Annotated in this window: 110 protein-coding genes and 2 tRNA genes (1 of these 112 cut by a window edge); 63 read left to right on the top strand and 49 right to left on the bottom strand. The window is 67.9% G+C overall.

The features are described from left to right. Positions 1-611: dicarboxylate/amino acid:cation symporter (locus ACOZBP_RS13520; RefSeq protein ID WP_422676840.1), on the top strand; the 611-nt coding region annotated here is incomplete at its 5' end. Between the two features lie 81 nt (positions 612-692). Here ACOZBP_RS13520 and ACOZBP_RS13525 read toward each other — a convergent pair. Continuing rightward, entirely contained in the window at positions 693-1,136 is a 444-nt protein-coding gene (locus ACOZBP_RS13525; RefSeq protein ID WP_422676841.1) for a surface-adhesin E family protein, read from the bottom strand. A gap of 102 nt (positions 1,137-1,238) precedes the next feature. On the opposite strand from ACOZBP_RS13525, the gene ACOZBP_RS13530 reads away from it, so the two are divergent. Beyond that, a complete protein-coding gene (locus tag ACOZBP_RS13530) occupies positions 1,239-2,117 on the top strand; it encodes an alpha/beta fold hydrolase (RefSeq protein ID WP_422676842.1) in 879 nt (292 codons plus the stop codon). 4 nt (positions 2,118-2,121) lie between these two features. Here the strand turns inward: ACOZBP_RS13530 and ACOZBP_RS13535 are convergent, their stop codons facing one another. Next, positions 2,122-3,621 (bottom strand): peptidase S41, encoded by a 1,500-nt coding sequence (locus tag ACOZBP_RS13535; RefSeq protein WP_422676843.1) that lies wholly within the window; start codon positions 3,619-3,621, stop codon positions 2,122-2,124. Positions 3,622-3,754: 133 nt separating this feature from the next. On the opposite strand from ACOZBP_RS13535, the gene ACOZBP_RS13540 reads away from it, so the two are divergent. Next, complete coding sequence (locus ACOZBP_RS13540) at positions 3,755-5,098, top strand: hypothetical protein (protein ID WP_422676844.1); 1,344 nt, start codon at positions 3,755-3,757, stop codon at positions 5,096-5,098. On the opposite strand, the gene recQ is transcribed toward ACOZBP_RS13540, so the two are convergent. Then, positions 5,056-6,930, bottom strand: a complete 1,875-nt coding sequence (recQ, locus tag ACOZBP_RS13545; RefSeq protein WP_422676845.1) for a DNA helicase RecQ — start codon at positions 6,928-6,930, stop codon at positions 5,056-5,058. The genes ACOZBP_RS13540 and recQ overlap by 43 nt on opposite strands. A gap of 204 nt (positions 6,931-7,134) precedes the next feature. Here recQ and ACOZBP_RS13550 point away from each other — a divergent pair, with 204 nt between their 5' ends. The 9 genes from ACOZBP_RS13550 to ACOZBP_RS13590 are packed head-to-tail and all read left to right on the top strand — an operon-like array spanning position 7,135 to position 15,522. After that, positions 7,135-8,034: a class I SAM-dependent methyltransferase gene (locus tag ACOZBP_RS13550; protein WP_422676846.1), complete on the top strand. Its 900-nt coding sequence runs from the start codon at positions 7,135-7,137 to the stop codon at positions 8,032-8,034. A gap of 34 nt (positions 8,035-8,068) precedes the next feature. Then, positions 8,069-8,815, top strand: a complete 747-nt coding sequence (locus ACOZBP_RS13555; protein WP_422676848.1) for a pseudouridine synthase — start codon at positions 8,069-8,071, stop codon at positions 8,813-8,815. A 39-nt stretch (positions 8,816-8,854) separates the two neighbouring features. Beyond that, positions 8,855-10,087, top strand: coding sequence for an NAD(P)/FAD-dependent oxidoreductase (locus ACOZBP_RS13560; RefSeq protein WP_422676849.1), 1,233 nt, complete (start codon positions 8,855-8,857; stop codon positions 10,085-10,087). 31 nt (positions 10,088-10,118) lie between these two features. After that, on the top strand, positions 10,119-10,769 hold the full coding sequence (locus tag ACOZBP_RS13565) for a phosphoribosylanthranilate isomerase (RefSeq protein WP_422676850.1): 651 nt from the start codon (positions 10,119-10,121) through the stop codon (positions 10,767-10,769). A 32-nt stretch (positions 10,770-10,801) separates the two neighbouring features. Continuing rightward, positions 10,802-12,016 carry a tryptophan synthase subunit beta gene (gene trpB / locus ACOZBP_RS13570; RefSeq protein ID WP_422676851.1) on the top strand — a complete coding sequence of 405 codons (1,215 nt, stop codon included), beginning with the start codon at positions 10,802-10,804 and terminating at the stop codon, positions 12,014-12,016. A gap of 2 nt (positions 12,017-12,018) precedes the next feature. After that, a complete protein-coding gene (locus ACOZBP_RS13575) occupies positions 12,019-12,498 on the top strand; it encodes a hypothetical protein (RefSeq protein ID WP_422676852.1) in 480 nt (159 codons plus the stop codon). Next, positions 12,495-13,337 (top strand): tryptophan synthase subunit alpha, encoded by an 843-nt coding sequence (gene trpA, locus ACOZBP_RS13580; protein WP_422676853.1) that lies wholly within the window; start codon positions 12,495-12,497, stop codon positions 13,335-13,337. Before ACOZBP_RS13575 ends, trpA begins: the two co-directional genes overlap by 4 nt. A 10-nt stretch (positions 13,338-13,347) precedes the next feature. Next, positions 13,348-14,238, top strand: coding sequence for an acetyl-CoA carboxylase carboxyltransferase subunit beta (locus ACOZBP_RS13585; protein WP_422676854.1), 891 nt, complete (start codon positions 13,348-13,350; stop codon positions 14,236-14,238). A gap of 9 nt (positions 14,239-14,247) precedes the next feature. Then, entirely contained in the window at positions 14,248-15,522 is a 1,275-nt protein-coding gene (locus ACOZBP_RS13590; protein WP_422676855.1) for a bifunctional folylpolyglutamate synthase/dihydrofolate synthase, read from the top strand. Between the two features lie 172 nt (positions 15,523-15,694). On the opposite strand, the gene trxA is transcribed toward ACOZBP_RS13590, so the two are convergent. The 7 genes from trxA to ACOZBP_RS13625 form a co-directional block, all read right to left on the bottom strand. Beyond that, positions 15,695-16,027, bottom strand: a complete 333-nt coding sequence (trxA, locus tag ACOZBP_RS13595) for a thioredoxin TrxA (RefSeq protein ID WP_292036557.1) — start codon at positions 16,025-16,027, stop codon at positions 15,695-15,697. Between the two features lie 127 nt (positions 16,028-16,154). After that, complete coding sequence (gene addA, locus ACOZBP_RS13600) at positions 16,155-19,589, bottom strand: double-strand break repair helicase AddA (protein WP_422676856.1); 3,435 nt, start codon at positions 19,587-19,589, stop codon at positions 16,155-16,157. Then, entirely contained in the window at positions 19,586-22,663 is a 3,078-nt protein-coding gene (gene addB, locus ACOZBP_RS13605) for a double-strand break repair protein AddB (protein ID WP_422676857.1), read from the bottom strand. Before addB ends, addA begins: the two co-directional genes overlap by 4 nt. A gap of 2 nt (positions 22,664-22,665) precedes the next feature. Beyond that, entirely contained in the window at positions 22,666-23,358 is a 693-nt protein-coding gene (gene murU / locus ACOZBP_RS13610; RefSeq protein WP_422676943.1) for an N-acetylmuramate alpha-1-phosphate uridylyltransferase MurU, read from the bottom strand. Between the two features lie 166 nt (positions 23,359-23,524). Then, a complete protein-coding gene (gene amgK, locus ACOZBP_RS13615; protein ID WP_422676858.1) occupies positions 23,525-24,613 on the bottom strand; it encodes an N-acetylmuramate/N-acetylglucosamine kinase AmgK in 1,089 nt (362 codons plus the stop codon). Next, positions 24,606-25,067 carry a tRNA (adenosine(37)-N6)-threonylcarbamoyltransferase complex ATPase subunit type 1 TsaE gene (tsaE, locus tag ACOZBP_RS13620; protein WP_422676859.1) on the bottom strand — a complete coding sequence of 154 codons (462 nt, stop codon included), beginning with the start codon at positions 25,065-25,067 and terminating at the stop codon, positions 24,606-24,608. Before tsaE ends, amgK begins: the two co-directional genes overlap by 8 nt. Then, positions 25,064-25,903, bottom strand: a complete 840-nt coding sequence (locus ACOZBP_RS13625; protein WP_422676860.1) for a GNAT family N-acetyltransferase — start codon at positions 25,901-25,903, stop codon at positions 25,064-25,066. Before ACOZBP_RS13625 ends, tsaE begins: the two co-directional genes overlap by 4 nt. A 102-nt stretch (positions 25,904-26,005) precedes the next feature. Here ACOZBP_RS13625 and ACOZBP_RS13630 point away from each other — a divergent pair, with 102 nt between their 5' ends. Next, positions 26,006-28,099: a prolyl oligopeptidase family serine peptidase gene (locus ACOZBP_RS13630; protein ID WP_422676861.1), complete on the top strand. Its 2,094-nt coding sequence runs from the start codon at positions 26,006-26,008 to the stop codon at positions 28,097-28,099. Positions 28,100-28,170: 71 nt separating this feature from the next. After that, a complete protein-coding gene (locus ACOZBP_RS13635; protein WP_422676862.1) occupies positions 28,171-30,288 on the top strand; it encodes a prolyl oligopeptidase family serine peptidase in 2,118 nt (705 codons plus the stop codon). Positions 30,289-30,361: 73 nt separating this feature from the next. On the opposite strand, the gene ACOZBP_RS13640 is transcribed toward ACOZBP_RS13635, so the two are convergent. Then, positions 30,362-30,691 (bottom strand): hypothetical protein, encoded by a 330-nt coding sequence (locus ACOZBP_RS13640; RefSeq protein ID WP_422676863.1) that lies wholly within the window; start codon positions 30,689-30,691, stop codon positions 30,362-30,364. Between the two features lie 190 nt (positions 30,692-30,881). On the opposite strand from ACOZBP_RS13640, the gene ACOZBP_RS13645 reads away from it, so the two are divergent. Then, complete coding sequence (locus ACOZBP_RS13645) at positions 30,882-31,745, top strand: alpha/beta hydrolase (protein WP_422676864.1); 864 nt, start codon at positions 30,882-30,884, stop codon at positions 31,743-31,745. On the opposite strand, the gene ACOZBP_RS13650 is transcribed toward ACOZBP_RS13645, so the two are convergent. Continuing rightward, positions 31,742-32,266: an SRPBCC family protein gene (locus ACOZBP_RS13650; protein ID WP_422676865.1), complete on the bottom strand. Its 525-nt coding sequence runs from the start codon at positions 32,264-32,266 to the stop codon at positions 31,742-31,744. The two genes, ACOZBP_RS13645 and ACOZBP_RS13650, sit on opposite strands and share 4 nt — an antisense overlap. 110 nt (positions 32,267-32,376) lie before the next feature. Here ACOZBP_RS13650 and ACOZBP_RS13655 point away from each other — a divergent pair, with 110 nt between their 5' ends. Then, complete coding sequence (locus tag ACOZBP_RS13655) at positions 32,377-33,822, top strand: AMP nucleosidase (RefSeq protein WP_422676866.1); 1,446 nt, start codon at positions 32,377-32,379, stop codon at positions 33,820-33,822. Between the two features lie 175 nt (positions 33,823-33,997). Here the strand turns inward: ACOZBP_RS13655 and ACOZBP_RS13660 are convergent, their stop codons facing one another. Then, the gene (locus ACOZBP_RS13660) at positions 33,998-34,744 is read right to left on the bottom strand and encodes an SAM-dependent methyltransferase (RefSeq protein WP_422676867.1); all 747 of its coding nucleotides are present in this window, start codon (positions 34,742-34,744) and stop codon (positions 33,998-34,000) included. Positions 34,745-34,845: 101 nt separating this feature from the next. Between ACOZBP_RS13660 and ACOZBP_RS13665 the strand changes: the two genes are divergently transcribed. The 4 genes from ACOZBP_RS13665 to ACOZBP_RS13680 are packed head-to-tail and all read left to right on the top strand — an operon-like array spanning position 34,846 to position 37,927. Continuing rightward, on the top strand, positions 34,846-35,472 hold the full coding sequence (locus ACOZBP_RS13665) for a hypothetical protein (RefSeq protein ID WP_422676868.1): 627 nt from the start codon (positions 34,846-34,848) through the stop codon (positions 35,470-35,472). Continuing rightward, positions 35,472-35,798 (top strand): winged helix-turn-helix domain-containing protein, encoded by a 327-nt coding sequence (locus ACOZBP_RS13670; RefSeq protein ID WP_422676869.1) that lies wholly within the window; start codon positions 35,472-35,474, stop codon positions 35,796-35,798. Before ACOZBP_RS13665 ends, ACOZBP_RS13670 begins: the two co-directional genes overlap by 1 nt. 33 nt (positions 35,799-35,831) lie before the next feature. After that, positions 35,832-36,608: a tyrosine-protein phosphatase gene (locus ACOZBP_RS13675; protein ID WP_422676870.1), complete on the top strand. Its 777-nt coding sequence runs from the start codon at positions 35,832-35,834 to the stop codon at positions 36,606-36,608. Then, positions 36,605-37,927: an anthranilate synthase component I family protein gene (locus ACOZBP_RS13680; protein ID WP_422676871.1), complete on the top strand. Its 1,323-nt coding sequence runs from the start codon at positions 36,605-36,607 to the stop codon at positions 37,925-37,927. Before ACOZBP_RS13675 ends, ACOZBP_RS13680 begins: the two co-directional genes overlap by 4 nt. Here the strand turns inward: ACOZBP_RS13680 and ACOZBP_RS13685 are convergent. Genes ACOZBP_RS13685 through ACOZBP_RS13695 form a run of 3 tightly spaced genes read right to left on the bottom strand, consistent with a single transcriptional unit; the run spans position 37,924 to position 39,424 of the window. Beyond that, positions 37,924-38,478, bottom strand: a complete 555-nt coding sequence (locus ACOZBP_RS13685; RefSeq protein ID WP_422676872.1) for a TadE/TadG family type IV pilus assembly protein — start codon at positions 38,476-38,478, stop codon at positions 37,924-37,926. The two genes, ACOZBP_RS13680 and ACOZBP_RS13685, sit on opposite strands and share 4 nt — an antisense overlap. Continuing rightward, complete coding sequence (locus ACOZBP_RS13690) at positions 38,475-39,023, bottom strand: TadE/TadG family type IV pilus assembly protein (RefSeq protein ID WP_422676944.1); 549 nt, start codon at positions 39,021-39,023, stop codon at positions 38,475-38,477. Before ACOZBP_RS13690 ends, ACOZBP_RS13685 begins: the two co-directional genes overlap by 4 nt. 2 nt (positions 39,024-39,025) lie before the next feature. After that, positions 39,026-39,424 (bottom strand): pilus assembly protein N-terminal domain-containing protein, encoded by a 399-nt coding sequence (locus ACOZBP_RS13695; RefSeq protein ID WP_422676873.1) that lies wholly within the window; start codon positions 39,422-39,424, stop codon positions 39,026-39,028. A 284-nt stretch (positions 39,425-39,708) separates the two neighbouring features. Between ACOZBP_RS13695 and ACOZBP_RS13700 the strand changes: the two genes are divergently transcribed. The 9 genes from ACOZBP_RS13700 to ACOZBP_RS13740 all read left to right on the top strand — a co-directional run bounded on the left by ACOZBP_RS13700 (position 39,709) and on the right by ACOZBP_RS13740 (position 48,976). Continuing rightward, complete coding sequence (locus tag ACOZBP_RS13700) at positions 39,709-39,882, top strand: Flp family type IVb pilin (RefSeq protein WP_422676874.1); 174 nt, start codon at positions 39,709-39,711, stop codon at positions 39,880-39,882. A gap of 111 nt (positions 39,883-39,993) precedes the next feature. Next, entirely contained in the window at positions 39,994-40,506 is a 513-nt protein-coding gene (locus ACOZBP_RS13705; RefSeq protein WP_422676875.1) for an A24 family peptidase, read from the top strand. A gap of 108 nt (positions 40,507-40,614) precedes the next feature. Then, entirely contained in the window at positions 40,615-41,556 is a 942-nt protein-coding gene (cpaB, locus tag ACOZBP_RS13710) for a Flp pilus assembly protein CpaB (RefSeq protein WP_422676876.1), read from the top strand. 11 nt (positions 41,557-41,567) lie between these two features. Beyond that, positions 41,568-43,106 (top strand): type II and III secretion system protein family protein, encoded by a 1,539-nt coding sequence (locus ACOZBP_RS13715; RefSeq protein WP_422676877.1) that lies wholly within the window; start codon positions 41,568-41,570, stop codon positions 43,104-43,106. A gap of 5 nt (positions 43,107-43,111) precedes the next feature. Beyond that, entirely contained in the window at positions 43,112-43,804 is a 693-nt protein-coding gene (locus ACOZBP_RS13720; protein ID WP_422676878.1) for a CpaD family pilus assembly protein, read from the top strand. Between the two features lie 5 nt (positions 43,805-43,809). After that, the gene (locus tag ACOZBP_RS13725; RefSeq protein ID WP_422676879.1) at positions 43,810-45,414 is read left to right on the top strand and encodes an AAA family ATPase; all 1,605 of its coding nucleotides are present in this window, start codon (positions 43,810-43,812) and stop codon (positions 45,412-45,414) included. A gap of 4 nt (positions 45,415-45,418) precedes the next feature. Further along, entirely contained in the window at positions 45,419-46,999 is a 1,581-nt protein-coding gene (locus tag ACOZBP_RS13730; RefSeq protein ID WP_422676880.1) for an ATPase, T2SS/T4P/T4SS family, read from the top strand. Positions 47,000-47,007: 8 nt separating this feature from the next. Continuing rightward, complete coding sequence (locus ACOZBP_RS13735) at positions 47,008-47,982, top strand: type II secretion system F family protein (RefSeq protein WP_422676881.1); 975 nt, start codon at positions 47,008-47,010, stop codon at positions 47,980-47,982. 25 nt (positions 47,983-48,007) lie between these two features. Beyond that, the gene (locus tag ACOZBP_RS13740) at positions 48,008-48,976 is read left to right on the top strand and encodes a type II secretion system F family protein (protein WP_422676882.1); all 969 of its coding nucleotides are present in this window, start codon (positions 48,008-48,010) and stop codon (positions 48,974-48,976) included. Positions 48,977-48,979: 3 nt separating this feature from the next. On the opposite strand, the gene ACOZBP_RS13745 is transcribed toward ACOZBP_RS13740, so the two are convergent. Continuing rightward, the gene (locus ACOZBP_RS13745; protein ID WP_422676883.1) at positions 48,980-49,411 is read right to left on the bottom strand and encodes an SRPBCC family protein; all 432 of its coding nucleotides are present in this window, start codon (positions 49,409-49,411) and stop codon (positions 48,980-48,982) included. A gap of 28 nt (positions 49,412-49,439) precedes the next feature. After that, entirely contained in the window at positions 49,440-49,814 is a 375-nt protein-coding gene (locus tag ACOZBP_RS13750) for a hypothetical protein (protein WP_422676884.1), read from the bottom strand. A gap of 86 nt (positions 49,815-49,900) precedes the next feature. On the opposite strand from ACOZBP_RS13750, the gene ACOZBP_RS13755 reads away from it, so the two are divergent. The 5 genes from ACOZBP_RS13755 to uraH all read left to right on the top strand — a co-directional run bounded on the left by ACOZBP_RS13755 (position 49,901) and on the right by uraH (position 52,510). Then, a complete protein-coding gene (locus ACOZBP_RS13755; RefSeq protein ID WP_422676945.1) occupies positions 49,901-51,217 on the top strand; it encodes an amidohydrolase in 1,317 nt (438 codons plus the stop codon). A gap of 66 nt (positions 51,218-51,283) precedes the next feature. Then, a complete protein-coding gene (locus ACOZBP_RS13760; RefSeq protein WP_422676885.1) occupies positions 51,284-51,427 on the top strand; it encodes a hypothetical protein in 144 nt (47 codons plus the stop codon). 31 nt (positions 51,428-51,458) lie between these two features. Next, complete coding sequence (locus ACOZBP_RS13765) at positions 51,459-51,800, top strand: RidA family protein (protein ID WP_422676886.1); 342 nt, start codon at positions 51,459-51,461, stop codon at positions 51,798-51,800. Beyond that, positions 51,800-52,009 (top strand): hypothetical protein, encoded by a 210-nt coding sequence (locus ACOZBP_RS13770; protein ID WP_422676887.1) that lies wholly within the window; start codon positions 51,800-51,802, stop codon positions 52,007-52,009. The genes ACOZBP_RS13765 and ACOZBP_RS13770 overlap by 1 nt, the downstream gene beginning before the upstream one ends. A 99-nt stretch (positions 52,010-52,108) precedes the next feature. Then, positions 52,109-52,510, top strand: a complete 402-nt coding sequence (gene uraH, locus ACOZBP_RS13775; protein WP_422676888.1) for a hydroxyisourate hydrolase — start codon at positions 52,109-52,111, stop codon at positions 52,508-52,510. Between the two features lie 27 nt (positions 52,511-52,537). Here uraH and dapE read toward each other — a convergent pair whose 3' ends face one another. Then, on the bottom strand, positions 52,538-53,725 hold the full coding sequence (gene dapE / locus ACOZBP_RS13780) for a succinyl-diaminopimelate desuccinylase (protein WP_422676889.1): 1,188 nt from the start codon (positions 53,723-53,725) through the stop codon (positions 52,538-52,540). A 49-nt stretch (positions 53,726-53,774) separates the two neighbouring features. On the opposite strand from dapE, the gene ACOZBP_RS13785 reads away from it, so the two are divergent. Both ACOZBP_RS13785 and ACOZBP_RS13790 read left to right on the top strand, forming a co-directional pair. After that, the gene (locus ACOZBP_RS13785) at positions 53,775-54,251 is read left to right on the top strand and encodes a cupin domain-containing protein (RefSeq protein ID WP_422676890.1); all 477 of its coding nucleotides are present in this window, start codon (positions 53,775-53,777) and stop codon (positions 54,249-54,251) included. 47 nt (positions 54,252-54,298) lie between these two features. Beyond that, complete coding sequence (locus tag ACOZBP_RS13790; RefSeq protein WP_422676946.1) at positions 54,299-55,564, top strand: MFS transporter; 1,266 nt, start codon at positions 54,299-54,301, stop codon at positions 55,562-55,564. A 43-nt stretch (positions 55,565-55,607) separates the two neighbouring features. On the opposite strand, the gene ACOZBP_RS13795 is transcribed toward ACOZBP_RS13790, so the two are convergent. Together ACOZBP_RS13795 and ACOZBP_RS13800 are read right to left on the bottom strand one after the other, a co-directional pair. Further along, complete coding sequence (locus ACOZBP_RS13795; RefSeq protein WP_422676891.1) at positions 55,608-55,925, bottom strand: hypothetical protein; 318 nt, start codon at positions 55,923-55,925, stop codon at positions 55,608-55,610. Positions 55,926-55,988: 63 nt separating this feature from the next. Continuing rightward, a complete protein-coding gene (locus ACOZBP_RS13800; protein ID WP_422676892.1) occupies positions 55,989-57,272 on the bottom strand; it encodes a hypothetical protein in 1,284 nt (427 codons plus the stop codon). Positions 57,273-57,408: 136 nt separating this feature from the next. Here ACOZBP_RS13800 and ACOZBP_RS13805 point away from each other — a divergent pair. Then, positions 57,409-57,485, top strand: a tRNA-Arg gene (locus tag ACOZBP_RS13805). Positions 57,486-57,541: 56 nt separating this feature from the next. Here ACOZBP_RS13805 and ACOZBP_RS13810 read toward each other — a convergent pair. Further along, positions 57,542-58,699, bottom strand: a complete 1,158-nt coding sequence (locus ACOZBP_RS13810) for a DUF1624 domain-containing protein (RefSeq protein WP_422676893.1) — start codon at positions 58,697-58,699, stop codon at positions 57,542-57,544. Between the two features lie 84 nt (positions 58,700-58,783). Between ACOZBP_RS13810 and ACOZBP_RS13815 the strand changes: the two genes are divergently transcribed. From ACOZBP_RS13815 to truA, 6 genes are all read left to right on the top strand, one after another. Beyond that, positions 58,784-59,941, top strand: coding sequence for a patatin-like phospholipase family protein (locus ACOZBP_RS13815; protein WP_422676894.1), 1,158 nt, complete (start codon positions 58,784-58,786; stop codon positions 59,939-59,941). Between the two features lie 141 nt (positions 59,942-60,082). Next, the gene (locus tag ACOZBP_RS13820; protein WP_422676947.1) at positions 60,083-60,424 is read left to right on the top strand and encodes an acyl-CoA thioesterase; all 342 of its coding nucleotides are present in this window, start codon (positions 60,083-60,085) and stop codon (positions 60,422-60,424) included. Between the two features lie 71 nt (positions 60,425-60,495). Then, positions 60,496-61,077 carry a peptide deformylase gene (locus ACOZBP_RS13825; protein WP_422676895.1) on the top strand — a complete coding sequence of 194 codons (582 nt, stop codon included), beginning with the start codon at positions 60,496-60,498 and terminating at the stop codon, positions 61,075-61,077. Further along, positions 61,077-61,292, top strand: a complete 216-nt coding sequence (locus ACOZBP_RS13830) for a hypothetical protein (protein ID WP_422676896.1) — start codon at positions 61,077-61,079, stop codon at positions 61,290-61,292. Before ACOZBP_RS13825 ends, ACOZBP_RS13830 begins: the two co-directional genes overlap by 1 nt. A gap of 27 nt (positions 61,293-61,319) precedes the next feature. Then, positions 61,320-62,288, top strand: coding sequence for a methionyl-tRNA formyltransferase (gene fmt / locus ACOZBP_RS13835; protein WP_422676897.1), 969 nt, complete (start codon positions 61,320-61,322; stop codon positions 62,286-62,288). After that, positions 62,288-63,037, top strand: a complete 750-nt coding sequence (gene truA / locus ACOZBP_RS13840) for a tRNA pseudouridine(38-40) synthase TruA (protein WP_422676898.1) — start codon at positions 62,288-62,290, stop codon at positions 63,035-63,037. The genes fmt and truA overlap by 1 nt, the downstream gene beginning before the upstream one ends. Positions 63,038-63,040: 3 nt before the next feature. Here truA and ACOZBP_RS13845 read toward each other — a convergent pair whose 3' ends face one another. Continuing rightward, entirely contained in the window at positions 63,041-63,445 is a 405-nt protein-coding gene (locus tag ACOZBP_RS13845) for a YidB family protein (RefSeq protein ID WP_422676899.1), read from the bottom strand. 73 nt (positions 63,446-63,518) lie between these two features. Next, on the bottom strand, positions 63,519-63,656 hold the full coding sequence (locus ACOZBP_RS13850; RefSeq protein WP_312783127.1) for an entericidin A/B family lipoprotein: 138 nt from the start codon (positions 63,654-63,656) through the stop codon (positions 63,519-63,521). 100 nt (positions 63,657-63,756) lie between these two features. Between ACOZBP_RS13850 and ACOZBP_RS13855 the strand changes: the two genes are divergently transcribed. The 4 genes from ACOZBP_RS13855 to rplS all read left to right on the top strand — a co-directional run bounded on the left by ACOZBP_RS13855 (position 63,757) and on the right by rplS (position 68,844). Next, positions 63,757-65,421, top strand: coding sequence for a thiamine pyrophosphate-binding protein (locus tag ACOZBP_RS13855; RefSeq protein ID WP_422676900.1), 1,665 nt, complete (start codon positions 63,757-63,759; stop codon positions 65,419-65,421). A gap of 99 nt (positions 65,422-65,520) precedes the next feature. Next, the gene (locus tag ACOZBP_RS13860) at positions 65,521-67,359 is read left to right on the top strand and encodes a DUF885 domain-containing protein (RefSeq protein ID WP_422676901.1); all 1,839 of its coding nucleotides are present in this window, start codon (positions 65,521-65,523) and stop codon (positions 67,357-67,359) included. Positions 67,360-67,666: 307 nt separating this feature from the next. Next, positions 67,667-68,419, top strand: a complete 753-nt coding sequence (trmD, locus tag ACOZBP_RS13865; protein ID WP_422676902.1) for a tRNA (guanosine(37)-N1)-methyltransferase TrmD — start codon at positions 67,667-67,669, stop codon at positions 68,417-68,419. A 2-nt stretch (positions 68,420-68,421) separates the two neighbouring features. Then, the gene (gene rplS / locus ACOZBP_RS13870) at positions 68,422-68,844 is read left to right on the top strand and encodes a 50S ribosomal protein L19 (protein WP_422676903.1); all 423 of its coding nucleotides are present in this window, start codon (positions 68,422-68,424) and stop codon (positions 68,842-68,844) included. Positions 68,845-68,933: 89 nt separating this feature from the next. Here rplS and ACOZBP_RS13875 read toward each other — a convergent pair whose 3' ends face one another. The 9 genes from ACOZBP_RS13875 to ACOZBP_RS13915 form a co-directional block, all read right to left on the bottom strand. Next, a complete protein-coding gene (locus ACOZBP_RS13875; protein WP_422676904.1) occupies positions 68,934-69,419 on the bottom strand; it encodes a PA2169 family four-helix-bundle protein in 486 nt (161 codons plus the stop codon). A gap of 58 nt (positions 69,420-69,477) precedes the next feature. Further along, the gene (locus ACOZBP_RS13880) at positions 69,478-70,323 is read right to left on the bottom strand and encodes a tryptophan 2,3-dioxygenase (protein ID WP_422676905.1); all 846 of its coding nucleotides are present in this window, start codon (positions 70,321-70,323) and stop codon (positions 69,478-69,480) included. 54 nt (positions 70,324-70,377) lie between these two features. After that, positions 70,378-70,908 carry a CHAP domain-containing protein gene (locus tag ACOZBP_RS13885; protein ID WP_422676906.1) on the bottom strand — a complete coding sequence of 177 codons (531 nt, stop codon included), beginning with the start codon at positions 70,906-70,908 and terminating at the stop codon, positions 70,378-70,380. A gap of 34 nt (positions 70,909-70,942) precedes the next feature. Continuing rightward, complete coding sequence (locus ACOZBP_RS13890; protein WP_422676907.1) at positions 70,943-72,076, bottom strand: acyltransferase family protein; 1,134 nt, start codon at positions 72,074-72,076, stop codon at positions 70,943-70,945. A 79-nt stretch (positions 72,077-72,155) separates the two neighbouring features. After that, positions 72,156-72,605 (bottom strand): COG3650 family protein, encoded by a 450-nt coding sequence (locus tag ACOZBP_RS13895; protein ID WP_422676908.1) that lies wholly within the window; start codon positions 72,603-72,605, stop codon positions 72,156-72,158. Positions 72,606-72,622: 17 nt separating this feature from the next. Further along, positions 72,623-72,922: a hypothetical protein gene (locus ACOZBP_RS13900; protein WP_422676909.1), complete on the bottom strand. Its 300-nt coding sequence runs from the start codon at positions 72,920-72,922 to the stop codon at positions 72,623-72,625. A gap of 9 nt (positions 72,923-72,931) precedes the next feature. Beyond that, on the bottom strand, positions 72,932-73,291 hold the full coding sequence (locus tag ACOZBP_RS13905) for a YdbL family protein (RefSeq protein ID WP_422676910.1): 360 nt from the start codon (positions 73,289-73,291) through the stop codon (positions 72,932-72,934). Between the two features lie 20 nt (positions 73,292-73,311). Continuing rightward, positions 73,312-73,497: a YnbE family lipoprotein gene (locus ACOZBP_RS13910; protein ID WP_207824933.1), complete on the bottom strand. Its 186-nt coding sequence runs from the start codon at positions 73,495-73,497 to the stop codon at positions 73,312-73,314. An 88-nt stretch (positions 73,498-73,585) separates the two neighbouring features. After that, on the bottom strand, positions 73,586-76,756 hold the full coding sequence (locus ACOZBP_RS13915) for an intermembrane phospholipid transport protein YdbH family protein (RefSeq protein ID WP_422676911.1): 3,171 nt from the start codon (positions 76,754-76,756) through the stop codon (positions 73,586-73,588). A 331-nt stretch (positions 76,757-77,087) separates the two neighbouring features. Between ACOZBP_RS13915 and ACOZBP_RS13920 the strand changes: the two genes are divergently transcribed. Next, positions 77,088-78,443, top strand: coding sequence for a peptidoglycan DD-metalloendopeptidase family protein (locus tag ACOZBP_RS13920; RefSeq protein ID WP_422676912.1), 1,356 nt, complete (start codon positions 77,088-77,090; stop codon positions 78,441-78,443). 33 nt (positions 78,444-78,476) lie between these two features. Here the strand turns inward: ACOZBP_RS13920 and ACOZBP_RS13925 are convergent, their stop codons facing one another. From ACOZBP_RS13925 to ACOZBP_RS13935, 3 genes are all read right to left on the bottom strand, one after another. Beyond that, a complete protein-coding gene (locus ACOZBP_RS13925; protein WP_422676914.1) occupies positions 78,477-80,117 on the bottom strand; it encodes a TadG family pilus assembly protein in 1,641 nt (546 codons plus the stop codon). After that, on the bottom strand, positions 80,118-80,537 hold the full coding sequence (locus tag ACOZBP_RS13930; RefSeq protein WP_422676915.1) for a TadE/TadG family type IV pilus assembly protein: 420 nt from the start codon (positions 80,535-80,537) through the stop codon (positions 80,118-80,120). Between the two features lie 123 nt (positions 80,538-80,660). Continuing rightward, a tRNA-Arg gene (locus ACOZBP_RS13935) sits at positions 80,661-80,737 on the bottom strand. A gap of 234 nt (positions 80,738-80,971) precedes the next feature. Here ACOZBP_RS13935 and ACOZBP_RS13940 point away from each other — a divergent pair. Continuing rightward, positions 80,972-82,654: a gamma-glutamyltransferase family protein gene (locus ACOZBP_RS13940; RefSeq protein ID WP_422676948.1), complete on the top strand. Its 1,683-nt coding sequence runs from the start codon at positions 80,972-80,974 to the stop codon at positions 82,652-82,654. Positions 82,655-82,657: 3 nt separating this feature from the next. Here ACOZBP_RS13940 and ACOZBP_RS13945 read toward each other — a convergent pair whose 3' ends face one another. Both ACOZBP_RS13945 and ACOZBP_RS13950 read right to left on the bottom strand, forming a co-directional pair. Then, positions 82,658-83,500 carry a lipid A-modifier LpxR family protein gene (locus ACOZBP_RS13945; RefSeq protein ID WP_422676916.1) on the bottom strand — a complete coding sequence of 281 codons (843 nt, stop codon included), beginning with the start codon at positions 83,498-83,500 and terminating at the stop codon, positions 82,658-82,660. A 182-nt stretch (positions 83,501-83,682) separates the two neighbouring features. Continuing rightward, positions 83,683-85,566, bottom strand: a complete 1,884-nt coding sequence (locus ACOZBP_RS13950) for a ribonucleoside-diphosphate reductase subunit alpha (protein ID WP_422676917.1) — start codon at positions 85,564-85,566, stop codon at positions 83,683-83,685. 260 nt (positions 85,567-85,826) lie between these two features. On the opposite strand from ACOZBP_RS13950, the gene ACOZBP_RS13955 reads away from it, so the two are divergent. The 3 genes from ACOZBP_RS13955 (at position 85,827) to ACOZBP_RS13965 (ending at position 90,196) form a co-directional block, all read left to right on the top strand. Continuing rightward, entirely contained in the window at positions 85,827-86,576 is a 750-nt protein-coding gene (locus tag ACOZBP_RS13955; RefSeq protein ID WP_422676918.1) for a phosphatase PAP2 family protein, read from the top strand. A gap of 70 nt (positions 86,577-86,646) precedes the next feature. Then, positions 86,647-87,975 (top strand): acetyl-CoA hydrolase/transferase family protein, encoded by a 1,329-nt coding sequence (locus ACOZBP_RS13960; protein ID WP_422676919.1) that lies wholly within the window; start codon positions 86,647-86,649, stop codon positions 87,973-87,975. A 103-nt stretch (positions 87,976-88,078) separates the two neighbouring features. Further along, positions 88,079-90,196 carry a response regulator gene (locus ACOZBP_RS13965; RefSeq protein ID WP_422676920.1) on the top strand — a complete coding sequence of 706 codons (2,118 nt, stop codon included), beginning with the start codon at positions 88,079-88,081 and terminating at the stop codon, positions 90,194-90,196. Here the strand turns inward: ACOZBP_RS13965 and ACOZBP_RS13970 are convergent. After that, the gene (locus tag ACOZBP_RS13970; protein ID WP_422676921.1) at positions 90,193-90,837 is read right to left on the bottom strand and encodes a glutathione S-transferase family protein; all 645 of its coding nucleotides are present in this window, start codon (positions 90,835-90,837) and stop codon (positions 90,193-90,195) included. The two genes, ACOZBP_RS13965 and ACOZBP_RS13970, sit on opposite strands and share 4 nt — an antisense overlap. 154 nt (positions 90,838-90,991) lie before the next feature. Between ACOZBP_RS13970 and ACOZBP_RS13975 the strand changes: the two genes are divergently transcribed. Next, positions 90,992-92,035, top strand: coding sequence for a ribonucleotide-diphosphate reductase subunit beta (locus ACOZBP_RS13975; protein WP_422676922.1), 1,044 nt, complete (start codon positions 90,992-90,994; stop codon positions 92,033-92,035). 5 nt (positions 92,036-92,040) lie between these two features. Then, positions 92,041-93,072 carry an oxidoreductase gene (locus tag ACOZBP_RS13980; RefSeq protein WP_422676923.1) on the top strand — a complete coding sequence of 344 codons (1,032 nt, stop codon included), beginning with the start codon at positions 92,041-92,043 and terminating at the stop codon, positions 93,070-93,072. Here ACOZBP_RS13980 and ACOZBP_RS13985 read toward each other — a convergent pair. The 3 genes from ACOZBP_RS13985 to ACOZBP_RS13995 all read right to left on the bottom strand — a co-directional run bounded on the left by ACOZBP_RS13985 (position 93,069) and on the right by ACOZBP_RS13995 (position 95,889). Continuing rightward, positions 93,069-93,437, bottom strand: coding sequence for a cell wall hydrolase (locus ACOZBP_RS13985; RefSeq protein ID WP_422676924.1), 369 nt, complete (start codon positions 93,435-93,437; stop codon positions 93,069-93,071). The two genes, ACOZBP_RS13980 and ACOZBP_RS13985, sit on opposite strands and share 4 nt — an antisense overlap. Positions 93,438-93,667: 230 nt before the next feature. Further along, positions 93,668-95,164, bottom strand: a complete 1,497-nt coding sequence (locus ACOZBP_RS13990; RefSeq protein WP_422676925.1) for a sensor histidine kinase — start codon at positions 95,162-95,164, stop codon at positions 93,668-93,670. Then, positions 95,161-95,889: a TVP38/TMEM64 family protein gene (locus ACOZBP_RS13995; protein ID WP_422676926.1), complete on the bottom strand. Its 729-nt coding sequence runs from the start codon at positions 95,887-95,889 to the stop codon at positions 95,161-95,163. The genes ACOZBP_RS13990 and ACOZBP_RS13995 overlap by 4 nt, the downstream gene beginning before the upstream one ends. A 168-nt stretch (positions 95,890-96,057) precedes the next feature. Between ACOZBP_RS13995 and rpmH the strand changes: the two genes are divergently transcribed. The 5 genes from rpmH to ACOZBP_RS14020 are packed head-to-tail and all read left to right on the top strand — an operon-like array spanning position 96,058 to position 100,171. Next, complete coding sequence (gene rpmH, locus ACOZBP_RS14000; protein WP_003164000.1) at positions 96,058-96,192, top strand: 50S ribosomal protein L34; 135 nt, start codon at positions 96,058-96,060, stop codon at positions 96,190-96,192. Positions 96,193-96,225: 33 nt separating this feature from the next. Then, entirely contained in the window at positions 96,226-96,654 is a 429-nt protein-coding gene (gene rnpA, locus ACOZBP_RS14005) for a ribonuclease P protein component (protein ID WP_422676927.1), read from the top strand. Positions 96,655-96,659: 5 nt separating this feature from the next. Continuing rightward, a complete protein-coding gene (gene yidC / locus ACOZBP_RS14010; RefSeq protein ID WP_422676928.1) occupies positions 96,660-98,456 on the top strand; it encodes a membrane protein insertase YidC in 1,797 nt (598 codons plus the stop codon). A gap of 4 nt (positions 98,457-98,460) precedes the next feature. Then, on the top strand, positions 98,461-99,132 hold the full coding sequence (gene yihA, locus ACOZBP_RS14015) for a ribosome biogenesis GTP-binding protein YihA/YsxC (protein WP_422676929.1): 672 nt from the start codon (positions 98,461-98,463) through the stop codon (positions 99,130-99,132). Between the two features lie 49 nt (positions 99,133-99,181). Then, positions 99,182-100,171, top strand: coding sequence for an LLM class flavin-dependent oxidoreductase (locus tag ACOZBP_RS14020; RefSeq protein WP_422676930.1), 990 nt, complete (start codon positions 99,182-99,184; stop codon positions 100,169-100,171). A gap of 3 nt (positions 100,172-100,174) precedes the next feature. Here the strand turns inward: ACOZBP_RS14020 and ACOZBP_RS14025 are convergent, their stop codons facing one another. The 4 genes from ACOZBP_RS14025 to ACOZBP_RS14040 are packed head-to-tail and all read right to left on the bottom strand — an operon-like array spanning position 100,175 to position 104,136. Next, a complete protein-coding gene (locus ACOZBP_RS14025) occupies positions 100,175-100,690 on the bottom strand; it encodes a hypothetical protein (RefSeq protein ID WP_422676931.1) in 516 nt (171 codons plus the stop codon). Between the two features lie 3 nt (positions 100,691-100,693). Then, on the bottom strand, positions 100,694-101,842 hold the full coding sequence (locus tag ACOZBP_RS14030) for a polysaccharide biosynthesis/export family protein (protein ID WP_422676932.1): 1,149 nt from the start codon (positions 101,840-101,842) through the stop codon (positions 100,694-100,696). 30 nt (positions 101,843-101,872) lie between these two features. Continuing rightward, the gene (locus tag ACOZBP_RS14035; protein ID WP_422676933.1) at positions 101,873-103,144 is read right to left on the bottom strand and encodes a glycosyltransferase family 4 protein; all 1,272 of its coding nucleotides are present in this window, start codon (positions 103,142-103,144) and stop codon (positions 101,873-101,875) included. Further along, complete coding sequence (locus ACOZBP_RS14040; RefSeq protein ID WP_422676934.1) at positions 103,144-104,136, bottom strand: KpsF/GutQ family sugar-phosphate isomerase; 993 nt, start codon at positions 104,134-104,136, stop codon at positions 103,144-103,146. Before ACOZBP_RS14040 ends, ACOZBP_RS14035 begins: the two co-directional genes overlap by 1 nt. Before the next feature lie 183 nt (positions 104,137-104,319). Here ACOZBP_RS14040 and otsB point away from each other — a divergent pair, with 183 nt between their 5' ends. Genes otsB through ACOZBP_RS14055 form a run of 3 tightly spaced genes read left to right on the top strand, consistent with a single transcriptional unit; the run spans position 104,320 to position 108,289 of the window. Then, positions 104,320-105,084 carry a trehalose-phosphatase gene (gene otsB / locus ACOZBP_RS14045; protein ID WP_422676935.1) on the top strand — a complete coding sequence of 255 codons (765 nt, stop codon included), beginning with the start codon at positions 104,320-104,322 and terminating at the stop codon, positions 105,082-105,084. Beyond that, entirely contained in the window at positions 105,081-106,868 is a 1,788-nt protein-coding gene (locus ACOZBP_RS14050; protein WP_422676936.1) for a glycoside hydrolase family 15 protein, read from the top strand. The genes otsB and ACOZBP_RS14050 overlap by 4 nt, the downstream gene beginning before the upstream one ends. Then, positions 106,865-108,289, top strand: coding sequence for an alpha,alpha-trehalose-phosphate synthase (UDP-forming) (locus ACOZBP_RS14055; RefSeq protein ID WP_422676937.1), 1,425 nt, complete (start codon positions 106,865-106,867; stop codon positions 108,287-108,289). The genes ACOZBP_RS14050 and ACOZBP_RS14055 overlap by 4 nt, the downstream gene beginning before the upstream one ends. Here the strand turns inward: ACOZBP_RS14055 and ACOZBP_RS14060 are convergent. Continuing rightward, positions 108,286-108,897, bottom strand: coding sequence for a glutathione S-transferase family protein (locus tag ACOZBP_RS14060; protein WP_422676938.1), 612 nt, complete (start codon positions 108,895-108,897; stop codon positions 108,286-108,288). The genes ACOZBP_RS14055 and ACOZBP_RS14060 overlap by 4 nt on opposite strands. A gap of 110 nt (positions 108,898-109,007) precedes the next feature. Here ACOZBP_RS14060 and ACOZBP_RS14065 point away from each other — a divergent pair, with 110 nt between their 5' ends. Continuing rightward, complete coding sequence (locus ACOZBP_RS14065) at positions 109,008-109,718, top strand: helix-turn-helix transcriptional regulator (RefSeq protein ID WP_422676939.1); 711 nt, start codon at positions 109,008-109,010, stop codon at positions 109,716-109,718. Here ACOZBP_RS14065 and ACOZBP_RS14070 read toward each other — a convergent pair. Continuing rightward, a complete protein-coding gene (locus ACOZBP_RS14070; protein ID WP_422676940.1) occupies positions 109,712-110,914 on the bottom strand; it encodes an acetyl-CoA C-acyltransferase in 1,203 nt (400 codons plus the stop codon). The two genes, ACOZBP_RS14065 and ACOZBP_RS14070, sit on opposite strands and share 7 nt — an antisense overlap. Positions 110,915-111,128: 214 nt before the next feature. Continuing rightward, positions 111,129-111,370 carry the final stretch of an SDR family NAD(P)-dependent oxidoreductase gene (locus tag ACOZBP_RS14075; protein ID WP_422676941.1) on the bottom strand. 667 nt of this gene lie beyond the right edge of the window, so only the last 242 of its 909 coding nucleotides appear in the window; the start codon falls outside the window, past its right edge — the gene reads right to left on this strand; the stop codon is at positions 111,129-111,131.

Raw genomic sequence — 111,370 nt, forward strand, 5'->3', positions numbered from 1 at the left:
TCTACGCCCGGTTCGTGCTCGGCTTCTACGGCGCCATGGGCATCCTGTGGGGCCTGCTGTTCGTGGCCGCCGCCCTCGTGCTGGGGCGTCGCGTCATTCCGCTGTTCAGGGTGATCCGCACGCCGGCCCTGCTGGCCTTCTCGACGGCCAGTTCGGAAGCCGCCTATCCGCGCATCCTGGACGCCCTGCCCAAGGTGGGCGTGCGTCGCCGCATCGTCAGCTTCGTCCTGCCGCTGGGCTATTCGTTCAACCTCGACGGCTCGATGCTCTACTGCACCTTCGCCACCATGTTCATCATGCAGGCGCACGGGGTGCACCTCAGCGTCTCGCAGCAGGTCTTCATGCTGCTGCTGCTGATGGTCACGTCCAAGGGCATCGCCGGCATTCCGCGCGCCTCGCTGGTGGTGATCATGGCCACCCTGACCTACTTCGGTCTGCCGGAAGCCTGGATCGCCATCGTGCTCGGCGTCGATCACCTGCTCGACATGGGCCGCTCGGCCACCAACGTGGTCGGCAACTCCGTCGCCGCCGCCGTGGTCGCCAAGTGGGAAGGCGAACTGGATGACATCCCTGAGGGCGGACCGGACGCGTCCCAGGTCGCGACCGCCTAGGATTTCAGGCGCTGGAAAGGAAACGGCCGCCCCGGCGAGGGGGCGGCCGTTTTGCTGTGGGGTGCTGTCGCGCGCGAACGACTACTGGCCGCGCCCGCCGTCGATGTAGGCCTTGACCGAGGCGGCGGTGGCCCCGTCCGCACGAGCGCCGTCGCAGACGATGGGCTGGATATAGGCGCTCAGGCTGGTGGGCCGAATGTCGTCCCAGGCCGCGTCCGCCTCGGGATAACGTTCGACCTCGGCGCCGTCGGGACCGAACTCGATCTCGGCCAGGACGCGAGCCTGCTTGGCGGCGCAGCGGATTTCGTACTCGTCGATCTTGTGGCTGTAGTCGCCGGCCGGCGTCTGCAAGGGCACGCGGGCGACGCGGGCGCTGGTCGTGTCGCCGACGGTCGCGATCCCGCCCACATCTACCAGATAGACCAGTCGGGCGTTGCGCGAAAAGGCGTTCCATTCCTCGGCTGACGCGACGCCCGCAGAGGCGACGGCGACGGCGAGTATGGCGGTCAATAGAACAGGCTTCATCGGATCCTCCCCAGGGTTGGGCGATTTCACACCCGAAACGTTGCGATTTCAACTGGCTCTTTGTGCCGACTATTCGCCGCGATCCCTCACTAGGCTGCCCCTATGACACGCATTCTTCTGAGCCTGCTGTTTCTGTTCTGGGCCCCCACGCTGGCCCTGGCGGCCAGCCCGGCCGGCTTCCAGTCCGACCGGATCGTGGTCGAGGCGCGCGGAGCCGGTCCGGATGTCATCCTGATCCCCGGCCTGGCCTCAACCTCAGCGGTGTGGCAGCGAACAGCCGACGCCCTGGACGACCGTTATCGCGTGCATCTGGTGACGGTGCGGGGCTTTGGCGACGTGCCGGCGGGCGGCAACGGCGAGGGGCTGGTCGGCGGTCCGGCGGCGGCCGAGATCCGGCGCTATATCGCCGAGGCCGGTCTGACGAGGCCGGCCGTCATCGGCCATTCCATGGGCGGTCAGATCGCCCTGCGCGTCGCGGCCGACGCCGGGCCGCGGGTGGGACGGGTCATGGTGGTGGACGCCTCGCCCTTCTTTCCGTCGCTGATCAGCGCGGGCGCGACGACGGGCGACGTCGAACCCCTCGCCCGTCTGGCCTATCAGGGGCTGCTGCTGTTCGGCGACGAGGCGCTCAAGACCCAGGCGGGATCCATGGGGGCGGACATGGGGGGCGCGGCCGACAGCCTGTTCAACACCCTGGGCTGGCAGGGCGGCGATCGGCGCACGCTGGCCCAGGGGCTGTACGAGGTGATGACTGTGGACCTCCGGGCGCGCCTGCCCGCCGTCACCGCCCCTGTCACGGTGGTCTATGGCTGGAGCGCCGACGACCGCAGCCCGCGCAGCCATATCGACGGCCTGTTCCGGGCGGGCTACCGCTCCCTGCCGCGCCCGGCCGCCTTCGAAAGGATCGAAGGGGCCGAACATATGGTCATGATCGACCAGCCGCGTCGCTTCCAGGCGGCGGTCGAACGCTTCCTGCGCTGAGGCCTCAGTTCGGTTGAAGCCGGCGGATCGAGGTCAGCAGGGCCGCGCCGTCTGTCATGTCGCCCTCGATGACATAAGACGGCCGCTGCGGCTCGTTGTTGCCGCGCGCGCGACCGCGATAGACCTTCATGGGGACCGCGATCTGGGCCAAGCCGCTGGGCAGGACGGGGTTGCGAACGTCCATATAGACGGTGTCGGCCGAGGTCTCGCGGCCGATCTGGATCCCGCCTGCGGTCTTCCACAGATCGACGGCGTCGAGGCAGGCCGAGCCGCAACGGGGATCGGTCAGAACATAGACCCGGCCGGCCATCAACTGCGGGGCGGACGGCGTCGGGGCGTTTTTCGGCGCTTCCTCATTGGCGCTGCGCCAGTAGACATGACCGGCGGCCTGGGCGGCCTTCATGCCGGTCAGGGCGGTTTCGGCCCAGGCGATGTATTCGGGCAAGCCGTTCGAGGCGCGCAGCTGATCGCGGAACTCAGTCATCTGGGCGATATTGCCGTCCGAGGCGCGCCATTCGACGGCTTCGATCTCTGGCTCTGGATGGGCCGCCATCCAGTCGTCGCCCCACAGGATCTGGGCCATCAGCTGGCTCCAGTGCGAAGAGCCGCCGCCGTTGCCCCGCAGGTCCAGCACCACATAGGGGGCCAGACGCAGAGCCTCCTGCTTGGCCTTCATGTCGGCGAGCAAGGCGGTCAGCTGGGCATGGATCTGGCCAGACGGATCGCCATTGAAGGAGGGCGTCGAAATCCAGAAGCCGCCGTCGTCGAAATGCTTCAGCCCGAAGTCTGTCGAGGCGGTCTCGGCCAGCTTGGCGCGGCGGGCGTAGATGTCGTCGGGCGTGGCGCGCCAGTTCAGCGCATAGACTTGCGTCGCGCCGTCGGCCTCGAAGCGGCACTGGCGCATTTCGCTGATCCAGGGGTTATGGGCGCTAAGGAACTGCCAGTCGCCATAGAGGACGCGTTGAGCCTCCAGGAACCAGCGGCCGCGGAACTGGCCGATGCGCTGTTCGGCCAGGGGCTCGGCGGCGACGCCGTCGCAGTCGATCAGTCTGGCGCCCAGAGGCGGGGCGGCGGCATCGGCGTCGCGGTCGGCCACCACCTGATCGGCGCCGCGATAGACGGTCAGGAAGCCGGGCCAGCGCGTGGCGAAGCCGTAGTTCGGCTGAGTGATGCTGATGCCGACGTGCCCGTCCTCGAAGCTGGCGACATAGGCCCGCAGCGCCCACCACCAGCCGCCGGCGTCGGTCGTGGTCTTCGCGCGTTCGAGCGCGACGGTCAGGCCTTCTTCCAGTCGAGGACGGAAGGCGGGGTTCAGAGGGTCATGCGTGCCGGGGTGGCTGTCGATCATGATGTCGTGCAGGCCGGTCGCGTCCTGAATCAGGGTCGCCGACCAGTCGCGTGGCTGATTCATCGGCAGGGTAGGTTCGGCGCCGGCCGCCTCCTGGGCCTGAACCGCGTTCGCCATCGCCAGACAGGCGACGCCAGTCGCCAGAAATCTCTTCATCTCCATCCTCCGATTGGCTGACAAGGGTGTCGCGGCCGGCGCGCCGTCGCCAGTTAAGCTTTGGTCATGCTCCTTGTCCGCTGGACGCAGTTCGATGTTGAGGGCAAGGAGGAAACGGGCAGGGGAAAGACTTATGCGGATTCATCGAGCGTTTGCCGTGGTGGCTGCCGCGGCGATCACGGTGGCTGGTTGCGCCACGGCGGTAGATCCGATCACCCGGAATGCGCCGCTCAAGCTGGCGTTGACCGAACCTGTCGATGCTCTGCGTCGGCAAAGCGACGATGGAAATCGACAGGCCCAGTACGCCCTGTCGTTTCTGATGCAGACGGGGCTGCGCGGGGTCGAGAAGGACGCTCTGGGGGCCGAGGCGCTGCGGGCGCGAGCGGGGGAGACCCGGACGACCTCGACGGCGGTCTATGTGCCGGGCGTCAACGGCAATCCGGGCACGACGATGCTGGTGCCTGTCTCTTCGCCTGGCGTCAGCGACGCCGAGGCCAGACGACTGGACGTTTGCGGGATGACCTTGTTGCTCGGCGAGCCGGCGTTGGGGGCGGCGCTGTGCGGTTCGCCGGAAGCCTATATCGACCTGTTGCCGGGCGGCGCGACCTTGCGCGCGGAGATGATGCGCCAGGCAATGGACGGAATTGTCCGCATCGATCCGGCTTCGGTCGTGGATTGCGACAGCACGACGGAACTGTGGGGTGACGCCGCCTTCCGCATGGCGACCGGCGATCATGCCGCCGCCGCAGCCGCCGCCGACCGGATCATCGCCCTGTGCGGCGACGACCAAACGTCCTGGCATGCGCGGGTCATGCGCGCCCAGATCCATCTTGATGCCGGTGAGGCGGACGCGGCGCTGGCGGTCATGGGGCCTGTGCCGCGTCCGGCCCCGGCGCCCATCGGCGCCTTCGCCAGCCAGGTGGCCATGGCCGCCGAGGCCATGCGCGAGGACTGGGTCGGCTATCGCCGCGAACGCGACGCCCTGTTGGCGGCGTCGCTGGCCGCCCTGCGCGCCGAGCCGCAGACGCAGCTGGTCGAGACCTTCCCCGTGGACGGCGGATCAGTGACGCTGTTCGCGCGTCCGGGCGAGGTCTTCAACGGACTGGAAGGTCTGATGACGGGGATTCTGGTTCCTGCCGACGAACGTGCTGCGCCACGCGGCTTCTGGCTGACACGGCGCGAGAACTTCCTGAACGGAAAAGCCGCGTGGTTCCTCGATGAGTATCGTTGCGACGGACGATCCAGCCTGGCTCATTTCGACGCTCGCCCCTCGGACGCCGAGGTTCGGGATCATGTCGTGCGGCGGATGAGCGGCGCGCTCTTGCCGATCACGACCGTGGTCGAAGGCGGTCCTGCACCGGCAAGCGCCTGTCGCTGGCCGGTGCAGGTTGCGCCGGGTTTGGGCGACGACCCGGCGGTCATCGCGCGCGAAGGTCAGTTGGCCGAGGTCAGGGCTTCCAGCACGCCCTTGCCGTAGCGTTCCAGCTTTCCGGCGCCGACGCCGGAGATGCGGCCGAGCGCCTCGAGATTGCGCGGCTCGCTGAGGGCGATCTCGACCAGGGTCTTGTCCTGGAAGATGACATAGGGCGGGACGTGCTGCTCGGCGGCGCGGTCGCGGCGCCAGGCGCGCAGGACCTCGAAGCGGGCGCGGACGTCGGTGTCCAGCGCCTCGGCGGCCAGGTTGCGGCCGGCGTTGCGGCGCGGACGTTCGGCCTCGACCACACGGACGGGCGCCTTGCGCACCTGAATCGGGCGCTCGCCGCGATAGACGGCGCGGACGGCCTCGGGATCGCCGAGCTGGATGATCGGCTTGCCCTCGTTCGGGTCCTCGACCAGCAGGCCCTCGAACAGCAAATGGTCGATGACGTCGCGCCAGGCGGTCAGCGACAGGTCGGCGCCGATGCCCCAGGTGGACAGGTTCGACTCCCACGGCTGGACGTCCTTGGTCTTGGCCAGCAGGTGGTCGACGACGCGGGTCCGACCGAAGCGTTCGCCGAGGCGCTGCACCGCCGCCAGGGCCTTCTGCGCGGGGACCCCGGCGTCGAACGTAGCCGGCGGGTCGCCGCAGATGTCGCAGACGCCGCAAGGCGCCGCGTCGGTCTCGCCAAAGTAGCGGCGCACGGCCTGGGGCCGACAGACGGCGCCGTCCAGCATGGCGAACAGCTGGCGCACCTTGCGCGTCTGGACCTGTTTGACCTCCTCGGCCATCGGTCGCCCTTCGAGGCGGCGCAGGGACCAGGCGATGTCGGAGGGGCCATAGAGGGTGATGCCCTCGGCGGGTTCGCCGTCGCGTCCGGCGCGGCCGATCTCCTGCCAGTAGGCTTCCAGCGAACCGGGCGGATCGGCGTGGATGACGAAGCGGACGTCGGGCTTGTCCACCCCCATCCCGAAGGCGATGGTGGCGACCATGACGGCGCCGTCCTCGGCCAGAAAGCGCTCCAGCCGCTTGTCGCGGTCCTTGGCGTCGAAGCCGGCGTGATAGGCGATGGCGTTGACGCCGCCGTCGCGCAGGGTTTGCGCCACGCGCTCGCAGCCGTCGCGGCTGCCGCAATAGACCACCCCCGACTTGCCGCGCCGCTCGCGCACCAGTTCGACCACGGCGGCGTCGGTACGGGCGCGGCTGCCGTTGATCTTGCGCTCGGCGGACAGTTGCAGGTTGGGACGGGCGAAGCTGTCGACGAAGACGCGGGCCTCGCCGAGGCGAAGCGACGCAAGAATGTCTTCGCGGGTGCGGGCGTCGGCGGTGGCGGTGACGGCGATGCGCGGCACGCCGGGGAAGATCTCGGCCAGACGGCCCAGGCTGCGATAGTCGGGGCGGAAGTCATGACCCCACTGAGACACGCAGTGGGCCTCGTCGATGGCGATCAGGCTGAGGTCGATCTCGGACAGCCGCTCCAGCATGGAGCCGGCGGCCAGACCTTCGGGCGAGACGTAGAGCAGGTCCAGTTCGCCGGAGCGGGCGGCGCGCCAGATGGCCGAGCGCTCCTCCATCGACACGCCGGAATCGAGGCGGGCGGCGGCCACGCCCTGCTGCTTCAGGGCCTCGACCTGATCGGTCATCAGGGCGATCAGCGGCGACACCACCAGGCCGACGCCGGGGCGCAGGATGGCCGGGATCTGATAGCAGACGCTTTTGCCGCCGCCGGTCGGCAGCACGGCCATGACGTCGCGCCCGGCCAGGACCTCGGCCACGACATGGGATTGCAGGCCGCGGAAATCGGCATGGCCCCAGACCCGGCCCAGAACCTCGCGCGCGGCGCTCAGGTCGAGCGAGGCGGGCGGGGCGGAACGGCGGGGGTCAGCGAGCATCGGCGGGTTGTGCCTGATCCGTTCCGGGGTGTCACCCGCTTCTCCTCCCTGTTGCGCAGCAATGGGGAGGTGGCGCGGACGCGCAGCGGCCGTGACGGAGGGGGCGACTCGAGGTCTGACGGCTGCGCCGCCCCCTCCACCACTTCGTGGTCCCCCTCCCCATTCGCTTCGCGAACAGGGAGGAAAGCGTTATAGGCCCGCCCCATGATCACCATTCTCTATGGCCGCCCGCCGGCGGTGTTCGATGTTCCGACCGGGGCTTTGCAGACTTCGCCCCTGATCCCCGGCTCGACCGCGCTGGAAGACCTCGCCCCCGGTTCGGTGGACGAGGCGATGATCTACGCCCCGCCGGGCGTGGTGGAGCGGCGCTATACCCTGGCCATGGCGCTGCGGGCGCTGAAGGTCGGCGGACGCCTCGACGTCATGGCGCACAAGAGCAAGGGCGGCTCGCGTCTGGGCAAGGAGCTGAAGGACTTCGGTCTGGAGGTCGGCGAGACGGCCAAGGCCCACCATCGCCGCTGCATCGTCACGCGGCCCGAAGTGATTGAAGGCCTGGATGCAGCCATCGCGGCGGGCGGGCTGCGCCAGGTCGAGGGGCTGGACGCCTGGTCGCAGCCGGGCGTCTTCGCATGGGACCGGGTCGATCCGGGCACGGCCCTGCTGGCCGGGGTCATGCCGCCGTTGAAGGGGGCGGGCGCGGACCTGGGCTGCGGCTTCGGAGCCCTGTCGCTGGTGGCGCTACGGTCGCCGGCGGTGACATCCTTGCGCCTGATCGACATCGACCGGCGCGCCATCGCGGCGGCCAAGAAGAATGTCGAGGACCCGCGCGTCGCCTTCGAGTGGGCCGATGTGCGCACCCTGCCGACCGAGGGCGAGCTGAACTTCATCGTCAGCAATCCGCCCTTCCACGACGGCGGGACCGAGGATCGCCGTCTGGGCCAGAACTTCATCCGTCAGGCGGCGGCCCTGCTGAAGACCGGCGGCGTGCTGTGGCTGGTCGCCAACCGGCACCTGCCCTACGAGGCCGAACTGAACGCGGCTTTCAAGCGGGTGAAGCCGCTGCTCGACAAGGGCGGGTACAAGATCTTCGAGGCGGTGAAGTGAGCACGTCCTCAAGCAGCCCGAAGGGCGGTAGGACATGAGTGCCAAGATCCCGACGTCGCGCGTCGATAAACTGCTCGGCTCCATGGGTTACGGCTCGCGGGCCGAGATGGCGCGGATGGGCAAGGCGGGGGGGATCGTGCTGGACGGCGTCGATCTGACCGATGTGTCCAAGCGCATCCCGGTAACGCCCGACCTGCCGAGCCGGATGGAGATCGACGGCGAGCCGCTGGACCCGGTTCAGGGGCTGGTCATGCTGCTGAACAAGCCCTTGGGCATGACCTGTTCGCGCAAGGAAGACGGGTCGCTGGTCTATGACATCCTGCCGGATCGATGGAAGCGGCGCGACCCGGCCATCTCGACCATCGGGCGGTTGGACAAGCAGACCACCGGCCTGCTGCTGCTGACCGACGACGGCGACCTGCTGCACCGGGTGATTTCGCCCAAACGCCACGTGGCCAAGGTCTATCGCGCCACCCTGGCGCGGCCGCTGGTCGGGACCGAGGGCGCGCTGTTCGCCTCGGGCGAGCTGGTGCTGGAGAACGAGGACAAGCCCCTGTCGCCGGCCATCCTGGAGGTGGTGTCGCCGACCGAGGCCCTGCTGACCGTGACCGAGGGGCGCTATCATCAGGTGCGCCGGATGTTCGCCGCCGTGGGCAACCACGTCGAGACCCTGCACCGTGAGCGTCTGGGCGGACTGGTCCTGCCCGATGATCTGGCGCCGGGCGAGTGGCGGATGCTGACGCCGGAAGAGATCGAACTGATCTTCGCGGAACCGGCATAGGGCTGAGGGCTTCAGGCTCCGCTTCCAGCGGAGATCACCATGAGCGGCGCCACCCTGAAACGCGATCTGCGCACCGGCCGTTCGCTGTGGGCCGACAGCCCTGGCCTGCGCGTGCCGGTCCGGGCCTTGAATGAGGCCGTGGTCTGTGACGTGGCGGTGGTCGGGGCGGGGATCAGCGGCGCCTTCATGGCCCATGAACTGAGCCGGGACCATTCGGTCATCGTGCTGGACCGGCGCCCGCCGCTGACCGGCTCGACCATGGCCTCGACGGCGATGCTGCAGTGGGAGATCGATCTGCCGCTGACCGTCCTGTCGCAGAGGATCGGCGCCGAAAAGGCGAGGCGGGCCTATCGCCGGTCGTTTGCTGCGGTCGCCGCCCTGAAACAGGTGGTGGCTGAGGAGGGCATACGCTGCGGGCGCAAGGACAAGGCGGCCCTCTATCTGGCCGGCGACGCCTATGGACGCCGGGCGCTGGAAGCCGAGGCCGAGGCGCGGGCGGCGCTGGGGCTGGACAGCGTCTTCATGGGTCCGGCTGAACTGAGAGAGCGGTTCGGCATCGAGCGTACCGGCGCGATCCTCAGCCAGGGAGCGGCCAGCGCCGATCCGGCGCGGCTGGCGGCGGGGCTGCTGCGTCGGGCGGCGACAGCGGGCGCGCGGATATTTTCGCCGGTCGAGGTGAGCCAGGCGGCCAGCGATCCCGAGGGCGTGACCCTGTTGACCGATGCGGGTCATGCGGTGCGGGCGCGACGGGTCGTCTTCTGCTGCGGTTATGAATTCCCCAAGGGGGTGCCGACGCCGGGCGCCGAGGTGATCTCCACCTGGGCTCTGGCGAGCCTGCCCCGCACGCGATGCCCCACCTGGCTGCGCGATACGCTGGTCTGGGAGGGCTCCGACCCCTACCTCTTTCCGCATGGGCGGGGACGGGCGGCTGATCGTCGGCGGCGAGGACGAGGCCGATCCCATGGCCCACGCCGATCCTCAGAAGCTGAAGCGCAAGTGCGCGACCATCGCCGACAAGCTGCGCCGCCTGCTGCCGGAGGTCGAGTTCGAGATCGACTACGCCTGGGCTGGGGCGTTTGGCGAAAGCGCCACCGGCCTGCCGTCCATAGCACCGGTGCCGGACATGGACCACGCCTGGGCGGTGATGGGGTTCGGCGGCAACGGCATCACCTATTCCGTCATCGCCAGTCAGGTGGTGGCGGCGGCCTTCCGCGGCGGAGCGGATGCCGACGCGGACCTGTATCGCCCCGGATGACGCGCCGAGCGTCTTGACCCCGCGCGCCGTCTCGCGCACCTCCGTCGCATGACCCAGCCCACACCCCTGGCCAAGATCTGCGGACTGACGACGCCTGAGACTCTGGAGGCCGCGCTGGAGGGCGGGGCGGCCTTTGTCGGGGCGGTGGTGTTTGAAAAAAGCCCGCGCCACATTCCGCCGCTGCACGCCGCGACCCTGTTCGATAGGGCGCGCAAGCGGGCCAGGATCGTCGCGGTCCTGGTCGATCCCGACGACGCCCTGCTGACCGAGGTAGGGCTGATCCTGCGGCCCGATCTGATCCAGCTGCATGGGCATGAGACGCCGCAGCGTGCGGCCGAGGTGCGGCGGCTGACCGGGGCGGGAATCATCAAGGCCCTGCCGATCCGAACCGAGGGCGACTTTGCGACTGTGCCGGATTGGGCGGACGTGGCCGACCATCTCTTGTTCGACGCCAGACCGCCCGAGGGTTCGGTCCTGCCCGGCGGGGTCGGCGCCTCGTTCGACTGGCCGCTGATGCAGAACCGGGCGCTGCCGGCAAACTGGTTCCTCGCAGGGGGCCTCGATCCGCAAAATGTCACCGAGGCGGTGCGGATTTCGGGGGCGCCCTTGGTCGATGTCTCCTCTGGCGTCGAAAGCGCGCCCGGTGTTAAGGACGCGGACCTGATCCACGCCTTCCTCAAGGCCGTATCCCGGTCCTGATTTCGTCGCCTTCCCGCGAAAGACTGCCGCTCGTGAACGCAAACCTTCCCAATACCTACGCCTGGCCAGACGCCGAGGGCCGCTTCGGTCCCTATGGCGGCCGCTTCGTGCCTGAAACCCTGATGCCGCTGATTCACGAGTTGAATGCGGCCTACGAGGCGGCCAAGGCCGACCCGAGTTTCCAGGCCGAATTGGACGGCTTCCTGACGCACTACGTCGGTCGCGAGAGCCCGCTCTATTTCGCCGAGCGCCTGACCGATCACTTCGGCGGGGCCAAGATCTGGCTGAAGCGCGAGGACCTGAACCACACGGGCGCGCACAAGATCAACAACTGCATGGGCCAGATTCTGCTCGCCCGCCGCATGGGCAAGACGCGGATCATCGCCGAGACCGGCGCCGGTCAGCACGGCGTGGCCTCGGCCACCGTCTGCGCCCGCTTCGGCCTGCCCTGCACCGTCTACATGGGCGCGGTCGACGTCGAACGTCAGCAGCCCAATGTCTTCCGAATGAAGCTGCTGGGGGCCGAGGTCGAGGCCGTCACGGCGGGGGCGGCGACGCTGAAGGACGCCATGAACGAGGCGATGCGTGACTGGGTCACCAACGTCGAGGACACCTATTACATCATCGGCACGGCGGCGGGGCCGGCCCCCTACCCGGCCATGGTGCGCGACTTCCAGTCGGTGATCGGCAAGGAGATCAAGAGCCAGTCGCTGAAGCAGATCGGGCGTCTGCCCGACGCCGTGGTCGCCTGCATCGGCGGCGGCTCCAACGCCATCGGCGCCATGCACCCCTTCGTCGAGGACGAGGGCGTGCGCCTGATCGGCGTCGAGGCGGCGGGTCACGGCCTGGACACCCCCGAACACGCCGCCAGCTTGAAGGGCGGCCGCCCCGGCGTGCTGCACGGCAACCGCACCTATCTGTTGCAGGACGCCGACGGCCAGATCCTAGAGGGCCACTCGATTTCGGCCGGTCTCGACTATCCGGGCATCGGGCCCGAGCACGCCTGGCTGAACGATCTGGGGCGCGGCGAATACCTGTCGGCCACCGACGACGAGGCGCTGGAGGCCTTCCAGATGCTGTCGAAGCTGGAAGGCATCATTCCGGCGCTGGAGCCTTCGCACGCCCTGGCCCGCATCGGCGAGATCGCCAGGGACGTGGGCAAGGACGGCGATGTCGTCCTGGTCCTGTCGGGCCGAGGCGACAAGGATATTTTCACCGTAGCCAAGCATCTGGGCGTGGAGCTTTGAGCATGAAGACCCTTCTGATCGCGGCCCTGGCCGCCGCCGTGTCGCCGACCCTGACGCTGGCCCAGACCACGGCGCCCGCCGCGCCAGCGCTGGCGGCCCCGGCCGCGCCCGGTCCGCAGGGCGCGCCTGCCGCCGATACGCCGCTGCTGGGGGCGGCCCAGTTGGCGCCGGACTGCGGCAATCTGCACGGGTTGAACGGCCGGGCCTTCTGCGTCACCGCGCCCCTGGCCGGGGTCGGCGCTTTGGCGGACACCTACATCGCCCACTTCGAAAGTCAGGGCTGGCTGGCTGCTGGCGGCGACGACAACCGCGTCGTCCTGATCAAGCGCAAGGAAGGCGGCGGTTGCGACGGCATGCAGATGGTGGCCTTCTACGACACCGCCGGTCCTGCCGCGCCTGAATCGCCGGGCTACCTCGGCTTCGCCACCATCCCCGGCGACGTCTGCGCCGTTCAGCCCGCGTCGGGAGCGACGCCGCAGTGACGACCGCCCGCATCGACGCCCGTTTCGCCAGGCTGAAGGCCGAGGGCCGGGCCGGCTTCATTCCCTATGTCATGACCGGCGATCCCAGCCGGGACGAGGCCCTTGAGATACTGCGCGGCCTGCCCGCCGCCGGGGCCGATCTGATCGAACTGGGCCTGGCCTTTTCCGACCCGATGGCCGAGGGGCCGCCGATCCAGAGGGCCGCCCTGCGGGGCTTGCAAGCGGGGATGACCCTGCGCGGCACGCTCGATCTGGTGGCTGATTTCCGCAAGGGCGACGACGCCACCCCCCTCATCCTGATGGGCTATCTGAACCCGGTGGAAAGCTACGGCTATGAAGCCTTTGCGCGCGACGCGGCGGCGGCGGGCGTGGACGGTCTGATCGTGGTCGACTGTCCGCCGGAAGAAGCCGGGCCGCTGGTGGCCGCCCTCGACGCTCAGTCGGTGTCGTTGATCCGCCTGGCCACGCCGACCTCGGACGACGAACGACTGAAGGTCATTGCGCGCGGCACCTCGGGCTTCGTCTATTACGTCTCGGTCGCCGGCGTGACGGGCGTGAAGGAGGCCGTCGCCGCCGACGTCGCCCCCGCCGTGGAACGGGTGCGCAAGGCCGCGAACCTGCCGGTCGCCGTCGGCTTCGGCGTCAAGACGCCCGAGCGCGCCGCCGAGATCGCCCGCGTGGCTGATGCGGTGGTGGCCGGTTCGGTCTTCGTCGATGAAGTCGCCGCCGCGCTCGACGCGAACGAGCCCGTCGCCCCCCGCGTTCTGGCCAGGGTGAAGGCTCTGGCCGATGCGGTTCGCACCGCTCGCACTAGTGCTTCCGTGACGGAAACCGTTTAAAGGCGCGCTCATGGTCGACAAGAATCCTGAGAACAAGCCGCGCGGCGGCTGGCTGTCCCGCTTCGCCCCCGGCGTCCGCAAGATCGTCAGCCGGCGCGACACGCCCGACAATCTGTGGGTCAAGGACCCGGACAGCGGCGAGATGCTGTTCCGCTCGGACCTGGAGGCGGCCCTGTGGGTCACGCCGTCCGGCCGCCACATGCGGATCAATGCGCCGACGCGCCTGAAGGCCACCTTCGACGGCGGCAGGTTCGAGAGCATCGACACGCCGGACGTGCCTGAAGACCCGCTGAAATTCTCGGACGGCAAGTCCTATCGCGACCGGCTGAACGCCGCGCGCAAGGCGGCGGGCCGCAAGGACACCATGGCGATCGGCTTCGGCCAGATCGACGGCGTGGCCGCCGTCGTCATCGTTCAGGACTTCACCTTCATGGGCGGGTCGCTGGGCATGGCGGCGGGCGAGGCCTTTGTCGCCGCCGCGCGTGAAGCCGTGAAGCGCGGCGTGCCCTTCGTCTGCTTCACCGCCGCCGGCGGCGCGCGGATGCAGGAAGGCGCGCTGAGCCTGATGCAGATGGCCCGCACCACCCTGGCGGTGCAGGAGGTGAAGGCGGCGCAGCTGCCCTATATCGTGGTCCTGACCGACCCGACCACGGGGGGCGTGACCGCCTCCTACGCCATGCTGGGCGACGTCCACCTGGCTGAGCCGGGCGCCCTGATCGGCTTCGCCGGTCCGCGCGTGATCGAGACCACCATCCGTGAGAAACTGCCGCCGGGCTTCCAGCGCGCCGAGTATCTGCAGGGCAAGGGCATGGTCGACAAGGTGGTGGCGCGTGGCGACCTGCCGACGACGCTGGGCCAGATCATGTCCATGCTGATGGGCGGCAAGCGCAAGGCGGCTTAAAGCCACCGCATGGACCCGATCTCGCAGCGCCTTCTGGCCCGTCACCCCCAGCGGATCGACCTGTCGCTGGAGCGGATGCGGGCCCTGTGCGCGGCCTTGGGCAATCCGCAGGATCGGCTGCCCCCGGTGGTTCATGTCGCCGGCACCAACGGCAAGGGTTCGACCGTCGCCCTGATCCGCGCCATCGCCGAGGCGGCAGGTCTGCGGGTCCACGCCTACACCTCGCCGCATCTGGTGCGCTTCAACGAGCGCATCCGTCTGGCCGGGTCGCTGATCAGCGACGACTATCTCAACGACGTGCTGGATCGGATCGAAGCCGTGTCGGGCGAGGCCACCGTGTTCGAGAGCACGACCGCCGCCGCCTTCCTGGCCATGAGCGAGACTCCCGCCGACCTCGCCATCATCGAGGTGGGGCTGGGCGGGCTGCTGGACGCCACCAACGTCATCGACCGGCCGCTGCTCAGCGTCATCACCCCGGTCGATCTGGACCACGCCGAGTTCCTGGGCGACAAGATCGAGGGCGTCGCCGCCGAGAAGGCCGGCATCCTGAAAGCCGGCGCACGCGGTGTCATTGCGCGCCAGTCAGAGGCCGTCATGGCGGTGATCGAACGCCGCGCGGGAGAAGTTCACTCCCCTCTGACCGTCATGGGCGTGGATTTCGACGCCTGGGCCGAGCGCGGCGGTCTGGTCTATCAGGATCAGGAGCGCTTTCTCGACCTGCCGGCCCCGGCGCTGAGCGGCCCGCATCAGTTCGACAACGCGGGCGTGGCGGTGGCCGCCGCCCTTGAGCTGGATCTGCCGGAAGCCGCCATCGCCGCAGGGCTGAGCGCCGTGCGTTGGCCGGCGCGAATGCAGCGGCTGACCGCCGGTCCCTATGCCGAAAAGGCGCAAGCCGCAGACGCCGAGCTGTGGCTGGACGGCGGGCACAACCCCCACGCCGGGCGGGCCATGGCCCGAACCCTGGCCGAGCGACAGGCGCGGGCGCCGCGCCCTCTGGCCCTGATCGTCGCCATGCTGGCCAACAAGGACGCGGGCGGCTTCTTCGAGGCGCTGAAGGGCGTCGACGCCCAGGTCTTCACCGTCGGCTTCGACGGCGCCGCCGCAGACCCGGCGGCGTTGGCCGGCGTGGCGCAAGGGCGCGGCTTTGGAGCCATGGCGGCGGGATCGGTGGACGAGGCTCTTGATAGGGCGCTGGCGCTGGGCGCCGGCCGCGTGGTCATCTGCGGCTCGCTCTATCTGGCGGGCGAGGTGCTCGGCGCCAGCCGCGAGACATATCCGGCCTAACTTTCTCCCTCCCCTTCATGGGGAGGGTGGTCGCAAAGCGACCGGGTGGGGAGGGCCAGGCGCCTTATCCACACCCCAGACAAGCCGAAGGCGGCGGGCTTTCGCCGCGCCGCCCCCACCCGACTTCGCCTGACGGCTCAGCCACCCTCCCCATAAAGGGGGGGGAGAATTCTTAGTCCGCCTTGACGCCGGCCTCGGCCAGCCATTCGACGATCTTGCCCTTAGGCATGGCGCCGACCTTCATCGAGGCCAGTTGGCCGTCCTTGAACAGCATCAGGGTGGGGATGCCTTTGACGCCCATCTTGGAGGGGGTCATGGGGCTGTCGTCGATGTTGACCTTGGCGATGGTCACCTTGCCCGAGAGCTCGTCGGCGATCTGTTCCAGCGCCGGACCGATCTGCTTGCAGGGGCCGCACCACTCGGCCCAGAAGTCCACCAGGACGGGGGTCGAGGATTTCAGGACGTCGGCGTCGAAGCTTTCGTCGGTGACTTTCACGGTCGCCATGAATGGCTCTCCTTTAGGGGGTGCTACCGCTCGGCCCGCGGGGCCTCGCTGCGTGAGCACCGAATGGTGGCGCGCTGAGGATCGGTTCAGCGTTCAGTCGCTGATGTGGGTGCGATTTGCGCACAAATCAACGCGCATTTGAAAGAGCCTCGTCCATCAGGCCTTGCGGCACGGCCATCAGCCTGGGTCCATCGGTCCAGACAAGGGCCGCCTCGATGGCGCGGTCGGGATAGAGGCGCTTCAGCACGGCGGTATAGATCGCCATCTGCAGCACATAGGCGGGGTCGGCGTCTTCTATCCTGTCCGGGGCCGGGCGGTTGGACTTGAAGTCGACCACCAGCACCCGTTCAGGCGTGACCACCAGCCGGTCGATGCGGCCGGAAATCGACACGCCGGACGGCAGGTCGGGCGAGGAGCCGGTCAGGGCCACCTCGGCGCGGGAGCCCTCGCCGAAGACGGGGGCGAACCGCGGATCGTCCAGCACGGCGAAGGCGGCCCCGATCATCTCGGCGCGCTGGTCGTCCGACAGGTCGCGCTCGCGCGCCAGCATCCGGGCGGCGGCGTCGGGGCGGTCGGGCGCGGCGATGTCGGGCAGGCGCTCCAGAAGGCGGTGGATCAGGTCGCCGCGCCGGAAACGGCCCAGACCGGCGCCGGGGCCTTCACCGCGCGCCAGCGGCGACGGCGCGGGGATGCGCTTCTGCTCCTGCATCTGCGACGGAGAGGCGAAGCGGGCGGCGGTGTCGCGGGCGGGCGTTTGCCGGGTCCAGCCGGGGGCCTCGGGGCGGTGTTCGGCGGCGGCGCTGACGGCGGGCAGGACGTCAAGATCGACGCCGTAGCGGCGGATGTTGCTGTCCAGCGTGCGGACCTCGTCGCCGAGCCGGTTGAAGGTCTCCTCGATCACCGACCACCAGTCGCCGGCTTCCGGGGCCTTCTTGGAACCGCGCCCCATGACGATGACCCGGTCGCGGGCGCGAGTCAGGGCGACGTAGAGCAGGCGCAGGGACTCGTCGCTGACCCGCGCCTCGCGCGCCTCGCGGGCGGCCTTGGACGCGGCGCAGTCTTCGGTCTTGGAGCCGGGGCACATCAGCCAGGCCTCGCCGTCTTCGGTCGCCATCGGCATCAGGGACGGCCCCTGCGCTTTCGCCTTCATGGTGGTGTCGGGCAGGATGACGACGGGCGCCTCCAGCCCCTTGGCGCCGTGGACGGTCATGACGCGGACCTCGCCGCGCGGGCCTTCCAGCTCGCGCTTCACCTCGACGTCGGCGGCTTCCAGCAGAGCGAGGCAGGTTTCGAGATCGGTCCCGCCCCGGTTCTCGGCGGCCAGCACCTGATTGAGGGTCTCGTCGACGGCTTCCTCGGCCTCGCGGCCCAGCCGGGTCAGGACGCGGGCGCGGCCCGAGACGCCCGTGTCGTCCACCCGGTTCAGCAGGGTGGAGAAGAAGGCGAAGGGGGCGTGGTCGCGTGCGGCGCGCGCGGTCAGGCAGAGGTCCAGTGCGCGGCGCCATTCGGGGCGTTCGTCGGCGCGGGTCTTCAACTCGCGCCACAGGCCCTGACGCTTCTCGCGCCCGGCCAGATCATAGAGCGAGGCCTCGTCGACGTCGCAGAAGGGGCTGCGCAGCACCTCGGCCAGCGACAGGTCGTCGCCGGGGAAGAGGGCGAACCGGGCCAGGGCCTTGAGGTCGTCAAAGACGATGTGGCTGGACAGTTTCAGCCGGTCGGCCCCGGCGACGGGCACGCACGCGCTCTTCAGGCCGCGGATGATCTCTTCAAACGTTGCGTCGCGGCGGCGCACCAGGATGATGAAGTCGCCGTAGCCGCTGGCGCGTGGCTGGCGGGTCGAACGGTCATAGACCGTGGCGCCGGTCTCGACCTGACGTTTGATCTCCTGGGCCAGGGCGGCGGCCATGCGTTTGCGGGCGCCGGCGACGCCTTCCTGATCGACCGGATCGTCCCAGGCGTCGCGCTCGGGCGGCGCCTCGTCCATGAACAGGGGCCAGAGATCGACGCTGCCGCGCTGGCCGACGCGGGCGGGCAGGTGGCGGGGAATGTCGCCCGCCTCGCCCACCAGGGCGCGGGTGCGTTCGGGATCGGCGAAGGCGTGATCGACAAAGGCCAGCACGTCCTCGGTCGAGCGATAGGAGGTTTCCAGCGGCACGCCCTCGAAGGCGGAACCGGAGGCCCGGATCAGGGCGTCATAGACCTGCGCTTCCTGACGCAGCCGTTCGGGCCGGGCGCCCTGGAAGGAGTAGATCGACTGCTTCTCGTCGCCGACGGCGAAGACGGTGCGGTCGGTCTCCTCGCCCGAGAAGAACTCGCCGGTCAGGGCGCGCATGATGGCCCACTGTTCCGGGGCCGTGTCCTGAGCCTCGTCGATCAGGACATGGTCGATTCCGCCGTCCAGCTTGTACAGCACCCAGGCGGCGGTCGAGCGCGTGGTCAGCAGGTCGACAGTTTTCGCCACCAGATCGGAGAAGTCCAGCGCCCCGCGCTCGGCCTTGGCGGCCTCGTAGAAGGCGGCGTGGGCGACGGCCAGGGTCAGCAGCTTGATGGTGTCGGCGGCCACCTTGGCGGCGCGGACCAGGTCCAGTGTGGCCAGGTACTTGGCCTGCAGATCGGTCAGCCAGCCGCCGGCGTCGGGCGGCGCCTGCTTGGTGGCCATCGACTTGCGCGGCGATCCCGTGCCGGTGAGGAAAACCGGACCGAGGCCGTGGAAGCTCCATTCGTGGTCGAGGGCGTGGATCAGTTCGGCGGCGCGGTCCTTGTCGGTCTTGCCGCCGGTGGCCATCAGCTCGGCCATGCGGCGGACCTCGCCCCGGTCCAGCCAGCGGATGAAGTCGGCCTCGATATCATCGGGCGTCTGTTCGGGATCGGCGCCCGTCAGCGCGTGCGGGCCGGGGGCCGAGCCGTCGCCGACGCGGGCGACATAGTCGGTCAGGTCGGCGCGCCGGGCCTCGATCATGGCCAGCAGGCTCTCGAACCGGCCCCAGTCCAGTTCGACGGCGAAATGGCTGTAGGCCTGACCCACGGGACCGTCTGGATCGCGCAGGGCGGCGCGGGCCAGCTCCTCGCGTGCGGCGTGGCTGAGGGCGACGGCGGCATCGTTCTCCAGCACGGTGAAGCGCGGCGAGACGCCGGCCTCGATGGGGAAGCGGCGCAGCAGCTTTTCGCAGAAGGCGTGGATGGTCTGGATCTTCAGCCCGCCCGGCGTCTCCAGGGCGCGGGCGAACAGGCGGCGCGCCTCGGACAGGCGGGCGGGGTTGAGCCCCGCGGGATCGCTGGCGTCCAGTCTGGCCAGTTCAGCCGACAGGGCGGCGTCGTCCATGACCGCCCACTTGCCCAGGGTCTCGAACAGGCGGGCCTGCATCTCGGCGGCGGCGGCCTTGGTGTAGGTGACGCACAGAATGGCCGAGGCGCCGGCACCGCCCAGCAGCAGGCGGGCCACCCGGCTGACCAGGGTGGTGGTCTTGCCCGAGCCGGCGTTAGCGGTGACGAAGACCGACAGGGCCGGATCGGCGGCGCGGATCTGCGGGTCCGGGCGCATCTGCGGATTGGCGATGTTCATTCGCTGTCGCCTTCTTCGCCGCCGACCACGTGCCATTCCCAGACGCGGGCCAGGTGATCGTAGTTGCCGCCGTAGTTGCCCATAAACTGGGGCGCGGCCCAGGAGACGTAGGGGGTGTCGGGATGGTCGAAGCGGGCGACCCGCTTCTTCAGTCCCTCCAGCGCGGCTTCGCCCAGCGCCGCAGCCTCGGGACCGGAGGCGCGCACCGCCACCTCGCCCGCCTTCTTACGCCCGACGACGCGGACATAGGTCAGTTCGTCGGCGGGGACGGGGCCGTTGGTGTCCTTGAACCCGCCGTCAGCCAGGATGGCGGCGGTTAGGGTCAGCTGCGGCGCAAAACCCGCCTTGACCTGCTTGCCGGACGGCACGCCGCCGGTCTTGAAGTCCATGATGGCGGCGCCGGTCGCGCCGACCTCGATGCGGTCGGCGTAGGCCTTCATGGTGAAGGGGCCGGCGGGGGCGTCGAAGGTCATGGTCCCCTGCTGTTCGATCAGCAGGGTGACGCCGCGCGCCCGGCGCTCGGCCTCGAACCCGGCCAGCCAGCGGGCGCAGTTCTTGGCTAGCGGCGTCTCGCGGGCCATGGCGGCGTCCTCGAAACCGTGGGCGGTCAGTTCCTCGATCAGCAACTTCTCGATCTCGGCTTCGCAGTCTTCGGGCAGGACGTGGGGCCACATCAGGGTCATGCGCTCGATGGCCTTGTGCACCGCGTTGCCGCGCGCCATCGCCTCGGCCGAGGCGCCCGGGCGGTCCATGATGTTCAGGCCCAGCACCCACTGGGCGTAGATGGCGTAGGGGTCGCGCACCCAGCGTTCGATGCGGGTGACATAGAGGCTGCGCGGGCGCCGCTCGACCGGCGGGCGCGGCATGGGGCGCGGCGCGAAGCGGGCGGCGCCGGGCGGCGGGGCGTCCAGAGCACGGGTCCAGTCGGCCAGACCGGCGGGTGCCGGGATGGCGACCGGGGTGGCCGGGGCGTTCGCGCCGCGCGTCAGCATTTCCAGCCGCCACAGCCAGCGCGAGCGCACGGCGGGCTGGCCGCTGCGCCGCTCGCAATGGATCAGGATGGCCTCGTCGGCGCAGGCGGCCTGGACGAAGTCCTGGGCCGTCTGGCCCAGGCGCCGCTCGGGCGTGGGCAGGCCCAGGGTCTTGCGCATGGGGCGCGACAGGAAGGGATCGACAGGGGCAGGGCGGGGCCAGACGCCTTCCTCCAGCCCGGCCAGGATCATGCGGTCGGCGCGGGTCAGGCGGGCCTCGATGGCCCCCAGAATCCGCAGGCGCGGATGGGTGGCGCCGCCGGTGCGCACCGTCTCCTCGCCCAGCAGACCGGCCACCAGAGCGGCGAAGTCGGCGCGGCTGACGGCGCCCAGGGACCCGCCGCCGTCGATCAGGGCCGACAGCAGCGAGGCGGCGGCCTCGCCGTCGGGACCGGCCCAGGCGTTCTGACCGGCCAGGGCCTCGATCAGGGCGGTCAGGGCGCGGGCGGCGGCGTCGGTGTCGGCGGTGGGTGCGAAGGTGGACAGGGCCTCGGCGGCGAGTTGCTCAAGACGCGCGGTCAAGGCGCGGGCGCCGGACAGGCGGGCGGCCTTCCACTCGGGCAGGGGCTGGCCGCCGCGACCGGGTTCGGCGGCCTTCAACAGGCGCTTTTGCACTTCGGCCCAGTCGCGCGGACGCGGGCCGCGAAGGGCGTGCTCCTCCAGCGCCGAGGCGGCGTCGGGCAAGGAGGTCTGGCCGAGGTCGAGCCGGGTCAGGGGATGCTTGATCAGGCCCAGCAGGGTCTGGGGCTTCAGCGGCGTCTCGATGAAGCGGACGGCGAGGTCGACCAGAACCCCGGCGCTCATCCGCGACAGCGGGGCGCCGGTCGAGGCGTCGGGGATGATGCCCCAGCGCGCCAGTCGCGCCTCGACGCGGCGCGACAGATCGAGGTCAGGGGTGACGAGGGCGCAGGTCCGGCCGGGCGTCTCCAGCGTTTCCCGCATCAAGAGGGCGATGGCCGTGGCGGCCTCTTCCTCGGCACGGACACTGAGGGAAGACAGGCCCTTCAGGCCCTCGTTGATGGGATCGGCGGCCTGTCCGGCCTCGGCGGCGTCGGCGCGCAGGCGAGCGATCTCGGCGCGCCAGTCGTCGGTGGCCTCGGCGGGGCGCAGGGCCTCGTTGATCAGGCGCTGGCGGGCCAGGCCGCGCGCTTCCAGACGTGGTTCGATAGCGGGTTTGAACCAGGGGCGGACCTGATCGCGCGAGACCTCGGCGCGGGTCAGCAGGGCCTTCAGCGCGGCCTGCGGGTGCTGGTCGTCGATGCGGTCCCAGACGCCGTCGGCCAGATCGAGGTCGAGGCCGGGCAGGACGACCACGCCCTGGGGGGCGCGGGCCACGGCGGCCAGGACGTCGGCGGCGGCGGGGACGGTGCCGGTCGAACCGGCGGCGATGACGGGTTGCGACGGCGGGCGCGCGTCCCAGGCCTCAGCCAGACGGCGCAGCAGGGTCGCGCGGCGCCAGGCGGAATCGACGAGGCCGAGCGCGGCCAGTCGCCTGGGCCAGGCCTCGACGGCGAGGCCGAGGAAGCGGGCGCTGTCCTGCCAGTGGGCGGCCAGGTACTGTTCGGCCAGCCCGGCGATGCGCGACAGGTCGGAGACTTCTTCCAGTTGGCAGGAATCGAGGAAGCCGCCCAGCGCATCGGCCATTTCGAGGGCGCGCAGGGGTTTCAGGCCCGGCTCGAACTCTTCGACGATCATCCGCGCCATCTCGAAACGGCGCATCAGGGGGGCGATGGCGGGGGGCAGGTCCAGACCCAGTTCGCCGGGCGCGAAGGGCGGCTCGTCCTCTTCCAGATCGCCGAGCGGACGCACCTGAGGCAGCAGGACCGGGCGGTCGCCGGCCAGCTTGCCGAGCGCCGAGGAGAAGGCGCGGGCGGCGCGGCGGTTGGGCAGCAGGATGACAGCGTCAGTCAGGATCTCGGGCGTCTGATCGCCCAGCCAGTCGAGCACGCCCGCCGCGAGGTCTTCGAGGAAGGGCCGCCAGGCGGGCACGGCGCGCCAGCGCGGCCCGGTTCCGGCGAACGGATCGAAGCGGCCCCCCGACATGGTCAGTTCTCGTCTTTCAGTCGGGCTTCGGCCTCGTCGCGGGCCTGGGGGTCGCCGACGTGCATCCAGTCGCCGTCGAGCACGCAGCCGTAGAGGCGGCCAGCAGCGGCGGAGGCGCGCCACAGGGGGCTGAGCGAGAAGGGGCCGTCAGGGCCGGCGTCGGCGTAGCCGGGCCGGGTGATGTGGACGCCCATATAGGCGTAGGGCGCGCTGGCCGCCTTCCCCCGGAAGGTGAGTTGGCCGTCGTCGCCGAGGAAGAAGTCGCCGCCGCCCTCAAAGCCGATGGAGCCTTCGCGGCGGGCCAGCAGCAGGGCGGCGTCCATGCGCTCGGGGTCCCACAGGCGGATCAGGTCGGCCAATGCGTCGCCCCGGTCGATCCATACGCTGTCGATATTGGCCACGAAGACGGGATCATGGCCCAGCAGGGGGCGGGCCTTCTTCAGGCCGCCGCCGGTCTCCAGCAGTTCGGCGCGCTCGTCGGAGATGACGATGGCGGGACGGGTGCGGGCGGCCAGGTGGCTTTCCAGCCGGTCGGCGAACCAGTGGACGTTGACCACGGCCTTCTCGACGCCGGCGTCCGCCAGCCGGTCGAGAACGTGGTCGATCAGGGCGCGGCCGCCGACCTCCACCAGGGCCTTGGGGCGGTCGTTGGTCAGGGGGCGCATCCGCGTGCCGAGCCCGGCGGCGAGGACCATGGCGGTCTTGGGGGCGGTCTTGGGCGGTGTCATGCTGGCGCTCCTTTTCCGTCATTCCGGACGGCCCGAAGGGACGATCCGGAACCCAGGCGGCGGGCGCCCGAAGCCGAAGTCTGGCTCCCGGCTCTCCGCTGCGCTGCGGCCGGGATGACGGAGGAGTTGAAGGTCATCGACGCACATCCTCCGGCACGTGGCGGTCCATCCAGGCGGCGACGGCTTCGAGGCCGGGCGCCTTCAGGTTGGCGTTCAGGTGCGCCCACATGCGCGGCATGAAGGCGGCGTATTTGGGCTTGGCGTCGCGGGCGATCAGGCGGGCGAAGATGCCCAGAATCCGCGCCTCGTTCAGCGCCGCCAGACCGGCGTAGGCGACCATGAAGGCCTCGCGGTCGGTGTCGGGCCGCAGGGCGAAATAGTGGTCCAGCGCCAGGGCCTCCAGTTCCGGCGACACGTCGCGACGGGCGTCCTGCAACAGGGAGTGGAGGTCCCACGACGGGTGGGCCTTCACCGCGTCCTGGAAGTCGATCAGGCCGACCGAGGCGGCGCCGGTCTTGCCGTCCAGCCGGATCAGGTTTTCGGCGTGATAGTCGCGGTGGGCCATGACGGTGGCGCCCGCCTCTCCCGCCGCCGTGATCGGGGCCCAGGCCGCGCGCCATTCGGCGACGGCGTCGCCGTCGAAGGCCAGCGAGGGGATCAGCTTCGGCAGCCATTCGACGAAGAGATCAGCCCCGCCTTGCAGCGCCGTCTGGTCATAGGTCAGCAGGGGCCAGTCGCCCGCCGCGCCGCTCAGGACGTCGGGCGTCGGGGCGGCGTGCAGGACGGCCAGGGCCTCGACGGCGGCGCGGTAGAGGGGGGCTTCCTCGGCGCCTTCAGCGATGACATTGGCGAACAGGGCGTCGCCGAAGTCCTCGATCACGGCCAGGCCGTTGGGGGCGTCGACGGCGACGATTTCGGGTGCCGACAGGCCCAGCGACTTCAGATGGGCGGCGACGGCGGCGAAGGCCTCGATGCGGCCGGCCGACAGGCGGGCGACGGCGTTCCAGCCGTAGGCGTGGCGCTGCTCCGGCGTCCACGACGGATCGCAGGGCTGGCTCTCGGCGGCGGGGGCCTGATCCATCAGCATCAGGGTCGCGCCCGAGGCCGTGGTCAGGCGCTCGTAGCGGCGCGTCGAGGCGTCGCCGGGCAGGGGGGCGCGGACGGCCTCGGCCAGACCGGCCGAGCGCAGAAAATCGAGACGGAGGGCTTCGCGGTCAGACATGGACTTCCTTCAGTTTCGCTTCCCATGCGCCCACGCCAGATACGGTCGCAAGGCGGCCCTCGCCGTCTTCGGCGAGGGTGATCGCCAGCCGGTCGGGGCCGAGCATATAGCCGGGGTCCTCGCCCAGTCGTTCGGGCCATTCGATCAGGGCGCAGCCCTCGTCCAGGGCCTCGTCCAGACCAATCTCGAAGGCTTCTTCGGGGCGGGTCAGGCGGTAGAGGTCGAAGTGGGCGATCGCCGGGTCGCTCTCGTAGAACTGGACCAGGGTGAAGGTCGGCGACGGCACGTCCTCGTCGGGCGAGGTCAGGGCGCGGATCAGGCCGCGCGCCAGGGTCGACTTGCCCATGCCGAGCGGGCCGTAGAGCAGGACGGATTCGCCGGGCTCCAGCAGGGGGGCGATGGCCTGACCCAGGCGGGTGGTGGCCTCGGCGTCGGGCAATTCAAAGGTGGTCATGCGAACACCGCGTCGGGGTCGGTCGAGAGGACGCGCTCGACGAAGGTTTTCAGCGCCTCGGTGGCGCGGGCGGCGTCGATGTCGAGCGCGTCGGGCGGGATGGGATGGCCGACGCGGAGGTCGAAGGCGCGGCCCTGCTTGTTCAGCAGTTCGTGGAAGAGGGTGATGTCGCGCAGTTCCTGGGAGAAGCGGTCGAACAGGTGGAAGAGGCGGCTGGTCGGCCCGGCGACGTGGATCGGGACCACCGGCGCCTCGTACTTGCGGGCCAGCGACGCCGCCGTCGTGGCCCATTCGGGATCGGTCAGTCGGCCTTGCACATCGACGCGGGCCAGTCGCCCGGCGGGGAACATGACGACGCAGCGCTCGGCCTCGAAGGCGGCCTTGGCGGATTGAAGCGTGGCGCGGGTCTTCTCGCGGGTGCGCTTGGCGGTGACCCATTCGACCGGGACCACGGTTTCCGACAGGCGGGGCGAGACGCGGAGCGCATCGGCGTTGGCGAAATAGATCAGGTCGTCGCGCACGGTGCGCAGGGCGTCGTGCACGGCCAGGCCGTCGGCGATGCCGGTCGGGTGATTGCAGATCACAAGGCAGCGGCCCGTGGCGGGCAAACGGTTGAGGTTCTGCGTCTCGACCGTCAGTTCCAGCAGGCTGGACACGTAGTCCAACGCCTGACGCCCGCCCATCGGACCGATGGCGTCGGCCATGCGCCGGGCCTTGGCGTAGTCCAGCAAGCCATACAAGGCGGGGCGAATCAGGGGCCAGGCGGTCGACCGCGTCAGGCGCGGCGCGCGCTCGGCGATCAGCACGTCGACGATGTGGGGCGAGGCGGGACTCATGACCTGCTTGTCGCCGCTCCCGGCGGCGGCGGCAAGCGGCTTGGCGCTAGGGATTCGACGGCCTATCAATCCAGCGACGCTGTTTCAGGGATGGGTTTGAAGATGCAATCACGCTGGATGCTGGCCGCCGCCTTCGGGGCCTTGATGACGGCGGCTTCGCCCGTGCTGGCTCTCGATGAAGGGGCGCAGACGGTCGCTGGCCCCGCCGCCGAGGCGCCCGCCGCGCGCGCCGGGCTCGGCGTCAAGGAACTGGCGATGATGGAGCGGGTCGGCGATCCGCGCGTCTCGCCGGACGGTCGCAGCATCCTCTATGGAGTGCGCTCCACCGACTGGGACGGCAACAAGGGCGTCAACGCCCTGTGGCTGGCCGAGGCTGACGGCGCGACACCGCCGCGCAAGCTGGCAATTTCCGAGGGGGGTGTTTCGGGCGCGCGCTGGGCGCCGGATGGACAGGCCCTCTATTTCCTGTCTTCGCGCGGCGGCTCGAACCAGGTCTGGCGCGCCGATCGCGAGGGCATGGCGGCGGCCCAGGTGACGACCCTGCCTATCGACGTCTCAGGCTTTCGCATCGCCGAGGACGGCCGTTCGCTGATCCTGGCGGTCTCGGTCTTCACCGACTGCGCCACCCTGACCTGCATCAAGGACCGGTTGGCCGAGCGGGCCAAGAGCGGGTTGCAGGTCTATGACCGCCTGCCTCTGAGGGTGTTCGACCACTGGGCCGACGGACGCCGCACCCATCTGTTCAGCCAGCCGCTGAACGGCTCGGGTCTGGCGGGCGGCGAGGCGCGCGACCTGATGCCGGGTCTGGACGCCGACGTGGCGGCCGGCGACGGCGACTTCACCCTGTCGCGCGACGGCAAGGCCCTGATCTACAGCACGCAGAAGCAGGGCGCGGGCGAGCCCTTCACCAACAACAGCGACCTGTATCGCGTCACGCTGGACGGCGGCGCGCCCGTCAATCTGACCGAGGCCAACAAGGGCGCGGACGGCAATCCGGCCTTTTCGCCCGACGGCCGTCGACTGGCCTGGCTGGCCTCGCCGCGCGAGAACGTGGGCGGTGATCAGGCCGTGGTCATGCTGGCCGACGCCAGCGGCGCCAACGCCCGCCAACTGACGAACTGGGATCGCGGGCCGTCGGGCCTGACGTGGCGCTCGGACGGTCGCGCTCTCTATGTCACCGCCTCGGACGAGGGGCAGAACCGCCTGTTCGAGATCGACGTCCGCACCGGCGCGGTGAAGGCCCTGACCGGCGACGGGGCGGTCAACGCCTTTGACGAGGCGGCGGGCGTCCTGGCCTATGCCCACGACAGCTTCACCGCCCCGACCCAGGTCTTCGTGTCGATGAACGGCGCGGCCGCCCGCCAGGCGACCCGGCACAACGCCGACCTGCTGGCCCGGCTGGACCTGCCGGAGGCCGAGGCCCTGAGCTTCGCCGGCTGGAACAATGAGACGGCGCACGGCTGGGTGTTCAAACCCGCCGGCTATGTCGAGGGCCGCAAGTATCCGGCTGTCTATCTGATCCACGGCGGGCCCAAGTCGCCCTGGACCGAGAGCTGGTCCTATCGCTGGAACCCGCAGGTCTATACGGCGGCGGGCTATGCGGTGGTCATGGTCAACTTCCACGGCTCGCCGGGCTATGGTCAGGCCTTCACCGACGCCATCAACGACCACTGGGGCGACCGCCCGCTGGAAGACCTGCAGAAGGGTTGGCAGGCGGCCCTGTCGGCCAGTCCGTGGATCGACGGCGACCGGGCCTGCGCGCTCGGCGCCTCCTACGGCGGCTATATGGTCAACACCATCGCGGGCAGGTGGAACGGGCCGTGGCGTTGCCTGGTCAACCACGCCGGGGTGTTCGACGTGCCGCAGCTGATGAACGCCATGGACATCGGCAACTTCATCCACGAGTTCGGCGGCCCCAGTTGGACTCGCAAGGACCTGTACGACGCCTTCAACCCCGAGACCTATGTCGCGGACTGGAAGAAGCCGATGCTGGTGCTGCACGGATCGAAAGATTTCCGCGTACCGATGGAGCAGGGACTGGCCACCTTCTCGACCCTGCAGCGCGAGGGCATCCCCAGCCGCTTCGTCCACGTTCCGGACGAGAACCACTGGGTGCTGAAGCCCCGGACCTGGGTCGATTGGCAGCAGGAGATCCTGGACTGGACCGCGCGCTGGACCGCCGAAGGCCAGCGCTAAACGGGACTTTGCGGGCGGCGCATGGCGGTGATAGGCCTTCGGGCAGATCGAAATCCGCTTGAGGAGCGCCCATGCGCCGCCTGTCCCATCTTCTGTCCGGCCTCAGCGCCGTCGCCCTGCTGACGGCCTCGGCCCTGCCGGCCCTGGCCGCGGCGCCTGCGCCCGCTGCCGCGACCGCCCAAACAGCGACAAGGGTGGCGTCGAACGCCTTCACCTATCAGGACATGATCTCGGCCAACCGGCTGGGCGATCCCCAGGTGTCGCCGGACGGCGACTGGGTGGTCTATTCGCTGACGCAGACGGACGTGGCGGCCAACAAGCGCTCCAGCGCCCTCTACATCCTGAGCCTGAAGGGCGAGGGCGAGGCGCAGAAGCTGGCCATCTCCGAGGGCGGCGCCAACACCGCCCGCTGGGGCGCTGACGGCAAGCTCTACTTCCTGTCGGGCCGTTCGGGGTCGAGCCAGGTCTGGGTCTCGGCCGACAAGGGCGCGACGGCCACGCAAGTCACCAGCCTGCCGACCGACGTCAACGCCTATCGCGTCAACGCCGCGGGCGATGCGGTCGCCGTGTCTCTGGCCGTCTATCCCGAGGCGGGCGACCTGAACGCCTCGGTCGAGCGGGCCAAGGCCGCCGCCGAGGTGAAATCGACGGGCCAGGTCTATGACCGCATGTTCGTGCGCCATTGGGACACCTGGAGCGACCACACCCAGAACCACCTCTTCGTCCAGACCATCGGCGCGGACGGCAAGGCGGGCGGCGAGCCGGTCTGGGTGACGAAAGGCTTTGACGGCGACACCCCCTCCAAGCCCTTCGGCGACGAGAGCGAGTTCACCTTCGCCCCCGACGGCCGCTCTCTGGTCTTCTCGGCCCGCAAGGCCGACAAGAGCGAGCCTTGGAGCACCAACTTCGACCTCTACAGCGTCGCAGTCTCGGCGCCCGGCCAACTGACCAATCTGACCGAGGCCAACCCGGCCTGGGACACCGGCCCGGTCTTCTCGCCGGACGGCCAGACCCTGGCCTATCGCGCCATGGCCCGTCCGGGCTTCGAGGCCGACAAGTACGCCGTCTTCCTGCGCGATGTGGCGACGGGGCAGACGCGCCAGATCGCGGCCAACTGGGACCGTTCGGCCGACAGCCTGCAATGGTCTGCCGACGGCAAGACTCTCTACACCACCGCCGGCGACGTCGGTCAGACCCGCCTGTTCGCCATCGACACGCGCAATGGTTCGGTCCTGCCGCTGACGGGCGAAGGCCACGTCGGCGCCTTCCAGCAGACGCCCTCGGGCTTCGTCATGTCGGTCGACACCCTGACCTCGCCCGCCGACCTTTATTTCAAGACCTGGCGCGGGCGCGAAATGCCGCGCCGTCTGACCAATGTGAACCCGCAGCTGGCGAACAAGGCCTTTGGTGAGGCTGAACAGTTCAGCTTCCCCGGCTGGAACGACGAGACGGTGCATGGCTTCGTCATCAAGCCCGCCAACTATGTCGAGGGCCAGAAGTATCCGGTCGCCTTCCTGATCCACGGCGGGCCGCAGGGCTCGTTCGGCAACTCCTGGTCTTACCGCTGGAACCCCGAGACCTATGCGGGCGCCGGCTATGCGGTGGTGATGATCGATTTCCACGGTTCGACCGGCTACGGCCAGGAGTTCACCGACGCCATCAGCCAGCACTGGGGCGACCGTCCGCTGGAAGACCTGCAAAAGGGCTGGGCCTTCGCGCAGCAGAAGTACGGCTTCCTCGACGGGAATAACGCCTGCGCCCTGGGCGCGTCGTACGGCGGCTATATGATCAACTGGATCGCCGGCAACTGGTCGGATGCGTTCAAATGCCTGGTCAACCACGACGGCGTCTTCGACACCTTCGGTATGGGCTATTCGACCGAGGAGCTGTGGTTCACCGAATGGGAATACGGCGGCACGCCGTGGGAAAACCCGGAGGGCTATCAGAAATTCAACCCGGCCAACCACGTCCAGAACTGGAAGACGCCGATGCTGGTGGTTCAGGGCGACCTCGACTACCGCATCCCGACGGCGCAAGGCCTGTCGACCTTCACCGCCCTGCAACGCCGCGGCATCGACAGCCGACTGGTCTTCTTCCCCAATGAGAACCACTGGGTGCTGAAGCCGGCCAACAGCCTGCAATGGCACAATGAGGTCTTCGGCTGGCTGGACAAGTATCTGGCCAAGTAGGACCGGGCGTCTGACCCAGAAAGAAGGGCGCGGCCAGCGATGGCCGCGCCCGTTGTCGTTCCGAAACCGGGTCTTAGCGTGCGGCGAAGGCCTGGGTCAGCTGGACGTAGCGGCCATGCTCGCGCTCGGTCATGCAGCGCGGCGTGGTCCAGGCCTGGCCGGCCGCCTTGGCCTCGGCGGCTTCGCGGGCGGTCAGGAAGACCGGCTCCGCGCCGTATTGGCGAGCAAAGGCGCTGCGGGTCGCGGCGTCGGCGTCGCAGATCAGCACCACACGCTGGGGCTGGGCGGTCGAGACACGCGTCGGCTGAGGCTGACTGTGCGGACTTTGGGCGGGCGTCTGGGCCAGGGCGGGCGCGGCTCCGGCGAGCAGCAGGGCCGAGACGACGGCGACGGACAGGCGCATGCGATATCCTCCCTTGGCCGGAATTTGCTCCGGACTCAGATCGAATTATGCGCTCAATTTTTGGAATGTAAATATTATGCGACAAATCAGTGAGTGAAGTGTGACGTTCGACCCCGTTGCGGCTCTGCATTGGGCCGAACGGCGCCTTCATGCGTAGAAGGTCATTCTTCTCCCATCCCCAGGAGCTCACTTGACCCGTAGAGGCCTGTTCGCCCCCGCATTCGCCGCCCTGACGGGGGGGCTGGCGGCGGCCTGTTCGCCGCTGTCGCTGTTCAACACCCTGGGGCCGCGCGACCGGGGCGCGGCCAAGGTCGCCTCTGGCCTCCGCTATGGCGATGATCCGCGTCAGACGATGGACGTCTATGCGCCCGTGGGCGCGGCGGACCTGCCCGTGCTGGTCTTCTTCTACGGCGGCGGTTGGGATTCCGGCTCCAAGGATGTCTACGGGTGGGCGGCCCAGGCGCTGGCGGCGCGCGGCTTTGTCGTCTTCGTGCCGGACTATCGGGTCGTGCCCCAGGTGCGCTTCCCGAGCTTCATCGAGGATGCCGCGGCGGCGACGGCGCGGACCGGCGAACTGGCCGCGACCTATGGCGGCGACGCCGGGCGTCTGGGCGTGCTGGGGCATTCGGCAGGCGCGCATCTGGCCATGATGATCACGCTGGACCGGCGCTACATGGCGGCCGTGGACCGCCCCGGCCTGATCCGGGCGGCGGCGGGACTGGCGGGCCCCTATGATTTCCTGCCCTTCGACGTGGCGGCGTCGCAGAACGCCTTTGGCCGGGCGCCCGATCCGACCCTGACCCAGCCGGTAACCTTTGCCCGGAGGGATGCGCCGCCGCTTTGGCTCGGTCATGGAACCGCCGACACTGTGGTCCACGCCGAGGACACCACCATCCTCGACGACCGGATGCGGGCGGTCGGCGGGCGCTCGGAGGCTCATCTCTATCCCGGCCTCGATCACGCCGACCTGATCGCGACCTTCTCGCCCCTGTTCAGGAAGAAGGCGCCGGTGCTGGACGATGTGGTCGGCTTCTTCCGTCGCGAACTGGCCTAATTGGCCTCGGCTCGGGCCTTCAGACTGGCCAACTGCGCCGACAGGACGCCGTCGACCGGGGCGGCCCAGGCCTCCAGTCCGCCGGGCGTAAAGCCGCCGACGATGTAGGTCCAGGTCAGGAGACTGCCTTCGCCCTCGGGCTTGATGGTGAAGGTCAGCCCGCCGCTCGCGCCCTGACCCTGCAAGGGGCCGAGCCCGCCGCGCAGCACCAGCTTCGACCCCGGTTCGACAAGGGCTGTCTCCAGATGGCGCGACACGCGGCCGTCCGCCGCCTGCTCGCACCAGCAGCCGCCGGGGGTCAGATCCAGCGAGAGGGTCGAGGCCTTGAACCAGCGATGGTCGCGGCTCCACCAGGTGTCGGGGGCGGTCAGCACGGCCCAGACGCGGGCGGGCGGGGTGCTGATCGCGACCGTGCCGCCGACCTCGAACCCGCCGGGCGCGGCCGACTTGACCTCGGCGAAGGCGGGGGCGGCGGTCAGCATCAGCAAGGCGGCGGCGACCGAAATCAGATGTCGGGACATGGCGTTCCTCCTGGGCGACAGCGGAACGCCAACGGCTGCTCGTGGTCAACAGTCGTGTCCTTGTGTTTCGCCCGTCTCGCCATGGTCACGGTTTTCGGCTAGAGGAGGTCATGACAGACAAGATGACCCCCCAGGCGGCGCTGGACCGCCTCGAAACCCTCTACAATCAATCCGTCGCCAATCTGCGAGCCGCAGTGAAGCGCTTCCTCGAGACCGGCGAGCGCGCTGATCCCGAAGCCCGGGCCGGCGGCCTGTTCGCCTATCCCCGACTGACCGTCAGCTGGTTCGGCGACCGTCCGCAGGACCTCGAGACGCGGGCCTTCGCCCGCCTGTCGCGCACCGGCGTCTATACGACCACCGTCACCCGCCCCGACCTGTATCGCGACTATCTGTTGGAGCAGCTGACCCTGCTGGCGACGGAATATGGCGCCGCCATCACGGTCGAGCCGTCGGATCAGGAAATCCCCTTCCCCTATGTGCTGGACGGTTCCGGCGTGGCGCTGGACAGCACCATGACGGCGGCCATCGCCCGCTGGTTCCCGACCACGGATCTGGCCCATATCGGCGACGAGATTTCGGACGGCCTGTTCGCGCCGGGCGAGGACTTTCCGCTGGCCCAGTTCGACGGCCTGCGCACGGACTTCTCTCTGGCCCGCCTGCGCCACTACACCGGCACCCCGGTCGAGGACGTGCAGTCCTATGTCCTGTTCACCAACTACCATCGCTATGTCGATGAGTTCGTGCGCTGGGCCTGCGCCCAGTTGGCCGATCCGGCCAGCCCGTATCAAACCCTGTCCTGCGCCGGCGGCGTGATCATCGACCGTGAGACGCCCGACCCGGAGCGCGCCATCATGGACGCGGCCTGGCGTCGGCATCAGATGCCCGCCTACCACCTGACCGCGCCAGGCGGCACGGGCATCACCCTGGTCAACATCGGGGTCGGACCTTCGAACGCCAAGACGATCTGCGACCACCTGGCCGTCACGCGGCCGCATGCCTGGATGATGATCGGCCACTGCGGCGGCCTGCGCGCCAGCCAGACCATCGGCGACTACGTCCTGGCCCACGCCTATCTGCGCGACGATCACGTGCTGGACGCGGTCCTGCCCGCTGACATTCCGATCCCGTCGATCGCCGAGGTCCAGCGGGCCCTCTATGACGCGACCAAGCTGGTTTCCGGCGCGCCGGGCGAGGAGGTCAAGAAGCGCCTGCGCACCGGCACGGTCGTCACCACCGACGACCGCAACTGGGAGCTGCGCTATTCCAAGTCGGCCCTGCGCTTCAACCAGAGCCGCGCCGTCGCCATCGACATGGAAAGCGCGACCATCGCGGCCCAGGGCTATCGTTTCCGCGTGCCCTACGGCACCCTGCTCTGCGTCTCGGACAAGCCGCTGCACGGCGAGATCAAGCTGCCGGGTCAGGCCAATCGCTTCTACGAAGGCTCGATTTCGGAACACCTGCAGATCGGCATCCAGGCGATCGACCTGCTGCGCGCCGAGGGCACCAAGCTGCATTCGCGCAAGCTGCGCGCCTTCGACGAGCCGCCTTTCCGGTAAGAAGAGAAGGGCGCGCTTTCTCCCTCCCCTTCATGGGGAGGGTGGTCGCGTCAGCGACCGGGTGGGGACGGCGTGGTGATACGGGCGCGGCGCTTGAACTGCCGAAGCACCCCCACCCGTCTGCCGCTTCGCGTCAGCCACCCTCCCCATGAAGGGGAGGGAGAGGCAATGGGTGTCAGCCCTTCCTGAAAAGGTAGAGGCCGAAGCCGAGGTAGTCGGCGCCGAAGTCGAGCATCATCTTGATGCGGTGTGCGGTCGCCGCCACCGAGGGGGCGTCGGCGTGGTCGGGATGGGCGTCCAGCCAGTCGGCGATGGCCGTCTCCATGCCCGTGCGATAGGCGGCCCATTCTGCTTCGTCGCTGATCTCGGCCGAGACGACCGTCAATCCGGCCTCGCGCGCGGCGGCCTGCCATTCGTCGTGGCTGACGTAGTAGCCGCCGGTCTCGACCAACTGGCGCAAGGGCGGAGGCGGTTCGTCCGTCCAGAACAGGTCGCCCCAGAGGAGGGCGCCGCCGGGCGTCAGGTGCCGGCGCAGGGCGGCGAAGACGGCGGCGGGGTCGCGCAGGCCCTTGCCCGCCGGCTCGGTCGAGCCAATGGCGACGATCAGGTCGAAGGCGGGCAGGGCGGCCAGCACCGCGGCCGAGGTCTCACGTCGCAGCGTGATGCGGTCAGACAGGCCCGCCGCCGCGATCCGTGCCTTGGCGCCCTCCGCCATGACCGGGTCCAGTTCGACCGCTGTGACGCGGGCGTCAAACGCGCGGGCCAGATGGATCGACACCTCGCCATAGGCGCAGCCGATGTCCATGACGGCGGCGCCCGGTTTCAGGCCCGCGCGGCGCACGGTCGCTTCCAACCGCTCCATCGACAGGGCGTTGCAGATGGTCAGGGTCTGATAGGCGATGTGATGGAAGGCGAGGCGCATGGCCAAGGCCTAGAATGCGTCGCGCGTTCCGTCTCAGAAAAAGAACTTTACAACATAAAGTTCTTGGCGCACCTTTCGATCAACAGGCAGGGAGAGACGCCATGACCCGAGATCAAGTCCAATCCGTCCACGACGACATCGCCTATATGAAGGCCCTGGCCCAGGAGGGGCGTCGCGCCCCGCTGCTGGGCGGGTCGATCCTGATCGCCGCCGGCCTGGTGTTCGGCCTGGCGTCCATCGTCGCCTATGGGATCGACAGCGGCATCCTCAATGTTCCGCCAGTCGCCTACGCCTTTCTGTGGGGCGGTGCGGGGCTGATCTTCTTTGCGGTTCTGATGCTGCAGGTTCGTCGGACGAGCGGCCGCCCCGGCGCGAACTCGGTGGTGAACCGGGCCGGAGGTGCGGGCTGGATGGGGGTCGGTCTGGCCATCTTCGTCATGGCCCTGGCGATGACGGTGGTCAGTTGGAAGACGGGAAGCGACGTGAGCTTCATGCTCTTCCCCTCGCTGATCTTCGCCCTCTACGGCTCGGGCTGGGCGGTTTCGGCGACCATGAGCGATCAGAAGTGGCAGTGGACGCTGGCCATCGCCTGCTGGATCGCCGCGCCGCTGATCGCCTTCCTGACCGGCAGCCCGCTGATGTGGCTGGCCTATGCGGCTGGACTGTTCCTGTTCGCCCTGCTGCCCGGCGTCCTGCTGGTGCGTCAGGAACCGTCGGAGGTGATCTGATGGCCTCGGACACGGCGGGGGATGCGGTTGACGCCTTCGACATCGGCCGCATCGACGAGGTGATCCACGGCCGGGTGCGTCTGGGGATCATGGCCTATCTTTCAGGCGTCGGCGCCGCCGACTTCAACGAGCTGAAGGCCCGGCTGCAGACCACGGACGGCAATCTGTCGGTGCACCTGAGGAAGCTGGAGGAGGCGGGCTTCGTCGAGGTCGCCAAGAGCTTTCAGGGGCGCAAACCCCTGACGCGGGCCACCATGACCGAGGCGGGCCGTGACGCCTTCGTCGCCTATCTGGACGCCATGTCCCATCTGGTCGCCGTGCGTTAGCGTTGATCTGCGAATAGTCTAAGGAAGGCGGTCATGAGCGACCGTCTTCTGCCGTTTCAGGCCCTCGATAATTTCCGCGACTATGGCGACTACGCCGTGGCTGAGGGCCGCGTGGCGCGCGGACGCCTTTATCGCTCGGCGCATCAGGCCAGGGCGACCGAGGCCGATCTGGACCAGTTGGCGCGGTTGAACCTCGCCACGGTGGTTGACCTGCGCCGCCCGAGCGAAAGGCGCGACCAGCCATCGCGGCGACCGGCCAACTGGGCCGGGCAGGTCATTGAGAGCGTCCACGATGACGGCGGCGAGGCGCCGCACATCACCTTCCTCAAGACCGCAGACCTGACCGAGGCCTCCGGCCGCACCTTCATGATCGACACATATCGGCGCCTGCCGTTCGAGCCGGCCCATGTCGACCTGTTCAGTCGCTATTTCCGCGCGCTGGCCGAGGGCGAGGGCCCGGTGCTGATCCACTGTGCGGCGGGCAAGGACCGCACAGGCCTGCTGGCGGCCCTGACCCACAGTCTGCTGGGCGTGTCGCGCGAAGACCTGATCGACGACTATCTGCTGACCAATGTCGCCGTTGATCTTGAGGGGCGGGCCGAGGGCATTGCGAAAAAGCTGACTGCGATGACGGGGCGTCCGGCGACGCATGGGGCCGTGGTCGCCTTCCTTGGGGTCGAGGCTGACTATCTGGACGCGGCCTTCGCCGAGATCATGGCGCGGCACGGCTCGCTCGCGGCCTATCGGGAGCAGGTCTTGGGGGCGGACCCGGCGTTGGCGGAGCGCATCCGGGAGCGCCTGACGGCATGAGCCTGCCCGTCGTCCTGATTGAACGGCTGGACTGGTGCGAACCCTTGGCGGTCGCCGCGGGGCTGAACCGCCGCGACGGGGCCCTGGCCTTGCTGGCCGGGGCAGGGGACCCGACGGCGCACGGCGGACGCTGGTCCTTCGTCGGCTGCGAGCCAGACAGGGTTTTCGCTGGCGCCGTCAATGACGCGGCGCCTTTCGCCGTCCTGCGCGAACCGGATTTCGCCGGCGGGGGCGTGGTCGGGCTGATGAGCTATGACGCGGGCGCGCGACCGGCGACCGGGCCGCGCGCCGAGGTCTGGCCCGACCTCATGCTGGCCCGCTATCCGGCCCTCCTGGCCTTTGACCATGTGGCGGGCGAGGTCTTCGCCATCGGACGAGGCGCGGATTCCGCCGGAGCGGAGGTGCAGGTCCGGCGCGCGGCGGACTGGCGGGTCGAGGCTATCGAACCGTCGATCCCGACCCCGCCCGCCGGCGCTGTCGCCGGGGAAACATCGCCGCAAGCCTATGAGGCCGCCGTGGCCGATGTCGTGGCGCGCATCGCGGCGGGCGAACTGTTTCAGGCCAATGTCGCGCAGGCCTGGGGCGGGCGATTGGCGGGCGGGCGAGACCCGTTCGAGGTCTTCCTGAGATTGTCGGCTGGGCGGGGCGCGGCCTATGGCGCCTTCTGGCGGCTGGGCCAGCGCGCGCTGGTGTCCAACTCGCCGGAGCTGTTTTTGACCTTCGATCCCGCCTCCGGCCGGATCGAGACGCGCCCGATCAAGGGGACGCGGCCTCGCGACGCCGATCCTGTGCGCGACGCTGAACATGCCGACGATCTGGCCGTCAGCGCCAAGGATCGCGCCGAGAACCTGATGATCGTCGATCTGATGCGCAACGACCTAGCCCGGGTGGCGGCGCCCGGCACGGTGCGGGTCGAGCGTCTGTTCGAGGTGGAGAGCCATCCCACCGTGCATCACCTGGTCTCCACCGTTTCCGCATCTGCGCGGGCCGGCCTCGTCGCGGCCGACATTCTGGATGCGACCTTCCCGCCCGGCTCGATCACCGGCGCGCCCAAGCATCAGGCCATGAAGGTGATCGCGGCGCACGAACCGCCGCGCGGGCCCTGGTGCGGGTCGCTGTTCGGCCTGGGGCTGGCGGGCGACGGCGGACTGACGGCCTCCGTGCTGATCCGCACGGCCTCGTTCGAGCGGGACGCCGGGGCCTGGCGTTTCCGCGCCCTGGCGGGCGCCGGCATCGTCGCTGACAGCGACCCTCTGGCCGAGCGCGAAGAGACCGAGGCGAAGATACGGGCGCTGAAGGAGGCGCTAGCCGGCGCCTAACAGTTGGAGCAGGCCACCTTGTTCACCGTCCTCGGCCGCAGGTAGTAGCTGCGGGTGAAGGTGATCGGCGTCTTGATGACCTGGCCAAAGGCCGAGGTGTATTTGAACTCGGTTTCGCCCAGGATCAGGCTTTCCTCGTTTTCGATCAGGCCGGCCGGAAGGTCTGTGACGACGGTGTTCTTGCCCAGGGCGCTCAAGGCCTTGTCGTTGCCGCGGCTCCAGTCGATCTTCGCCACCCCCTTGTCGTCTCGGGTTACGCTGGAGACACGAATGGACAGTTCGGAGGATGGGAAGGGGCGCATGATCATGTCGCCGATGGCGAAGACCTGGGTCAGGTCCTGGGTCGAGGTGGCGTCCGATTGCGCCACCAGGTCGGCGACGATCGAGGCCGTATGGTCGGCGCGGCGGCTGGCCATATAGCCCTGACAGAACTCCACCAGGCCGAAATAGAGCAGCATCATGATCGGCGCGATGAAGGCGAATTCTATGGCCGCCGCGCCGCGCCGATCACGCCAGAAGCGCCGGGGCGCCTTGGGGGCGGCGGGGCTCACAGATAGGGCTCGTTGCGGAAGGCCAGGGCGGTGGTCAGCAATACCTTGTGGTCTGTGGTTCGCGACAGGGCCTGGGAGATCAGCGGGGTGACGATCGGCTGCTCATACCAGATCCGCACCAGGACGCGGTCGCCCGGTCCGCCGGGCTGGTAGGTCAGCTTGGAAGGATCGAACAGGCCGGACGCCAGAGGGTCGGGGGCGACAGGGGTGGTGAAGCTGTCGATCACGCGGATGTCGATGAAGGCGCGCGTCGGGCAGTCGCCGGCGAAGACGCTCATGCGGGCGCAGAGCTTCTGCTTGATCGCCTCCGGCGTCATGGCCTGCTGCTGCGCCTGGCCGGTGCGGACCAGTCGGCCGGCGTCCGAGACCGCCGTCTCGACGACCGCATCGAGCAGAAGCAGCATCCCGACCTCAAGGATGCCGAACAGGAGAATGAAAAAGGGAAAGGCAAGCAGCCCGAACTCGACCGCTGTGGACCCCTCGCGGGCGCGCCGGCGTCGCCGCAGGGACGCAGGTCCAGGGCGGAGGAAGCGGGGGCCTTTCACAATCAGGGCGCCGGAGCGGCCCGGACGCTGGGCGAACAACTGGAGCCGCAAGCCATTTCCGTGGGCTGGGCTCCTCGCCAGACGCGAACGGAACCGGCCGAGCCGGCGCTGACCACGACCTGGCTCTGGAAAAGAGGACGCCCCAGAGCATCGACAGCGATGACTTCGGTCACTCCGTAGCCCTTGCCGGTGATGAACAGGGTGTTGGCGTCGACGACAGTGACGTCGGCGATCTTGGGATTGGCTACGATCACGGAGCCCGCCGGGCCCCTCAGCTGTACGCGGGTGGCGTGGTCAATCTCGACATTGAGCGGGCGCGACTGAGCCTGAGCTGCGCCGGAGGCGACGCACACGGCGAGCGCGGCGGACCCGAAGGCGAGCGTCTTGAAGGTCCTGAGCATGGGCGACGGCTCCGAGTGGATGAACGAGCGCGCGCGAGCGCTAGGCGTGAAACCTCTCTCTGAAAGATCAAGATTTCCTGAAGGGAGGCGAGAAGCGCGTCCGTGTTGATGTTTCTATAGTAAACAAGTTAGTAACCATCAATAATGCGAGGCGACGACGGCTGTTTTACTCGCCCTTAATGATCGTCGTCGCATTGTCTCCATGCAAACGGGGGTCAAGCGGGCAAAGCCGGTGACCCTGGTCATGGAACTGTTGCTCGCTTAGACAAAGAAGGAAGATCATCATGCGTAACTTCATCAAGAACTTCGCCAAAGACGAATCGGGCGCTACGGCCATCGAATACGGCCTGATCGCGGCCCTGATCGCTGTCGCCATCATCGGCACGCTGACGCTCATCGGTCCGAAGCTCAATGGCGCCTTCAAGAAGGTCGAAGCTGGCCTGCCCGCAGCCACCTAAGATAAATCACATTCAACGAAAGGGGCCGGGACGGAAACGTTCCGGCCTTTTTCTCGTTCGACGTCGAAGTCGACAACCTGGTATTAAAGGTTGTCCGGATAATTTCGGAAGATGAGCGAACTTCTTCTTCTGCCGTTGAGCATCCTGCCGGTCCTGGTCATCATCGCCGGACTGCACGACCTGACCACGATGAAGATCCCGAACTGGATTTCGGGCCTGCTGTTCCTGGCCTATTTCCCGGCCGCCTTCGCCATGGGCGTGCCGTTGACCACGATCGGCGTGTCGCTGGCTCTGGCCTTGCTGGTCCTGGTGGTCGGCGCGGGAATGTTCGCCATGAAGTGGCTGGGCGGCGGTGACGCCAAGCTGATTGCTGCGAGCGCCCTTTGGATGGGAACGGCCGGCATTCTGCCGCTTCTTCTCTACACGGCCATGATCGGCGGCGGCTTCTGCCTTCTGCTGATGGCGGCGCGCAGCCAGCTTCAGGTCTTCGCGATGAACGGACCCGGCTGGGTCGCGCGACTGATGCAGCCCAAGGGGGACCTGCCCTATGGCGTGGCGATCGCCATCGGCGCCCTTCTGGCCTATCCCTCCAGCCCGCTTGTTCAGGCTTTTGCCGGCGCGTGAAGCGCCGAACGGCGGCTTAGGGGCGCGTTAACCGCCGGGCCTCATTGTCGTTAACGGCAGAGGGCGAAGAACCAAAATCCGAGTCGCCGCGCCTGCCGGAGACCGTCGATGAAGCCCGCCAAGATCGCTGTCATCTGTATCGCCGCCGTGTCGGCCATTGGCCTGGCCCTGGTGGTTCGCGCCATGGGGTCGTCGGGTGAGCCGACGGCTGTGGCCGTCGCCGCTGTCGAAACCCGACCGATGGCCAAGGTTCTGGTCGCCGCCAAGGATCTGGAGCCCGGCAGCCGTCTGACCGATTCCGACCTGGCGTGGAAAGACTGGCCTGTCGCTGAGGTCAATCCGGTCTTCATCACCGACGGCAGCGTGCCGGTTCCCGCCGCGCTCGCGGCTGAGGAAGAGGCGGGCGCCAAGGCTTCCGACACCGCCAAGGTCGAAGGGGCCGCAGCGCGCGTGACCCGCGCCGCGACCGAACTCGCGACCGGCGGCGCCAAGGCTGACTTCATCGGCGCGGTCGTCCGCGAACCCATTCTGGCCGGAGAGCCGATCGTTGCGCGCAAGATCGTGCGGGCGGGGGACAGCGGCTACATGGCCGCCTATCTGGAGCCGGGCATGCGCGCCATGGCCATCCGCGTCACGGTCGAGACCGCCGCCGGCGGCTTCATCCTGCCGGGCGACCGGGCCGATGTCCTGCTGACCCGCGAGGTCAAGCTGCCCTCGGGAGCGGCCGGAGGGGAGACCTCGAAATTCGTCGCCGCCACCGTGATGCAGAACGTCAAGGTTCTGGCCATTGATCAGAACACCCGCGCCGCCGAGAACGAGCAGGCCGTGGTCGGCGCCACCGCAACCCTGGAGGTCAGCGGCCGCGACGCCGAGGTTCTGGCCCTGGCCAAGTCCGAAGGCGAACTGTCGCTGGTGCTGCGGTCCTATGCCGACACCGCCGGGCCGTCGGGCCAGGTTCCGGGGGCCGCGCGTCGCGGCGACGCCGCAGCTGCCGGCAGCGTCGTGCGCGTCTATCGCGAAGGCCAGGCTGAAACGGTCGCTGTTCCATGAGGAAGCCGCGTATGAATCGTCTGATCGTGGCGGCCTGCGCCGCCCTGATCGCCCTGGGCGGAGCGGCCTCTGCGCCTCTGGCCCAGACCCGCGCCGCCGTCGCCACGGGCGCAGCGCCTCAGTTGGTCAATCTGCCGCGCGGCACCTCGTTCGCCGTCGACCTGCCCGCCGACGCGCGCGACGTGATCGTGTCGAACCCCCAGGTGGCCGAGGCCATGCTGCACTCCCCGCGCCGTATCACGGTCATCGGCATGACGCCGGGCGAGACCGACGCCGTCTTCCTTGACGCCGCAGGTCGGACCATCCTGTCCCTCCGGGTGCGCGTGGACGCGGGGACCAGCGCCCTCCAGGACACGTTGAGCCGCGTCGCGCCGGGATCGAACGTGCGCGCCGAAGCCGTCAACGACAGCATCATCCTGACCGGCACGGCCGCCAGTCCTGCGGAGGCCCAGCGCGCCGCCCAGGTGGCCCGCGCCTTCGTGTCCGCGCCTGAAAAGGTGGTCAACATGATCGGCGTGGTCGGCTCCGACCAGGTGACGCTGAAAGTGCGCGTGGTCGAGGTGCAGCGTAGCGCCATCAAGCAGCTGGGTTTCGACACCCAGGCCGTGCTGGGCCAAATCGGGGACACCCAGTGGCTGCTGGGCAACGCCGCCACATGGGGCGTCAACGGCTCGCTGCTGGGGGGGATCACCGGGGGCGTGTCGCGCGACACGACCAAGAACTACCAGATGCAGCGCCCCTGTATCGGGCCCGGCTGGGCTGAGGGCGCGCTCTGCCCGTTTACGGTCGATGGTCCCGAGGACGCGCCCAACTGGGACACCGCCCAACCGGGCACCGGTCCGGGGTCGGATGGACTGAACAAGGGCAACGCCACCATCAAGGCTTTCGAGCGCGTCGGCCTGATCCGCACCCTGGCCGAGCCGAACCTGACGTCGGTCAACGGCGAGGCGGCCAGTTTCCTGGCGGGCGGCGAGTTCCCGGTTCCCACGGGACGTGATCGCGAAGGCCAGATCTCGGTCGAGTACAAGCCCTATGGCGTGGGCCTGTCGTTCCGGCCGATCGTCCTGACCGGCGGGCGTATCTCGCTGCAGGTCAAGGTCGAGGTGTCGGAGCTGACCTCCCAGGGCGGGCTGACCATCGGCGCGGGCACGCCGTCGTCCATCGGCCTGCCGGGCCTGTCGGTCCGGCGCAGCGAAAACACGATCGAGCTGCCGTCGGGCGGGTCGATGATGATCGCCGGTCTGTTGCAGGAATCGACCCGTCAGAACATCGATTCCCTGCCCGGCATGACCAATCTGCCGGTGCTGGGGCAGCTGTTCCGGTCGCGTGACTATCTGATGGGTGAAACCGAACTCGTGGTGATCGTCGAGGCCTATATCGTCGGCCCGACCTCTCCGGGGCGGATGCAGACGCCGGCTGACGGTTTGCGCATCGCCGAGGACGCCCAGACCATCTTCTTCGGCCAACTGAACCAGGCCTATGGCTCGCCGGCTCCGACCGCCCAGGCGGGCGCCGGTTGGCAGGGGCCGGTGGGCTACGTGATCGAGTGACCGCCATGATCCGTTCCTCCAAGTCTCTCCCTGCTGTGTCGTCTGCGCTGGCGCTCGGCGGACTGCTGCTCAGCGGCTGCATGGGCGGTCCGGCCAGCCTCGGCGGCGAGCCGCCGCTGACACCCACCTCGCGCTACAGCCTGCAGGTCGAGCCCGGCCTTGATCGTATCGCCCTGGCCGTCCACGAGACCGGCCTGTCGGCCAATCAGCAGGCGGCTCTGAACGATCTGGTCAGCCGCTTCGCTATCGAAGGGGCTTCGGCTCTGGTGGTCGAGGCCCCGGCGGGCGGCGATCCGGTGGTCAATCAGGCGGCATGGAACGTCAAGGCCGGACTCGTGGCGGCCGGAGCGCCCGAGCATCTGATCCGCGTGGTCAGCTACGCCGCGCCTGATCCGCGCGCGCCCATCCTGGCGGGTTTCGAGACCCTGCGCGCCGCCGTGCCGCAATGCGGGACCGAGTGGGGCAGCCTGACCCGCACCGGGGACAACCAGTCGGCCTCGAATTTCGGTTGCGCCGTCAACGCCAACCTCGCAGCCCAGATCGCCAACCCTCGCGACATCGTCTCGCCGCGCGCCATGACGCCGGCCGACGCCCAGCGCCGCGCGGTGGTGTTCGATAAATACGCCAAGGGCGAGCAGACCGCCGCGGCCCGGGAAGGCCTGATCAGCGACGCCCGAACTTCCAGCGCCGTGGACTGATGGACATGAGCAAGCCCTTCGCCGCACAGGATTTCGACGCCCTTGATGCGTTCGAGATGGACGACGAATTCATCGACGCCGTGGCGGTCCCCCGGCTTGAACCCCTGCCCTTTTCCGCCCGGCCCGGGGAGTCCGCGACGGCCAGCGTCGTGCCGAGGGACGAGTCCTACAACCCGGTTGGCCGGCTGGTCGCGCAAGCCGAGACCGCCGTGGCCGCCGTCATGATGCCCGACGAGATCATCCCGACCCCTCCCTCGGATGAGGTCCATACGCCGCCCGCCAACCTCGTTGCGGCCCCGATCGAGGCGCCTGTCGCGGCTGCCCTGGCCGCCTATGAGCCGGCGGGATTGCCGGTCGGTCCCGGGGCGGTGGAGGTTTCGATCCCGCGCATCGCGGTTCACGTCTTCGCCGAACGGCAGGACACCCTTGCGTCGGCTGAACGCGCCGGTCAGGACCGGCGCATGTCGCGGGCCACGACCCAGATTCGCGTCGGAGGCGTCGCGGCGGCTATCGAGGCCTATCAGTCCGAGCCGACGCCGCCGCTGATCGTCGTCGAAAGCATGAAGGACGCCCAGACCCTGCTCTGGGAAATCGACCAACTGGCTGAAGTTTGCGACGCGGGCACCAAGGTGGTGATCATCGGCGCCACCAACGACATTCTCCTGTTCCGCGAACTGATGCGACGCGGCGTGAGCGAGTACCTGGTTGCGCCGGTGCAGCCGCTGCAACTGATCTCGGCCATCGGCGGCCTGTTCGCCGATCCGGCCCAGCCCTTCGTCGGTCGTTCCATCGCCTTCGTCGGCGCGCGGGGCGGGGCCGGGGCCTCGGCCGTGGCCCACAATACCGCCTATGCGATGAGCGAGCGGATCGGGGTCAACACCGTCATCGTCGATTATGATCTGCCCTTCGGCACAGCCGGTCTGGATTTCAATCAGGATCCGCTGGGCGGCGTCGCCGACGCCCTGAGCCAGCCGGACCGACTGGACGCGACCCTGCTGGACCGGATGATGGTCCGCTGCACCGACAAGCTGAGCCTGTTCGCCGCGCCCGCCACCCTGGACGGCGACTGGGACATCCAGCCCGACGCCTTCGAGGAGGTGACCAGCCGCATCCGATCGACCGCCCCCTTTGTCGTTCTTGATCTGCCCCACCTCTGGTCGGGGTGGATGCGCAAGACGCTGATTTCCGCCGACGAGGTGGTGATTGTGGCGACGCCGGATCTGGCCAGCCTGCGCAACGCCAAGAACATGATCGATCTGATCAAGCAGGGACGTCCCAACGACGCGCCGCCGCGTCTGGTGTTGAACCAGGTCGGGGTGCCCGGCCGTCCGGAAATCCCGGCGAAGGACTTCGGCGCGGCGCTCGGCGTCCATCCCAGCCTGATCATTCCGTTCGACGCCAAGGTCTTCGGAGCCGCGGCCAATAACGGCCAGATGATCGTGGATTCCGGGGCCAAGACCAAGGCTGCGGAGGCCTTTGAAACCCTGGCCCAGATCGTGTCACGCCGCGAGCTGCCGGCGGCTTCGGTCAAGGGCAAGACGTCGCCGGCCGGGGCGCCCGCCCGCAAGAGCGGTTCGCTCCTCGCCTCCCTGTTCAGCAAGAAGCGCTGAAGTCATGTTCGGCAAACGCACGGCGCAGGTCGGTCTCGCGGTCTCTCCGCGGCCGACGCCGGCCTCGGCCCCTCAGCCGGACGTCGCCGTCGCACGCGCGCCTGAACCTATCGACGCCTTTTCTCCCGAAGAACTGGAGGCGCCGGCGCGGCCGGTGTCGGACGCTGCTGACCGGCTGGACGCCCTGGCCGCCAGGCCGCGTCCTGAAGGCCCGGCGCCCGCGCCCGGCGGCCCCGTCAAGGGACCGCGCGCCACCCCGGGCCTCGAACAACTGAAGAAGGCCCAGGCGGTCGCGGAGATCGTTCGCGAACAGTCCGACTACTATCACGCCACGAAGACGACGATCTTCAACGCGTTGATGAACACGATCGACCTGTCTCAGCTGGCCCAGCTGGACCAGAAGGCGGCGTCCGAGGAAATCCGCGACATCGTCGCCGAGCTGGTGGCGATCAAGAACGTCTCCATGTCGGTGGCCGAGCAGGAGCATCTGGTTCAGGACATCGTCAACGACGTCCTCGGCTATGGTCCGCTGGAGCCGCTGCTGGCCCGCGACGACATCGCCGACATCATGGTCAACGGCGCCGGCCGGGTCTTCATCGAAGTCAACGGCAAGGTGCAGCTGACCAACGTTCGCTTCCGCGACAACACCCAGCTGATGAACATCTGCCAGCGGATCGTCAGCCAGGTCGGCCGCCGCGTTGATGAATCCAGCCCCATCTGCGACGCCCGCCTGCCCGACGGCAGCCGCGTCAACGTCATCGCCCCGCCGCTGGCCATCGACGGCCCGACGCTGACGATTCGTAAGTTCAAGAAAGACAAGCTGACGATGAAGAACCTGGTGGAGTACGCCTCCATCAGTCCCGAGGGCGCGCGCGTCCTGGGGGTCATCGGCGCCTCGCGATGCAATCTGGTCATCTCCGGCGGAACTGGCTCGGGCAAGACGACCCTGCTCAACACCCTGACGGCCTTCATCGACCCGACCGAGCGCGTGATCACCTGCGAGGACGCCGCCGAACTGCAACTGCAGCAGCCGCACGTCGTGCGCCTGGAAACCCGTCCGCCCAACCTGGAAGGTCAGGGCCAGATCACCATGCGCGATCTGGTCAAGAACTGCCTGCGGATGCGTCCCGAGCGCATCATCGTCGGCGAGGTCCGGGGACCAGAGGCTTTCGACCTGCTGCAGGCGATGAACACCGGCCACGACGGCTCGATGGGCACGCTGCACGCCAACTCCCCGCGCGAGGCCATCAGCCGGATGGAGTCCATGATCACCATGGGCGGCTACGGGCTGCCGTCACGGACGATCCGCGAGATGATCGTGGGTTCAGTCGACGTCATCGTCCAGGCGGCTCGCCTGCGCGATGGCTCGCGCCGCATCACCCACATCACCGAGGTGGTGGGGCTGGAGGGCGACGTGATCGTGACCCAGGACCTGTTTGTCTACGAAATCACGGGCGAAGACGCCCACGGCAAGATCACTGGCCGACACCGCTCGACCGGCATCGCGCGGCCGCGTTTCTGGGATCGCGCCCGCTATTACGGCCTGGAGCGTGAATTGGCCGAAGCCCTGGACGCGGCGGAGTAGAGACGGCGATGCTCCCCATTCTCGCGGCGTTTCTGGCCTTCATCACCATCGGCGGCCTTGGATGGGTGCTGGTCAGCGGCGACGACGGCTCCAGCCAGGCGGTGAAGCGCGCCAAGTCCATCAGCGCCGGTCGTGCAGAAACGGCGACCAAGCGCGCGGCGGTGGTCAATACGCCCGAGGCGCGCCGCAAGCAGATCATGCTGCAGCTGCAGGAGGTGGATCGGCGCGATCGCAAGGCGCGCATGACCATGAGCGCCAAGCTCAAGCAGGCCGACCTGTCGATCAGTCTGCGCACCTTCATCATCATCAGCGTCGTTCTCGGCGTCGTCGGCGCCGTGATGGCGTTTCTTCTGGGCCTCAATCCGCTGTTGTCGCTTGGGATCGGGCTGGTCATGGGGCTGGGCGCGCCGCGCTGGGTCGTCAACATGAAGGGCAAGAAGCGGATGAAGAAGTTCTCGCTCGCCTTTCCCGATTCCGTCGACATCCTGGTGCGCGGCATCAAGACGGGCCTTCCGGTCCACGACTGTTTCAAGATCATCGCGCGTGAAAGTCCCCAGCCGCTCGCGGGGGAGTTCCAGCAACTGGTGGAAGGACTGGGCGTCGGCCTGACCCTGTCCGAAGCCCTCGACAAGATGTTCGAGCGCATGCCCGTCCCCGAACTCAAGTTCTTCGCCATCGTCATCGCCATTCAGCAGAAGAGCGGAGGCAACCTGGCCGAAGCGCTCGGCAACCTCACCACCGTTCTGCGGGCCCGGCGCATGATGGGCGAGAAGATCAAGGCCATGTCGTCGGAAGCCATCGCCTCGGCAGGCATCATCGGCTCCTTGCCGCCGGTGGTCATGATGCTGGTGATGGTCGCGAGCCCGGCCTACATGATGCTGCTGTTCACCGACATGCGCGGGCAGGTCATGCTGCTGGGGGCGGCGCTCTGGATGAGCTGTGGCGTCTTCATGATGAAGCGCATGATTTCGTTCAAGTTCTGATGGGAAGAATGTCGTGAACGGCTTCATGCAATTCATCACCGATCCCCAGAACCTGCTGAGCATAGGCGTGGGCGTTGCTGTCTTCGCCAGCGTCCTGACCCTGCTCGGCTCCTTCATGGGCGGCGAGCGGCTCGACAAGCGAATGAAGGCCGTGGCCGAGCGCCGCGACGAACTTAAGCGCCGCTCGCGTCAGGCGATGAAGGGCGGGAACGCCAATCCGGCCACGCTGCGTCACTCCGACGGGGGCTTCAAGAAGCACGTCGTCGAGCGCCTGAACCTGACCCAATTGCTGGAAGACCCCAAGGTCGCAGAAAACATGGCCCAGGCCGGGTTCCGCGGGCCTCGTCCGCTGACCACCTTCTACTTTTTCCGCTTCGCCACGCCGTTCATCTTCATGGTGGTGGCGGCCTTCTACCTGTTTGTCGTCAACGACTTCGGCTTCAACCTGACGCTCAAGCTTTGCGCCCTGGTGTTCGCGGCGGCGGCCGGGTTCTATGCGCCGAACCTCTACCTCCAGAACCGCATCGCCAAGCGGAAGCAGTCGATCGTGGCGGCCTTCCCGGACTCGCTCGACCTTCTGCTGATCTGCGTCGAATCGGGCATGTCGATCGAGGCGGCCATCCAGAAGGTCAGCCAGGAAGTGGGCAGTCAGTCGATCGAACTGGCCGAGGAACTGAGCCTGCTTTCCGCCGAGCTGAGCTACCTGCCCGAGCGCCGGATGGCCTATGAGGGCATGGCCAGGCGGACCAACCATCCGGGCATCCGCGCCGTGGCCACCGCCATGACCCAGGCCGAGACCTACGGCACGCCGCTGGGCAATGCGCTCAGGGTGATGGCCAAGGAAAACCGCGACCTGCGTCTGGCCGCCGCCGAAAAGAAGGCCGCCGCCCTGCCGGCCCAACTGACCGTGCCGATGATCGTCTTCTTCCTGCCGGTGCTGTTCGTGGTCATCCTGGGTCCGGCGATCATCAATATCCAGGACATGATGAAGTGACGCTCAGCCCTCGGCGGCGCGCCGCAAGGCCTCGCTGATGTCCTCATAGGCGCTGCGGATCGTCTTGCGATGCCTGTCGTGGAACAGTTCGCCGCGCAGGCCTGAGAAGATCACCCCGTTGGAGACGATGCAGTTGCCGCGCTCCAGCTCCTCTATCTCGTAGTAGCGGATGGCGTTGAACAGCCAGCCGCGTTTCTCGGCCCACACCAGTTGCGAATAGGGTTGCCAGTCGCCCAGACGCGCCTGCACCTGACGCTCGCCCATTCCGGGCAGGGCCTCAGTCAGGCTGATGCTCGCGCCGAAGGCCAGGGCTCCGGTCACCCCGGTCTCGTAGGGGTTCCACCTGTGCCAGTTCTCGAGATCCGACAGGATCTCCCAGATGCGGTCCGACGGCGCGTGCACGCCGATACGCTTCTCGATACGGGTCGTGTCCATGATTTGCCTCTGACACGGCTTTTCGACTTTAGGAAGTCGTGTCGATCGGATCAGAAGGCGGAAGGGCGGGCTTGAGGCGTCGTCCATCGTCCAGACCCAGCCGCGCCTTGACCTCGAACAGGTCGGCGCCGGCGGGCACGATCAGCAGTTCCTCGGGGCGTCGAGTGTTGACCGCCACCACGGCGTTCTTGGGACAGATGTCGAAACAGTCGGCGCCGACGACGGCCAGGGCGTCCTTGCGGCTCTTTCCGGCGTGGAGGTAGCGGCGCAGGGCCTTTTTCAACGTCTTGTCGCCTTCGGGGCCGAAACCGCCATTCAGCTTCTTGGAGCATTTGCGGCACACCAGAACGACCTCGTTCCAGCGGGTCTTTGAAACCTTGAAGGGTTTGGGCGCCTTGCTCATGCGGTCCGAAGATCGGCGTTCGCGACGGCTTGCACAAGCGGTGTTCGCTCGCGCAACATGAACTTCACAAAGGGGAGTTCGTCATGATCATTCGCCGCTGCCTGATCGCCGCCGCTATAGCCGCCACGACCCTGTCGGGGGCGGGCCACGCCCTGGCCCAGGTTCCGGCCGCTAGCGTCAACGCCGCCGTGAACCAGATCATGCCCGAAGTGGTGGCCTGGCGTCGCGACCTGCATCAGCATCCCGAACTAGGCTTCGCCGAAACCCGCACGGCGGGCGTGGTCGCCGATCACCTCCGGGCCCTTGGTCTTGAGGTCCGCACCGGCGTCGGCAAGACGGGCGTGGTCGGCGTTCTGCGCGGGGCGCGGCCCGGCCGCACGGTCGCCCTGCGCGCCGACATGGACGCCCTGCCGGTCAAGGAGGCGACGGGGCTGGCCTTCGCCTCGACCGCGACGGGGACCTATATGGGCGAGACGGTGCCGGTCGCCCACGCCTGCGGCCACGACGCCCATGTGGCCATGCTGATGGGCGCCGCCGAGGTGCTGGCCGGCATGAAGGACCAGATCAGCGGAACCATCGTCTTCATCTTCCAGCCGGCGGAGGAGGGCGCGCCTCCGGGCGAGCGTCTGGGCGGGGCCGCCCTGATGATCGAGGAGGGCGCGCTGAAGGACCCCGCGCCCGAGGCCATCTTTGGTCTGCATGTCGTGCCGGGCGTGCCCGGGACCATCTTCTATCGCCCGCAGGGCTTCATGGCCGCCTCGGACCGGGTGGACATCGTCCTGCACGGCAAGCAGACGCACGGGGCATGGCCGTGGAAGGGCGTGGATGTCATCGCCGCCGCCGCCAATGTGGTGCAGACGGTCAACACCCTGACGGCGCGCACCATCGATCCGACCACGACGCCGACCGTCTTCACCATCGCCACGCTGGATGCGGGCGTGCGCTACAACATCATTCCCGACAGCGCGACGCTGAGCGGCACCTTGCGCACCTTCGACGTGGCCCAGCGCGACGCCCTGGTCGCTCGCGCCGAAGCCGCCATCGACAACGTGGCCGAGGCCTATGGCGCGACGGCCGACTTCGCGGTCAAGCAGAACGCCGCCCTGGTCTTCAACGACGAGACCCTGTCGGCCTGGCTGGCGCCCGTGCTGGAAGAGGCGGCGGGGCAGGGCAAGGTCAACCCGGCCACGCCCCCGACCACGGTGGCCGAGGACTTCAGCTATTTCCAGCGCGTGGTTCCGGGCGTCTTCTATCACCTGGGCGGCAGTCCCGACGGCGTTGATCCGGCCATGGCCGCGCCCAATCACTCGCCGCAGTTCGACGTCAACGAAAAGATCCTGCCTCTGGGCGTCAAGGCCCACGTCTTCAGCGCCTTGCGTTTCCTGGAGCGTCCCGAAAACTGATTGTTTCTGTTTATCAAGGGGTAAGCATCAAGGCGCATCCTCGCGGCTCCTGACGAGGGTCCGCCGATGTCTCGCCTGCCGCTGAACCTGCCGTCCGCAGCGCCGCTGCGTCCTGCGCCCCGCCGCCTGCGCGACGCGGTCTTCTTCTGCATCGCCTTCGCGGCGGTCTTCCTCGCCGCCCTGCTGGCGATGGAGATGTGGCTGGGGTAAGCGAAGAGGCTCGACTTCAGGAGGCCTCCCCATGATCACCCGCATCCAGCCCAGCGCCCGCATGAGCGAGGCCGTCATCCACGGCAACACCGTCTATCTGGCCGGTCAGGTCGGCGAACCGGGCGACGACGTCACGGCCCAGACGAAGACGACGCTGGCCGAGGTCGACGCCCTGCTGGCCCAGGCCGGCACCGACAAGTCCAGGATCCTGATGGCCACCATCTGGCTGGCCGACATCGCCGACTTCGAGGCCATGAACGCCGTCTGGGACGCCTGGGTCGATCCGGCCAATCCGCCCGCTCGCGCCACCAGCGAAGCCCGGCTGGCCACGCCTGACTACCTGGTCGAGATCATCGTCGTGGCGGCGCTCTGATGGCTCTCGACAAGGAAAGCGAGCTGGAGCGGTTCAAGGCGACCCGTGTCACCGCCCTCTACCGTCTCGACCTGATCGAGAAGGGGGCGCAACTGAGCTATGAGGACGGCACGCCGGTCGACATGGCCTCGGAAGCCCAGCGGCTGAAGGACCAGGTCGCCGACATGGACCGTCGCATCGCCCGGCTGGAGGCGGCGGGCGAGGCCTGATCTTCGCAGACTGGTGAAATGTGGGCCGTCGCCGATCCGCCGCCGTGTTTCGCGCGAATAAGGCGGCGCTATCGCCCTATAGTTTTCGGAGATCGTTCGATGAAGCTTCGCACCCTCGCCATCCTTGCCGCCGCGGTTTCAGCCTGCGCCTTCCCGGCGGCGGCCGAGACGATCTCCACCCACGTGCTGGACCTGGCGCGCGGCGTCGGCGGTCGGGACGTGCCGGTGACCTTGCAGATCAAGTCGGCCGAGGGCGGCTGGCGCGACCTGGCGACCCGCCGCACGGACGAGAACGGCCGCGTCCGCTCGTTCGGCGACGCGATCAAGACCGAGGCGGCGACCTATCGCCTGGTGTTCGACATGTCGCGTTATGGCGAGCCGACGACGCCGCCCTTCTTCCCGGAGATCGACGTGGTCTTCCAGGTGGTCGATCCCAGCGTCCACTATCACGTGCCGGTGGTGGTCAGCCCCTACGGCTACAGCACCTATCGCGGCAACTAGGGCCTCGGCGGTGTTCGGACGCCCCGATCAGAGGCGTTCGAACACCGTGCCGATGACCGCCTGATAGGCGTCGGTCAGGGCGCGCAGCTCGGCCTCGGGCACGCGCTCGTCCACCTGGTGCATGGTCTGGCCGACCAGGCCTAGCTCCAGCACCGGACACAGGGCGCGGATGAAGCGGGCGTCCGAGGTGCCGCCGGTGGTCGAGGCCTCGGGGCGGCGGCCCAGGGTCGCCTCCACCGCGTCCTGCACCGCCGTGACGAAGACGCCCGGCTCGGTCAGGAAGGCCTCGCCCGAGCACATGTGGGTCAGCTCGATGCGCAGGCCGGTCTCAGCCTGCACGAGGCCCGCCTCGCGATTCAGCCAGTCGATCAGGTCGTCGCCGGTGTGGGTCGGGTTGAAGCGGATGTTGAGCCGCGCCCTGGCCTCCGCCGGGATGATGTTGGTCGCCGGATTGCCCACGTCGATGGTGGTGATTTCGAGGTTCGAGGGCGGGAACTCCGGGAAGCCTTCATCCAGCACGTGGGCGTCGAGGCGGGCCAGCAATTTCGCCACGACGGGCGCCGGATTGGCCGCGCGGTCGGGATAGGCGACGTGCCCCTGTTTGCCGTGGACGGTGATCCAGGTGTTGAGCGAGCCGCGCCGGCCGACCTTGATCATATCGCCCAGGTGGTGGGCCGAGGAGGGTTCGCCGACCACGCAGGCGTCGATGACCTCGCCCTCGGCCGCCAGGGCCTCGACCACCCGCTTGGTGCCGTGCAGGGCCGGACCTTCCTCGTCGCCGGTGATCAGGAAGGAGAGGGAGCCGGGGACTTCGCCTTCCGACAGGACCCGCGACACGGCGGCGACCCAGGCGGCGATGCCGCCCTTCATGTCCACGGCGCCGCGTCCGTACAGGATGCCGTCGCGCGTCTCGCCCTCGAACGGGGCGGCCGTCCAGGCGGCTACGTCGCCGGTCGGCACCACGTCGGTGTGGCCGGCGAAGCAGAGGTTGGGCGAGGCCGTGCCGCGCCGTGCGTAGAGGTTCTCGATGCGGGCGTCGTGACCGACGCCGGTCGGCCCCTCGAACACCATGCGGCGGCAGGTGAAGCCCAGCCCGGTCAGGGTGCGTTCCAGCACGTCCATGGCCCCTTCGTCGGCGGGGGTGACGGAGGGAATGCGGATCAGGTCGCGGGTCAGTTCGACAGGATCGATGACGGAATGTGATGCGGCGCTCATGGGCTCTATGCTTTAGGCATATCCCGCATCCGCGAGAAGGCCCGAAACCGTGCCGAAGATCGACATCGACAAAGCGCCCACCGGACATGGGACGGGCTACCCGGACGAGTTCGCCGCCCCCTGCAAGCCGCGGCGGCGCTGGCGGCTGGGCGATGCGGTCGGCCTGAACCAGTTCGGGGTCAATCTGCTGCGCCTGCCCGCCGGGGGCTGGACCAGCCAGCGCCACTGGCATTCGGCGGAAGACGAGTTCGTCTGGGTGGTCGAGGGCGAGGTAGTGCTGGTCGAGGAGGACGGCGAGACCGTGCTGGTCGCCGGGGACTGCGCCGGCTTCAAGGCGGGTGTCGCCAACGGCCACAAGATTGAAAACCGCAGCGACCATGAAGCGGTGCTGCTGGAGGTCGGATCGCGCCACCCGACGGAAGACGCCTGCGACTATCCCGACATCGACATGATCCTGCCCACCGGGGCCGACCGCTACTTCCACCGCGACGGAACCCCCTATCCGAAGACGCCCAGAAGAACGTGACCACAGACAGTATCGACACCGCCCCGACCGTTCCGCCCCAGCCGCCCTTGCCGCCGGATTCGCATGACGGCGGGCCGTCTAGCCCCCATTCCAGTCCTTGGGCTATTCGCGATTTCCGCCTGCTGTGGGTTGGCCGTGTCGCCGCCGTCCTGGGGATCCAGATCCAGTCCTCGGCCCTGTTGTGGCAGGTCTATGAGATCGCCCGCCGCGATCATCCGATCGCCGAGGCCAGCCTCTATCTGGGGCTGGTGGGTCTGTGTCAGTTCCTGCCGCTGCTCGCCTTCACCCTGCCCGCCGGGGCCATGGCCGACCGGCGCGACCGCAAGCACACCGTGACCCTGTCCATCGTGGTCGAGAGCCTGTGCGCGCTCGCCTTCCTCGCCATGGCGCTGCACGGTTCGCCGCCGCTATGGGGGCTGCTGGCGGTGGCCGCCGTCTTCGGCGCGGCGCGCGCCTTCCTCGCCCCGGCCAGCCAGGCCTTCCTGCCCATGGTGGTGGGGCGCAAGGCCTTGCCGCCGGCCATCGCGGCCCAGTCCATCGCCTTCCAGACCGGGGCCATCGCCGGCCCGGCGCTCGGCGGGGTCATCGTCGGCTTCGCCGTGCCCTGGGCCTACGCCTCGGCCATGGCGCTGTTCTTCGTGGCCATCGCCTGCTTCCTGCTGATCCGCACCAAGGGCAAGCCGCAGTTCGTCGAGACGGGCGTAGGGCCGATGGCACTGGTCAAGGAGGGTCTGTCATACGTCTGGAAGACCAAGATCGTGCTCGGCGCCATCTCGCTGGATCTGGTGGTGGTGCTGCTGGCGGGGGTGGCCCTCCTGACGCCCATCTTTGCGCGCGACATCCTGCATGTCGGGCCGCAGGGGTTCGGCCTGCTGCGGGCCTCTTTCGGGGTGGGGGCATTGCTGGTGGCGCTTTATCTCAGTCGCTTTCCCATCGTGAAGCACGGCGGGCGCTGGATGTTCGCCGCCGTGGCGGTGTTCGGCCTGTCGACGCTGACATTCGGCCTGTCGCACTGGGTCTGGCTCAGCGCGCTGGCCCTCTTCATCGGCGGCGGAGCAGACATGATCAGCGTCAATATCCGCCAGACCCTGATCCAGCTGGCCACGCCCGATCACATGCGCGGACGGGTGTCGTCGGTGTCCATGCTGTTCATCGGGGCGTCCAATGAACTGGGCGAGGCCTATTCCGGGGTCATGGTGCGGCTGCTCGGCCCCGTGGGGGCGGCGGTGTTCGGCGGCTTCGGCGCCCTGGCCGCGACCGGCATCTGGGCCAAGGTCTTCCCCAGCCTGCGCAAGGCCGACAGGCTGACCTGACGGCGGGGCCCCTCTCTCGTGCGAGAGAAGGGCCTCGGTTCGATCAGTTGGTGTCGGGAACGCGCGTGTCAGTGGCCGGGTTGACGGCGCCGGCGCGACCTTCGGCGGCGGCTTCGGCCTGATTGTCTTCCAGCTTGTCAGCGACCTTGCCGGCGCCGCTTTCGACGGCCTGGGCCGCCTTCATCGCGCCGGATTCGATGACCTCGCCGGTCTGGGCCGCGACATCGGCGGCCTTGTCGCCAGCGGCCTCGGCGTTGACCTCGGCCTTGTTCTGCTCGGCCTGGGTGCAGGCGGCGGCGCCGAGCGCGAGGACGGATGCGGCGGCGATGGCCAGGGTGCGGGCGGGCGTGCGGGTGCGCATGGGAATATCCCCCTTCTTGCGATGAACCTTGGCTGTAAACGCGGTCAGGGGCTGCGAGTTGCCTTAGTCCAGGTCGACCGGCAGGGTCTGGCTGGCCAGCAGCCGCTCGGTCGTGGCCCAGTGATCCGGTCCCTGGCCCTCGACCCAGGTCTGCACCATGTCGCGACCCAGGCCATAGTTGATGATGTAGCTGCGGTAGGTATCGATGAAGTTCAGCCGCTGCGTCGCCCGGTCGCGCGCCACGAGATTGTATTTTTGGAGTTGATCCAGCGCCGTCTCACGGTCGATGCGCCCCGCCAGATAGGCGTCGGCCACCGTGTATTCCGCCCGGCCCAGCTCGCGCGTCAGGGCCAGAAGCTGCGTCTGCGCCTCCGCCGTCGCCGGGTCCAGCCCGGCCAGGGGATACAGCACGCGCTTTTCGAAATCGGTGCGCTCATGGCCGGGGAAGGCCAGGTCGATGCCATAGTTGGCGCTGCCTTCGGCGATGAAGGACATGGGGCTGAACAGGGGATAGACGCTCATCTCGACCCAGCCCTTTTGCTTCACAAAGGTCTGTTCCAGCAGGGCGTTATAGACGTGGTGGCCGGGGTAGCCCTCGTGGCAGCCCAGATCGACGGCGCGGTCGATATAGATGGGCAGGTCCGTGTTGACCTGGATCAGGCTGAAGGCGTTCCCCTTGTACCAGTTGTAGCCCGACCACGGCTTGTCGGTGACGAACTCCAGGGTGAAGGTCTCATGGGCGGGCAGGGTCATGCGCCGCTCGGTGCGCGCCTTGCACTCGTTGATGGCGGCCCGCATCACCGGCTCCAGGCGGTCCTTGGGAATGACGTAGCCGGCGCGAAACGCCGCGACGCGATCCGCCAGCGGTCCCTCGCCAGGAACCAGGGCGTCGATGCGCGCCAGCACCGGGTCATAGCTCGACAGAGGCCGAAGTTCGGGCCGCACGCCGAACTGGGCCTCGGCCTCGTCGGCGAAGCTCATCTTTTCGCCGCCCAGCATCCGCAGGCGCGCCGAGGCCGCCGAAACGTGGGCGGCCAGATAGGCGCGACGCTGCAGGCTCTCGGCGTCCAGACCGGCGGTCGGCAGGGCGTTCAGCCGCTGCGTCAGGGCGCTCGCGCCCTCGGCCAGCTGGGGCAGGGCGCGCGGATGGGCCTTGGCCGCCTCGGCCCACTCGGCCGGGCCGTAATAGGCGTCGACATAGCCGGGCTCGCGCTCGCCGATCTCCAGCGTCAGGGCGACATAGTCGCGCGCCACGGCGTCCAGACTGTCGGAGGTCGGCTTCGGCGCGCTAGCGCAGGCGGTCAGCAGACTGGCGCCCATCAGGGCGGCGATCGTCATATGGCGCATGGAAACTCCCTCTCTCCCGCCGGGACGCTAGGCGCTTGCGGCCTTCACGCCAAGAAGGCCGCGCGGGCGAGATTCAGGGATTGAGGCCGCCCGGCCCATGCTGTAAGCACCGCCGTCCGGCTCTTGAGCCGCAGACGCACCCGTAGCTCAGCTGGATAGAGTGCTGCCCTCCGAAGGCAGAGGTCACAGGTTCGAATCCTGTCGGGTGCGCCATAGTCTTCCCTTCCAGTGATCCGCGCATCCAAGACGTCGTCGCCTCGGGCGTGGGCTTACAGATACTTCATCCACCATTGAGAGCTGCGGCGTTTAACCCCGGCGAACCAGCGGCAGGCGAACCAGCTGGGGACAGCGACCGCGAGCGCCAGCAGCCAGATCCAGCCCACGCCCGACACGCTGAAGACCTCGCCCTGATTGGCGCCGAACAGCGCCAGCGCCGCCAGATTGAGCAGGTGCAGGCCGTAGAGGTGGATCAGGTAGAAAAATAATGGCGCGCCGCCGAACACGGCGAGAAGGCCGACCAACCGCCCCGGCGCTCGCTCGAGCCCGGCCAGCAACAGGGCGCCGACGCCCAGCGTCGCCAGCAGGAAGTCGGCCGAGGGCGGGTATTTGGTCAGGTTCAGCACGCTCATCGTGGTGTGCAGCAGGTCAGGCTGCATCGTCCAGGGCTGATCGCCATAGAGGTTGAGGGCTCGCAGGACGATGAACAGCGACAGCATGGCGAGACCCAGGCCGATCAGGCGCCAGCGGCGCGTTGCGCCTTCCGCAGCGAACCAGGGCCCGATGCCGTAGCCCAGGGCGATGACGCCGATCCATGGCAGCAGGGGATAGGAGGTTCGCGCCTGTCCGCCCCATGGCAGATCTATGTAGCCGCGGTCATGCAGCACGGCCCAGATTGCATGCCCTGGCGCGCCCTCGGCCACGGTGATCGGATCCAGCAGATTGTGACCCAGAACGATGACCAGACCGAGCGCGATCAGCAGGCGGCGCGGCAGATGAACCAGCGCGGCCAGGGCGATCATCGACAGACCGATGACCCAGATGACCTGGAGGAAGACCGTGGTCGGCGCCAAGGAAAAGGTCCAGGCGAAGTTGACCAAGGTCAGCTCCAGCACGATCAGGAACAGGCCGCGCTTGAACAGGAAGGCCGAGGCCGCCGGCGCGCCACCCTTTTTCGAGGCGTAGAGCCAGGCGCTCAATCCCGTCAGGGCCACGAAGATCGGCGCGCACAGGTGGGCCGTCAGCCGGGTGAAGAAGAGGGCCGGGGAGGTCGCCGTCACATCCATCGGGTCCGAGACCTGGGCGTGGATGAAGAAGAACTCTCGCGCGTGATCGATCAGCATCAGCAGGATCACCAGGCCGCGCAGGGCGTCGATGGACTGGATGCGGAGCGAGGTCGCGGCGACGGATGTGGGGGCGGCAGGCGTCATGGGAACTTGCATATGTGATACATAATAACATTACAAACCTGATCATGGTTTGACGGCCATCGCGCGGCGTCCGATGAAGACGAGGTGAGCGAACCCATCCTGCCCGTCCGACGCCTGCCCAAGGGCCGCCTGCCTGCGCCCGCGCCGGGCATGGGACGGATCGAGGGGTTTTCCGACATTCGGCTGAGCGTCGAACAGGCCGAGGCCTCGCTGGAAGCGGCGGCGGATCGGCTGTCGCTGCCGCGTTCGGGCTGGTCGTCGGGGCGGTTCGACATGCTGGCCATTTCCGGCGGAGCGGCGGGCGGGGCCTATGGCGCGGGCGCTCTGGTCGGGCTGACGGAGGCAGGAACGCGGCCCGAGTTTGCGCTCGTCACCGGGGTCAGCACCGGCGCCCTGATCGCGCCGTTCGCCTTTCTGGGCTCGGCCTGGGACGAACGGCTGGCCGACGCCTATGTCGGCGGGCACGCGGCGGATTTGCTGAGCCTGCGCCGCCTGGCCTCGACCTTCACCGGCGGGCTGTTCCGGGGCGAGGCCCTGGACGCCCTGATCCATCCCTTTGTCGATGCGGCCATGATCGACGCGGTGGCGGCCGAGCACGCGCGGGGACGGCGGCTGCTGGTGGCGACGACCGATCTGGACAGCCAGCGCGCCTGCATCTGGGACATGGGGGCCATCGCCTCGCACGGCGGCGACAAGGCGGTGGCGCTGTTCCGCGAGGTTCTGGCAGCCTCGGCCAGCCTGCCCGGCCTGTTCCCGCCGCGTCGCTTTCCGTGCGAGGTCGATGGCGAAAGGTTCGAGGAGATGCACGTGGACGGCGGCGTCGCCGCGCCGCTGTTCCTGATGCCCGAGGCGCTGTTGCGCTGGAACCGGCTGGGGCGGCGGCTGCACCGGGGGCGGGTGCATGTGCTGGTCAATACGGTGCTGGAGCCCGCGCCGCGCACCACGGCGCCCAATGTGGCGGCGGTGCTGAGCCGAAGCTTCGACGCCATGCTGCGGTTCTCCTATCGTCAGGCCCTCGGCACGGCGACCACCTTCTGCGCAGGGCAAGGTCTGCCGATCAGCGTGGCCTCAATCCCTGACGCCCCGGATCAGGGCGGGATGCTGAGCTTTGACACCGCCACGATGAAGCGGCTGTTCGACGCCGCGCGCGAACGGGCGCGGGCGGGCGAGTTGTGGCGTTCGCCCGTGGCGGAGCGGCAAGGGCTTCAGGGGCTGCTGGACCGACTTCGCCCACGGGGATAGGGCGCAGTCTTGATGCGGTGGACGCCGAGGCGCATGGAGTGGCGCTTCTCCCCCCGGACTTCCCAAGGCCTTTCCGTGACCGACGCCGAACAGACCCCCGCCCAGCTTCCCGAAGGCCAGCCCGTCGGCCGCGTCATCGCCATGCCCGCCGACACCAACCCCGAAGGCGACATCTTCGGCGGCTGGCTGCTGGCCCAGATGGACCTGGCCGGCGCGACCCCGGCCTTCGAGCGGGCCAACGGCCGTTGCGCCACCGTGGCCCTGGACGGCATGGTCTTTCATCAGCCGGTCTCGGTCGGCGACGAGGTCTCGACCTACGCCAAGGTCATCCATACTGGCCGCACCTCGATCCGCGTCCATGTCGAGGCGTGGAAGCGTTCGCGCGGCCAGGCCGAGGCCCAGGCCGTGCGCGTGACCGAGGGGGTCTTCACCTATGTGGCCATCGATTCCGACCGCAAGCCGCGACCCCTGCCGCCGGTCTGACGATCAGGCAAGACCAAGCGCCGCACTCGGTAATTCTTGACGTTCGGCCGCTCGCATCCTACCTGCGGGCCATGGCTATTCGTCGCATCCTGACCATCGATAACGCCGCCGACCTGGCGATCCTCAAGGCCGTGTCCCCGCCCGTGGAGGGCGGCGTGACCGATGAGCTGCGCGTCCTGATGGATGACATGCTCGAGACCATGTACGCCGCCCCGGGCATCGGCCTGGCTGCGGCCCAGATCGGTGAGCTGAAGCGCGTCGTCGTCATGGACCTGGGCGACAAGCCGGTCGAGGGCGCGTCGGAAGACCCCGAGGCCGAGGAGAGCGAAGACCTGCAGCAGGCGCGTCGCAACCCGCGCTACTTCGTCAACCCGGAGATCCTCTGGGCCTCGGACGAGATGTTCGCCTATGAAGAGGGCTGCCTGTCGGTGCCGGAGTATTTCGACGCCGTGGAACGCCCGGCTCGCGTCCGCGTCCGCTACATGGATTACGCCGGCCAGCCCATCGAGGAAGAGATCGAGGGTCTCTACGCCGTCTGCTTCCAGCACGAACTGGATCACCTGAACGGCGTCCTGTTCATCGACCACCTGTCGCGTCTTCGCCGTGAGCGAGCCGTCGCCAAGGTCAAGAAGAACGCGAGGCTCGCCGCCTGATGGCCCGCAAGACCACGATCATCGACCCGCGCGGCCGTCGCCGCCTGACCCGCAACCAGAAGGTCGGCGCGGCCAGCCTGGCCACCATCGTCGCCGTCGGCGCCATCGGCGTGGTGGCGGGCCTGCTGCTGGATCGTCTACTCAACTTCGACGACGCCCTGGACGCGGGCGGCGAATGGGACGAGGGCGGCGGCGTCTATACGCGCTGGATGTAATCCGCCCCAGGGTCTAAAGGCGTGGCCATGCGCCTAGCCTTCATGGGAACCCCCGACTTCGCCGTGCCCTCGCTGGCCGAGCTGATCGCCTCGGGACACGAGATCGTCGCCGTCTATTCGCAGCCGCCGCGCCCCAAGGGGCGGGGCCAGAAGCTGACGCCGTCGCCGGTTCACGCCTTCGCCGAGGCCATGGGCCTGCCGGTCTTCACGCCTGAGAGCATGAAGTCGCCGGAGGCTATCGAGACCTTCCGCAGCCTCGATCTCGACGCCGCCTGCGTCGTCGCCTACGGCCAGATCCTCAAGCCGGAAGTGCTGGAAGCGCCGCGTCTCGGCTGCTTCAACCTGCATGGCTCGCTCTTGCCACGCTGGCGCGGGGCCGCTCCGATCCAGCGCGCCATCATGGCCGGCGACCGCCAGACCGGCGCCCAGATCATGCGGATGAGCGAGGGTCTGGACGAGGGCGCGATCATCCTGTCCGAGGTCATGGACATCCATCCCGACGACACGGCGGCCAGCCTGACCGAGCGCATGTCGCACCTCGGCGCCGCCCTGTGGCCCCGCGCTCTGGCCGCCATCGAACGCGGCGGCTTCACCGAGACGGAACAGGCCGGCGAGGCGACCTACGCGAAAAAGATCACCCCCGCCGAGGCCCGCATCGACTGGACCCGCTCCGCCGCCGAGGTGGACGCCCATATTCGCGGCCTGTCGCCCTTCCCCGGCACCTGGTTCGAGGTCGAGGCCGACGGCGAGCCGGTGCGCATCAAGGCCCTGATGTCGGCTTTGGTCGAGGGCGAGGGTTCGCCCGGCCAGGTGCTGGACGACGTCCTGACGGTGGCCTGCGGAACCGGCGCGGTGCGTCTGACCCGCGTGCAGCGTCCGGGCAAGGCGGCGCAATCCGCCGAGGAAATGCTGCGCGGTTTCGCGCTGCCTGTCGGCAGCATTCTTGGTGGGCCGCGGTCAGAAGGCTCCGCCTTCTCGACCCGACGCGGCCTGTAGTGCCCCGGTACCGCTTTACGGTCGAGTACGACGGCTCCGCTTACAACGGCTTTCAAGCTCAGGCGGGCCAACCGACGGTGCAGGGCGCGATCGAGACGGCGGTGACGGCCTTCAGCGGCCAGAGCGCGCGCATCGCCGCCGCCGGGCGCACCGACACCGGGGTCCACGCCACGGGCCAGACCTGCCACGTCGATCTGGAGCGGGACTGGCCGGCGCGGACGGTGATGAACGCGCTGAACGCCCACCTGATGCATGAGGCGGTGGCGGTGCTGGACTGCGCCCCAGTCAGCGACGACTGGCACGCCCGCTTCACCGCCAATGGGCGCAAGTATCTGTATCGCATCCTTAACCGTCCTGGCCGTCCCGCGCTGGATCGGGGTCGGGTCTGGCACGTCAAGAAACCGCTGGACGCCGAGGCCATGCACGCGGCGGCTCAGAGCCTGATCGGCCTGCAGGACTTCACCACCTTCCGCGACGCCCAGTGCCAGTCGGCCAGCCCGGTCAAGACGCTGGACGTGGCCCGCGTCGCCCGCGTCGGCGAAGAAGTGCATCTGGTGTTCGAGGCGCGCAGCTTCCTGCACCGTCAGGTGCGCTCGATGGCGGGCAGTCTGGCCGAGGTCGGTCTCGGCCGCTGGGCCGTGGCCGATCTGAGCATGGCGTTGGCCGCCAAGGATCGCGCGCGCTGCGGCCCGGTGGCGCCGTCAGACGGTCTCTATCTGACGGGCGTCACCTATGAGGCCGAAGCCTAGTTTCTAGCGTTTGAACAGGCCGCCCAGGGCGTCGCCGATGCCGCCCGGCAGGTTGTCCAGCAGGCCGCCCAGCATGTCGTCGGCGCCCTCGGCCGAGCCGTTCGGCGTCAGGCGGTCGACGGCTTCCGGCAGCAGGCCCGCCAGGGTCTCGCTGGCCTGTTCCGGCGAGATGCCCAGCCTAGCGGCGAAGTCGGCGATGGGGCCGGAGCCGAGCACCGCCGCGATCTGTTCGGGCGAAATCCCGGCGTTGCCGCCCTTGCCAATCCAGGACCCGACCACGTCGCCGAGGCCGTTCTGACCGAATTTCTCGGCCAGTCCGCCGACGCCGCCCTGACCCTTGAGCAGGTCCGAAAGACCGCCTGCCGCGTCTCCGCCCAGGCCGCCCAGCACGTTATCCAGAAGTCCCATGGTCATTCTCCGATTGAAGTCGGCAGCTTGAGGGAACGACGCTACGCTTTTACGGCAGCTCTGCAAGAAGGGCCTAGTTGCGGGCCGAGTTGGAGCTGGAGGTCACGGCCTGGCCGGCGGCTTCCAGATCGCGGCCGACGCCGGCGACCGTGTTGCAGGCGGCGGTGGCCAGGGCGGCGGCGATGACGCCGAGGACGATGAACTTGCGCATGGAAATTTCCCCGAAAAAAGTCGATTTGAGCGCTTCAACGTGAAGCTTGACCATAAGGTTGCATGGTCAAGATATCCTTCAGTCTGCTAACGGCGAAACCATGACGCAAGCTCCTGACACCGCCGCCCGCCGTCTGGTCGACACCCTGGTGATAAACGGGGTCGACAAGGTCTTCTGCGTGCCGGGTGAAAGCTATCTCGCCGTGCTCGACGCCCTGGCCGACGTGCGCGACCGGATCGAGGTCATCGTCTGCCGCCACGAAGCCGGCGCCGCCAACATGGCCGAGGCCTATGGCAAGCTGACCGGCAAGCCGGGCATCTGCATGGTCACGCGCGGACCCGGCGCTACCCACGCCTCGATCGGCGTGCATACGGCGCATCAGGACTCCACGCCTATGATCCTGTTCGTCGGCCAGATCGCCCTGACCGACCGGGGGCGCGGCGCCTTCCAGGAGGTCGACTACCGCGAGGTCTTCGGCGGCCTGGCCAAGTGGGCGACGGAGCTCGAAAGCCCCGAGCGCACCGTCGAGGTGGTCGAGCGCGCCTTCGCCACGGCCCTGCAGGGCCGCATGGGCCCGGTGGTCGTGGCCCTGCCCGAGAACATCCTGCACGACGCTGGCGGCCCGGCTCCTGTGCGGCCCGTCGTCGCCGCCAAGGCCGCGCTGGACCCGGCCTTCGTCGAGCAGGTGAAGGCGCGTCTGGCCAAGGCCGAGCGCCCCATGCTGATCCTCGGCGGGTCGGGCTGGACCGACGCCGCCACCGACGCCATTTCCGGCTGGGCCGAGCGTCTGGGCCTGCCGGTCGCCTTGTCCTTCCGCCGCAAGGACCTGATCCGCAACGACCATCCGGCCTATGCGGGCGATCTGGGCCTTGGCCCGAACCCGAAGCTGGTCGCGCGGGTCAAGGCGGCTGATCTGCTGCTGGTGATCGGCGCCCGCATGGGCGAGAATCCGACCCAGGGCTATACCCTGCTGGACCGGGCCCGGACGGCCGAGACCCTGATCCACATCCATCCGGGCGCCGAGGAGCTGGGCCGCGTCTGGGCGCCGAGCCTGTCGGCGGCGTCCGATAACTCGTTGGCGGCCCTGGCCCTGTCGAGCATCGATCCGGGCCGCACCTGGAGCGAGCAGGGCGCGGCCGCCCAGGCCGACTTCCTCGCCTTCTCCTCGCCCATCACGGTCAACAGCGCCGTGAACATGAGCGAGGTCATCGCCCATCTGGCGCAGGCTCTGCCCGAGGACGCCATCCTGACCAATGGCGCCGGGAACTTCGCCGCCTGGCTGCACCGTTTCCATCGCCATCAGGCCCGGCGGACGCAACTGGCCCCGACCTCGGGCGCCATGGGCTATGGCTATCCGGCGGCATTGGGGGCCAAGGTCGTCGATCCGTCGCGCGAAGTGGTCTGCATCGCCGGCGACGGCGACTTCATGATGAGCGCCAATGAAATGGCCACCGCCGCCCAGTATGGGCTCGGCGTCATCGTGGTGGTGGTGGACAACGGGACCTTCGGCACCATCCGCATGCACCAGGAGCGGGAATACCCCGCCCGCGTCATCGCCACCGAGCTGAAGAACCCCGACTTCGTCAAATACGCCGAGGCCTTCGACGCCTTCGCCGTGCGCTGCGAGAAGACCGAGGACTTCCCGGCGGCGCTTGCGGCGGGGCGCGAGGCTGCGGCGGGCGGACGTCCGGCCCTGATCCACCTGATCACCGACGCCGAGCAGATTGCGCCGGGGCGGACGATCACGGATTTGCGCGGGCAATAGTCTTTTACCCCTCCCGCTCGGATAAGGATTGCGTCAGCGGCTTGCACCTGACGCAGCGCCGGGGAACAGTGCCGCCTCGCAGTTTCGAGGGGGTTCTCCATGCGTCGTCTTCTGATCTCGTCCGCCGCCGTTCTGGCGTTTTGCGTCGCGTCGCCCGCCGTTCTGGCCCAGACCGCCGCGCCGGTCGCTGCATCCGCTGAGGCCCAGAGCGAGGACGCGCGCCTCAATGCCTTCTTCGAACAGGCCTTCCAGGCGCGGATCGCTCTGAGCCCGCAGCAGATGACCTCGCTGGGCCTCAAGACCGACTACGACAAGCTGGACGACGTGTCCGACGCCGCCTCGGCTCGTTCGCTGGCCCTTCAGGAGGCGCAGCTGGCGCAGATGAAGGCCCAGTTCGATCCGGCCAAGCTAGGCCCCCAGAGCAAGCTGTCCTGGCGCCTGTTTGAGTACGGCGTCGATCAGGCTCGGCTGTCGAACCAGTGGCGCGACTGGGGCTTCCAGTTCGCGGCCAACGGCAATCCGACCACCAGCCTGCCCGTCTTCCTGATCAACAACCACCGCATCAGCAGCGTCTCGGACGCCGAGGCCTATGTTTCGCGCATCGGCGAAGCGGAACGCTACATGGGTCAGGTAGCCACGACGCTGAAGGCCCGCGCCGCCGAGGGCGTGGTCTCGCCCCGCTTCGTCTTCGAGCCGTCCATCGAGAACACCCGCGCGGTCATCGCGGGCGCGCCCTTCGACAACGGCGCCGACAACCCGGTCTGGGCCGACTTCCAGAAGAAGGTCGCCGCGCTCGACGCCGACCAGGCGACCAAGGCCCGGCTGCTGGCCTCGGCTCGCGCGGCTCTGACTGGTCCCTACAAGCGCGGCTTCGACACCGTGCTGACGGCTCTGGCCGAGGTCCAGCCGCTGGCCGAGAGCGACGCGGGCGTCTGGCGGTTGCCGAACGGCGAGGCCTATTACAACGCCCGCCTTCAGCTCTCGACCACGACCGACCTGACCGCCGACCAAATCCACCAGATCGGTCTGGACGAGGTGGCCCGCATCCAGCGCGACATGGAAGCCATCAAGACTCAGGTCGGCTTCGACGGTTCGCTGCAGGACTTCTTCGTCTTCCTGAAGACCGATCCGCGCTTCCAGTACCCGAACACGCCGGAGGGCAAGGAGCAGTATCTGACCGACGCGCGCGGCTTCATCGCTCAGGTCATGGCGATCGCGCCGCAGTGGTTCTCCAATCTGCCCAAGGCGGCTCTGGAGGTGAGGGCGGTCGAGCCCTTCCGTGAGGCGACAGCCTCCATCGCCTTCTACAACTCGCCGGCGCCGGACGGCTCGCGACCAGGCATCTACTACGTCAACCTGTCGGACATGACCCAGGTGCTGAAGCCCCAGATCGAGGGCATCAGCTATCACGAGGGCGCGCCGGGGCATCACTTCCAGATCGCCTATGCCCAGGAAATCGAGGGCCTGCCGCGCTTCCGCCGCTTCGGCGGCTACGGCGCCTACGCCGAGGGCTGGGGCCTGTACGCCGAGCAACTGGGCAAGGAGATGGGCTTCTATCAGGACCCCTATTCCGACTTCGGCCGTCTCTCGACCGAACTGTGGCGCGCGGTGCGTCTGGTGACCGACACCGGCCTGCACGCCAAGCGCTGGTCGCGCAAACAGGCGATGGACTATTTCCGCCAGAACTCCCTGCTGTCGGAACGCGACATCGAAAAGGAAGTCGAGCGCTACATCACCAACCCCGGCCAGGCGACCAGCTACAAGATCGGCGAGCTGAAGATCGAGGAACTGCGCCACAAGGCCGAGACGACGCTCGGCGACAGGTTCGACATCAAGGACTTCCATGCAGTGGTCCTCGGCTCCGGCTCGGTGCCGCTGGATGTCCTGGCCGATCAGGTCGAGGCCTGGATCGCAGCGGGCGGCGGGGCGCCGAACTAAAGCTCAATCGCTGGTCCCTCTCCCGATGGGAGAGGGATTGAGCCTCGGAGAGCCGAAGGCGATCCGCCAAGGCGAAAGGGTGAGGGTTCGCGGATTCCGTCGGCGAAAGCCGTCGTGTCGCCGTTCGAGAGCTAAGCAGCCCGCAGTGATACGGCTCACGCCGACTGAAGGGCCGAGCCCCTCACCCTTTCGCCTGTTCCAATCGCTTCGCTCTTGGAGGCTCAAGCCCTCTCCCGCCGGGAGAGGGAGGGCGGCCATTGCAGTCCGACTCGGATTTTTCCGACTTTCTGGTGTATGAGCCGCCGCCATGCCCTTTACCGCGACCGTCCTGACCATGTTCCCCGAGGCCTTTCCCGGGCCGCTCGGCGTGTCGCTGATCGGCACCGCCTGGCGCGAGAAGGAGCTGTGGGACCTGCAGACGCTGGACATTCGGGCGTTTTCCGAAGATAAGCGCGGCTTCCTGGACGACACCCCCGCGGGTGGCGGTCCCGGTCAGGTGCTTAAAGCGGACGTGGTGGCCCGGGCTTTAGATAGCCTAACAGGCCCGCCTCGGCCGCTTTTGTACATGAGCGCACGCGGTCGACCCCTGACGCAGGCGCGAGTGAAGGAATGGGCCAAGGCCGACGGAATCGTCGTGCTTTGCGGTCGTTTCGAGGGGGTGGACCAGCGGGTGCTAGACGCGCGCGGGTTCGAGGAGATTTCCGTCGGAAACGCAGTCCTGGCCGGTGGCGAGGCGGCGGCCATGGTGGCGATCGAGGCGTGCGTACGACTGGTTCCCGGTGTTCTCGGCGCGGCTGAAAGCCTGTCGTCCGAAAGCTTCGAGGACGGTCTTCTGGAACACCCGCAGTACACGCGACCGCGGACGTTCGAGGGGCACGAGATTCCCGAGGTGCTGCTGTCGGGCGATCACAAGAAGATCGCGCAATGGCGAGAGGCGCAGCGGGAAGAGACTACGCGGGAACGGCGTCCGGACCTATGGGCGACGCATCTTGCAAAGACGGCTGCGGAGCCTGGCTCCGCCAAATCAAAGGCAAAGGGCGCAAAAGCCCGAGGAGAATAGACATGAACATCGTTCAACAGATTGCTGCCGAAGAAAAAGCCCGCCTGCTCGAAGGCAAGACCATCCCCAACTTCCAGCCGGGCGACACCCTGCGCGTCCACGTGAAGATCAAGGAAGGCGAGCGCGAACGCATCCAGGCGTTCGAAGGCGTCTGCATCGCCCGCGACAGCGGCGGCATCAACGAGACCTTCACGGTCCGCAAGATTTCCTTCGGTGAAGGCGTGGAGCGTCGCTTCCCGATCCTGTCGCCGAACATCGACTCCATCGAAGTGAAGCGTCGCGGCGTCGTCCGTCGCGCCAAGCTGTACTACCTGCGCGACCGTCGCGGTAAGTCGGCCCGTATCGCCGAGCGTCAGACCGTTCGTCCGGCCAAGGGCGCTTCGGTGCCGGTCACCGGTTCGGCCGACAAGGGCGACGAGGCTTAATCCAAGCCCCGCCTATGCTGAAATGATCGAGGCCCCGGCGGAACCGCCGGGGCCTCTTTCTGTTTCAGGCGCGCCAGGCTTGATCGTCCCTATTGGGGAAACAGCGGATTGTCGGCGTCGCGGCGACCGTCAAGGCTGTGCTTCAACGCGCTCATCTGATCATGGCCCGCCTTCACTTCGACGTAGGCGCGCCGGATGGTTTCGCGCGTGGTCGCCGAAAGGGCGTCGTCGTTCATAGCGTTTTCGAAGCGCCCCTTGAGGTGGTCTTCGCCGCTTTCGATGGAGCCCACGAGCGACGAATCGTTGCGCAGCAGGGCGTGTTTCACGTCCATGAAGGCGCGTTGCGCCTTGGCCAGGATGGAGCCGTCTTCCTCGGCCGAGCCGCCACGCTGGCGCACCTCGTTCTTGAACTCCTCAGCCAGGCGCCGGCGTTCAGAGGCGCGCGCCTCGAACCAGCGGCGGTAGCCTTCATCTGCGGTCTCGGCCGCCGCTTCACGATAGCCGTCGGCGCTATCGAGCAGGCCTTCGACCAGACCGTTCAGGACCTTGATGTCATGACTGTTGGGGGTGCTCACCAAAAACCTCCGTGGCTGACAGGGGTAAAACCCGTGCCCGCAGCGAAGGTTGCGCGCCCTAAAGCTTGGTGCGCAGCGACCACAGTTCCGGGAAGCAGCGGCGTTTCAGCGTCTCGACCAGATAGCCGACTCCATCGGTGCCGCCGGTGCCCTGCCGACGACCGATGATGCGCTCGACCGTAACCACATGCTTGTGGCGCCAGGTCAGCAGGGCGTCGTCCAGATCGACCAGCTTTTCCGCCAGTTGATAGAGCGGCCACCAGCGCTCGGTGTCGCGATAGACTTCCAGCCAGGCGGCCTCGACCCCTTCGGACGGTTCATAGGTCTGGCTGACGTCGCGGTTCAACACTTGGGCGGGGACCGGCAGGCCGGCCAGCGACAACTGCCGCAGGGCGTCGTCATAGAGGCTGGGGGCGGCCATCGCGGCCTCCAGCGCCGAATGGGCCTCGGGGCGCTCGACATGGAAGCGAAGGAAGCGCGGGTCCTTGAGGCCCAGCATGGTCTCCAGGCGGCGGAACTGGTCGCTCTGGAAGCCGGAGCTGGCGCCCAGGTCGCCACGAAACTTCAGATAATCGGAGGGCGTCATCGTCGCCAGGATGTCCCAGCTCTGGGTCATCACGGCCTGGATGCGGCTGACGCGGGCCAGGCTCTTGTAGGCGGGAACCAGATCGCCCGCGCGGATCAGGCTCTGGGCCAGGGCCATCTCATGCAGGACCTGCTTGAGCCACAGTTCCTTGGTCTGGTGAATGATGACGAACAGCATTTCGTCATGCTGGTCCGAGCGCGGGTGCTGGGCGCTCAGCAGATCGTCGAGCGACAGATAGCCGGCATAGGTGATGCCGGTCGGCTCGTGTCTGGCCGTCTCGATAGCTTGGCCGCGGGTGTCGTCGGGTGCGTCGGTCATTCGCCACCTATCGCCGGATCAGGCCTGAAGGACCAGCCCGACGGCGGCGAAAAATCAGTTGGCGGCGCGGGGCTCGTTGACGGCGGCGGCGGCCATCTGGCGGCCGTTGTCGAAGGCGTCGCGGGCGCCTTTGTAGACGAAGCCGTAGGTCGGATAGACGGTGGTGCCCAGGGCGTTGATCGGGTTGTACCAGACCTTGACGCGGCTCCAGTCGCCGGAGGGAGAAACATCGACCACGGTGACGTTCTCCTCGACCTTGCCACGGCTGCCGCCCCAGTTGGCGTGGGTCACGCGGATCACGCGGTCGGTCAGGATGTCGGAAACGACGGCGACGTGGCCCTTGTCCATGCGGCCATTGGGCTGGAAGACCAGAACCGAGCCGGTTTCCGGGGCGCGCCCGGTGCGGAATTTGTCGACCGCCTGACGCCACCAGGTCCAGGCGTCGCCGAAGATGTTGATGCCCGAGAACATGCGGGCGAAGGTCACGCATTGCCAGTAGGCGTCGTCAGCCTTGGCCGGCGCAGGGCCGATCGCAAAGAAACCAAGGGTCGCCGCAACTGCGGCGGCTGTGAGCCGTTTCATCATCTGGCGTGCTCCCGACTAAAACGCGGACCAAGCCTTAGACGATAGTGTCCGAAGGTTGAAGAACCGTTTCGGACTGTTTCCCCGTGCGATCCACAGGCGACCTTCGCCGATGGGCCATCCCGCGCAGAGCCTTTCGGGCCGGGCGTTCGACCAGGTGATAGGTGGCGGCGGCGGCGACGATCAGGCCTGTAATGATCCCCAGCCACACGAGAACGTGAAGTCGCTTGTCCTCCGCTCCGGTGGCTCGTGCGGCGAGATTGACCGCCAGGATCTGCCACGGGGCGCAGACCATATAGACCGAATAGCTGATCTCTCCGAGATAGACGGCAGGTTTCGAGCCCAGCCAACCGGCGCGTTCGTGAGGGATGGACGCCAGGGCCAGGATCAGCAGGCCGGCGGCCAGAACCGTGATCGCGTCCCATGCCAGCACCGAGGCGCTGGCGATCATGACCGCGGCGGCGCACAGGGCCAGACTCCCGGCGCGAGGCAGGGGCGCGCGGCGATAGACCAGATAGAGGGCGCAGCCATAGGCGAAGCAGGGAACGATGCGCAGCGCCCCCCAGCGGAAGGTGGCTTCGGTCAGGGGAAAGCCGGCCAGGCGCTCAAACGCCGCATAAAGCCCCATCAGGAAGACCGCCGCGCCCGCCGTCGCCACCCAGGGCCGCTTGCGTAGCGGCCAGGCGGCGAGGGCGAACAGGGGAAAGGCCAGATAGGCGAACCACTCGGCCGAGATCGACCAGGAGGGATGGTTCCAGCCCGCCTCGCCGGCGAACCCCCAGGCGTGCAGCATCAGCAGGTGGGCGGGCAGGGTTTTCCAGCTGAGCACGCTGTCGTCGATGCTCATGCCCACGGCCACGGCCGCCAGACCCAGGGCCATGACGCCCAGCAGAGTGAAGAAGTGCAGCGGATAGACCCGCGCGATCCGCGCCCACAGGAAGCCGCGATAGGAGAAACGCTTCTCGGCGAAGGTGTGCAGATAGACGTGGCTGAGAATGAAGCCCGACAGGACGAAGAAGAGCTCCACCCCCAGATAGCCCTTGGCGGTGAGGTTGGGGATGAAGCTGACGTCGAGGTTGGGCCAGAAGGTATAGAAGGCCACCCACAGGGCCGCCATGAACCGCAGGGCGGTCAGGGGACGAAGATCGACGGGAGTCTGAACCGGGGTCATGCGGTCACTATGAAATAGCGCCGCTTTGGGAAGCGTTAAGCGGCCTGACGGTCCAGCAGCAAGTCCGGCGCCAGATCCGCTATTCGACCCGGCCGCTCTCGCCGGCCTTCTTGATCGCGGCGCCGGATGCGGCGCAGCCGGTCAGGCTTTCCCCGCCGATCTCGACCTTTGCGGTCAAGGGATAGGTGCGGTCGCTCATGCCGTCTGAACAGTCCGTGGCCATCAGGGTGACGACAAGCGGGGTCCGGGCCTCGGTTTCGGTGGTCCAGGTCGCCACCATGCCTTGCAGGGCCGGGCCGGGGTTGGCGGCCTTCTGCTCCGGTCGGTCAACGCCCGAATAGATCAGGCCGGTCGGCGTGATCTCCACCGCCCAGAAGGGCTCGGTCCCCAGGACCCGCAGAGGCTGGTCCAGATTGACCCCGGCCAGGGCCCGCGGTTCGGAGGGGGCGACGGAAGCTTTTTCTGCGGGCTGCGAACAGGCCCCCAGGGCGCTGACGGCGGCGGCTGAGAGCAGCAGGGCGAAACGCATGGCAGGCTCCGGAGGCGTCAATAGGTGAGATCGTCGTTGTCGGCTTCATCCCGGCCGGGGTCCAGCCGGTTATCGACCTGATCGTCCCAGCCTTCTCGGTCCGAGCGGAAGGCCAGGCTCATCAGCAGCCACGACAGGCCGACTGTGCCCAGCACGCCCAACCCCATGGCGATCCAGCCGTGAATGGACATCGGTCCGCCGCCGATCAGCCGCCAGTATCCGGCGAGGCCCAGGGTGGCGACGGCGGCGATGACGACCGCCAGGCCGAGGGCCAGCAGGAACCTTCCTGCCCGACCTTCGACCCGGGGCGCTTTCATCGGATCAGATCAACGCTGGACCCATTGGCCCGCAGCATTCTTGTACCATTGGCCCGAGCTGATGCGCGGCAGCAGCTGGGTCTCGAACATGCGGGCGCCCGCTACCTCGGCCGAGGTGCCCGCGTCGGCGGCGCTGCGGGCATAGGCCTGACGGCGGCCGGCGTTGGTCGCGCTGACGGCGGCCTGGGTGTCGGGCGCGACCGAGGTGCGGACCCCGAGGAAGCCGTCAGCCTGCTCGCCGACCGCGCCGGCGGCCTTGGCCTGGTCGACCAGAGCCTTTTGCGAGGCGGTCTGGGCCACGGCGGCGCCGGCGGCGACGCCCAGAGCAGCGACAGCGGCGACGGCGACGAAGAGCTTGCGATGGTTCATGTTCAGCCCCTTTCTTTCGGTCAGAACAGGTTGGGGTTTTCGCGCAGGAGGTTCTGCAGTTCCTGGTCGAGCTTGATGCGGATGTCGGCGTCCAGCTTGGCGTAAATCTGCAGCGGTTCGCTGAATTTGATGTTCACCGTGGGCGCACATGCGGCGACGCTGACGGCGGCTAGGCCGAGCAGGGCGATCTGACGCTTGCTGATCATGGGGCCGGTCTCCGAAGGCGGCGGTTGAGGTCGCGACGATCTAACGCCCCGGTGCGTGAATGGGTTCTGAACAAAGCGGCGCCGTATCTCAAGGCTTGATCTCGGGCGTTTCGCCGCGGCGCGCAAATTCCATCAGGTCGGAGACAATCTGGTTGGCGTTCCAGGTCGTGTCCAGCGTCAGGTCGATCGGCGTGTCCGACGGCAGGTTCAGCTTCTTGTTCAGGAAATCGCGGCGGATCAGCTCCATCCAGCTGAGGCGCAGTTGCTCGCGTTCGGGCGGGTCGTGGCGACCGTTTATGTGGAACCGGACGCCCAGACGGCCGCCGTCCAGGCTGTTGACCTCGGCGGACAGGCCGCTGATCGCCAGGTCCTGCATGGCCTGATAGGCCAGATCCTGCATGGTGTTGGGCGGCAGGGCTGCGCCGTCGGCGACCGCGCCGCCGGCAGCCAGATCGTCGAAGACTTCGGGTTTGATCGACAGGCGGCCGGGCCGTACGGCGTTCAGCACCCCGCCGACGATGCGCCACCCTGTATCCGGGGCATAGGTGAAGGGCAGGCGGCCCGAGACCACGGAATCCAGTTCGGCCTTGTCCTGCAGGTTGGCGCTCTTCATCAGTTCGTTCAGCTGAACCTGGTCGACCACGATCACGCCGCCCCAGGCCTCGCCCGGCGTCAGGGGGATGTTGAAGGGCTCGATGCTGATGCGGCCGCCCGCCGCCTCGATCTTGCCGCCCGCGAGGGCCAGGGCCTTCTCGTCGAGTGCGAAGCGCAATTCCAGACCCGTCAGGGGCGTGATGGTGTCCAGCCGGTCCACCGTCAGCACCTGATCCGGGGCGGTGATCAGCGGGGTCAGGCTGGCGAACTCGACCCGCCCCTTCAGGCCTTGGACCTTGCCCGCCGGACTGGTGAAATCGAGCTCCGGAACGGTCAGGGCGCCGGAACTGGTCGAGGTGGTCGGCGACCAGTCGAAGCGACCCTCGAACCCGGCCGAGCCCTCGACCGGCGACTTCAGATAGTCGGCGGCCAGGGGGCTGAGATCGTCGGGTTGCAGGCCCTGGGCGGTAAAGAACAGGTTGGGCGCGCTGATGCTGACGCCGCCGGCCTCGGCCCGGCCGTCGTGGCGCAGGTCGATACGGCCGATCTCGTGTCCCAGACGGGTCAGGTCGAAGCCGCCGCTCCAGACATCATGGGCCAGTGTCGCCTCGCCCTTCGCCGTCAGCGGCAGGAAGCGCTGCGGATCGGTGACGTCGGCGACCTGGGCGCGGGTGACGCTCGCGGTCATCGACAGGCCGGCGGGCTTGCCATCGACGACCAGTCGTCCTTGAGCGTCGGAGAACCGCATGGCCAGGAAGGGGGCGGTCGCCGCCACATCGGCCAGCGTCCCTTGCGCGCGCCAGCTTCCGTCGGCGACGGTGATCAGCGGGGCGTCGACGGGGCAGAAGCGGCCGGCCACGTCGGTCACGTCGTTCTCGCCCAGTTCCAGCCGTTCGACGCTGACCGGGATGCAGTCCCGGATGGTATAGGTCAGGCGCCCGCCGTCAGACGCCAGCTCTCCCCTGGTCGACAGGGCGATGTTGCGGCCGGGGCCGAAGTCGAGCGCCGCTCGGCCGTCCAGAGCGGCGCGGAAACCGCCACGCGTCAGGCTCCATGACGGGATCGCGAATTGCGCTTCGGGCAGGCCGCCGCCGCGCTGCGACGTCAGGGTCAGGGCGCCGCCGCCTGACTGGCCGGCTTCGGCGGCGAACAGGGGCGTCCTGGCGGGCGAGAGCGTCACCAGGCCGCCGTTGGCTGGTCGCGCCGTGATGGGGCGGGTCAGGGTCAGTTCGGCGCCGGCGTTGCCGGTCGAGAATCGCACGCCCGGCGCATCAATGGCGAAGGCGCCCAAGGCCCGTTTCAGTTCGGCCAGTTCCGGCAGGTCATCGGCTGTGGGGGCGCCGAAGCCAGGCCATGAGGCGCTGGCGGACGACAGGGCGCCGGTCGCCGTGGCCTGGGTCACCCCGTCACGCATCACGTCCAGCGCCAACCGGCCGCGCACCGCGTTCAGCATCAGGTCGCCAGCCGTCATCCGTCCGGCGGCCATGGCCAGGGGCCCTTGAATCTCGAAAGCGGCGTCGCGCCCGCCGGCGGTCAGTCCGCTTGACGACAGGGCGGCCTTGCTGAGCCGCATCGCGCCAGAGGCGCCGCTGTCGAGCGAGAGGGTCGCCGGCGAGGCCAGCCGCCATTCCAGGCCGCGTTCGCTGCGTGTCACCGTGAGGTCGCCCCGGCTCAGGGTGATGTCGGCGCCACGCGCCTCCAGGTCCGGACCCGTCAGGCGTTGCGCTTGGATCCGGGTCTGGCCCTTGCCCATGATACGGAAAGTTTCGATCCAGCCTTCCGTCAGGCCGTCGAAGTCCAGGGCGGCCTCGGATCCGCCGGCTGCGAACCCTTTCCCCGACAAGGTGTCGGCGGTCAGGCGGGCGGCGACGACAGCCCGACCGTCGCCCCGGCGCTGCTTCAGATCAGGATAGGGCAGGTCCCCGGTCAGGCTCAGGCGTGTGGCGGTCCCGCCCGCATCCCCCACGGCGAAACGGTCGGCGGCGGCTTCCGCCTTCAGCGCCACGCGATCGCCGGTGGTGGTCAGATCGACCGTGGCGCTGAGGCCGCGCGCCTCGAAATCACCGCTCTTCAGTGAAGCGGCTGGCAGGCGGGCGCTCAGCCGCATCAGCCTGTTATTGTCGATGCGGGCGTCGGCCAGCACCTGAAGCGGGCCGTATTCGGTGTCGATGCGGGCGCGGCCCTTTTCTATGACAACCAGAGGGCTGCGGCTGTCCGGACGGGGCGGCCTGGCCGTAAATTCCTCGACCAGGGGGTCCAGCGAGCCGAGCGACAGCTTGCCGTCCTTCCAGCTGGCGCGCGCCAGCGGGCGGACCAGCCGGATGCGGCTGGGCGTCACGCCGAGTCCGGTCCTGGACCAGGGCATGGCCAGGGCGTAGTCCACCTCGACGCGTTCGACCTTGAAGTCGGGATTGCGAGGGTCGCCAATGGTGATCTTGCCGACGAAGCCGTCGACTTCCAGCTGGTCCACCTCGACGTCGGCGTCGATCCCCTTGCGGTCCAGCCAGCCTACCAGCAATTCGCGCGCGGCGGCGCGCCGGTTCAGATAGAGGGTCGCGGCCAGCACCGTCAGCATCAGCAGGCCGATCAGCGCCACGATCAGCCGTGTCCGGACGAGAGGCCGCCTGGGGCGGCGGGGCTTGGAATCGAGGGTCTCGTCGGTCAAGGGGCTTGATGGTCCGTCGGCGAAAGGAGTTCTAACAACGCCACAGATCGCGCCGCAAAGACAGGCGTTGCTGTTTGAACACTAGCCGTGGCGCGGCAGTCACTGTTCAGTCAAGCAAGGCGAGAAAAGGGCCGTTGTCCGCCGATGATTCATGAAAAACGGTGGAATACTTGATGGACGGCCGGCCAAGTTAACCAATTGTAACCTGCGCGCTTCCCAAGATGGGACGGACGGGCTATATCGCTCGCTTCGTGTTTCCGGGGCTGCCGGGGCGCGATCCATGATTCGAATGGTTTGGCGCCCGTATGGCGTCGTCGATTGCCGGGGACCGATGGCTCAGTTCGATCCGCGCCGCCAGCCCATGCGGCTTGCGCCGCATCTCCTGACGACGGCTGCGGCCGTGGCCATCGCCTTGGTGGCGGGTCAAGCCTATGAACCCGTACGCGCCGAGGAAGTTCCGGCGCTGACGTCCGAACAGATCGCCTATCTTGAGACCCAGGCCTATGCCGCCGCTGGCGCGCCCGCCGGTCTGACCGCCCCCGAGGCCATCCCCGTACAAATCCGCCGTGGCGAAACCTTCGAGCAGGCCGTGCGCCGCACCGGCATCGGCGCCGAAGAAGCCAGCGCCGTCGCCGCCACCATCGCCAGCGCCTTTGACCTCAAGGATCTGCGCGCCGGCCTGAAGTTCGAGACCGCCGTCTCCAAGCCTCGTGGCGGTCGCGGCGACGCCCGCCTGATCGGCCTGACCATGCGCACCGGCCCGGCCAGCCAGCTGACGGTGTCGCGCAGCTTCGACGGCGCCCTGCGCCTGCGGGCCCTCGACGAAAAGGTGACGCACGAGACCGTCGTCGCCAACGACAAGGTCCAGCGTTCGCTGTCGGCCAGCGCCCGCGAACTGGGCGCCACCTCGGCGGTCGTCCGCCGCGCCAGCCAGCTGTTCGCCCACAAGTTCGACATGCAGCGCGACGTGCGCGCCTCGGACGAGTTCACCCTGGTCTTTGATCGTTCTGTGACCGAAGCCGGCCGCACCGTCGAGACCGGCGAGTTGCTGTACGCCGAGCTCAAGGGCCACGCCTTCTATCGCTATCAGCGTCCGGGTTCGAAGTCGGCGGAGTATTTCGACGCCACGGGCAAGAATACGCGCACCGCCATGATGCGCACGCCGCTGACGAGCTTCCGCCGCGTCAGTTCCAACTTCGGCGTCCGCACCCATCCCATCTCGGGCTATCGCAAGATGCACCAGGGCATGGATTTCGCCGCCACCACCGGCACGCCCGTCGTGGCCCCCGCTGACGGCGTGGTTGTGGAGGCCCGTCGCTGGGGCGGTTACGGCAACTGGCTGCGCATTCGGCACGCCAATGGTCTGGAAAGCGGTTACGGTCACCTGTCGCGTTACGGCTCGGGCATCCGCGCCGGCCAGCGCGTGTCCCAGGGCCAGGTCGTCGCCTATGTGGGTTCGACCGGAGCCTCGACCGGCCCCCACCTTCATTATGAAATCTGGCGTAACGGTCAGCGGATCAATCCGTCGGGCATCAAGACCCAGGAAGGGACCGTCCTGGCGGGCGCCGACCTGGCCGCCTTCCGTGCCGAGAAGAGCCGTATCGACCGCATCATCGCGGCGGGCGGCCAGCGTCGCCCGGTGGTTCAGCAGGCTTCCGCCTCGGGTCTGCGTTCCGTCGAAGGCTGACGGCGCGGCGCACGGGTCGGGCGCCTGGCGCGCCTAACCCACCAGCACGGGCGTCGAGTTCTGCGTCGGACACTGGACGCCATGCACCCGCACGTCGGCCTCGCCCAGCTTCAACCCCAGCAGATCCAGCAGGGGCTGAACCACGCCGTCCAGCACGGGGCCCAGGGGCGCCAGCAGCACGCCCAGGGCGCCTGTCAGATCGCCCAGACCGAGCCCGCCCAGCGGACCGAGGCCGACCTCCACCCTCAGGTCTTTCAGCAGGCTGACGATCAGGCCGTGGACGAAGCCTCGCGACCGCACGGATTTGACCGTCTGGCTCGAAATGTCCGAGGCGCTGAACCTCGCCTCCTGCCAGTTGAGATCGGCGATCTCCAGATCCGCGTGGGCCGTCAGCGTCACCAGCTTCAACACCGAGACCACGGTGGCGGGTGAGCTGGTCAGCGGCGTCTTGAAATTCTTCACCTTCGACTCGTCGATGACGCCGATGCGCGCCCGCGCCACGCCCGGCCGCACGGCCAGGGTCACCGACGGCGCACCGATGCAATCGATCCGGGTCAGCTTCGCTTCTGACGCCGCCGCTTCAATCAGGATCGGCAGGCTGACCTGGGCCAGGCCTGACAGTTTCTGGGCCGTCGTCGCCTCGATGTAGAGGCGGGCCTGGGCCGTACGGATGATCGGCTCGCCCGCGCCCGTGATGGTCAGCCATGGCGACTTGTTCGGCCGCTCGCCAATGGCCAGAAGGATGTCGAGATCGGCCAGACCGGCGCGCGCGCCGAGGTCCAGCGCCACCTGGCGGTCGCCGTTGGCGGTCTCCAACGACGCCATGATCAGGTCCAGGGCCGAGACATTGGCGTTCAGGGCGTCGCGCAGCCCCTGTCTGGCGTCCGCCTCCACCCCGATCAGATCCTTCAGCTTCAGACTGGCGTCGACAGGCGCGCGTGTCAGCTTGCTCAAGGCGCTGCCGGCGTCGGGGCCGGCTATGGATTCCAGCACCGTCAGCGCCTGTCCGACGGTCAGATCGTGTTCCAGCAGAGCGTCATAGTCGCCAGCCGTCACGTCGAGCTCGGTCGCCAGGACGTCCGCAAACTGCAGGAGATTGATCTGGGCGTCGGCCAGGGCGCGGTAGTCCATCAGGTTGAGCGAAACCTGGCTGCCCAGCAGGGCGGACAACAGGGTGTTGGCCAGGCCGCCGTCCAGACTGGCCAGACGTGAGCCTATCGAGAACATGGCCTGGGGCTGGCCGGCGGGAATGGCCGCAGTGGCGCTCTTGCGGACGGCGATGCTGTCGCGGTTCAGCACCCACCTTCCGAAGAACAGCGGCGCGGGGGCCGTCACCTCGACCCGGGCGGCGTTGGGTTGCGCCGCCCCGGCGTTGAAGCGCTCCTTGGGCTTGATGCGAGGATCGGCGACATAGCCGCCCTTGGTCACGCCGACCTTCTGCACATCAGGCAGGTTGGCGGTGGCCGTGGCCCTGGCGGCGGCGTCGGCGTGCGCCAGGTCATGGGCGGCGGCCATGGCCGAGAGATCGGCGGCCCCCTGGATCTGGCGCGCCTTCAGCGAGATGGAGCCGACATCGACGGCGAGGGCGGCCAGCACGCATATCAGGCCCCCGAAGGCGGCGGTCATGATGGCGACGCCGCCCCGTTCGTCGCGAAGCCAGCCGCCGGGCGCCATTCAATAGCCCCCGATGCGAACGACGGCGGTCCGGCGGATGATGCGCGGCGGCGCAGGCATGATGGCGGCTAGGGCCATCAAGGGGTGATCGCTGATGTCATAAGCGACATTGACGCGGATCAGGACTGCGGTGCTTTCCACCTCCACGGCGGCGCGATCCGCCCTGAGGCCGAGATCGCCCACCTGCACGCCGATAAACCCGTGCGCGAGGGTTTCCCGTTCAGCAGGGTCCAGTCCCGCAATGGCTGCTCTCGCCCCCTCTGAAGCGAGGGACTGGACGCTGTGCGCCATCCAGAACCATCCGCCGTACACGACCATGCCAAGCATCATCAGGATGAGCAGCGGCGCCACCATGGCGAACTCCAGGGCGGCCACGCCGCGCCGGTCGCCGCTGTGTATGAAGAATAAGCGTCGCCTCATGATCGAGTCTCACCTTATTGAGGTGAGAAGTCTGAGCACATCACCGTTAAACGGTGATGTAGGCGCATATTTAAAGGCGACCTATTCGGGCCGCCTGTCTGGCGTTCGGCAAAAAAAGCAAAGTGGCGCACCCGAAGAGATTCGAACTCCTGACCCCCAGATTCGTAGTCTGGTGCTCTATCCAGCTGAGCTACGGGTGCGCACTGCCTTGCGGGCAGGGCCGGGTATCTAGCGGTCGGGTGGGGGTCTGGCAAGCGGCTTTTCTGAAAATACCGATAGAAAATGCAGGCTTGGACTCTGGGGCGCGGGACACTAGGCATGAACCTCTCCCTGAACCCCGCAGGAGCCGTTTAGTGCGCGCCTATTCCATCCCCTCGTCGAACCGTCGGCGCAAGATTTCGCTCATTCTGACCGGGGTGGCCGCGGGCGCATTCATGCTGGCGGGATGCGCCCTGACGCAGGGAGCCGAGGCGACGGCGGGGGGATCAACATCGGTTGCAGCGGAAGCGCCCGCGCGCGGCCCCCTTGTCTCGGCAGCCAATCCTCTGGCCGTCGAGGCGGGGATGAAGGTTCTGGCGCGCGGCGGCTCGGCGGTGGACGCCGCTGTGGCCATTCAGGCCGTGCTGGGTCTGGTCGAGCCGCAGTCGTCGGGTCTGGGCGGCGGGGCCTTCATGATGGTCTACGACGCGAACACGGCGGCGCTTGCCGTCTATGACGGCCGGGAGACGGCGCCGGCCTCTGCGACGCCGGAGCTGTTCTACGAAAATGGAAGGCCGCTGCCCTTCGTCGATGCGGTGCTCAGCGGCCATTCGACGGGGGCGCCGGGCGCCGTGCCCATGCTGGCGCTGGCGCAGAAGCAGCATGGGGCGCTGCCCTGGTCCGAACTCTTCGGCGACGCCGAGCGTCTGGCTGAGGACGGCTTCGTGGTCAGTCCGCGCCTGGCGGGCATGATCAACAGCGCTGCGCCTCAGGCCAGGACGCGCTGGGCGACCGAGTATTTCACCAAGTCAGACGGCACGCGCTACGTCGCCGGCGATGTTCTGAAGAACCCGGCCTATGCCGAGACGGTTCGGCGTTTGGCGCGGGAGGGCGCGGCAGGTCTGCAGACGGGGCCGCTGGCCGAGGCCATCGCCGCCGCCGTGGCCGAGGGCCCGCGTCCGGGCGGGCTGACCACGTCCGATATCGCCGCCTACAAACCTGTCGTGCGCGAGGCTGTATGCGGCCCTTACAAGATCTATGTCGTCTGCGTGCCGCCGCCGCCGTCCAGCGGCGCCTCGATCCTGCAACTTCTGGCCATGGGCGAGCGGACGCCCGACCTCGACAAGGGGGCGCAGAGCCCTGAGGCCTGGGCCGCCTTCGGCCAGCTGCAAAGGCTGATGTACGCCGATCGTGACCGCTATTTCGGCGATCCTGCCTTTGTCTCTGTGCCGGTCGCGGGTCTGCTGGACCCGACCTATGTGGCAGGGCGCGCCGCCCTGGCTCCCGCATTGCGCGGGGCCGCTCCGTTCGGGACGCCGCCCGGCGCGCCGCAGGTCGGCGGCGACGCCACGCGTGAGCCGGCGGGTACGTCGCACTTCGTCGTAGTGGACGCCAAGGGTAATGCGGTCAGCATGACCACCACGGTCGAAAGCCTGTTCGGTTCGGGCCGCATGGCGGGTGGTTTTTTCCTGAACAACCAGATGACCGACTTCTCCATGACGCCTACCGCATCGGACGGCGCGCCGGCTGCCAATGCCGTGGCGGCGGGCAAGCGGCCGCGCTCGTCGATGTCGCCTGTCATCGTTCTGGACCGCGAAGGGCGGCTGGTCGGCGCCATGGGCTCGCCCGGGGGATCGTCCATCCTGGCCTATAACGCCAAGGCCCTGATCGCGACCCTGGGGTGGGGCCTGCCGGTGCAGGAGGCGTTCGACCTGCCCAACCTTGTGGCCAAGGGCGAAGGCTTCGGGGCTGATACCGAAGGGTTCAGCCAGGAGATGCGGGCGGGCATGGCCGCGCGCGGCGTTGTTCTGCGGTCCAATACTTCCGAGAATTCCGGCCTGCACGGCGCCCTGTGGCGCAACGGGCGCTGGGATGGCGGGGCCGACAGCCGTCGTGAGGGCGTGGCCCGCACCCGTTAGGATCTATTCGCGAGGGCGGATCGTCAGTTGGAAGGCCACCAGGCCTTCCGACACGTCGGTGTTGATGCCGTTGTAGGCGCGAATGCCCTTGGCCTCGATCTCGCGATAGACGACCCCGAAGGAGCTCTGCACGGCGCCCCGGCGATAGGCCACGCCGATTGAGGCGTCCCCAAGGTAGGTTCCCTCGTCGTGGCTCATGCCTGACCGGGCGAAGTCGCCGTCGCGCGTGCGGGCGAAATTATAGCCCACGGCGCGTTTTGATCCGGCGGCGTAGAGGTACCAGCGGGCCTTATCGCCAAAAGCTTCCTCGCCGTCGGGCGCCAGACGGTCCAGCCCCTCGCCGATCTTGAGCGTGGCTCCCGCTTCTGCTGTCGTGCCGTCGCTGCCGAAGCCGACCCCCGCGTGAGGCGTCAGCGAGACTTCCAGGCCGGACGCGGTGCGGCCCTGTGCGGCGACCCAACCGCGCGTATAGGTGACGTCATAAGCTTCGCCATCATAGGAGCGGGCGTCCAGCGCGCGCGGCGGGACGGGGGCCCCGTCGGCCCGACGCGGCTCGCCTCGGGCTGTGACGCGCAAGCGGTCGGTGAAACCATCGCCGGCGAACCAGGCTTCGCTCCGCGCGGTGGTGAAGGCGTCGCGACCTGCGGGAGAGCCTGAAAGGGCCAGCGGGGCGCCGAAAGGCGCGTCGCTGGCGGCGAGCGCGATGTCAGCGGTGAGGCGGCTGGCGGCATCCTCGAATTGCACCGCGTCTGCGCCGCTGGCGGCGATCGCCGGATCGAAGGAGGTGTTCGCCTGTGCATTCGCCGTCATGGGCAGGCCGCCCGCGACGATCAGAACACCCAACAAACAAACCTCGACGCGCATCAACGGTCCCTCCCAAAACCCGTTAACAGGTCTCCACTCTGCACGAACGCCGGAGAACCGCAACGGACTCTTTCAAGCCACAATCCTGCCCCCACAAACGAAGCCGCCCGGGGGAGAGTTCCCCCGGGCGGCCTGTCATTGGTGCGAAATGTGGCGGCCCGACCTTATTGGCAGGCGAGGCACTCGTCATAGTCCGTAGGGGCGGCGGAGAAGAGGTCCGGCTGATTGGGATCGATCTCGACTTCGGCCTTGTCCTCGGCGCCGGCGAAGGCGGCGCGCTGCACCGATTTCGAGCGCAGATAGTAGAGCGACTTCACCCCGCGCTCCCAGGCGGACCAGTGCAGCATGTGCAGGTCCCACTTGTTCACGTCGCCCGGGATGAAGAGGTTCAGCGACTGGGCCTGGCAGATGTCCGGCGCGCGGTCGGCGGCCAGTTCGACCACCCAGCGCTGATCCAGCTCGAAGGCGGTCTTGAAGATGCCCTTCTCGTCGTCGGACAGGGCATCCAGATGCTGGACCGAGCCTTCGTGTTCGAGGATCGAGCTCCACACCGCCTCGGTGTCGATGCCCTTCTCGCCCAGCAGCTTCTGCAGATAGGGGTTCTTGACCGCGAAGGAGCCCGACAGGGTCTTGTGCGTATAGATGTTGGCCGGGATCGGCTCGATGCCCGCCGAGGTGCCCCCGCAGATGATCGAGATCGAGGCGGTCGGGGCGATGGCCAGCTTGTGCGAGAAGCGCTCCATCACGCCGCGTTCGGCGGCGTCGAGGCAGGGGCCCTTCTCTTCGGCCAGGACGCGGCTGGCCTTGTCGGCCTCGCGACGCAGATGCTTGAACAGCCGCATGTTCCACGACTTGGCCATGGCCGATTCAAAGGCCACGCCCTGAGCCTGCAGGAAGGAGTGGAAGCCCATCAGGCCCAGGCCCACCGAACGCTCGCGTTTGGCCGAATAGACCGCCGCCGTCATGGAGGAAGGCGCGCGCTGGATGAAGTCTTCCAGGACATTGTCCAGGAAGCGCATGATGTCTTCGATGAACCTGGGCTCTTCGCGCCATTCCAGGAAGCTCTCGGCGTTGACCGAGGACAGGCAGCAGACGGCGGTGCGGTCCACGCCCAGGTGGTCCTTGCCGGTGTGCAGCATGATTTCCGCGCACAGGTTGGACTGCTTGACCTTCAGGCCCAGGTCGCGCTGGTGCGGCGCCATCTGGCGGTTCACCGTGTCCGAGAAGATCAGATAGGGCTCGCCCGTCTGCATGCGGATGTCGAGCAGCTTGGTCCACAACGCGCGGGCGTCGACGGTCTTCATGACCGCGCCGTCCTTCGGCGACTTCAGATTGAAGGTGGAGCCGGTCTTCACCGCCTCCATGAACTCGTCCGTGATGTTGATGCCGTGGTGCAGGTTCAGCGACTTGCGGTTGAAGTCGCCCGAGGGTTTGCGGATTTCGAGGAACTCCTCGATCTCCGGGTGATGGATGTCCAGGTAGACGGCGGCCGAGCCACGGCGCAGCGAGCCCTGCGAAATCGCCAGCGTCATGGAGTCCATCACGCGGATGAAGGGGATGATGCCGCTGGTCTGGCCCGCGCCCTTGACCTTCTCGCCGATGGAGCGGACGCCGCCCCAGTAGGTGCCGATGCCGCCGCCGTTCGAGGCCAGGGCGACGTTCTCGTTCCACACGTTCTGGATGCCGTCCAGGCTGTCGCCCACGGCGTTGAGGAAGCAGCTGATCGGCAGACCGCGCGCGGCGCCGCCGTTCGACAGGACCGGCGTGGAGGGCATGAACCACAGCTTGGACATGTAGTCGTAGATGCGCTGGGCGTGTTCAGCGTCGTCGGCATAGGCCGTCGAGACGCGGGCGAACATGTCCTGATAGCTTTCGCCGGGCAGGAGGTAGCGGTCTTCCAGGGTCTTCTTGCCGAAATCGGTCAGCACGGCGTCGCGCGAGCGGTCCAGGGTCAGGCCGGTGACGACCTTCAACTGGGGTTTATCGCCGGCCGGAGCCGGAGAAACCGCCGTGAATTCCGTCGTCTGCAAAGCTTCGCCGCCAGCCATGTCGATCTGTATCCCGAACAAAATGCGTTGCTGCTCGACCCATCCTCCCTCACACATCATCTTGTGGTCGGGAGGCCTCCTTGAGCCAACATATAGGGCGCAGATGCCTAACCAACCGTCAACGGGCTTGACGCTCACTTATAGTTAGAATCATCGGGAAAAAGTCTGTTGATCTGTGGAAACCGCACTTTAGCTAGGGTCACGAGGCTGTGATTTTTTCTGCATGGGAACGGCAGCCTCAGCTTGACCGTTAGCGGCTCATGGCTCCGCATCCCACCGCCTTCCTGACCCGCGCCCTGCGCGTGGCCCGCACCGAAATCGCCGCCGTGGCCGCCCTGTTGGTGATCGCCCTGGGGACGCTGACCTTTATCGAGGTGGCCGACGACATGCGCGAGGCCGACGGCCAGGCCTTCGACCAGGCGGTGCTGCACGCCGTGCGGCCCTTCGCCAACGAACCGGGCCGCCCCTGGGGGCCGTGGTGGCTGCACGAGGCGGCGGCCGATCTGACCTCTCTGGGCGGGATTTCGGTTCTGACCCTGTTCGCCCTGATCGCTCTGGGCTTCCTGCTGATCCAGGGCAAGCGGCTGTCGGCCCTGTTGCTGGTGGTCGGCCTGGCGGGCGGCGTGGCCCTGAGCGAGGGATTGAAGGCTGTGTTCGAGCGCGAACGGCCGCCGCTGGAGTTTCAGGCGGTCGAGACGTTGAACGCCAGCTTCCCTTCCGGCCACGCCCTGTTGTCGACGGTCTTCTATCTGACGCTCGGGGTCATGCTGACGCGGGCGTTTCCGAGGAGGCGGCTCAAGGCCTATGTGCTGGGGTGCGGCGTGGTGATCGCCCTGCTGATCGGCCTGACCCGCATCTATCTGGGCGCGCACTGGGCGTCGGACGTGTTTGCGGGATGGAGCGTCGGCGCGGCCTGGGCCATGGCCCTGTGGCTGGCCGCCTATGCCGTCGAGCGGCGGCAGAGGCTTCACGATGCGCCTCTTCAGGACGCGCCTTCGACCAATGTCTAGCGGTCGGGAAGCCTGCGGCGCCGGATAACGGCTCTTCAGAAAAGCCGAACGGCCGTTCGAGGAAGCGCCATTGACCCACGCTGAACAATACGCGGCCCAATACGCGGCTCGCCTGATGTCGCCGGCCGCCGCCGCCGCCCTGATCCCTTCGGGCGCCAAGGTGGCCATGGCCCTGGGCGTGGGCCAGCCGCCCGCCCTGTTGCAGGCCTTGGCCGACAGGGCCGAGGCTCGCGAGGTCGGCGACATCAATATCTACTACCTGCTGTCCACCGCCATCGCCGGCGAGACGGTGCTGCGCTACGAACTGACGGACCGGCTGCGGCCCCACAGCCTGTTTCACGGCGCGATTGAGCGGCAGTTGGAGGCGCGCGGGATCCAGGAAGGGCGTCGGGGTGTCTGGTTCGTGCCGACCGGCTTCCAGCAGACGCCCCACGTCCTGACGAATGAGATCGGGGTGGACACCCTGCTGGCTACGGTCTCGCCGATGGACGCCGACGGCAACTTCAGCTTCGGCGCCAACACCGACTATGCGCTGGCGGCGTCGAAGACGGCCAGACGGGTGATCCTGGAGGTCAATCCCTGCATGCCGCGCGTGTTCGGCGACTGCACCGTCCATGTGTCAAAGGTCACGGCCCTGGTCGAACACGCCGCGCCTCTGCTGGAGGCCGGCAAGGCGCCGCAACAGCCGCAGGATCTGGTCATCGGCGGCATCATCGCGGGGCTCGTGGAAAATGGCTCTACCCTGCAGATGGGCATAGGCGCCTTGCCGGACGCGGTCTGCGCCGCCCTGCGCGGCCATGTCGATCTGGGCGTTCATACCGAAATGCTGACGCCCGGCCTGGTTGAGCTGATGCGGGCGGGGGTCGTGACCAATGCGAGGAAGACCCTGCATCCGGGCAAGACGGTCTTCACCTTCTCGATGGGCGACCGCTCGACCTATGAATTCCTGCATGAGAACCCGGCGCTCGAAGCGCATCCGGTCGACTATGTGAACGATCCGGCGGTCATCGCCCGCAACGCCCGGATGGTCTCGGTCAACGCCACGCTGCAGATCGACCTCTTCGGCGCCTGTTGCTCGGAGTATCTGAACGGACGGCAGTACACCGCCTCAGGCGGTCAACTGGACTTTGTCCGCGGCGCCTCGGCGTCGACGGGCGGAAAGTCGATCATCGCCTGCCATTCGACAGCGGCGAAGGGGACGGCGTCGCGAATCGTCGCCCGGCTCGACGGGCCCGCGACCACGCCCCGCAACGACACCCAGATCGTCGTCACCGAGCATGGATGGGCCAATCTGCGCGGCCTGACGGTGGACCAGAGGGCGCGCGCCCTGATCGGCCTGGCCGCGCCGCAGTTTCGCGCGGGGCTGAAGGCAGAGGCCCGATCAATGGGTCTGATCTGAGAATATCGACATTATATGTAAGTGTTTCCGCGCATGGGCGCGGGCAGGATTCTTTTACATTTGCCGGGCACCATAGTCGTGGGGATAGGGGCGAGGGTCGAGCATGGCGGGACGCTGGCGGTTGTTTCGCCATGACGCAGGGCGAGAGGCAGGACCTCCGCCTGTCGTCTACGTTCTTCTCTTCGCCATCTGCCTGTTGCTGGGGCAATGGAGCGCGGGCGCCTTTCAGGCCGTGATCGTCTGGCCGGCCAACGGCGTCATGCTGGCCGCCCTGCTACAACTACACAAACGTCAGGCCATTGCGGTGCTGTTGGCCTGTGTCCTGTTGAATCTGGGCAGCAACGTCCTGCGGGGCGACGGCATGCCCTTCCTCTGGACCAACGTCGTCCTCAACCTGGGCCAGGTTCTGGTCGCAGGGATGCTCGCCCGTCGTCTTGGGGGCGCGGCGCTGGACATGCGGCGACCACGTCGGCTGTTCGCCTTCGCTCTCGCGGCGGCGGCGCCGGCGGTTGCGCTCAGCACGACAGCCGCCGTCGGACTGGGCACATGGCTGCGTGACTACACGCCCGTTATGGCCGCCTTCGTCTGGCAACACATGTTCGGCATGGAGGTGCTGGGGTTGCTGATCGTCACCCCGACCTTGCTGCTGCTGGCGCGGGCCCATCGGTTCAGCCTCGACCGCGCGGCCAGCACGGCGGGCGTGACCGAGGCCGCCGGATTGTTTCTTCTTCTCGCGGCGGTGACGGCCTGGGTGTTCAGCCAGCCTTCGGCCATGGCCTTCGCCGTCCTGCCGCCGCTGATGCTGATCGCCTTCCGCCTGTCTCCGCCATGGACAGCGCTGGCCCTGATCATGGTCACGGTGATCAGCGGGGTCGGCACCCTGACCGGTCATGGGCCGATGATGTTGGCCGCAGTCGCTGATGTCCCCGAGCTGGCGGGCCTGTCGCTGCGGATGCGGCAGATGGGCGGCTACTATGTCTTCCTTCTGGTGACGGTGCTCACGGCCCTGCCGCTCAGCACCCTGATGAGCCAGCGGCGGCGGTTGGTGGAGCGCTTGCAGGCGAGGAACGTCGTAGCCATCGAGGCTCAGGCGCGGGCTGAACGCTCTGACGCCGCCAAGTCGCGGTTCCTGGCGCTGATGAGCCACGAGATGCGCACGCCGCTGAACGGCATCGCCGGCTATGCCGACCTGCTGGCCAGACGCAGCGATCTGTCGCCCGAGGTCCTGCCGCAGGTGGAAGCCATAGGGCGTTCGGGCGAGGCCATGCTGATGCTGGTTGAAGACGTGCTCGAGTTCTCGCGCGGCGGCGAAGAGATCGCCAATGAGCGGCTGACCCTAACCGAACTGTTGCAAGAGGCGGCGGCGCCGGCGCGATTGAACGCCGAGGCCAAGGGGCTGCCATTCGTTCTGGCGATCGCCCCCGACTCGAGCGGAGCTTTCAGCGGCGACCGCCGTCGCCTGCGCCAGGCGCTGCACCATGTGATTTCCAACGCCGTCAAGTTCACGGACAGGGGCGAGGTTCGGGTGGCTGCGGCCCATGACGGCGCAGTCCTGTCCGTGGTCGTGTCCGATACGGGCAGCGGGATCGATCCGGCCTTCATGCCCAGGCTGTTCGACGCCTTCGCCCAGAGTGATGATTCCCTGCGTCGCGAGCATATGGGGGCGGGCGTCGGCCTGCCGCTGGCCCTGGCTCAGATGCGCCGCATGGGCGGGCGGATCGATGTCCTCAGCACGCCGGGGCAGGGATCGACCTTCACCCTCACTGTCCCCCTGCAGCCGGTGGTTGAGCAGGAGGATGCGCCTTCGAATGACGTGGAGCGCGCCATGCGGGTGCTGATCGTAGACGACCACCCGGTCAACCGCGAGATGATGCGGCTGATGCTGGCCGCTGCGGATTGCGAAACGGTCGAGGCGAACGACGGCCTCGAGGCTGTGGCGCGCGCACGTGAGGGAGGGTTCGACCTGATCCTGATGGACGTGCGGATGCCTCATCTGGACGGGCTGGGGGCGACGGAGAGAATCCGGGCCCTGGCTTCGCCGGTGGCGGCGGCGCCGATCCTGGCGGTGACGGCGGACGCCATGCCTGAAGACGCCGCGCGTTGCCGCAACGCCGGCATGGACGGGCATCTGGCCAAGCCGATCACCCACGTCCGTCTCTACGCAGCCATCGATCAGGCCATGCAGGCGGCAGCCAACCGGATCGAGAGGGCGGCCGCCTAGGCGCCTTCGTCGAATGGAAATCGCCTGGCCCAGAAATCTTGCAGTCCGGGCCGGGCGTCCACCCGGCGCACGACCTCGGCCATGCGCGGCGCTTCAATGGCAAAGCGCGCCCGGCGCGGCGTCCAGCGGCTGGCGACGGCGACATAGAGGTCGAGCACGCTCAGGTCGTCGCCCAGCAGGAAACGGCCCGGCGTGATCTGGCGGTCCATGACCCGCCAGCACTCGGCGATGCGCTCGGCGGTGCGCTGCCGTATCTGCTCCTGCGCCGCTGCGTCGTCGCCGACCAGCCGCGACGGCTCGTCCCGCACCCAGAACATCGAATAGATGGACGCCGGGATGAAGGTCATCCAGCGAAGGAACTGCGCCCGCCGCGGATCGTCGATGCTCGGCCCCAGCCGCGCCTTGGGGTGGGCGTCGGCCAGCCAGATCAGGATGGCGGCGCTCTCGGTGATCGTCTCACCGTCCGGAGTGATCAAGGTCGGAACCTGACGCATGGGATTGGCGACGGCCACCTTGTCGCGCTCGGCCTCACCCTCCCAGGTCACGGCCTCGATGACGCGATAGTCCAGTCCGATCAGGGTCATGGCCGCCTCGACCGGGACCGATCCCGAACCAGCGGCGCCGTAAAGCGTGAAACTCATCCCCAGGCTTCTCCCCATCTGATTCGTCTCTGACCACCACATCTAGCGGTCGTAGCAAATGTGATCGCAAAATAGACGTGTTTCGACTTGGCGCCGGGCCGCGTCGGACGCATGGTGAAACTCGCTTCTCCCGGATTCGCTTCAGGTCATTTTGATGAACGCCCACTCCTCGATCATCCGCCCCGGAACGGCCGGACTGCTGACGCCCTCGGCGGCCTACAAGCCCTTCCGCTATCCCTGGGCCTTCGACATGTGGAAGACCCAGCAGCAGGTCCACTGGATGCCCGAAGAGGTGCCGCTGGGCGAGGACGTCAAGGACTGGGCCGCCAACCTGACCGACAGCGAGCGCAATCTGCTGACGCAGATCTTCCGCTTCTTCACCCAGGCCGACATCGAGGTGCAGGACAACTACATGGAGCGCTACGGCCGGGTGTTCAAACCGACCGAAGTGAAGATGATGCTGGCGTCGTTCGCCAATATGGAGACGATCCATATCGCGGCCTACGCCCTGCTGCTCGAGACCATCGGCATGCCCGAGAGCGAGTTCGGCGCCTTCATGGAATACGAGGCCATGCGCGACAAGCATGACTTCATGGGCCAGTTCGGGGTCGATACCGACGCTGACATCTGTCGCACCCTGGCCATGTTCGGCGGCTTCTCGGAGGGCCTGCAACTGTTCGCCAGTTTCGCCATGCTGATGAACTTCCCGCGCCAGTCCAAGATGAAGGGCATGGGCCAGATCGTCAGCTGGTCGGTGCGCGACGAGAGCCTGCACTGCGAAGGCATCATCAAGCTCTACCACGCCTTCAACAAGGAGACGGGCGCCGTCACCAAGGCCGTGGCCGACGACATCGTCGACTGCTGCAAGACCGTGGTCGACATGGAGGACAAGTTTATCGACCTGGCCTTCGAAATGGGCCCGGTCCACGGCATGACGCCGGACGACATCAAGCAGTACATCCGCTTCATCGCCGACTGGCGCCTGCGTCAGCTGAAGTTGCCCGAGGTTTACGGCGTGACGGAAAACCCGCTGCCCTGGCTGCAGTCGCTGCTGTCGGGCGTCGAGCACGCCAACTTCTTCGAGGCCCGCGCCACCGAATACTCCAAGGCGGCGACGCAAGGCGCCTGGCACGGCGCCGACGGCGTCTGGGACAGCTTCGACGCCATGATGAAACGCCGCGAGACGACCGAGGGCTGAGCCCGGTGACATCTCCGGTTCGCGCGGCGCTGGTCGGTTTCGGCTATGCCGGGCGGACCTTTCACGCCCCCCTGATCGCCGCCTGTCCGGACCTGCGTCTGCAGGCGGTGGTCAGCCGTCAGGCCGAGGCGGTGTCCGCGCTCTGGCCGGACGCGCGTGTGCTGAGCACGTTCGCCGAGGCCGTGGCCGATCCCGCCATCGACCTGATCGTCCTGGCCACCCCCAACGACCTGCACGCGGCCCAGGCCGAGGCGGCGTTGGCCGCCGGCAAGGCGGTGGTGGTCGACAAGCCCTTCACCCTGACCGCCGCCGAGGCGCGCCGGCTGACGGCTCTGGCCGACGAGCGCGGCCTGCTGCTGTCCGTCTTCCACAATCGCCGCTGGGACGCCGATTTCCTGACCTTGCGGCGGGTGATCGCCGAGGACCGGTTGGGGCCGGTGGTCCGGCTCGAAAGCAGCTTCAACCGATGGCGGCCCGAGGTGCGCGACCGCTGGCGCGAGGGCGACGGGGCGGGGGCGGGGGTCTGGTACGATCTGGGTCCGCACCTGATCGATCAGGCGCTGTGTCTGTTCGGCCGTCCGCTGGGCGTCACCTGCGATCTGGCCGTCCTTCGGCCCGGCGGTCGCGCGACCGACTACGCTCACGCCGTGCTGCGCTACGCCGACAAGCGGGTCATCCTGCACGCTGACATGGTCACGCCCGCCGCCGACGCCCGCTTCGCTGTCCACGGCCTGCGCGCCAGTTGGCTGAAGGATGGACTGGACGTTCAGGAAGACCAGTTGAAATCGGGCCTGACGCCCGGCGTCGCGGGCTGGGGCGTTGATTCCCGTCCCGGCGTCCTGGTGGACGGCGCGACCGGCGCGCGAGAGGCCGTGGCGGGACCGCCCGGCGACTATCCCGCCTACTACTCCGCCGTCGCCCGCGCCCTTCGCGACGGCGCACCCAATCCCGTCCCGGCGCACGAAGCCGTGGCCGTGATGGAGGTGCTGGAGGCGGGCCTGCTCAGCGCCCGGCGTCGGGCGGAGGTTCTGCTCTAGTTGTTGTTGGGCGCGGGCGCCTGACGCCCGGCCTTGCATCGCGCCCGGTCGCCGCGTTCGCAAGCGGCCACAGTCGCTTGCCAATCGGCCATCTGGCGGTCGTGGACGGCCTTGGCCTCGGCGGCTGTTCGCAGATCGGCTTCATAGCGCTGGCGGTCGGCATCCGCCGCTTCCAGCGCGGATTGATAGCGGCGCTGGGCTTCGGTCTGGGCGGCGGCGTTGGCGCGGTCCTCGTTCTCGGCCAGATCGTTCTGGGCCGTGATCTCGGCGTTCAGGGCCTGGGTGCGACGCAATTCGTCGGGGTCCTGGGCCGAATCCGGCGCGCGGTGATAGCGCTCGCCCTGACTGCGCAGAAGATCGGCCACCGGATCGCTCACCGCCGCCGGAGCCGTCTGGGCAGGCAAAGGGCTCCGTGACTGCGCCGGGGCTGCCAGGAGGACGCTGAGGGATGCGATGAGAAGGGCGGCGCCACAGGGGCGAAAGGCGTGGGTCATGGAGCGTGTCCTTGCGGGGCGAGGGAGGCCGGATCGAAGCTTGGCTTTTTCCAACCGTAGCTGGAACAACGTCCGAAGGGGATAGATGGCTGCGGCGCGCTTCAGGCGGGCAGGCGCAGTTCAAAGGTCGTGCCTTCCGGGCCTGTGCCCAACAGTCGCAGTTCGCCGCCGTGGTTGGCCGCCAGCTCGCGGGAGATGGTCAGGCCGAGGCCGGTGCCTTCCGAGGCTCTGCCGCTCACGAAGGGCTCGAACAGGCGTCCGGCCAGACGGTCAGGGATGCCCGGGCCGTCATCGGTGATCTGGATGGCGACGACGCCGTCGCTGGCCTCGGCCCAGACGCGGATCCGGCCTTTCTTCTCGCGGGCGGGATCGCTCTCTATGGCCTGACGAGCGTTGCGCATCAGGTTCACCAGAATGCGATGCAGCTGGTCGCTGTCGGCGTTGACGGTGAAACGGCCGGGCAGGGCGCGGACCAGACGCACGCCGTCCTCCTCCAGTCCCGCGTCCTCGGCGGCGACGGCCACGACCCGGGCCAGCAGCATCTTCTGCCGTTGCGGCGCGGCCTCTTCGGACTTGCCGTATTCCAGCACGTTGCGGGCCAGGGCGGCGGCGCGGCCCAGGGCGCGCTCCAGCCGGGGCAGGGCCTTGGCCACGAGGGGGTCAGACGAGCTGGACAGGCGCTCGGACGCCATCTGGGCCGAGGTGAGCATGTTGCGCAGGTCGTGATTGATCTTGGCCACCGCCTCGCCCAGGGCCACCAGGCGGGCGCGCGAGCGTAGCGACTGGCGCACTTCTTCCTGCATCCGCGCCAGTTCGCGCTCGACCCGGCCAATCTCGTCGTGGCGGTCCGAGGGCGTCTCGCCCGCGCTTTCAGGATCGGCGGCGAACCTTTCGATGGCCCGTGTCACCCGTCGCAACGGCGCCAGCACCAGGAAGGACAGGGAGGCGTAGAGCAGGGCGCCGGCGACCACGGCAATCAGCAGGGACATGGTCAGGCTGTTCAGCAGAAAGCTTTTCAGCTCGGTCTTCAACGGCTGGGCCGGCGCCAGAATTTCGATGAAGTCGCCCGAGCGATAGCGCGGCTTGGCCTGAACCCGGATCGAGCGGTCGGGGTGGCCGAGCAGGGTCTTCCATGGGTCCAGAAGCCGGGCGCCGACGTTGCGCTGGCGCAGGTCGATCAGTTCGGGCGCGCGCGGCAGGTTGGGGGCTTGCAGCAGCAGGCGCCGAACCCCCTGTTCGCCGACGACCACGGACTGCACCCCGCCGATGCTCAGCAACTGCTCTGCCGTGGAGTCCTCGACGGCGGAATAGGGCAGGGCTTCCACCCCGACCGAGGCCAGCTCGGCGCCCTGTAGCCGGTCCATCAGCCATCGCTCCTGAAAGGAGGCGGCGCTGGGTACGATGATCAGGGCGGCGACGGCCAGGGTGAAGGCCACCGTCAGGAGCAGGAGGCGGCTGGACAGGCCGTCCGGGGCGCGAGGCGTCAACCGCTCGCGCCAGACATCGGGAAGTCGCACGGCCTTCAGGCGCGCGATCCGGCCCGTCTCGTCGCGGGGGCGCGTGGGCAGTCGAGTCTCGATTGCGTTCCGTTCCGTCATGCGGCGTCCATGCCGTGCCGAGCGCGCCATTTCTGCACTAATTTGAGCGCGAGGGGCAGAAGCATCGACAGGAAGGCCACGCCGAGCAGCGGCCACATGAACTCGGCGAACAGACTTTGCAGGTTCGGATCGGGATCATCCACCAGAATGTCGTTCAGCCCGGCGCCGATCCAGCAATAGATGATGTGGGCGGGCAGCAGGCCGATGAAGGTGGCGATCATGTAGGGGCGCAGAGGGGCCGCCATGACGCCCGCCGCCACATTGATCAGGTGGAAGGGCACTGACACGATGAGGCGCGCCACCAGCACATACCAGAAGGTGTTCTTGTCCACGCCCTCGCAGACCTTCTTCAGCAGGCCCGTATCCTGGGCCGCGCGACGCCGCAGGGATTCGCCCAAGGCCGTGCGGCCCACATAATAGACGGCCAGGGCGCCGATGGTGGCGGCGAAGGCGGTCCCGACCCCTCCGACCCAGGGACCGAACAGATATCCCGCGGTCACGGTGATGAAGACAACGCCGGGCACGACACTGGCCGTCAGCAGGGCGAAGACCAGCATCAACGCCAGCAGCGTAAGGACATAGTGCTCGTCGGCCAGGGCCTGAAACGCGGCGCCATGCTCGCGCAGGGTGTCCAGCGACAGGTAGCGGTTCCACCCCATGCCGAAGATCAGCGCGATCGCCGCCAGAAGGATGGCGAGGGGCAGAAATCGTTTGACCCGGTTCATCCCTGCTCCGTAACCGACGCGGCCCAGCTTCCCTAGAGGTTTCAGGCCCGTTGCGAGGTTCCCCGTCGCGCGCCGGCGTTGACTCATCCGTCGTCGCCGCTTATACGCCCGCCTCCTGCAGCGGATGACTGTTGTCCGTTGTGAAACCCTGTAGCCCTGGAGCCGAACGTGAAGCGGACCTATCAGCCGTCGCGACTCGTGCGCAAGCGCCGTCACGGCTTCCGTTCGCGGATGGCCACCAAGAACGGTCAAAAGATTGTTGCGCGCCGCCGCGCCAAAGGCCGTAAGCGCCTGACGGCCTGACGTCACGCGCCCATTACCCTTGAGGGCGGGCGCATGACCGATCCGATGAAAATCGATCGCCTGACACGGCGGCCCCAGTTTCTGGCGGCCGCCAAAGGTGTTTCTCAGGCCCGCGGCGCCGTGGTGGTCCAGCAACTGGATCGTCAGGACGGACAGACCGCGATCCGTCTGGGTTTCACCGCCACCCGCAAGGTGGGCGGAGCCGTGGTGCGCAACCGCTGCAAACGCCGCCTGCGCGAGGCTGCGCGGCTGTTGGCGCCCCTGCACGGGCGTCCCGGCTGCGACTATGTGTTCATCGCTCGCATGGGCACGGCGGACCGCGATTGGGACCGCTTGCTTGACGATGTGAAATCGGCCCTTACAAGGCTCGCAACCCCGCGTGCGGCTCCCGATGTGGGAGATGCGGCGAAATCGCCCGCCCGCGCCTCTGACGATTCGCGCCCCTCCGGCCAGGACCGCTGACCCCGATGCAGAACGAGAATTCGCGCAACACCATCATCTTCTTCGTGTGCGCGGCCCTGATCATGGGCGTGTACTATTTCATGGTGATGCGCCCGCAGGCCGAGATGCGCCGCCAGCAGCAGGTCGCCGCCGCCGAGGAAAAGGCGGCCACTACGCTCGACGGCGGCCTGACCTCGGGCTCCGCGGCGCACGCCGCCTTTGTCGCTGACCGCGTCCAGGCCCTCGGCACGGCCGCTCGCGTCCCGATCCAGACCAGCACTCTGAAGGGGTCCTTGTCGCTTCAGGGCGCACGGATCGATGACCTCTATCTGACCAACTACAAAGAGACGCTGGCCAAGAATTCGCCGCCGGTCGAGCTGTTCCGCCCGCAGGGCATGGAGCATGCCTACTTCGCCCAGTTCGGCTGGAGCGGCCCCAACGTCGCCGGCGGCGTCCCGGGCCCGAACACGGTCTGGAGCCTGACCAAGGGCGCGACCCTGACCCCGACTACCCCGGTCGAGCTGACCTGGGACAACGGAAACGGCCTGCGCTTCACCCGCGTCATCGCCATCGACGCCCAGTATGTCTTCACCGTCACCGACACGGTCGCCAACCTGAGCGGCCAGCCGATCACCATCGCCCCCTATGGCCGCGTCGAGCGCCAGGGCGTGCCGGCCGATCTGGGCAAGCAGATGATCCTGCACGAAGGCGCGATCGGCACCTTTGGTTCAGAGGGCAAGTTCGCCACCGAGCAGGTCAAGTACAAGGACTGGGCCAAGAAGCCCCGTATCGAGAACCAGTCGACCGGCGGCTGGCTGGGCATCACCGACAAGTACTGGATGGCGGCCCTCATTCCGGACCAGAAGGAAAAGATCGAAGGTCGCTTCGCCGTCCGCGACGCCGAGGGCCTGAATGTTCATGAAGCGTCCGTGCTTGGCGCGACCCGCACCATCCAGCCGGGTCGTCAGATCGAAGAGACCCAGCGTCTGTTCGCCGGCGTCAAGCGCAACGAGATCCTGGCGGGCTATGAGAAGAGCCTGGACCTGCCGCGCTTCATCTACGCCATCGACTGGGGTCACCTCTTCTTCCTGACCCGCCCGATCTTCATGATCGTGGAGTTCTTCTACGGCGTGCTGGGCAACTTCGGTCTGGCGATTCTGGCCCTGACGGTCGTGGTCAAGCTGGTCATGTTCCCGCTGGCCAACAAGTCCTACGAGAGCCTGTCCAAGATGCGGACCCTCCAGCCCAAGATGGAGGAGCTCAAGAAGAAGTTTAAGGACGACCCGCAGAAGCAGCAGCAGGAGACGATGGCCCTGTATCAGCGGGAGAAGATCAATCCGCTGGCGGGCTGCCTGCCCATCCTGGTCCAGATCCCGGTCTTCTACGCCCTGTACAAGGTGTTGTTCGTCACCATCGAAATGCGCCACGCGCCCTTCTTCGGCTGGATCCGCGACCTGTCGGCGCGCGACCCGTCGACGATCTGGAACCTGTTCGGGGCCATTCCGTGGGATCCCTCGACCCTGCCTCTGGTCGGCAGCCTGCTGAACGGTCCGCTGCATCTGGGCGTCCTGCCCATCGTCTATGGCCTGACCATGTGGCTGCAGCAGTCGATGAACCCGCCGGCGCAGGATCCGATGCAACGTCAGATCTTCGCCTTCCTGCCCTTCGTCTTCACCTTCATCATGGCGCCGTTCGCGGCCGGCCTGCTGATCTACTGGGCCTGGAACAACATCCTCTCGATCGCGCAGCAGTACGTCATCATGCACCGCTTCAAGGCCGAGAACCCGATCGACACCTTCTTCGCGCGTTTCAAAAAGGCCTGACCCCTTGGATCAACCGTCGGACGAGCCCAAGGTCGGGGAATACTCGGACACCGAGATCGAGGCGGCCCGTGTGCTGTTCTCGCGTCCGGCCACCTTCGTCCTGGGTTGCGCCAAGATCGAGCAGTTGCCCGATCCCGACCTGCCCGAGATCTCGTTCGCGGGCCGGTCGAACGTCGGCAAGTCCAGCCTGATCAACGCCCTGGTCGGCATGCACAAGCTGGCGCGCGCCTCGAACGAGCCGGGCCGCACGCGCGAGGTCAACTTCTTCGATCTGGACGGCCGGCTGCGGCTGGTCGACCTGCCCGGTTACGGCTGGGCCAAGGCGTCCAAGACCACGGTCAAGAAGTTCCAGGACCTGGGCCGTGACTATCTGCGTGGTCGTGTGACGCTGAAGCGGGTCTATCTGCTGATCGACGCCCGTCACGGCCTGAAAAAGGTGGATGACGAGGCGCTGGACGCCCTGGATCTGGCCGCCGTCAGCTATCAGATCGTCCTTACCAAGGCCGACAAGCTGAAGAAGGGCGAGGCCGAAAAGGTCCAGGCTGCGACGCTAAAGGCCATTTCCAAGCGCCCCGCCGCCTATCCGGCCGTGCTGGTCACTTCGTCCGAAAAGGGCACGGGGATGCCGGAGCTGCGGGCGGAGATCATGCGCACGACGGGCGTCGAACTCACGTAAATCCATCATCCGATATGGCGCCGCTGACACGCCGCCCCATATCGGAGACATGATCCCGCTTTCCATTCTCGACCTCGCCCCGGTGCCCGAGGGCTCCGACGTCTCGCAGTCGCTGGCCAACACCCTCGACCTGGCCCGCCACGCCGAGCGCCTTGGCTACAAGCGCTTCTGGCTGGCCGAGCACCACAACATGCCGGGCATCGCCAGCGCCGCGACCTCGGTCGTCATAGGCGCGGTGGCGGCGGCCACCAAGTCCATCCGCGTCGGCGCCGGCGGCGTCATGCTGCCTAATCACGCCCCCCTGGTCATCGCCGAGCAGTTCGGCACGCTGAACGCCCTGCATTCGGGCCGCATCGACCTTGGGCTGGGGCGAGCGCCAGGCTCGGATCAGGCCACAGCGCGGGCGCTGCGTCGCACGTTGCAGGGCGACGTCGACGCCTTCCCGCAGGACGTGATGGAACTGATGCAGTGGTTCGCGCCGGCGACGCCCGATCAGCGCATCATCGCCAACCCCGGCGAGGGACAGGACGTGCCGATCTGGATCCTGGGCTCTTCGACCTATGGCGCGCAACTGGCGGCCCATCTGGGCCTGCCCTACGCCTTCGCCAGCCATTTCGCGCCCGGCGACATGATGCGGGCGCTGGACGTCTATCGCCAGACCTTCCGCCCGTCCGCGCATCTGGAGAAGCCCTACGCCATGCTGGGGTACAATGTCTTCGCCGCCGAAACGGACGAGGCCGCGCGCCTGCTGTTCACCTCTGTGCAGCAGGCCTTCGTCAACCTCAGGACTGGACGGCCCGGCAAGCTGCCCGCCCCGGTCGAGGGCTATTACGAGCGTCTGGACGGCGCCGCGCGTGGCATGATCGACGCCGCCCTCGCCTGTTCGGCCGTCGGTTCGCCCGAGACGGTGCGCGCGACCATGGATGCCTTCATCGCCCGGACGGGCGCTGACGAACTGATGGTCACCAGCCAGATATGGGATCCCGCGGCGCGTGTGCGGTCGATTGAACTTCTGGCCCAGGCGACCGGACAGGCCTGATCCTCAGTCCTCGTCCGGTGGCAGGAAATGCAGCGGCGCGGTCGCCAGCGCCTCATGGCTGACGTCTTCGGCCAAGCGACGCCAAGCCTCGCCCAGACGGAGAGAATCGGCCAGATCCTGCGGCGAAATCACGGCCCGGTCGGCCAGGCGCTGGCGTAATCCCTGGCAGGCCGCGAGAATGGCTGAGGCCTGACGCACGATGGGAATTTCGGAGTGGGCGCCCAAGGCTTCATAGGCCGCGTAACGCCACCGGCCGCTGTCTGAAGCGTCGGCGATCAGCGCCCACTTCTCGGCAGGCGTAAGGCCTTCGCCTAGCAGTTCCCAGGCGCCGCCTTCGGCAGGTCGGCGGTAATGCCCCCGACGTTGCGGCAGGCCGTGGCGGCTGTAGACATGCCGGGCCGAGGTCTCGACAGCGAGAACCAGAGACAGCAGGTCGGCCGTCGCCGCTTCAGGCGGTTCGTCGCCTGTCTGCTCCGCTGCCGGAGCTTCCGTGCGACGGCGTCCGAAGCGGCCGAACATGGATCAGTCGACGTTGATCGTGCTGGTGACGGAGACGTCGTAGATCACGCGGGTCACGCTTTGCACGAACTCGAAGAATTTCCGGGCTTCTGCCGCGCCGGATCGTGGCGCGTAGATGATATCGTCAGGCTCGATCTGGAAGTTGCTGGCGATGAAGAAGCCGGCGCCTTCGTTGAGATTAAGGCGATAGACCACTGGAACGCCCCGGGGCGTGGCGCGCTGCTGGATGCCCAGAGCTTGGGCCACTTCAGGGCGCTCGAAGCGGAACACGAGCACCGACTTGGCGTCCGCCAGATTGGAATCAAGCCCGCCGACGCCGCTGAGCGCCTCGGCCAGCGTGAGAGGGCCAGGCGGCAGGTCCGTGCGAGCCACGGCGTTGAAGGCTCCGAATGAACTGAACCGACGCGGCTGGTAGACCAGATTGACCTGGTCGCCGCGCTGCAGCCGCACGTTTTCGTTGAACTCGGTCGTGACGATCGACATCGGCGCCGCATAGGTCTGGCCGCCGCGTTGAATACGAACGGTGACGTCATGGACCGAGCGCGAGGAGCCGCCCGCCGCCGCGATGACATCCAGGATGCGGTCGCTATTGGCGGCGAGCGGCTGGCGGCCGGGATTGCGCACCTCGCCCAGAACCGTGACCGCGTTGGACGTGTTGGCCGCCAGGGTGACGATGACCTGAGGATTGCCGACCTTGCCGATCAGAGCGCGCCGAATGGCCGCAGAGGCCTGGCCGGGCGTCATCCCCTGGACGGCGACCGAACCTGCGAAGGGCACGGCGATCGCGCCGTTGCGATCCACCACAAGGGGGGGGAGCGACTGGTTGCCGGATTGAAGGCTGGTTCCCGAGCTGCCCCCACCGAACAGGCCGCCGCTGGGTTCAAAAATGGAGACGGCCAGGGTGTCGCCAACGCCGATAATGTCGGTCGGCGAATCGCTGGACGCCAGGGCCAGGGTGCTGAAGGACCGCGCGGGCGCGGCCTTCAGACGTTCGCTGAGAACGAAATCGAGGTCCACTATGGCGTAATCGCCTTGCCGTTGAGGCGTGCTGGCGCTTTTCACCACGCCCGAGCCGGACGGCCCGTCGCGTGGAAGCGTCGAACAGCCGGCAAGGAGAGCGACGATCATCAGACTGGCGGCGGTACGGGTCATTGCAGCTCTGCTTCAGTTATCGCCAAATGCTTACCCGGGTGCGGGCACCGCCGCCAGTGGGGGCAGGAGATGATCCTCGATCGACTGGAAATGGCTTTTCCAGGTTGGGGCGCAGTAGGGGGGGGCGTCAGGGCGTCGTCGCGTCGCCGCTTCCAGAGCCGCTAGCCAGCCCAAGCCATCCAGAGGATCGATCAGGGTCGCCTGAGGCACCAGTTCGCGGTGGGCGGGAATGTCTGAAGCGATCAACGGCACGCCCAGCGCACAAGCCTCGACCGCCGGCAGGTCGAAGCCCTCCACGGAGGACGGGGCCAGAACCGCCTGCGCCCCGCTCATCAGGTCGGCCAGGGCAGTGTCGGGCAGGTTTTCGACCTGATGCACCAGGCCCTGGAGATTGGGTGAGCGCTGAAGATGATCCAGCACAGCCTCGTTCTCCCAACCATAGCGCCCGATCAGCACCAGACGAGGCGCTTGGTCGCCCATCTTCTCCTGCAGACGCCTCCAGATGGTCAGCAGGAAGGCCAGATTCTTGCGCGCCTCGATCGTGCCGACATGGACGAAATAGGGTCGTCGTTTTGCGCTCGGCTCGCCCTTCAGGAAGATCGGCTCCAGCCCCAGATGAGCGACGTCGATGGGCGGGGCGGCGAGACGTTCCCGCTCGGCGAACGCCATCAGTTCATGGGCGGTGTAGCGGGAGTTGACGACGATGCGCGAGGCATGGTGCAGCGCCGTCAGGACCCGGCGCCGATGCTTGGCGCCGTCGCCCGGGCGACAGAATTCGGGATGGGTGATGGGGATCAGGTCGTGTAGCATGACCACGCGATCGATCCCCTGAGCCCCCAGGCTGGTCAGGATTTCTGGCGTGTTCAGACTGGTGTGACCCACGTTGAAATAGAGCTGGGCCGGCGGGGGCGCGGCCACTCGACGCGAGCGGAAGTACTGCTTCCAGACGCGGGTCTTGTTTTTCGCCTTGGGCTGATGCGGATCGGGGGCGTCGCCGATCACAGAGGTGGTAGGCTGTTCGGCTTCCAGGGCGGCGAACAGGCGGCGTTCGTCGGCGTTCAGCGCGCGGTCGGAAGGACTGCCGGTCCAGCGGCTGCGCAAGTCGACCATACAGTCCCGGAACCAACGCGGGTCCACCGCCGCCAGCTGGTCGTGGCGCGATCGAACCGGCACCATTCGGTAGTCGGGATGCTCCACCAGCCATTCGGCATAGGCCAGGCAAACCCGGTCAACGCCGGTCGGTGCGCTACGGTCAGTGCGGCTCAGAAGCCGACTGGCGTCGAACAGTATGTCCTGGGTCATCAGGAGACGTAGCCGGCCTGCATCAGCTCGGCGACGTGGATGATGGCTGTGGGCCGGTCATCCTCGACCACAAATAGGTTGGCGATCTTGTTGCTGCTCAGCAAATCGACCACGTCGCTCATACGGGCGTTTGGATCCACCGTGATCGGGCTTCGGCTCATGATGTCCTCAGCGCGAACGGCGGCGATGTCGCTGGAGAAAGCGCGGCGAATGTCGCCGTCGGTGATGATCCCGGCCAGGGCGCCGTTGGAGTGCAGGACAGCGACAGCGCCTTTGCGGCCCGCCGAGATAGCCGAGACGATCTCGCTGAAGCTGGCGTCCACCGGGACGCTGGCGGGGGTGGCGGCGTTGTCGCCCATCCATTCGCGCACGCTTTGGAGACTCATGCCCAGGGCGCCGCCGGGGTGGTGAAGGCCGAAATCTTCCCGGGTGAAGCCGCGACGGTCCATCAGCACCATGGCAAGGGCGTCGCCGATGGCGAGTGTCATCAGGGTCGAGGTGGTCGGCGCCAGGCCGTTGGGGCAGGCTTCGGCCACCTTGGGCATGGTTAGGCTGACTGCCGAGTGACGGCCGAGGAAGCTGCCGACCCGTTGGGTGATGCCGATCACCGGGATATCGTTGCGTTGGCAATAGAGCAGGGGGTCGCGCAGTTCGCGGCTCTCGCCCGAGTTGGAAATGGCCAGCAGGGTGGTGTCCGGACGCAGCATGCCGAGATCGCCGTGGCTCATCTCCGCCGGGTGAACGAAGAAGGAGTTGGTGCCGGTCGACGCCAGGGTAGCGGCGATCTTGCCGCCGATATGGCCGGACTTGCCCATGCCGGTCACGACCAGATAGCCGGGGCGCGACAGGATGATGTCGCAGGCGCGCGCGATCGCCACGTCGATGGAGCGCTCCAGCGCTTCCAACGCCTCTATGTTCAACCGCACGACCTCGCGCGCTCGGTCAGTCATGGCGGCGATCTGTTCGGGCGACGAATGAATCGAATCGGGCATGGCTTGGGCTCCTGAGCGCCGGACCGCTGAGGCGGTTCTTCATGGCGTATGGCGAATTGCCCCATCTGGATTGTTCGCACAATGGCCAGGGTGCGGCGGAATTGTCACCTGAGGAGACAACCTTACCGGCCTCTATGCGTTACGGTCAGTCTCGACATCAGCTGAAAAACGAGTCCGGACCTTATGCCGTCTGCATCCGGGGCTATCGCCTCACGCCTGCCTGAGCCGCCTGTCGCCCTGCAAAATCCCGCCCTGTTTCTGGATATGGACGGCGTTCTGGCGCCCTTGGCCCCCACGCCGGACGCCGTGGGACCCGACGCACGACGTACCGATGTGTTGACCCGACTGACAAAGCGTCTGCAGGGACGAGTGGCCATCGTCAGCGGGCGTACCCTTGGCGAGATCGACAGGATCAGCGATGGGGCGGCGCGCGCCGCCTCGGGCGTGCATGGCCTGCAAAGGCGGCGCGGCGACGGCTCCCTGGCCAATCGCTCGCCTGATCCGGCGGTCAGGAAAGTGGTCGCCGCCTTCGACGCCTTCGCCGCCGAGCGACCGGGCGTGCTGGTCGAAGACAAGGAATTGTCTGCGGGTCTGCACTATCGTCAGGCCCCCAGCGTTTCAGACGAGGCTCTGGCTCTGGCCGCATCCCTGGCGCTGGAAACCGGCCTCGCCCTGCAGCCCGGCTCCATGGTTCTGGAGCTGAAGACCCCGGGCACGGACAAGGGCGTCGCCCTGACCGCATTTATGGCCGAAGCGCCCTTTTCAGGAACAGTGCCGATCATGGTCGGTGATGATCTGACCGACGAGCATGGCTTCGAGGCCGCCGAGGCGCTGGGCGGGTTCGGGGTCCTGGTGGGGCCCGAACGCACGACGGCCGCCCGATATAGACTGGATGACGTGGCCGCCGTTCTCGACTGGCTGGATCAGATTGAAGGAGGCCCGGCATGAGCCAGCCCAACCTCGACCTCGCCCCGATCGGCAACTGTTCGGTCAGCGCCCTGATTGACCGGAGCGGTCGCTTTGTCTGGGCCTGCGCGCCACGCGTGGACGGCGATCCGATCTTCTCGTCCCTGATGGACGGGAGCGATCCCGATCACGGATTCTGGTCGATCGAACTGGAAGGACAGGTGTCTGTCGAACAGACCTATGTCCGCAATACAGCTGTCTTGCGGACCGTCCTGACGGATGAAAAGGGCGCGTCGGTCGAGGTGCTGGATTTCGCACCCCGGCACCTGAAGCACTCGCGCATCTATCGACCCATCGCCTTTGCGCGCGTGGTGCGACCGTTGTCGGGGGCGCCGCGCATCACGGTGCGTCTGCGTCCTTCGGCGGACTGGGGCGCGCGTCGGGCGGAACAGACTTCGGGTTCGAACCACATTCGCTACCTGTGCACCGACGTGACGCTGCGGCTGACCACCAACTGCCCTGTCACCCATGTCCAGAACGAGCGGACCTTCCGGCTGGAAGGCGAGCTGGCCTTCTTCCTTGGCCCGGACGAGGGATATGATCAGTCGGTCATGGCTGGCGTGTCGGCCGCTCTGGATCTGACAATCCAGCACTGGAAGCTGTGGACCCGCACCCTCTATGTGCCGCTGGACTGGCAGGAGGCGGTGATCCGCGCCGCCATCACCCTGAAGCTCTGCGTCTATGAGGAGACGGGCGCCATCGTGGCCGCCATGACCACCTCGGTGCCCGAGTTCCCGGAAAGCGGGCGCAACTGGGACTATCGCTTCTGCTGGGTGCGCGACGCCTATTATACGGTGCGGGCGCTCAACCGGCTGGGCGCGGTGGACATCTTGGAGAACTACCTCGGCTACCTGCGGAATCTGGTGGACGACGCCCAGGGCGGCCATGTCCAGCCCGTCTATGGCGTGGGGCTGGAGGCGGACATCGGCGAGCGCGTGGTCGAAAGCGTCGCGGGCTATCGCGGCATGAAGCCGGTGCGCGTCGGCAATCAGGCGCACGAGCACCTTCAACACGACGTCTATGGCCAGATCGTGCTGCCGCTGGTCCAGGCCTTCTTCGATGAGCGGATGCTGAGGCCCGGCACCATCGAGGACTTCCACGCCCTGGAAAAGGTCGGCGACCGCGCCTTCGCCATGCACGATCAGACCGACGCCGGTCTGTGGGAGTTCCGCACCATTGCCCGGGTCCACACCTATTCCTCGGTCATGTGCTGGGCCGCCTGCGACCGGCTGGCCAAGGCGGCGCGCCATCTGGGCCTGACGGAGCGCGGCGAACTGTGGGACGAGCGGGCTCGTCTGATCCGGGCGCGGATCGAGGCCGAGGCCTATCTGCCGGACGAGGGCCGTTTCGCCGCGAGCTTCGGCGGGACGGAACTGGACGCCTCTCTGCTTCAGATGACCGATCTCGGCTTCCTCGACGCCCGCGACCCGCGTCAGGTCAAGACCTTCGAGGCGGTCGAACGGGACCTGAAGAAGGGGCCCTATCTGTTCCGTTACATCCATCCCGACGACTTTGGAGAGCCTGAGACGGCCTTCAACTTCTGCACCTTCTGGTTCATCGAAGCCCTGCACCTGAACGGCCGGACGGAAGAGGCGCGAGTCATCTTTGACGAGATGCTGAGCCGTCGGACCCATGCTGGCCTGCTCAGCGAGGATATCTCGCTTCAGGACGGCGAGCTGTGGGGCAACTACCCGCAGACCTATTCCCTGGTCGGGATCATTAACTGCGCCGTCCTGCTCAGTCGTTCGTGGCAGGACGCGCGATGAGCCGGCTGATCGTTGTCTCGAATCGCGTCTCGGCGCCCAAGGATCCTGCCGCCGGTTCGGCAGGCGGGTTGGCCATGGCCCTGTCGGCGGCGCTGCGCAAATACGATGGCCTGTGGTTCGGCTGGTCGGGCGAGACGGTCGAGCAGTTCACCGGCGAACTGAACATCGAGGACCGGGCCGGCGTCACCGTCGCCACCGTGGATCTGGAGCCGCAGGACGTCGACGAATATTACAACGGCTACGCCAACAAGACCCTTTGGCCCCTGTTTCATCACCGGGTCGACCTGACCGCCTACGAGCGGTCCTACGGCGAGGGCTATGAGCGCACCAATCGTCGCTTCGCCGAAGTGTTGCAGCCGCTGATCCAGCCCGACGACATCATCTGGATCCACGATTATCACATGATCCCCATGGCGCGGGACCTGCGCCGGCTGGGGGTGAAGAACCGCATCGGCTTCTTCCTGCACACGCCCTGGCCTGCCCGCCAGTTGCTGGTGACCCTGCCGCATCATCGACGGCTGGTGGAGTCGATGTTCTATTTCGACCTGATCGGCTTCCATACCGACGAATGGCTTGGCCTCTTCGAGCGCTACGTCGAGGTCGAGGTCCGGGGCAGGGTGTCGTCTGATCACGTTCTCGAGGCCTTTGGACGCCGGGTTCAATGCGGGGTCTTTCCCATCGGTATCGACGTGGACGGCTTCCTGGCTGCGCGCGACTCGAGTCTGGGCGGCAAGACCTATGACCGGATGGCGGCTTCAGCGGCGTTTCGTTCGATGATCGTCGGCGTCGATAGGCTCGACTACTCCAAGGGCCTGGAGCAGCGGATGCTGGGGTTCGAGCAGTTTCTCGAGGATAATCCGGCCCAGCGGGGCGAGGTCTTCCTGCTCCAGGTCACCCCGATCTCACGCGACGACGTCGACACCTATCAGGACATTCGTGGACGACTGGACGCCCTGGCCGGGCGGATCAACGGCGCCTATGCCGATATGGACTGGCAGCCGATCCGCTATCTCAACCGCACCTTCCGGCGGGACCAGCTGGCGGGCATCTATCGTGCGGCCAAGGTCGGCCTGGTCACGCCCCTGCGCGACGGCATGAACCTGGTGGCCAAGGAATATGTCGCGGCCCAGAATCCCGACGATCCCGGTGTACTGATCCTGTCGCGCTTCGCCGGCGCCGCCGAGCAGATGGGCGAGGCCCTTCTGGTCAACCCCTTCAGCCGCGAGGAACTGTCCGAAGCGATCAAGACTGCCCTGACCATGCCGCTGGAGGAGCGCATCCGCAAATGGAAGGCGCTGATGCAGGTCGTGCGCGACACCGACGTGGGGATATGGCGCGACAGCTATGTCGGTGCGCTCAAACAGGTCGCGATCCGCGCCGACGACGACATGGTCGCCGACGCGGTTGAATCTGCGGCCTAGCTGGCCTCGGCGTATTGCGGCGGCGCGCCGTCGCGGGCGAGGGCGCGCGCATGGGCGGGGCGGCCCGCCAGCCGCTCGACATAGGCGTCCAGCACCGGGCTTTCCGGCAAATGTTCGCGCGCCCAGGCCACGGTGCTTCCGATCAGGACGTCGGCCACGGTGAAGCGGTCGCCCATCAGCCAGGGGCCTTCCCACAGGGCCTCCAGCAGGCGGGTGACGGCGGCGTCGTAGCGGGCCTTGGCGTAGGCGTCGGCGTCCACCGCCCCGGTCACCCTGTTCCACAGCGAGGGCTCGAACTCGCCCGCTCCCCAGAACAGCCACGTCAGCAGCGGTCCTCGTTCAGGCGCGCCCGGCGGGAACCCGAGACCCGCCTCGGGGTGCAGTCCGGTCAGGTAGAGGGCGACCGCCGCCGATTCCGTGATCAGGGCGCCGTCGTGCAGCAGGGCCGGGACCTTGCCGTCGGGATGGGGGTTCTTCGGATCGGCGGCGCCCGTGCCGTCCATGCGGCGGATGTCGCAATACTCGATGCGGCAGTCGGCCCCCAGTTCCTCGATCAGCCAGACCAGGCGCGAGGAACGGGACCAGGGGGCGTGGAACAGGGTCAGCATCGATAGTCCTCCCAGATATCGCGCCGCGACGGGGCGTCGGCGGCGTCTGTCTTGACTACTGACACCCTGCTGCCACCATGCTGTCAGCAGTCTTCGGCGAGGGTGGGGACATGAGACGCGCCGACCGACTGTTCCAGATCATCCAGGTGCTGCGCCGGGCCACGCGTCCGGTGACGGCCGACGCCATCGCGGCCGAGCTGGAGACCTCCAAACGCACCATCTATCGCGACATCGCCGCCCTGCTGGGTCAGCGGGTGCCGATCCGGGGCGAGGCGGGGCTGGGCTATGTGCTGGACGGCGGGTTCGACCTGCCGCCGCTGATGCTGACGTCGGACGAGATCGAGGCGGCGGTGCTGGGGGCTCAGTGGGTGGCGGCGCGCGGCGATCCGGCCCTGGCGAGGGCGGCGCGTGATCTGACGGCCAAGATCGCCGCCATCGTGCCGGAACGTCTGCGGTCGGTGGTGCTGGAGCCTTCAGTGGCCACGCCTCCGCCGTGGGAGCAGAAGATGGAGACTGTGGATCTGGCGCGGGTGCGGGCCTGGATCCACGCCGGACGCAAGCTGCGGCTTTTCTACGCCGACGAGCAGGGGCGCGAGACGACGCGCGTCATCTGGCCCTGCCTGATCGGCTATCATGAGAGGGCGCGTCTGCTGATCGCCTGGTGCGAGACGCGCGAGGACTTCCGCAGCTTCCGCGCCGACCGGGTGGTCGACGCCGAGTTTCTGGACGACCGCTACCCCGGTCGGCCCGCCGTCCTGCGCCAGCGCTGGTTTGCAGCAATGGAGACGCGGCGGGCCGCCGAGTGCGAAGGGCCTCAGTAGATTTCGAACAATCCAGCGGCCCCCATGCCGCCGCCGATGCACATGGTGACGACGCCGTACCTGGCCCCGCGCCGCTTGCCTTCGATCAGGACATGGCCGGTCATCCGGGCGCCTGACATGCCGTAGGGGTGGCCGATGGAGACGGCGCCGCCCGAGACGTTCAGCCGGTCGTTGGGGATGCCGAGTTTGTCTCGGCAATAGAGGACCTGCACGGCGAAGGCCTCGTTCAGCTCCCAGATGCCGATGTCGTCCATGGTCAGGCCGTGACGTTTCAGCAGTTTGGGCACAGCGAAAACCGGGCCGATGCCCATTTCATCCGGCTCGCAGCCCGCCACGGCCATGCCGCGATAGGCGCCGAGCGGCTGCAGGTTGCGTTTCGCCGCCTCGCCCGCCTCCATGACGACGCAGGCCGACGCGCCGTCCGACAGCTGCGAGGCGTTGCCGGCGGTGATGAACTCGCCCTGCTGGATTTCCTCGCCGCCGCCGAAGACGGGCTTCAAGGCCTTCAGGCCTTCCAACGTCGTCTCGGGACGATTGCCCTCGTCCTTCGACAGCGTGATTTCCTTTGAGGTGGTCTCGCCAGTGGCCTTGTCCGTCACCAGCATGGCGGTGGTCATGGCCACGATCTCGGCGTCGAAGCGGCCGTCCGCCTGGGCCTGAGCCGTGCGCTGCTGCGATTGCAGGGCGTATTCGTCCTGGGCGTCGCGGCTGACGTTGTAGCGGCGGCTGACGACCTCGGCGGTCTCCAGCATCGACATATAGATGTGGGGCGACAGCTTCAGCAGCGCCTCGTCCTTCATCCGGTACAGGTTCATGTGCTGGTTCTGGACCAGGGAGATGCTCTCCAGCCCGCCGCCGACCGCCATCTTCTGCTGGTCGAAGATGACCTGTTTGGCCGCCGTGGCTATGCCCATCAGCCCCGAGGCGCACTGGCGATCCAGGCTCATGCCTGGCACGGAGGAGGGCAGGCCGGCGGCCAGGGCCACCTGACGCGCGACGTTGGTGCCCGTCGAGCCCTGTTGCAGAGCGGCGCCCATGATGACGTCCTCGATCTCGGCCGGATCGACGCCGGCGCGCTGAACCGCGTGCTTCACCGCATGGGCGCCCAACTGCTGCGCCTGGGTGTCGTTGAAGGCCCCCCGATAGGCCCGGCCGATCGGGGTGCGGGCGGTGGAGACGATGACGGCTTCACGCATCTGCGATGCTCCTTCTTTGTTTTGAGGGCGCTATCGCTCGCGACGCGGTCGCTCGCTGCATGAGCGCGTTTCCTGTCTAACCAAGGAGAGGATAGGCGCCTCACGTCGGGTCAACGCAAGGCGCCTTCGTAGAAGTGAACGGGCCAGCGGGGCGCCGTGTCCTGATCAAGAAACGCGTTTCGGCCTCAAGTAGCGCGAAGCGCGATAGGCCTCTCTAAGAAGAAAGCGCAGCTTTCGCCTTGGTCAGTTCGATCATGCCCTGGGCGGCGCCCATGTCCGGGACAATCTCGTTCTGGCGGTCCGAGATGGCGTCGAAGCGGGCGGCGACCTGTTCCGGGGCGTCGGCGCCGATGGCGAAGTCGCCCTGCGTCAGGGTGACATAGGCGCGTTCGAAGCCGCCGGCGCCGGCGGCCAGGATGGCGCGGGTCGGGGCGTCGCGGCTGACCAAGTGCAGCA

The sequence above is a fragment of the Brevundimonas sp. NPDC058933 genome, assembly GCF_049315965.1.
GTDB lineage: Bacteria > Pseudomonadota > Alphaproteobacteria > Caulobacterales > Caulobacteraceae > Brevundimonas.

Coding starts and splice junctions, on each gene's coding strand:
- ACOZBP_RS13525 (WP_422676841.1), bottom strand. CDS start 1,136: ATGAAGCCTGTTCTATTGACCGCCATACTCGCCGTCGCCGTCGCCTCT.
- ACOZBP_RS13530 (WP_422676842.1), top strand. CDS start 1,239: ATGACACGCATTCTTCTGAGCCTGCTGTTTCTGTTCTGGGCCCCCACG.
- ACOZBP_RS13535 (WP_422676843.1), bottom strand. CDS start 3,621: ATGAAGAGATTTCTGGCGACTGGCGTCGCCTGTCTGGCGATGGCGAAC.
- ACOZBP_RS13540 (WP_422676844.1), top strand. CDS start 3,755: ATGCGGATTCATCGAGCGTTTGCCGTGGTGGCTGCCGCGGCGATCACG.
- recQ (WP_422676845.1), bottom strand. CDS start 6,930: ATGCTCGCTGACCCCCGCCGTTCCGCCCCGCCCGCCTCGCTCGACCTG.
- ACOZBP_RS13550 (WP_422676846.1), top strand. CDS start 7,135: ATGATCACCATTCTCTATGGCCGCCCGCCGGCGGTGTTCGATGTTCCG.
- ACOZBP_RS13555 (WP_422676848.1), top strand. CDS start 8,069: ATGAGTGCCAAGATCCCGACGTCGCGCGTCGATAAACTGCTCGGCTCC.
- ACOZBP_RS13560 (WP_422676849.1), top strand. CDS start 8,855: ATGAGCGGCGCCACCCTGAAACGCGATCTGCGCACCGGCCGTTCGCTG.
- ACOZBP_RS13565 (WP_422676850.1), top strand. CDS start 10,119: ATGACCCAGCCCACACCCCTGGCCAAGATCTGCGGACTGACGACGCCT.
- ACOZBP_RS13575 (WP_422676852.1), top strand. CDS start 12,019: ATGAAGACCCTTCTGATCGCGGCCCTGGCCGCCGCCGTGTCGCCGACC.
- ACOZBP_RS13585 (WP_422676854.1), top strand. CDS start 13,348: ATGGTCGACAAGAATCCTGAGAACAAGCCGCGCGGCGGCTGGCTGTCC.
- ACOZBP_RS13590 (WP_422676855.1), top strand. CDS start 14,248: ATGGACCCGATCTCGCAGCGCCTTCTGGCCCGTCACCCCCAGCGGATC.
- trxA (WP_292036557.1), bottom strand. CDS start 16,027: ATGGCGACCGTGAAAGTCACCGACGAAAGCTTCGACGCCGACGTCCTG.
- addA (WP_422676856.1), bottom strand. CDS start 19,589: ATGAACATCGCCAATCCGCAGATGCGCCCGGACCCGCAGATCCGCGCC.
- addB (WP_422676857.1), bottom strand. CDS start 22,663: ATGTCGGGGGGCCGCTTCGATCCGTTCGCCGGAACCGGGCCGCGCTGG.
- murU (WP_422676943.1), bottom strand. CDS start 23,358: ATGGTCCTCGCCGCCGGGCTCGGCACGCGGATGCGCCCCCTGACCAAC.
- amgK (WP_422676858.1), bottom strand. CDS start 24,613: ATGTCTGACCGCGAAGCCCTCCGTCTCGATTTTCTGCGCTCGGCCGGT.
- tsaE (WP_422676859.1), bottom strand. CDS start 25,067: ATGACCACCTTTGAATTGCCCGACGCCGAGGCCACCACCCGCCTGGGT.
- ACOZBP_RS13625 (WP_422676860.1), bottom strand. CDS start 25,903: ATGAGTCCCGCCTCGCCCCACATCGTCGACGTGCTGATCGCCGAGCGC.
- ACOZBP_RS13630 (WP_422676861.1), top strand. CDS start 26,006: ATGCAATCACGCTGGATGCTGGCCGCCGCCTTCGGGGCCTTGATGACG.
- ACOZBP_RS13635 (WP_422676862.1), top strand. CDS start 28,171: ATGCGCCGCCTGTCCCATCTTCTGTCCGGCCTCAGCGCCGTCGCCCTG.
- ACOZBP_RS13640 (WP_422676863.1), bottom strand. CDS start 30,691: ATGCGCCTGTCCGTCGCCGTCGTCTCGGCCCTGCTGCTCGCCGGAGCC.
- ACOZBP_RS13650 (WP_422676865.1), bottom strand. CDS start 32,266: ATGTCCCGACATCTGATTTCGGTCGCCGCCGCCTTGCTGATGCTGACC.
- ACOZBP_RS13655 (WP_422676866.1), top strand. CDS start 32,377: ATGACAGACAAGATGACCCCCCAGGCGGCGCTGGACCGCCTCGAAACC.
- ACOZBP_RS13660 (WP_422676867.1), bottom strand. CDS start 34,744: ATGCGCCTCGCCTTCCATCACATCGCCTATCAGACCCTGACCATCTGC.
- ACOZBP_RS13665 (WP_422676868.1), top strand. CDS start 34,846: ATGACCCGAGATCAAGTCCAATCCGTCCACGACGACATCGCCTATATG.
- ACOZBP_RS13670 (WP_422676869.1), top strand. CDS start 35,472: ATGGCCTCGGACACGGCGGGGGATGCGGTTGACGCCTTCGACATCGGC.
- ACOZBP_RS13675 (WP_422676870.1), top strand. CDS start 35,832: ATGAGCGACCGTCTTCTGCCGTTTCAGGCCCTCGATAATTTCCGCGAC.
- ACOZBP_RS13680 (WP_422676871.1), top strand. CDS start 36,605: ATGAGCCTGCCCGTCGTCCTGATTGAACGGCTGGACTGGTGCGAACCC.
- ACOZBP_RS13695 (WP_422676873.1), bottom strand. CDS start 39,424: ATGCTCAGGACCTTCAAGACGCTCGCCTTCGGGTCCGCCGCGCTCGCC.
- ACOZBP_RS13700 (WP_422676874.1), top strand. CDS start 39,709: ATGCGTAACTTCATCAAGAACTTCGCCAAAGACGAATCGGGCGCTACG.
- ACOZBP_RS13705 (WP_422676875.1), top strand. CDS start 39,994: ATGAGCGAACTTCTTCTTCTGCCGTTGAGCATCCTGCCGGTCCTGGTC.
- cpaB (WP_422676876.1), top strand. CDS start 40,615: ATGAAGCCCGCCAAGATCGCTGTCATCTGTATCGCCGCCGTGTCGGCC.
- ACOZBP_RS13715 (WP_422676877.1), top strand. CDS start 41,568: ATGAATCGTCTGATCGTGGCGGCCTGCGCCGCCCTGATCGCCCTGGGC.
- ACOZBP_RS13720 (WP_422676878.1), top strand. CDS start 43,112: ATGATCCGTTCCTCCAAGTCTCTCCCTGCTGTGTCGTCTGCGCTGGCG.
- ACOZBP_RS13725 (WP_422676879.1), top strand. CDS start 43,810: ATGAGCAAGCCCTTCGCCGCACAGGATTTCGACGCCCTTGATGCGTTC.
- ACOZBP_RS13730 (WP_422676880.1), top strand. CDS start 45,419: ATGTTCGGCAAACGCACGGCGCAGGTCGGTCTCGCGGTCTCTCCGCGG.
- ACOZBP_RS13735 (WP_422676881.1), top strand. CDS start 47,008: ATGCTCCCCATTCTCGCGGCGTTTCTGGCCTTCATCACCATCGGCGGC.
- ACOZBP_RS13740 (WP_422676882.1), top strand. CDS start 48,008: ATGCAATTCATCACCGATCCCCAGAACCTGCTGAGCATAGGCGTGGGC.
- ACOZBP_RS13745 (WP_422676883.1), bottom strand. CDS start 49,411: ATGGACACGACCCGTATCGAGAAGCGTATCGGCGTGCACGCGCCGTCG.
- ACOZBP_RS13750 (WP_422676884.1), bottom strand. CDS start 49,814: ATGAGCAAGGCGCCCAAACCCTTCAAGGTTTCAAAGACCCGCTGGAAC.
- ACOZBP_RS13760 (WP_422676885.1), top strand. CDS start 51,284: ATGTCTCGCCTGCCGCTGAACCTGCCGTCCGCAGCGCCGCTGCGTCCT.
- ACOZBP_RS13765 (WP_422676886.1), top strand. CDS start 51,459: ATGATCACCCGCATCCAGCCCAGCGCCCGCATGAGCGAGGCCGTCATC.
- ACOZBP_RS13770 (WP_422676887.1), top strand. CDS start 51,800: ATGGCTCTCGACAAGGAAAGCGAGCTGGAGCGGTTCAAGGCGACCCGT.
- uraH (WP_422676888.1), top strand. CDS start 52,109: ATGAAGCTTCGCACCCTCGCCATCCTTGCCGCCGCGGTTTCAGCCTGC.
- dapE (WP_422676889.1), bottom strand. CDS start 53,725: ATGAGCGCCGCATCACATTCCGTCATCGATCCTGTCGAACTGACCCGC.
- ACOZBP_RS13795 (WP_422676891.1), bottom strand. CDS start 55,925: ATGCGCACCCGCACGCCCGCCCGCACCCTGGCCATCGCCGCCGCATCC.
- ACOZBP_RS13800 (WP_422676892.1), bottom strand. CDS start 57,272: ATGCGCCATATGACGATCGCCGCCCTGATGGGCGCCAGTCTGCTGACC.
- ACOZBP_RS13810 (WP_422676893.1), bottom strand. CDS start 58,699: ATGACGCCTGCCGCCCCCACATCCGTCGCCGCGACCTCGCTCCGCATC.
- ACOZBP_RS13820 (WP_422676947.1), top strand. CDS start 60,083: ATGCCCGCCGACACCAACCCCGAAGGCGACATCTTCGGCGGCTGGCTG.
- ACOZBP_RS13825 (WP_422676895.1), top strand. CDS start 60,496: ATGGCTATTCGTCGCATCCTGACCATCGATAACGCCGCCGACCTGGCG.
- ACOZBP_RS13830 (WP_422676896.1), top strand. CDS start 61,077: ATGGCCCGCAAGACCACGATCATCGACCCGCGCGGCCGTCGCCGCCTG.
- fmt (WP_422676897.1), top strand. CDS start 61,320: ATGCGCCTAGCCTTCATGGGAACCCCCGACTTCGCCGTGCCCTCGCTG.
- ACOZBP_RS13845 (WP_422676899.1), bottom strand. CDS start 63,445: ATGGGACTTCTGGATAACGTGCTGGGCGGCCTGGGCGGAGACGCGGCA.
- ACOZBP_RS13850 (WP_312783127.1), bottom strand. CDS start 63,656: ATGCGCAAGTTCATCGTCCTCGGCGTCATCGCCGCCGCCCTGGCCACC.
- ACOZBP_RS13855 (WP_422676900.1), top strand. CDS start 63,757: ATGACGCAAGCTCCTGACACCGCCGCCCGCCGTCTGGTCGACACCCTG.
- ACOZBP_RS13860 (WP_422676901.1), top strand. CDS start 65,521: ATGCGTCGTCTTCTGATCTCGTCCGCCGCCGTTCTGGCGTTTTGCGTC.
- trmD (WP_422676902.1), top strand. CDS start 67,667: ATGCCCTTTACCGCGACCGTCCTGACCATGTTCCCCGAGGCCTTTCCC.
- rplS (WP_422676903.1), top strand. CDS start 68,422: ATGAACATCGTTCAACAGATTGCTGCCGAAGAAAAAGCCCGCCTGCTC.
- ACOZBP_RS13880 (WP_422676905.1), bottom strand. CDS start 70,323: ATGACCGACGCACCCGACGACACCCGCGGCCAAGCTATCGAGACGGCC.
- ACOZBP_RS13885 (WP_422676906.1), bottom strand. CDS start 70,908: ATGATGAAACGGCTCACAGCCGCCGCAGTTGCGGCGACCCTTGGTTTC.
- ACOZBP_RS13890 (WP_422676907.1), bottom strand. CDS start 72,076: ATGACCCCGGTTCAGACTCCCGTCGATCTTCGTCCCCTGACCGCCCTG.
- ACOZBP_RS13895 (WP_422676908.1), bottom strand. CDS start 72,605: ATGCGTTTCGCCCTGCTGCTCTCAGCCGCCGCCGTCAGCGCCCTGGGG.
- ACOZBP_RS13900 (WP_422676909.1), bottom strand. CDS start 72,922: ATGAAAGCGCCCCGGGTCGAAGGTCGGGCAGGAAGGTTCCTGCTGGCC.
- ACOZBP_RS13905 (WP_422676910.1), bottom strand. CDS start 73,291: ATGAACCATCGCAAGCTCTTCGTCGCCGTCGCCGCTGTCGCTGCTCTG.
- ACOZBP_RS13910 (WP_207824933.1), bottom strand. CDS start 73,497: ATGATCAGCAAGCGTCAGATCGCCCTGCTCGGCCTAGCCGCCGTCAGC.
- ACOZBP_RS13920 (WP_422676912.1), top strand. CDS start 77,088: ATGGCTCAGTTCGATCCGCGCCGCCAGCCCATGCGGCTTGCGCCGCAT.
- ACOZBP_RS13925 (WP_422676914.1), bottom strand. CDS start 80,117: ATGGCGCCCGGCGGCTGGCTTCGCGACGAACGGGGCGGCGTCGCCATC.
- ACOZBP_RS13930 (WP_422676915.1), bottom strand. CDS start 80,537: ATGAGGCGACGCTTATTCTTCATACACAGCGGCGACCGGCGCGGCGTG.
- ACOZBP_RS13940 (WP_422676948.1), top strand. CDS start 80,972: ATGCTGGCGGGATGCGCCCTGACGCAGGGAGCCGAGGCGACGGCGGGG.
- ACOZBP_RS13950 (WP_422676917.1), bottom strand. CDS start 85,566: ATGGCTGGCGGCGAAGCTTTGCAGACGACGGAATTCACGGCGGTTTCT.
- ACOZBP_RS13955 (WP_422676918.1), top strand. CDS start 85,827: ATGGCTCCGCATCCCACCGCCTTCCTGACCCGCGCCCTGCGCGTGGCC.
- ACOZBP_RS13965 (WP_422676920.1), top strand. CDS start 88,079: ATGGCGGGACGCTGGCGGTTGTTTCGCCATGACGCAGGGCGAGAGGCA.
- ACOZBP_RS13970 (WP_422676921.1), bottom strand. CDS start 90,837: ATGAGTTTCACGCTTTACGGCGCCGCTGGTTCGGGATCGGTCCCGGTC.
- ACOZBP_RS13975 (WP_422676922.1), top strand. CDS start 90,992: ATGAACGCCCACTCCTCGATCATCCGCCCCGGAACGGCCGGACTGCTG.
- ACOZBP_RS13990 (WP_422676925.1), bottom strand. CDS start 95,164: ATGACGGAACGGAACGCAATCGAGACTCGACTGCCCACGCGCCCCCGC.
- ACOZBP_RS13995 (WP_422676926.1), bottom strand. CDS start 95,889: ATGAACCGGGTCAAACGATTTCTGCCCCTCGCCATCCTTCTGGCGGCG.
- rnpA (WP_422676927.1), top strand. CDS start 96,226: ATGACCGATCCGATGAAAATCGATCGCCTGACACGGCGGCCCCAGTTT.
- yidC (WP_422676928.1), top strand. CDS start 96,660: ATGCAGAACGAGAATTCGCGCAACACCATCATCTTCTTCGTGTGCGCG.
- ACOZBP_RS14020 (WP_422676930.1), top strand. CDS start 99,182: ATGATCCCGCTTTCCATTCTCGACCTCGCCCCGGTGCCCGAGGGCTCC.
- ACOZBP_RS14025 (WP_422676931.1), bottom strand. CDS start 100,690: ATGTTCGGCCGCTTCGGACGCCGTCGCACGGAAGCTCCGGCAGCGGAG.
- ACOZBP_RS14030 (WP_422676932.1), bottom strand. CDS start 101,842: ATGACCCGTACCGCCGCCAGTCTGATGATCGTCGCTCTCCTTGCCGGC.
- ACOZBP_RS14035 (WP_422676933.1), bottom strand. CDS start 103,144: ATGACCCAGGACATACTGTTCGACGCCAGTCGGCTTCTGAGCCGCACT.
- ACOZBP_RS14040 (WP_422676934.1), bottom strand. CDS start 104,136: ATGCCCGATTCGATTCATTCGTCGCCCGAACAGATCGCCGCCATGACT.
- otsB (WP_422676935.1), top strand. CDS start 104,320: ATGCCGTCTGCATCCGGGGCTATCGCCTCACGCCTGCCTGAGCCGCCT.
- ACOZBP_RS14050 (WP_422676936.1), top strand. CDS start 105,081: ATGAGCCAGCCCAACCTCGACCTCGCCCCGATCGGCAACTGTTCGGTC.
- ACOZBP_RS14055 (WP_422676937.1), top strand. CDS start 106,865: ATGAGCCGGCTGATCGTTGTCTCGAATCGCGTCTCGGCGCCCAAGGAT.
- ACOZBP_RS14060 (WP_422676938.1), bottom strand. CDS start 108,897: ATGCTGACCCTGTTCCACGCCCCCTGGTCCCGTTCCTCGCGCCTGGTC.
- ACOZBP_RS14065 (WP_422676939.1), top strand. CDS start 109,008: ATGAGACGCGCCGACCGACTGTTCCAGATCATCCAGGTGCTGCGCCGG.
- ACOZBP_RS14070 (WP_422676940.1), bottom strand. CDS start 110,914: ATGCGTGAAGCCGTCATCGTCTCCACCGCCCGCACCCCGATCGGCCGG.